The 111,427-nt window shown below is 69.2% G+C and carries 112 protein-coding genes and 2 pseudogenes (1 of these 114 only partly in view); 54 read left to right on the top strand and 60 right to left on the bottom strand.

The features are described from left to right. The 3 genes from A4R44_RS15365 to A4R44_RS15355 form a co-directional block, all read right to left on the bottom strand. Window positions 1-974, bottom strand: partial view of an alanine racemase gene (locus tag A4R44_RS15365; protein WP_067580516.1) — the 5' portion only. It extends 241 nt beyond the left edge of the window; 974 of the gene's 1,215 nt are visible here — the first part of the coding sequence; its start codon is at window positions 972-974; its stop codon lies off the left edge, out of view. Beyond that, complete coding sequence (locus A4R44_RS15360; protein ID WP_232791613.1) at window positions 971-2,440, bottom strand: AMP-binding protein; 1,470 nt, start codon at window positions 2,438-2,440, stop codon at window positions 971-973. The genes A4R44_RS15365 and A4R44_RS15360 overlap by 4 nt, the downstream gene beginning before the upstream one ends. A gap of 190 nt (window positions 2,441-2,630) precedes the next feature. After that, entirely contained in the window at window positions 2,631-4,130 is a 1,500-nt protein-coding gene (locus tag A4R44_RS15355) for an AMP-binding protein (RefSeq protein WP_067580513.1), read from the bottom strand. Between the two features lie 233 nt (window positions 4,131-4,363). Here A4R44_RS15355 and A4R44_RS15350 point away from each other — a divergent pair, with 233 nt between their 5' ends. Then, window positions 4,364-4,609: a phosphopantetheine-binding protein gene (locus tag A4R44_RS15350; RefSeq protein WP_037810574.1), complete on the top strand. Its 246-nt coding sequence runs from the start codon at window positions 4,364-4,366 to the stop codon at window positions 4,607-4,609. Here the strand turns inward: A4R44_RS15350 and A4R44_RS15345 are convergent. Together A4R44_RS15345 and A4R44_RS15340 are read right to left on the bottom strand one after the other, a co-directional pair. Then, window positions 4,602-5,561, bottom strand: coding sequence for an ACP S-malonyltransferase (locus A4R44_RS15345; protein ID WP_093572950.1), 960 nt, complete (start codon window positions 5,559-5,561; stop codon window positions 4,602-4,604). The genes A4R44_RS15350 and A4R44_RS15345 overlap by 8 nt on opposite strands. Continuing rightward, complete coding sequence (locus tag A4R44_RS15340; protein WP_067581231.1) at window positions 5,554-6,486, bottom strand: proline iminopeptidase-family hydrolase; 933 nt, start codon at window positions 6,484-6,486, stop codon at window positions 5,554-5,556. Before A4R44_RS15340 ends, A4R44_RS15345 begins: the two co-directional genes overlap by 8 nt. Before the next feature lie 234 nt (window positions 6,487-6,720). On the opposite strand from A4R44_RS15340, the gene A4R44_RS15335 reads away from it, so the two are divergent. Genes A4R44_RS15335 through A4R44_RS15325 form a run of 3 tightly spaced genes read left to right on the top strand, consistent with a single transcriptional unit; the run spans window position 6,721 to window position 9,766 of the window. Further along, window positions 6,721-7,983 carry a nucleotide disphospho-sugar-binding domain-containing protein gene (locus tag A4R44_RS15335; protein ID WP_067580511.1) on the top strand — a complete coding sequence of 421 codons (1,263 nt, stop codon included), beginning with the start codon at window positions 6,721-6,723 and terminating at the stop codon, window positions 7,981-7,983. Next, window positions 7,974-9,089 (top strand): sensor domain-containing protein, encoded by a 1,116-nt coding sequence (locus A4R44_RS15330; protein ID WP_067580509.1) that lies wholly within the window; start codon window positions 7,974-7,976, stop codon window positions 9,087-9,089. Before A4R44_RS15335 ends, A4R44_RS15330 begins: the two co-directional genes overlap by 10 nt. A 23-nt stretch (window positions 9,090-9,112) precedes the next feature. After that, window positions 9,113-9,766 carry a response regulator transcription factor gene (locus A4R44_RS15325; protein ID WP_067580506.1) on the top strand — a complete coding sequence of 218 codons (654 nt, stop codon included), beginning with the start codon at window positions 9,113-9,115 and terminating at the stop codon, window positions 9,764-9,766. A gap of 327 nt (window positions 9,767-10,093) precedes the next feature. Here the strand turns inward: A4R44_RS15325 and A4R44_RS48970 are convergent, their stop codons facing one another. Genes A4R44_RS48970 through A4R44_RS15315 form a run of 3 tightly spaced genes read right to left on the bottom strand, consistent with a single transcriptional unit; the run spans window position 10,094 to window position 13,078 of the window. Continuing rightward, a complete protein-coding gene (locus A4R44_RS48970) occupies window positions 10,094-10,708 on the bottom strand; it encodes an acyl-CoA carboxylase epsilon subunit (protein WP_198545295.1) in 615 nt (204 codons plus the stop codon). A gap of 38 nt (window positions 10,709-10,746) precedes the next feature. Continuing rightward, window positions 10,747-12,315: an acyl-CoA carboxylase subunit beta gene (locus A4R44_RS15320; protein ID WP_067580505.1), complete on the bottom strand. Its 1,569-nt coding sequence runs from the start codon at window positions 12,313-12,315 to the stop codon at window positions 10,747-10,749. After that, window positions 12,308-13,078 (bottom strand): thioesterase II family protein, encoded by a 771-nt coding sequence (locus A4R44_RS15315; RefSeq protein WP_067580504.1) that lies wholly within the window; start codon window positions 13,076-13,078, stop codon window positions 12,308-12,310. The genes A4R44_RS15320 and A4R44_RS15315 overlap by 8 nt, the downstream gene beginning before the upstream one ends. A gap of 164 nt (window positions 13,079-13,242) precedes the next feature. Here A4R44_RS15315 and A4R44_RS15310 point away from each other — a divergent pair, with 164 nt between their 5' ends. Then, entirely contained in the window at window positions 13,243-14,085 is an 843-nt protein-coding gene (locus A4R44_RS15310) for an alpha/beta hydrolase family protein (protein WP_067580502.1), read from the top strand. On the opposite strand, the gene A4R44_RS15305 is transcribed toward A4R44_RS15310, so the two are convergent. Beyond that, window positions 14,064-14,750 carry a GNAT family N-acetyltransferase gene (locus tag A4R44_RS15305; protein ID WP_067580500.1) on the bottom strand — a complete coding sequence of 229 codons (687 nt, stop codon included), beginning with the start codon at window positions 14,748-14,750 and terminating at the stop codon, window positions 14,064-14,066. The genes A4R44_RS15310 and A4R44_RS15305 overlap by 22 nt on opposite strands. Before the next feature lie 150 nt (window positions 14,751-14,900). Here A4R44_RS15305 and A4R44_RS15300 point away from each other — a divergent pair, with 150 nt between their 5' ends. Further along, the gene (locus A4R44_RS15300; RefSeq protein WP_067580499.1) at window positions 14,901-15,623 is read left to right on the top strand and encodes a VOC family protein; all 723 of its coding nucleotides are present in this window, start codon (window positions 14,901-14,903) and stop codon (window positions 15,621-15,623) included. A gap of 36 nt (window positions 15,624-15,659) precedes the next feature. Further along, entirely contained in the window at window positions 15,660-16,148 is a 489-nt protein-coding gene (locus A4R44_RS15295; RefSeq protein ID WP_067580497.1) for a GNAT family N-acetyltransferase, read from the top strand. Window positions 16,149-16,155: 7 nt separating this feature from the next. Here the strand turns inward: A4R44_RS15295 and A4R44_RS15290 are convergent, their stop codons facing one another. After that, window positions 16,156-16,587, bottom strand: coding sequence for an Lrp/AsnC family transcriptional regulator (locus A4R44_RS15290; RefSeq protein ID WP_037715277.1), 432 nt, complete (start codon window positions 16,585-16,587; stop codon window positions 16,156-16,158). A 162-nt stretch (window positions 16,588-16,749) separates the two neighbouring features. On the opposite strand from A4R44_RS15290, the gene pdhA reads away from it, so the two are divergent. The 3 genes from pdhA to A4R44_RS15275 are packed head-to-tail and all read left to right on the top strand — an operon-like array spanning window position 16,750 to window position 20,098. Further along, window positions 16,750-17,850, top strand: coding sequence for a pyruvate dehydrogenase (acetyl-transferring) E1 component subunit alpha (pdhA, locus tag A4R44_RS15285; protein ID WP_067580495.1), 1,101 nt, complete (start codon window positions 16,750-16,752; stop codon window positions 17,848-17,850). Further along, on the top strand, window positions 17,847-18,863 hold the full coding sequence (locus A4R44_RS15280) for an alpha-ketoacid dehydrogenase subunit beta (protein ID WP_067580492.1): 1,017 nt from the start codon (window positions 17,847-17,849) through the stop codon (window positions 18,861-18,863). Before pdhA ends, A4R44_RS15280 begins: the two co-directional genes overlap by 4 nt. Further along, on the top strand, window positions 18,863-20,098 hold the full coding sequence (locus A4R44_RS15275) for a dihydrolipoamide acetyltransferase family protein (RefSeq protein WP_067580490.1): 1,236 nt from the start codon (window positions 18,863-18,865) through the stop codon (window positions 20,096-20,098). Before A4R44_RS15280 ends, A4R44_RS15275 begins: the two co-directional genes overlap by 1 nt. 6 nt (window positions 20,099-20,104) lie before the next feature. On the opposite strand, the gene A4R44_RS15270 is transcribed toward A4R44_RS15275, so the two are convergent. From A4R44_RS15270 to A4R44_RS15255, 5 genes are all read right to left on the bottom strand, one after another. Then, a complete protein-coding gene (locus A4R44_RS15270; RefSeq protein WP_067580487.1) occupies window positions 20,105-21,373 on the bottom strand; it encodes a glycosyltransferase family 2 protein in 1,269 nt (422 codons plus the stop codon). Next, the gene (locus A4R44_RS47915; RefSeq protein ID WP_157904878.1) at window positions 21,370-21,543 is read right to left on the bottom strand and encodes a hypothetical protein; all 174 of its coding nucleotides are present in this window, start codon (window positions 21,541-21,543) and stop codon (window positions 21,370-21,372) included. Before A4R44_RS47915 ends, A4R44_RS15270 begins: the two co-directional genes overlap by 4 nt. A 22-nt stretch (window positions 21,544-21,565) precedes the next feature. Continuing rightward, a complete protein-coding gene (locus A4R44_RS15265) occupies window positions 21,566-23,248 on the bottom strand; it encodes a DUF2334 domain-containing protein (protein ID WP_232791612.1) in 1,683 nt (560 codons plus the stop codon). Further along, window positions 23,245-24,438, bottom strand: a complete 1,194-nt coding sequence (gene wecB, locus A4R44_RS15260) for a non-hydrolyzing UDP-N-acetylglucosamine 2-epimerase (protein ID WP_067581226.1) — start codon at window positions 24,436-24,438, stop codon at window positions 23,245-23,247. Before wecB ends, A4R44_RS15265 begins: the two co-directional genes overlap by 4 nt. 369 nt (window positions 24,439-24,807) lie before the next feature. Further along, complete coding sequence (locus A4R44_RS15255; protein ID WP_067580485.1) at window positions 24,808-25,293, bottom strand: carboxymuconolactone decarboxylase family protein; 486 nt, start codon at window positions 25,291-25,293, stop codon at window positions 24,808-24,810. A 46-nt stretch (window positions 25,294-25,339) separates the two neighbouring features. Between A4R44_RS15255 and A4R44_RS15250 the strand changes: the two genes are divergently transcribed. Then, entirely contained in the window at window positions 25,340-26,737 is a 1,398-nt protein-coding gene (locus A4R44_RS15250; protein ID WP_067580484.1) for a PLP-dependent aminotransferase family protein, read from the top strand. 1 nt (window position 26,738) lies between these two features. Here A4R44_RS15250 and A4R44_RS15245 read toward each other — a convergent pair whose 3' ends face one another. Next, window positions 26,739-26,948, bottom strand: a complete 210-nt coding sequence (locus A4R44_RS15245) for a molybdopterin-binding protein (protein WP_067580482.1) — start codon at window positions 26,946-26,948, stop codon at window positions 26,739-26,741. Between the two features lie 229 nt (window positions 26,949-27,177). On the opposite strand from A4R44_RS15245, the gene A4R44_RS15240 reads away from it, so the two are divergent. The 3 genes from A4R44_RS15240 to A4R44_RS15230 all read left to right on the top strand — a co-directional run bounded on the left by A4R44_RS15240 (window position 27,178) and on the right by A4R44_RS15230 (window position 29,628). Further along, a complete protein-coding gene (locus tag A4R44_RS15240; RefSeq protein ID WP_067580480.1) occupies window positions 27,178-27,354 on the top strand; it encodes a CsbD family protein in 177 nt (58 codons plus the stop codon). Between the two features lie 111 nt (window positions 27,355-27,465). Further along, the gene (locus A4R44_RS15235; protein WP_067580478.1) at window positions 27,466-28,074 is read left to right on the top strand and encodes a TetR family transcriptional regulator; all 609 of its coding nucleotides are present in this window, start codon (window positions 27,466-27,468) and stop codon (window positions 28,072-28,074) included. 18 nt (window positions 28,075-28,092) lie between these two features. Beyond that, the gene (locus tag A4R44_RS15230) at window positions 28,093-29,628 is read left to right on the top strand and encodes an FAD-dependent monooxygenase (RefSeq protein WP_067580476.1); all 1,536 of its coding nucleotides are present in this window, start codon (window positions 28,093-28,095) and stop codon (window positions 29,626-29,628) included. Here the strand turns inward: A4R44_RS15230 and A4R44_RS15225 are convergent. After that, a complete protein-coding gene (locus A4R44_RS15225; RefSeq protein WP_067581224.1) occupies window positions 29,600-30,409 on the bottom strand; it encodes a class I SAM-dependent methyltransferase in 810 nt (269 codons plus the stop codon). The two genes, A4R44_RS15230 and A4R44_RS15225, sit on opposite strands and share 29 nt — an antisense overlap. A 23-nt stretch (window positions 30,410-30,432) precedes the next feature. Then, window positions 30,433-31,254 carry a class I SAM-dependent methyltransferase gene (locus A4R44_RS15220; RefSeq protein ID WP_067580474.1) on the bottom strand — a complete coding sequence of 274 codons (822 nt, stop codon included), beginning with the start codon at window positions 31,252-31,254 and terminating at the stop codon, window positions 30,433-30,435. Between the two features lie 36 nt (window positions 31,255-31,290). Between A4R44_RS15220 and A4R44_RS15215 the strand changes: the two genes are divergently transcribed. Both A4R44_RS15215 and A4R44_RS15210 read left to right on the top strand, forming a co-directional pair. Continuing rightward, window positions 31,291-32,721, top strand: a complete 1,431-nt coding sequence (locus A4R44_RS15215; protein WP_067580472.1) for an FGGY-family carbohydrate kinase — start codon at window positions 31,291-31,293, stop codon at window positions 32,719-32,721. A gap of 13 nt (window positions 32,722-32,734) precedes the next feature. Then, window positions 32,735-33,406, top strand: a complete 672-nt coding sequence (locus A4R44_RS15210; RefSeq protein WP_232791611.1) for a S9 family peptidase — start codon at window positions 32,735-32,737, stop codon at window positions 33,404-33,406. Here A4R44_RS15210 and A4R44_RS15205 read toward each other — a convergent pair. From A4R44_RS15205 to A4R44_RS15195, 3 genes are all read right to left on the bottom strand, one after another. Further along, window positions 33,399-34,103, bottom strand: coding sequence for an anti-sigma factor (locus A4R44_RS15205; RefSeq protein ID WP_067580466.1), 705 nt, complete (start codon window positions 34,101-34,103; stop codon window positions 33,399-33,401). The two genes, A4R44_RS15210 and A4R44_RS15205, sit on opposite strands and share 8 nt — an antisense overlap. Further along, window positions 34,100-34,639: a sigma-70 family RNA polymerase sigma factor gene (locus A4R44_RS15200; RefSeq protein WP_067580464.1), complete on the bottom strand. Its 540-nt coding sequence runs from the start codon at window positions 34,637-34,639 to the stop codon at window positions 34,100-34,102. Before A4R44_RS15200 ends, A4R44_RS15205 begins: the two co-directional genes overlap by 4 nt. Before the next feature lie 956 nt (window positions 34,640-35,595). Then, entirely contained in the window at window positions 35,596-35,832 is a 237-nt protein-coding gene (locus tag A4R44_RS15195; protein ID WP_067580462.1) for a hypothetical protein, read from the bottom strand. A 127-nt stretch (window positions 35,833-35,959) separates the two neighbouring features. Between A4R44_RS15195 and A4R44_RS15190 the strand changes: the two genes are divergently transcribed. Then, window positions 35,960-36,844 carry a hypothetical protein gene (locus tag A4R44_RS15190; RefSeq protein ID WP_067580461.1) on the top strand — a complete coding sequence of 295 codons (885 nt, stop codon included), beginning with the start codon at window positions 35,960-35,962 and terminating at the stop codon, window positions 36,842-36,844. A 34-nt stretch (window positions 36,845-36,878) separates the two neighbouring features. On the opposite strand, the gene A4R44_RS15185 is transcribed toward A4R44_RS15190, so the two are convergent. Continuing rightward, window positions 36,879-37,298 (bottom strand): DUF5709 domain-containing protein, encoded by a 420-nt coding sequence (locus A4R44_RS15185; RefSeq protein WP_067580459.1) that lies wholly within the window; start codon window positions 37,296-37,298, stop codon window positions 36,879-36,881. Between the two features lie 71 nt (window positions 37,299-37,369). Here A4R44_RS15185 and A4R44_RS15180 point away from each other — a divergent pair, with 71 nt between their 5' ends. The 3 genes from A4R44_RS15180 to A4R44_RS15170 are packed head-to-tail and all read left to right on the top strand — an operon-like array spanning window position 37,370 to window position 40,463. Further along, window positions 37,370-38,443: a VanZ family protein gene (locus A4R44_RS15180; protein WP_067580458.1), complete on the top strand. Its 1,074-nt coding sequence runs from the start codon at window positions 37,370-37,372 to the stop codon at window positions 38,441-38,443. A 50-nt stretch (window positions 38,444-38,493) separates the two neighbouring features. Then, the gene (locus A4R44_RS15175; RefSeq protein WP_067581222.1) at window positions 38,494-39,975 is read left to right on the top strand and encodes an AlkA N-terminal domain-containing protein; all 1,482 of its coding nucleotides are present in this window, start codon (window positions 38,494-38,496) and stop codon (window positions 39,973-39,975) included. After that, on the top strand, window positions 39,972-40,463 hold the full coding sequence (locus tag A4R44_RS15170; protein ID WP_067580456.1) for a methylated-DNA--[protein]-cysteine S-methyltransferase: 492 nt from the start codon (window positions 39,972-39,974) through the stop codon (window positions 40,461-40,463). The genes A4R44_RS15175 and A4R44_RS15170 overlap by 4 nt, the downstream gene beginning before the upstream one ends. 806 nt (window positions 40,464-41,269) lie before the next feature. On the opposite strand, the gene A4R44_RS15165 is transcribed toward A4R44_RS15170, so the two are convergent. Then, the gene (locus A4R44_RS15165) at window positions 41,270-42,094 is read right to left on the bottom strand and encodes an isocitrate lyase/phosphoenolpyruvate mutase family protein (RefSeq protein WP_095213358.1); all 825 of its coding nucleotides are present in this window, start codon (window positions 42,092-42,094) and stop codon (window positions 41,270-41,272) included. Window positions 42,095-42,181: 87 nt separating this feature from the next. Continuing rightward, on the bottom strand, window positions 42,182-42,814 hold the full coding sequence (locus tag A4R44_RS15160) for a peptide deformylase (protein ID WP_198545294.1): 633 nt from the start codon (window positions 42,812-42,814) through the stop codon (window positions 42,182-42,184). A gap of 93 nt (window positions 42,815-42,907) precedes the next feature. On the opposite strand from A4R44_RS15160, the gene A4R44_RS15155 reads away from it, so the two are divergent. Together A4R44_RS15155 and A4R44_RS15150 are read left to right on the top strand one after the other, a co-directional pair. Continuing rightward, entirely contained in the window at window positions 42,908-44,104 is a 1,197-nt protein-coding gene (locus tag A4R44_RS15155) for a cysteine desulfurase-like protein (RefSeq protein WP_067581218.1), read from the top strand. Further along, window positions 44,105-44,839, top strand: coding sequence for an enoyl-CoA hydratase-related protein (locus A4R44_RS15150; protein ID WP_067580453.1), 735 nt, complete (start codon window positions 44,105-44,107; stop codon window positions 44,837-44,839). Here A4R44_RS15150 and A4R44_RS15145 read toward each other — a convergent pair. Both A4R44_RS15145 and A4R44_RS45635 read right to left on the bottom strand, forming a co-directional pair. Continuing rightward, entirely contained in the window at window positions 44,836-45,351 is a 516-nt protein-coding gene (locus tag A4R44_RS15145) for a TetR/AcrR family transcriptional regulator (RefSeq protein WP_232791639.1), read from the bottom strand. The genes A4R44_RS15150 and A4R44_RS15145 overlap by 4 nt on opposite strands. Then, complete coding sequence (locus A4R44_RS45635; RefSeq protein ID WP_232791610.1) at window positions 45,284-45,877, bottom strand: GNAT family N-acetyltransferase; 594 nt, start codon at window positions 45,875-45,877, stop codon at window positions 45,284-45,286. The genes A4R44_RS15145 and A4R44_RS45635 overlap by 68 nt, the downstream gene beginning before the upstream one ends. 318 nt (window positions 45,878-46,195) lie before the next feature. Here A4R44_RS45635 and A4R44_RS15140 point away from each other — a divergent pair, with 318 nt between their 5' ends. The 3 genes from A4R44_RS15140 to A4R44_RS15130 all read left to right on the top strand — a co-directional run bounded on the left by A4R44_RS15140 (window position 46,196) and on the right by A4R44_RS15130 (window position 48,651). Then, on the top strand, window positions 46,196-46,618 hold the full coding sequence (locus tag A4R44_RS15140) for a hypothetical protein (protein ID WP_067580447.1): 423 nt from the start codon (window positions 46,196-46,198) through the stop codon (window positions 46,616-46,618). 585 nt (window positions 46,619-47,203) lie between these two features. Continuing rightward, window positions 47,204-47,758, top strand: a complete 555-nt coding sequence (locus A4R44_RS15135; RefSeq protein ID WP_232791609.1) for a hypothetical protein — start codon at window positions 47,204-47,206, stop codon at window positions 47,756-47,758. 443 nt (window positions 47,759-48,201) lie between these two features. Continuing rightward, the gene (locus tag A4R44_RS15130) at window positions 48,202-48,651 is read left to right on the top strand and encodes a helix-turn-helix transcriptional regulator (protein WP_067580443.1); all 450 of its coding nucleotides are present in this window, start codon (window positions 48,202-48,204) and stop codon (window positions 48,649-48,651) included. Between the two features lie 833 nt (window positions 48,652-49,484). On the opposite strand, the gene A4R44_RS15120 is transcribed toward A4R44_RS15130, so the two are convergent. After that, complete coding sequence (locus tag A4R44_RS15120; protein ID WP_095213356.1) at window positions 49,485-52,874, bottom strand: aminotransferase class I/II-fold pyridoxal phosphate-dependent enzyme; 3,390 nt, start codon at window positions 52,872-52,874, stop codon at window positions 49,485-49,487. 107 nt (window positions 52,875-52,981) lie between these two features. Next, the gene (locus tag A4R44_RS15115; protein WP_067580440.1) at window positions 52,982-53,923 is read right to left on the bottom strand and encodes an NAD-dependent epimerase/dehydratase family protein; all 942 of its coding nucleotides are present in this window, start codon (window positions 53,921-53,923) and stop codon (window positions 52,982-52,984) included. A gap of 342 nt (window positions 53,924-54,265) precedes the next feature. On the opposite strand from A4R44_RS15115, the gene A4R44_RS15110 reads away from it, so the two are divergent. Then, window positions 54,266-55,318 (top strand): MAB_1171c family putative transporter, encoded by a 1,053-nt coding sequence (locus A4R44_RS15110; protein WP_232791608.1) that lies wholly within the window; start codon window positions 54,266-54,268, stop codon window positions 55,316-55,318. Here the strand turns inward: A4R44_RS15110 and A4R44_RS15105 are convergent. The 5 genes and pseudogenes from A4R44_RS15105 to A4R44_RS15085 all read right to left on the bottom strand — a co-directional run bounded on the left by A4R44_RS15105 (window position 55,300) and on the right by A4R44_RS15085 (window position 58,490). Further along, window positions 55,300-55,932: a DUF998 domain-containing protein gene (locus A4R44_RS15105; protein ID WP_067580437.1), complete on the bottom strand. Its 633-nt coding sequence runs from the start codon at window positions 55,930-55,932 to the stop codon at window positions 55,300-55,302. The genes A4R44_RS15110 and A4R44_RS15105 overlap by 19 nt on opposite strands. Window positions 55,933-56,013: 81 nt before the next feature. Beyond that, complete coding sequence (trxA, locus tag A4R44_RS15100) at window positions 56,014-56,322, bottom strand: thioredoxin (protein WP_067580436.1); 309 nt, start codon at window positions 56,320-56,322, stop codon at window positions 56,014-56,016. Beyond that, entirely contained in the window at window positions 56,319-56,711 is a 393-nt protein-coding gene (locus A4R44_RS15095) for a MerR family transcriptional regulator (RefSeq protein WP_067580434.1), read from the bottom strand. Before A4R44_RS15095 ends, trxA begins: the two co-directional genes overlap by 4 nt. Before the next feature lie 29 nt (window positions 56,712-56,740). Next, window positions 56,741-57,950 (bottom strand): annotated as a pseudogene (locus A4R44_RS15090) (FAD-dependent monooxygenase). An 84-nt stretch (window positions 57,951-58,034) separates the two neighbouring features. After that, window positions 58,035-58,490, bottom strand: coding sequence for a MarR family winged helix-turn-helix transcriptional regulator (locus A4R44_RS15085; RefSeq protein ID WP_067580432.1), 456 nt, complete (start codon window positions 58,488-58,490; stop codon window positions 58,035-58,037). A gap of 55 nt (window positions 58,491-58,545) precedes the next feature. Here A4R44_RS15085 and A4R44_RS15080 point away from each other — a divergent pair, with 55 nt between their 5' ends. Together A4R44_RS15080 and A4R44_RS15075 are read left to right on the top strand one after the other, a co-directional pair. Next, the gene (locus tag A4R44_RS15080; protein WP_067580430.1) at window positions 58,546-59,361 is read left to right on the top strand and encodes a class I SAM-dependent methyltransferase; all 816 of its coding nucleotides are present in this window, start codon (window positions 58,546-58,548) and stop codon (window positions 59,359-59,361) included. 336 nt (window positions 59,362-59,697) lie between these two features. Further along, entirely contained in the window at window positions 59,698-60,894 is a 1,197-nt protein-coding gene (locus tag A4R44_RS15075) for an alpha/beta hydrolase (protein WP_232791607.1), read from the top strand. Between the two features lie 60 nt (window positions 60,895-60,954). On the opposite strand, the gene A4R44_RS15070 is transcribed toward A4R44_RS15075, so the two are convergent. The 3 genes from A4R44_RS15070 to A4R44_RS15060 form a co-directional block, all read right to left on the bottom strand. Beyond that, window positions 60,955-61,362, bottom strand: coding sequence for a hypothetical protein (locus A4R44_RS15070; protein WP_067580428.1), 408 nt, complete (start codon window positions 61,360-61,362; stop codon window positions 60,955-60,957). Between the two features lie 65 nt (window positions 61,363-61,427). Further along, a complete protein-coding gene (locus A4R44_RS15065; RefSeq protein ID WP_067580427.1) occupies window positions 61,428-62,816 on the bottom strand; it encodes an aspartate aminotransferase family protein in 1,389 nt (462 codons plus the stop codon). 168 nt (window positions 62,817-62,984) lie between these two features. Further along, window positions 62,985-63,470, bottom strand: a complete 486-nt coding sequence (locus A4R44_RS15060; protein WP_067580425.1) for an Lrp/AsnC family transcriptional regulator — start codon at window positions 63,468-63,470, stop codon at window positions 62,985-62,987. A gap of 185 nt (window positions 63,471-63,655) precedes the next feature. Between A4R44_RS15060 and A4R44_RS15055 the strand changes: the two genes are divergently transcribed. Then, window positions 63,656-65,059, top strand: coding sequence for an APC family permease (locus A4R44_RS15055; protein ID WP_067580423.1), 1,404 nt, complete (start codon window positions 63,656-63,658; stop codon window positions 65,057-65,059). A gap of 97 nt (window positions 65,060-65,156) precedes the next feature. On the opposite strand, the gene A4R44_RS15050 is transcribed toward A4R44_RS15055, so the two are convergent. The 6 genes from A4R44_RS15050 to A4R44_RS15025 form a co-directional block, all read right to left on the bottom strand. Further along, window positions 65,157-65,432, bottom strand: a complete 276-nt coding sequence (locus tag A4R44_RS15050; protein ID WP_067580422.1) for a class I SAM-dependent methyltransferase — start codon at window positions 65,430-65,432, stop codon at window positions 65,157-65,159. Between the two features lie 40 nt (window positions 65,433-65,472). Next, window positions 65,473-65,733 (bottom strand): GNAT family N-acetyltransferase, encoded by a 261-nt coding sequence (locus tag A4R44_RS15045; protein WP_067580420.1) that lies wholly within the window; start codon window positions 65,731-65,733, stop codon window positions 65,473-65,475. A gap of 102 nt (window positions 65,734-65,835) precedes the next feature. Further along, window positions 65,836-66,903, bottom strand: coding sequence for a transcription termination factor Rho (gene rho / locus A4R44_RS15040; RefSeq protein WP_067580419.1), 1,068 nt, complete (start codon window positions 66,901-66,903; stop codon window positions 65,836-65,838). Window positions 66,904-67,212: 309 nt separating this feature from the next. After that, window positions 67,213-67,977 (bottom strand): metalloregulator ArsR/SmtB family transcription factor, encoded by a 765-nt coding sequence (locus tag A4R44_RS15035; RefSeq protein WP_095213354.1) that lies wholly within the window; start codon window positions 67,975-67,977, stop codon window positions 67,213-67,215. A gap of 107 nt (window positions 67,978-68,084) precedes the next feature. After that, window positions 68,085-69,539, bottom strand: a complete 1,455-nt coding sequence (locus tag A4R44_RS15030) for a M81 family metallopeptidase (RefSeq protein ID WP_067580417.1) — start codon at window positions 69,537-69,539, stop codon at window positions 68,085-68,087. Continuing rightward, the gene (locus tag A4R44_RS15025; RefSeq protein ID WP_067580415.1) at window positions 69,536-70,681 is read right to left on the bottom strand and encodes an ROK family protein; all 1,146 of its coding nucleotides are present in this window, start codon (window positions 70,679-70,681) and stop codon (window positions 69,536-69,538) included. The genes A4R44_RS15030 and A4R44_RS15025 overlap by 4 nt, the downstream gene beginning before the upstream one ends. Before the next feature lie 150 nt (window positions 70,682-70,831). Between A4R44_RS15025 and A4R44_RS15020 the strand changes: the two genes are divergently transcribed. The 6 genes from A4R44_RS15020 (at window position 70,832) to A4R44_RS14995 (ending at window position 78,126) form a co-directional block, all read left to right on the top strand. Continuing rightward, complete coding sequence (locus A4R44_RS15020; protein WP_067580412.1) at window positions 70,832-72,628, top strand: peptide ABC transporter substrate-binding protein; 1,797 nt, start codon at window positions 70,832-70,834, stop codon at window positions 72,626-72,628. A 4-nt stretch (window positions 72,629-72,632) separates the two neighbouring features. Then, window positions 72,633-73,592 carry an ABC transporter permease gene (locus A4R44_RS15015; protein WP_067580410.1) on the top strand — a complete coding sequence of 320 codons (960 nt, stop codon included), beginning with the start codon at window positions 72,633-72,635 and terminating at the stop codon, window positions 73,590-73,592. Then, a complete protein-coding gene (locus A4R44_RS15010; protein WP_067580409.1) occupies window positions 73,589-74,419 on the top strand; it encodes an ABC transporter permease in 831 nt (276 codons plus the stop codon). The genes A4R44_RS15015 and A4R44_RS15010 overlap by 4 nt, the downstream gene beginning before the upstream one ends. After that, window positions 74,416-76,041, top strand: coding sequence for an ABC transporter ATP-binding protein (locus A4R44_RS15005; RefSeq protein ID WP_067580407.1), 1,626 nt, complete (start codon window positions 74,416-74,418; stop codon window positions 76,039-76,041). Before A4R44_RS15010 ends, A4R44_RS15005 begins: the two co-directional genes overlap by 4 nt. Further along, on the top strand, window positions 76,038-76,955 hold the full coding sequence (locus tag A4R44_RS15000) for an ROK family protein (RefSeq protein WP_067580405.1): 918 nt from the start codon (window positions 76,038-76,040) through the stop codon (window positions 76,953-76,955). Before A4R44_RS15005 ends, A4R44_RS15000 begins: the two co-directional genes overlap by 4 nt. Window positions 76,956-77,181: 226 nt before the next feature. Continuing rightward, entirely contained in the window at window positions 77,182-78,126 is a 945-nt protein-coding gene (locus A4R44_RS14995; protein ID WP_067580401.1) for an MBL fold metallo-hydrolase, read from the top strand. Window positions 78,127-78,382: 256 nt separating this feature from the next. Here the strand turns inward: A4R44_RS14995 and A4R44_RS14990 are convergent, their stop codons facing one another. The 4 genes from A4R44_RS14990 to A4R44_RS14975 form a co-directional block, all read right to left on the bottom strand. Then, entirely contained in the window at window positions 78,383-78,784 is a 402-nt protein-coding gene (locus A4R44_RS14990; RefSeq protein ID WP_067580399.1) for an Lsr2 family protein, read from the bottom strand. A gap of 299 nt (window positions 78,785-79,083) precedes the next feature. After that, window positions 79,084-80,709: a phospholipase C gene (locus A4R44_RS14985; RefSeq protein ID WP_067580396.1), complete on the bottom strand. Its 1,626-nt coding sequence runs from the start codon at window positions 80,707-80,709 to the stop codon at window positions 79,084-79,086. 44 nt (window positions 80,710-80,753) lie between these two features. Next, window positions 80,754-81,950, bottom strand: a complete 1,197-nt coding sequence (locus A4R44_RS14980; protein WP_067580394.1) for a Dyp-type peroxidase — start codon at window positions 81,948-81,950, stop codon at window positions 80,754-80,756. Further along, on the bottom strand, window positions 81,947-83,089 hold the full coding sequence (locus A4R44_RS14975; protein ID WP_095213352.1) for an EfeM/EfeO family lipoprotein: 1,143 nt from the start codon (window positions 83,087-83,089) through the stop codon (window positions 81,947-81,949). Before A4R44_RS14975 ends, A4R44_RS14980 begins: the two co-directional genes overlap by 4 nt. A gap of 646 nt (window positions 83,090-83,735) precedes the next feature. Between A4R44_RS14975 and A4R44_RS14970 the strand changes: the two genes are divergently transcribed. From A4R44_RS14970 to A4R44_RS14960, 3 genes are read left to right on the top strand one after another with little or no spacing between them, the layout of a single operon-like run. Next, window positions 83,736-84,443: an RraA family protein gene (locus A4R44_RS14970; RefSeq protein WP_067580392.1), complete on the top strand. Its 708-nt coding sequence runs from the start codon at window positions 83,736-83,738 to the stop codon at window positions 84,441-84,443. Further along, on the top strand, window positions 84,433-85,134 hold the full coding sequence (locus A4R44_RS14965) for an SDR family oxidoreductase (protein WP_067580390.1): 702 nt from the start codon (window positions 84,433-84,435) through the stop codon (window positions 85,132-85,134). Before A4R44_RS14970 ends, A4R44_RS14965 begins: the two co-directional genes overlap by 11 nt. After that, window positions 85,131-85,523, top strand: a complete 393-nt coding sequence (locus A4R44_RS14960; RefSeq protein WP_067580389.1) for an NUDIX hydrolase — start codon at window positions 85,131-85,133, stop codon at window positions 85,521-85,523. Before A4R44_RS14965 ends, A4R44_RS14960 begins: the two co-directional genes overlap by 4 nt. Here A4R44_RS14960 and A4R44_RS14955 read toward each other — a convergent pair. The 5 genes from A4R44_RS14955 to pucL form a co-directional block, all read right to left on the bottom strand. Continuing rightward, window positions 85,501-86,601 (bottom strand): glycerate kinase, encoded by a 1,101-nt coding sequence (locus A4R44_RS14955; protein WP_067580387.1) that lies wholly within the window; start codon window positions 86,599-86,601, stop codon window positions 85,501-85,503. The genes A4R44_RS14960 and A4R44_RS14955 overlap by 23 nt on opposite strands. After that, window positions 86,598-86,975, bottom strand: coding sequence for a gamma-glutamylcyclotransferase (locus tag A4R44_RS14950; protein ID WP_067580385.1), 378 nt, complete (start codon window positions 86,973-86,975; stop codon window positions 86,598-86,600). The genes A4R44_RS14955 and A4R44_RS14950 overlap by 4 nt, the downstream gene beginning before the upstream one ends. 16 nt (window positions 86,976-86,991) lie before the next feature. Then, window positions 86,992-88,434 carry an NCS2 family permease gene (locus A4R44_RS14945; protein WP_067580383.1) on the bottom strand — a complete coding sequence of 481 codons (1,443 nt, stop codon included), beginning with the start codon at window positions 88,432-88,434 and terminating at the stop codon, window positions 86,992-86,994. A gap of 177 nt (window positions 88,435-88,611) precedes the next feature. After that, entirely contained in the window at window positions 88,612-89,100 is a 489-nt protein-coding gene (locus A4R44_RS14940; protein ID WP_067580381.1) for a nucleoside deaminase, read from the bottom strand. A 37-nt stretch (window positions 89,101-89,137) separates the two neighbouring features. Further along, on the bottom strand, window positions 89,138-90,019 hold the full coding sequence (pucL, locus tag A4R44_RS14935; protein WP_067580379.1) for a factor-independent urate hydroxylase: 882 nt from the start codon (window positions 90,017-90,019) through the stop codon (window positions 89,138-89,140). A gap of 160 nt (window positions 90,020-90,179) precedes the next feature. Between pucL and A4R44_RS14930 the strand changes: the two genes are divergently transcribed. From A4R44_RS14930 to A4R44_RS14910, 5 genes are all read left to right on the top strand, one after another. Continuing rightward, the gene (locus tag A4R44_RS14930) at window positions 90,180-91,700 is read left to right on the top strand and encodes a PucR family transcriptional regulator (RefSeq protein ID WP_067580377.1); all 1,521 of its coding nucleotides are present in this window, start codon (window positions 90,180-90,182) and stop codon (window positions 91,698-91,700) included. 180 nt (window positions 91,701-91,880) lie between these two features. Next, on the top strand, window positions 91,881-92,180 hold the full coding sequence (locus tag A4R44_RS14925) for a YciI family protein (RefSeq protein ID WP_067580375.1): 300 nt from the start codon (window positions 91,881-91,883) through the stop codon (window positions 92,178-92,180). A 126-nt stretch (window positions 92,181-92,306) separates the two neighbouring features. Next, the gene (gene folP, locus A4R44_RS14920) at window positions 92,307-93,176 is read left to right on the top strand and encodes a dihydropteroate synthase (protein ID WP_067580373.1); all 870 of its coding nucleotides are present in this window, start codon (window positions 92,307-92,309) and stop codon (window positions 93,174-93,176) included. Further along, window positions 93,176-93,988: a pyrimidine reductase family protein gene (locus tag A4R44_RS14915; RefSeq protein WP_095213351.1), complete on the top strand. Its 813-nt coding sequence runs from the start codon at window positions 93,176-93,178 to the stop codon at window positions 93,986-93,988. The genes folP and A4R44_RS14915 overlap by 1 nt, the downstream gene beginning before the upstream one ends. A gap of 14 nt (window positions 93,989-94,002) precedes the next feature. After that, the gene (locus tag A4R44_RS14910; protein WP_067580372.1) at window positions 94,003-95,058 is read left to right on the top strand and encodes an amidohydrolase family protein; all 1,056 of its coding nucleotides are present in this window, start codon (window positions 94,003-94,005) and stop codon (window positions 95,056-95,058) included. On the opposite strand, the gene A4R44_RS14905 is transcribed toward A4R44_RS14910, so the two are convergent. After that, window positions 95,055-95,558: a GNAT family N-acetyltransferase gene (locus A4R44_RS14905; RefSeq protein ID WP_067580370.1), complete on the bottom strand. Its 504-nt coding sequence runs from the start codon at window positions 95,556-95,558 to the stop codon at window positions 95,055-95,057. The two genes, A4R44_RS14910 and A4R44_RS14905, sit on opposite strands and share 4 nt — an antisense overlap. Continuing rightward, entirely contained in the window at window positions 95,539-96,294 is a 756-nt protein-coding gene (locus A4R44_RS14900; RefSeq protein ID WP_067580368.1) for a hypothetical protein, read from the bottom strand. The genes A4R44_RS14905 and A4R44_RS14900 overlap by 20 nt, the downstream gene beginning before the upstream one ends. A 93-nt stretch (window positions 96,295-96,387) precedes the next feature. Between A4R44_RS14900 and A4R44_RS14895 the strand changes: the two genes are divergently transcribed. From A4R44_RS14895 to A4R44_RS14890, 3 genes are all read left to right on the top strand, one after another. Next, a complete protein-coding gene (locus A4R44_RS14895; protein ID WP_067580366.1) occupies window positions 96,388-97,212 on the top strand; it encodes a response regulator transcription factor in 825 nt (274 codons plus the stop codon). A 25-nt stretch (window positions 97,213-97,237) separates the two neighbouring features. Then, entirely contained in the window at window positions 97,238-97,453 is a 216-nt protein-coding gene (locus tag A4R44_RS52340) for a VOC family protein (RefSeq protein ID WP_198545292.1), read from the top strand. Window positions 97,454-97,559: 106 nt separating this feature from the next. Then, window positions 97,560-99,086, top strand: coding sequence for an AMP-binding protein (locus tag A4R44_RS14890; RefSeq protein WP_067580364.1), 1,527 nt, complete (start codon window positions 97,560-97,562; stop codon window positions 99,084-99,086). A 174-nt stretch (window positions 99,087-99,260) separates the two neighbouring features. Here the strand turns inward: A4R44_RS14890 and A4R44_RS50290 are convergent. Next, window positions 99,261-99,521, bottom strand: a pseudogene (locus A4R44_RS50290) (SDR family NAD(P)-dependent oxidoreductase); the annotation flags it as partial. A gap of 161 nt (window positions 99,522-99,682) precedes the next feature. Between A4R44_RS50290 and A4R44_RS14885 the strand changes: the two are divergent. After that, window positions 99,683-100,114 carry a MarR family winged helix-turn-helix transcriptional regulator gene (locus A4R44_RS14885; protein ID WP_067580362.1) on the top strand — a complete coding sequence of 144 codons (432 nt, stop codon included), beginning with the start codon at window positions 99,683-99,685 and terminating at the stop codon, window positions 100,112-100,114. An 18-nt stretch (window positions 100,115-100,132) separates the two neighbouring features. Here the strand turns inward: A4R44_RS14885 and A4R44_RS14880 are convergent, their stop codons facing one another. The 5 genes from A4R44_RS14880 to A4R44_RS14860 all read right to left on the bottom strand — a co-directional run bounded on the left by A4R44_RS14880 (window position 100,133) and on the right by A4R44_RS14860 (window position 103,333). Further along, window positions 100,133-100,678 carry a dihydrofolate reductase family protein gene (locus A4R44_RS14880; RefSeq protein ID WP_067580360.1) on the bottom strand — a complete coding sequence of 182 codons (546 nt, stop codon included), beginning with the start codon at window positions 100,676-100,678 and terminating at the stop codon, window positions 100,133-100,135. A gap of 86 nt (window positions 100,679-100,764) precedes the next feature. Then, the gene (locus A4R44_RS14875; protein WP_067581212.1) at window positions 100,765-101,802 is read right to left on the bottom strand and encodes an LLM class flavin-dependent oxidoreductase; all 1,038 of its coding nucleotides are present in this window, start codon (window positions 101,800-101,802) and stop codon (window positions 100,765-100,767) included. Continuing rightward, window positions 101,802-102,314 carry an SRPBCC family protein gene (locus A4R44_RS14870; protein ID WP_067580358.1) on the bottom strand — a complete coding sequence of 171 codons (513 nt, stop codon included), beginning with the start codon at window positions 102,312-102,314 and terminating at the stop codon, window positions 101,802-101,804. Before A4R44_RS14870 ends, A4R44_RS14875 begins: the two co-directional genes overlap by 1 nt. An 85-nt stretch (window positions 102,315-102,399) precedes the next feature. After that, window positions 102,400-102,903, bottom strand: coding sequence for a helix-turn-helix domain-containing protein (locus A4R44_RS14865; protein ID WP_067580356.1), 504 nt, complete (start codon window positions 102,901-102,903; stop codon window positions 102,400-102,402). Between the two features lie 40 nt (window positions 102,904-102,943). Next, window positions 102,944-103,333 carry a cupin domain-containing protein gene (locus A4R44_RS14860; RefSeq protein WP_067580354.1) on the bottom strand — a complete coding sequence of 130 codons (390 nt, stop codon included), beginning with the start codon at window positions 103,331-103,333 and terminating at the stop codon, window positions 102,944-102,946. 51 nt (window positions 103,334-103,384) lie between these two features. Here A4R44_RS14860 and A4R44_RS14855 point away from each other — a divergent pair, with 51 nt between their 5' ends. The 3 genes from A4R44_RS14855 to A4R44_RS14845 all read left to right on the top strand — a co-directional run bounded on the left by A4R44_RS14855 (window position 103,385) and on the right by A4R44_RS14845 (window position 106,705). Continuing rightward, window positions 103,385-104,350, top strand: a complete 966-nt coding sequence (locus A4R44_RS14855; RefSeq protein ID WP_067580352.1) for a helix-turn-helix domain-containing protein — start codon at window positions 103,385-103,387, stop codon at window positions 104,348-104,350. A gap of 217 nt (window positions 104,351-104,567) precedes the next feature. Continuing rightward, a complete protein-coding gene (locus A4R44_RS14850; RefSeq protein ID WP_067580350.1) occupies window positions 104,568-105,740 on the top strand; it encodes a lytic transglycosylase domain-containing protein in 1,173 nt (390 codons plus the stop codon). Between the two features lie 50 nt (window positions 105,741-105,790). Beyond that, entirely contained in the window at window positions 105,791-106,705 is a 915-nt protein-coding gene (locus tag A4R44_RS14845; protein WP_067580348.1) for an SDR family NAD(P)-dependent oxidoreductase, read from the top strand. Between the two features lie 217 nt (window positions 106,706-106,922). On the opposite strand, the gene A4R44_RS14840 is transcribed toward A4R44_RS14845, so the two are convergent. Next, window positions 106,923-107,726, bottom strand: coding sequence for a TetR/AcrR family transcriptional regulator (locus tag A4R44_RS14840; RefSeq protein WP_067580346.1), 804 nt, complete (start codon window positions 107,724-107,726; stop codon window positions 106,923-106,925). Window positions 107,727-107,844: 118 nt separating this feature from the next. On the opposite strand from A4R44_RS14840, the gene A4R44_RS14835 reads away from it, so the two are divergent. From A4R44_RS14835 to A4R44_RS14820, 4 genes are all read left to right on the top strand, one after another. Continuing rightward, the gene (locus A4R44_RS14835) at window positions 107,845-108,261 is read left to right on the top strand and encodes a DUF1992 domain-containing protein (RefSeq protein WP_067581210.1); all 417 of its coding nucleotides are present in this window, start codon (window positions 107,845-107,847) and stop codon (window positions 108,259-108,261) included. Window positions 108,262-108,586: 325 nt separating this feature from the next. Continuing rightward, window positions 108,587-109,717: a metallophosphoesterase gene (locus tag A4R44_RS14830; protein ID WP_067580344.1), complete on the top strand. Its 1,131-nt coding sequence runs from the start codon at window positions 108,587-108,589 to the stop codon at window positions 109,715-109,717. Window positions 109,718-109,834: 117 nt separating this feature from the next. Further along, window positions 109,835-110,635 carry an alpha/beta fold hydrolase gene (locus tag A4R44_RS14825; RefSeq protein ID WP_067580342.1) on the top strand — a complete coding sequence of 267 codons (801 nt, stop codon included), beginning with the start codon at window positions 109,835-109,837 and terminating at the stop codon, window positions 110,633-110,635. Window positions 110,636-110,670: 35 nt separating this feature from the next. After that, the gene (locus A4R44_RS14820; protein WP_067580340.1) at window positions 110,671-111,327 is read left to right on the top strand and encodes an HAD family phosphatase; all 657 of its coding nucleotides are present in this window, start codon (window positions 110,671-110,673) and stop codon (window positions 111,325-111,327) included. Window positions 111,328-111,427 lie beyond the last annotated feature (100 nt).

Below are 111,427 nucleotides of genomic sequence, written 5' to 3'. Positions count from 1 at the left end.
TTGTCCCCGATCTGCTCGACACCGACCGCGGCGGGCAGCAGCCGTCCGATCCCGGAAAGGCCGCCGACCACGTTGATCCCGGCGTCGAGAATGACGAACCGGTGGCCCCGGCTCTCCTTCACGTTCACGACACCGGCCAGCAACGTCCCGCACGTGCCGGACAGGTAGCGGCCGGATTCGCAGGCCAGCTCGACCTCGCCGCTGCGCCATTCGGGCAGGTACAGGTCGAGAAGCTGCTCCAAACCGTTGCGCAGCTTCGGATAGTCGGTGCGCTCGCCGGGAACCGCGTACGGCGACGAGAATCCGCCGCCGATGTCGAGCAGTTCCAGCGGCAGCCCCGTCTCCTGACGCAGCTGCGCGGCCGACTGCAGCACGAACTCGTATTCGCCGAGCAGCGCGTCCTCGTCCTGCGCGTTGCTCATGGTGAAGAAGTGCGCGCCGACGATCTTCGCCCCGGGCACCGCCTTGAACAACGGCATCAGCTCGGGCAGCGTCTCAGCGTCGACGCCGAACTGCGACGGCCGGCCCATCATCCGGATCCCGGTCGACGCGCTGCCCTGTGTGGTGTTCACCCGCAGCAGGCAGCGCGCGACGGTGTCCTGCCGTTCCGCCGCGGCACCAACGTGTTGCAGGTCAGTCAGCGATTCCACGGAGAACAACCGGACGCCGGCGGTGATCGCCGCGGCCAGCTCGCCGTCGGTTTTGCCCGGGCCGGTGTAGAGGATGTCCCCGGGCGCGAACCCGGCGGTCAGCGCGTTGGCCAGCTCACCGGTCGAGCTGATCTCCGCGCGGCATCCGCCTTCGCGGAGTTCGCGGGCGATCTCCGGATGCGGGTTGGCCTTCAGCGCGTAGTAGACCGCGAACCCCTCCGGGAGCAGGCCGAACAGCTGATCGCGCGACTGGGCGGTCACGTCAAGGTCGTACACGTAAGCCGGCGTGCCGAACCGTGCGGCCAGCTCGTCGTACTTGCTCATTTGCGGGCACCTTCCACCAGCAGGGCGAGTTCCTTCGTCGCGTTCTTGCCGTGCGCGGTGAGCGGGAACTCGTCCACGACGTGGCACAGCGCGGGCACTTTCTGCGGCTCCAGCCGCTGCGCCAGTTCCTTGAGCACCGTGGTCGGCGGCAAGTCGCTTTCCACGCAGATCGCCAGGTCACGAGTCTCGCTCGGCGGGATCGCCCCCGCCGCGCGCACGCCGGGGATGTCCATCGCGGCCGCCTCGATCTCCAAAGTGGACATCCGGATTCCCTTGCGCTTGAACATGTCGTCGCGACGGCCCTCGAAGTAGAGGTAGCCGTCCTCGTCGAGCCGGCCGTAGTCACCGGTGTGCAGGCGAAGCTCGCCGGTGGCCTCGTCCCGGCGGAACGCTCGCGCGGACAGCTCCGGGGCACGCCAGTAGCCGGGCATCACGTGCGGTCCGGCGGCCACGATCTCGCCGATTTCCCCAGCGGGCAACGGAGTTCCGTCGGCGGCGAGGATGTGCACGGTCGTGCCGGGCAGCGGAAGCCCCGACGAACCCGGACGCTCGGTGTCCTCCTCGGGCGGCATGACGGTGATCCGCTTGCACTCGGTCTGCCCGAACTGGCGGACGACGCGGACGCCGGGGAAAGCGTCGCGGAGCTTCGCGATGGTCGAATCCGGCAGCGCCGCGCCGGTGTTGGTGAACAGCCGCACCGGAGCCGGTTCGCCCTGTTCCCGCTCGGCAAGGGTCGCGATCATCGTCGCGAGCGAAGGCACGATCGGAACGACCGTCGCGCCGACCTCGCGCATCCGCCGCAGCAGGCGAAGATCGGATTCGGCGTCGGCGAGCACAATCTCGCTGCGGCCGAGCGTCGAGAGGAGGACTTTGTACAGACCGTAGTCCCAGGACATCGGGAACCGGCAGAAAACGACGTCGTCCTGGCGGTAGCCGAGCACCGCCTGGATCGCGCTCGCGGCGAAGGTGACCTGCCGGTGCGGCCCGATGACGCCCTTGGGCGCGGCCGTGCTGCCGGAGGTGTAAACGAGAACCGCGACGTCGTCCAGCTCGACTTCGGCCGGCTCTGCGCGAGTGCCATCGCGGTAGGCTTCCTCGACTTCCGTCCACAGTGGAGCAAACTCTCCGGGTTGCACGATCAGCACCGGTTCGGCGTTCTCGACGACGGAATCGAAGTGGAACTGCTTCATCGCCGGGTTGATCGGCACGAACACCGCGCCCCGGCGGGAAGTGCCGTGGAAGAGCGCGACCAGCGCCCGGTCCGTCGGCAACTGCACTACCACGCGATCGCCGCGCCCGATCCCGCGCCGCGCGAGGACCGCCTCCACCGCGTGACTCCAAGCGGCCAGCTCGGCATACGTCCACACCCCCGCCCGGTCGCGCACCGCGGCGGCGTCCGGCGCACCGGCCGCCGCCGCGTCGAGCAGGGCATGGACGAGAGAACCGGATTCGTTCACGACTGCCACTCCCGAAAGGATTCGTAGAATCACCGTGCCTGCGCGGGATAGCTCCCCGACGTCGGAGAAAAGCTATCCGCGCGCAGCCGGTGATCCACACCCCTAACGGCCCCTAGCTGGCACTCTGCCGGTCCGGCCCGAACGCCGTGAAGGGCTCCTTGCGGGAATCTGATTCCCGCAAGGAGCCCTTCACCGACGACTAGGCGGGGACCGGGCTCAGCAGCTCCACGGCCCGCGCCGCCAGCGTTTTCCGGTCGATCTTGCGGTTCGAATTCAGCGGGAACTCCTCGACGTGCTCGTACCGCCGCGGGATCACGCCCTCGGGCAGCACCGCCCGCAACGCCCGCACCAGCTCTATCACCGGCCGCCGCGGCCCGGTGTAGAAGACGAACAGCTCAGTGCCGCCATCCCCTTGGACACCGAGCGCTACCGCCTGCACCCCGCACGCCTGCAACGCGTGCTCCACCTCGGTGAGCTCCACACGCCAGCCGAGCACCTGCACCTGCGAATCGAGCCGCCCCAGGTACGCGAGGTCGTCGCCGCCGAGCCGCCGCACCCGGTCGCCCGTGCGGTAGAACCGCCGACCGTCGCGGTCCAGGAACCGGCCCTTCTCGTCAGCCGGGTCGAGATACCCCGGCGTCAGCTGCGGTCCGGCGATGGCGAGTTCGCCCTCTCCCGCCTCGTTCTCGTCGATGAGCAGGTACTCGTGTCCCTGGTGCACCGCGCCGATCGGCACCACGCCGTTCACCGCGATCCGCGGGGTTTCCTCGTCGTCCCAGCGGTACCCGGCAACGGTGATGGTCAGCTCCGTCGGGCCGTAGAGGTTCTCGGTCACGGAATTGCCCGCCGCCGCCCGCCAGTCCGCGGTGTCGCGGACAGTCAGTGCTTCCCCGGCGAAGAAGCTCCACCGCAGGCCGGGCATCGCATCTGGGGTGAGCCGTCCGGTGCGGCGCACCAGGTCGATCGCGCTCGGCGTGGAAAACCACACGGTGAGGCCGCGCTCCTCCACGAACGCCGGCACGTTCCGGTAGGCCGCTCCCGGCAGGACCACCGCTTCCGCACCCGCGCCCCACGCGCAGAAGAGGTCGAACATCGCGCAGTCGAAGTTCAGGTCGAACGTCTGGGAGAAGACGTCGTCCGGGGTGAAGTCGTACCGCGCGTCGAGCAGGCCGAAGTAGTGCTCGGTGGAGCCGTGGCCGATCCGGACTCCCTTCGGCCGTCCCGTAGAGCCCGAGGTGAACAGGATGTACGCGGAGTCCTCAGGTCGCACGTCCACGGGCTCGCTGAGCGCGGTTTTCGGTTGCCACAGCCCTGGCTGGCCGACCTCCGGGGCCAGGAGGGTCTTGACCGGCGGAGCCACGGTCAGGCCGCGTTCGTCGGCGATGATCGCGTCCGCCTCCGCCGCCTCGACCATCTGCGCGGTCCGGGCCGCCGGGAAGTCCGGCCGCAGCGGGACGACCGTCGCCCCCGCGTACAACCCGGCCAGAATCCCGGCGTAGGCGGTCACGCCCTTGCCGGCCAGCACCCCTACCGTGCGGGCGCCGGACTCCGCCAGCGCGCCGCCCCACAGCAACGCCCGCTCGTGCAGTTCGCCGTAGGTCAGCGTCTGCCCGCCGACGCTGACCGCCGGCCGGGACTCGGAACGGGCCAGCCCGCGCAGAAACCGCGCGTGCAGTCCCGAGGTGGTCGTCGTGTCCATCGTGGTCCTCCGCGTTACTGTGCCGATCGCTGCTGACCCGACCACAGTCACGGCCTAGTGGCTTCGTGGCAACGGTTACCTGCCGGGTCGGGGTCGGCCTGCATTTGGCCGGATCAGCAATAGGGGTGCCGGCGCGTCGCTCGGAAGCGGCGGCCCGGGGTAAGGTTCAAAACCGAACCGGGCGGTCGGTTTCCCTGCCCGGTGAAGTGCCCGACCCAGCCACCGGAGTAGCCATGTGGGACAGCTCTTTCGACGAAGCCCTCCGCCCGTACCTTCCGTTCCTGCCCGCCGACGAGGCGCTGACCGCCGAGACCCCGCTCAAGGAGTACGGCCTCGACTCGCTCGCCACGGTGGAACTGCTGGCCGTGCTGGAGGAGAAGTACAACGTCCGGTTCTCCGACGACGCGCTGAACCTGGAGACGTTCGAGAACCCCGGACGCCTCTGGACGACGCTGTCGAAGCTGCAGCCGGCTAGCTGACCCGCGAGGGACCCGCGCCGCGCCGCCGCGGCTGCAGCGCGAGCCGCGGGTTCACCGTGGTCACCTCGAACCGGCTGGTGGTGGCTCGGACGCGGCCGAACAGCGTGTCCGGCCCGGCCACCCACAGCTTGCGCACGCCGAGCTGTTCGAGCGACGAGACGACGTCCGGCCAGCGCAGCGGCTCGACGATGCTGTCCAGCAGCATCGTGCGGACCTGCTCGCCGGACCGCAGCACCGAACCGTCCTGGTCAGCGATGATCGGAAGGAGGGGATCATGGAAGTCGAGGCCGCCGAGCACCTCGTCCTCGGCCTTGCGCCGCAACGCGCCGAACGCGCGCGAGTGCAGCGGAGGACGCATCGTGTACAGCGACAGCCCGCCCATGCTCCGCACGGTCTGCTTGAGCCAGTCGAGGTTCCGCTCCCGCACCGAGACCATGTAGAAGTCGTGGTCGATATAGCAGGAGATGTCCGACCATTCGCCGCGCCCGTCCAGTTCGGCCAGCGCGTCGCGCAGTTTCTCCTCCGGCGTGCGGACGAACGAGTGCGTGACGACGTCGGTGTGCTCGGTCGCGAAGAACTCGTCGAGGCACTGCGCGAGCTTCGCGGTCATCCACACCGCGTCCGGGAAAGTCAGCGAACCGGCGTACACACTGGCCGGCTTCTCGCCGAAACTCGGGCCGGTGCAGTAGTCCGGGCTCATCCCGTACTCCTGTTCGGCCCACTCGGCGAGCGCGACGCAGGTGAGCATGAACCCGACCTGGGCGTACTCGGAGTAGTCGCCCTCGGCCTCGCGGAAGCGGTCGACCAGCGAGTAGCCCAGCCGGTCGTCGGCGTCCTTGATGAGCCTGCGCGCGAACGGGTTGATGAGCAGGAACTTGCCGAAGTCGGCGAACCGGCACGGGCTCATCCCGGGGAACACGACCGCCGATCCGGCCTGGCTGGCCTCATCCATGACTGGCGACCTCTCTTTCGGCGGGAGAATGGACTTCCTGCAGGAATCCCAGCAGGATTTCGCGGAACCGCTGCGGTTCCTCGAGATGGGGAACGTGGCTCGATTCCGGGAGGATCTCCCAGCGCACGTCGTGGATCCGGTCGTAGTACGGCTGCACAGTGGCCGGGGTGGCCTCGTCGTGCGCGCCGGAAATGAGCAGGGTCGGCACCTCGATGTCGTCGAGACGGTCGATCACCGAGTAGTCCGCGAGCGTGCCGGAGACGGTGAACTCGCTGGGCCCGTTCATCACCGAGTAGACGGTGTTGTTGTCGGCCATCTCCATGAACGACGCGAGATAGTCGGCGGGCCACGGCAGCACCCGGCAGACGTGCCGGTCGTAGAAGACGCGCATGAGGTCGAAGTACTCCTGCGTGTCCGTCGTGCCGGCGGCTTCGTGCGCCCGCAGTCCCTCGTCGACGCCGGGCGGGAGCAGCGCGCGCAGCCGGTCCATCTCGCTGCGCCACAGCTCGTACGAGGCGGGCGAGTTGGCGATCACCAGCCCGCGCAGGCCGTCCGGGCGTTCGGCGGCGTGCCGCGCGACGACCAGCCCGCCCCAGGATTGTCCATAAAGGACGTAGTTGTCCTCGATGCCGAGCCGGTGCACCAGGTTGTCCAGCTCGTCGCCGAACAGCTCCGGGTTCCAGAACCCGGGGCCGGCGTCCGGCAGCCTGCTCGATCCGCCGCTGCCGAGCTGGTCGTAGTGCACGACCGGGAATCCGTGCTCGGCGAGTTCGGTCAGGCTCAGCAGGTAGTCGTGCGTGCTGCCCGGCCCGCCGTGCACCACGACCACGGCGGGTGCCGCCCCTCCCGGTTGCCCGGTGACCCGGTACCAGGTGCGGTGCTCGCCGAACGGGACCCAGCCTTTCGCGGTGGGCGCCACAGCCATGCTCATCACCTCGTTCGCCTCCCTCGTCCTTCTCCGGCGCAGCGCGGCCGGATCCGGTTACCTGTCTATCCGTCGGCGCCCGCGCGCCACCAGCCCCTAAGGGGCGTCTAAAGCCGAGCCAAATCAACTTTCCCCGCGACCGATTCAGGGGTCCCCTACCGGGTGGGCGAGGCGGTGGACCGGCCCTACCGTTTCCGTTGTCCCGCCGCACCTACGAATCCCGGAGCTGCCGCGATGCGCGTGATGCTGATGGTCCTCCCGACGAGGACGCACGTTTACAGCATGGCTCCGGTGGGCTGGGCGCTGGCCGCGGCAGGGCACGAGGTGCGCTTCGTCGGGCAACGCAACCCGCGCGAGGTCGCGTCGTTCGCCGAGACCGGGCTGGACGCCATGTGGTTCGGCGACGAACTCGACCTCGCCCGGCACCGCAGGCTCCAGGTCGATCGCAACAACGCGAGGCAGCGCGACTTCCGGATCTCCGAAAGCCGTCCCGAGCGCTACACCGACGAGTACGTGCGCAACGTGTACGAGCACTGGGTCGACGTGTTCCGCTGGACCACTCCGGATTCGCTGCTCGACGAACTCGTCGTCTTCGCCCGCCAATGGCAGCCGGACCTCGTGGTGTGGGACCCGGTGATCTACGCCGCGCCGATCGTCGCGCACGCCCTCGGGGTGCCGCACCTGCGGATGATCGACGCCGCCGACCAGACCGCCCGCATCGGCGCGCAGTACCGCGACCGCAGAGCCAGCCGTCCTGAGGACACCTCGCCGGACCCGTTCGTGACGTGGATGTCCGCCGCGGTCGGCCGGTTCGGCGCCGACTACGACGAAACCCTGCGCTACGGCGTGCGGACCATCGACTGCCATCCGTCGTATCTGCGGTACGACGGCGTGGACGTCGACTACGTCCCGGCCCGGTTCGTGCCGCAGGACAAGCCGGCGGCGATCCCCTCGTGGGTGCTGGAGCAGCCGGAGCGGCCGCGGGTGATGCTCGCCCTCGGCAGCTCGGACCGGCAGGTGCCCGGCATCGCGGAGACCGCCGCCGGGGACCTGCTGGACGGCCTCGCCGGCCTCGACATCGAGGTGATCGCCACGGCGGACGCGAGCCGGCTCGCGTCCGTGCGCGCGATCCCGGACAACGTCCGCGCGGTCGATCCCGTGCCGATGAACGAACTCCTCGCCTCGTGCTCCGCGATCGTGCACCAGGGCGACGGCGCGACGATCGGCAGCGCGGTCGTGCACGGCGTCCCGCAGCTGGTCATCCCGGACGCCACGTGGAGCGAACGCTGCTCTGCGGTGGCTCAGGCGAAGCGCGGCAACGGTTTGCTGGTGGACCTCGGGGACGTGACGCCCTCCAGGGTCCGCGCGGGAGTGTGCCGCTTGCTGGAAGAACCGTCCTTTCGCGAATGCGCGCTCAAAGTGCGCGACGAAATGCTGGCGACGCCCACACTCGACGACCTCGTACCGGAACTGGAACGGATGGCGCGATGCCCGTGACGCGGCCGCCGACCATGCGGGCGATCGGGTTTCTCGTGCTGAGCCTCCCGATCCGGCTCGTCGCGTTCGTGCTGATCCTGGTGACCATGCTGGTCGGCGTCGCGACGACGATGCTGTGGATCGGCATCCCGGTCCTGCTGGTCGCGACCTCGCTGATGCGTTCGTATTGCGCCTTCGAACGACGCTGGGCACGCCAGATGCTCGGCGTCGCGATCGCCGAACCGGCCCGCCGGCCACCGGCCGGACCGGGCATGCTCGCGGTGTGGCAGGCGCGGTTGCTCGACGCCGCCACGTGGCACGAGTTCGCCTTCGTGCTCATCGCTTTTCCGTTGGGCATCGTGGAATTCGTGGCGGGCGTCGTGTCCATCGCAGCACCTCCTTTCGGGATTTTCGTGGCACCGCGCATCGGGGCGGTGCACGGCGAGCTGGCGACGTCGTTCCTCGGCCCGAACCGCACCGCGCAACTGGAAGCGCGCACGCAGCAGCTGCGGAACTCCCGAGCACGCGGAGTCGACGCGGTGGAGGCCGAACGGCGCCGGATCGAACGAGACCTGCACGACGGCGCGCAGCAGCGGCTGGTGTCCGTCGCGATGAGCCTGGGCCGCGCCCAGCTCAAACTCGATCTCGACGACCCGACCGCGGTCCGCGAACTCATCGGAGCCGCGCACGCTGACGCCAAACTCGCTGTCTCGGAGTTGCGTGACCTCGCGCGCGGCATCTACCCGCCGGTGCTCCAGGATCGCGGCCTGGACGCAGCGTTGTCTTCTCTTACCGCAAGAATGCCTATCCCTGTTGAGGTCGAGGTTACCGTACAACCCCGGCCGCCCGCACCTGTCGAGACGACGACTTATTTCATCGTGAGCGAAACGCTCACCAACGTGACCAAACATTCCGGCGCCGACCGCGCGTCCGTGCGAGTGACCCGTGACGACGACACCGTAGTCGTCGAGATCACCGACAACGGCCACGGCGGCGCCTCGATGCGCCCCGGCGGCGGCCTGGCCGGATTGGCCGACCGCGCCGCCACGATCGACGGCGTGCTCACCGTCGTCAGCCCCGCCGGCGGCCCCACCGTCGTGCGGGCCGATCTGCCCGTCCGCTGGTGAATCCTGTTGTGGAGGCAAGAGAAATGCGCGTCGTGATCGCGGAAGACTCGGTGCTGTTGCGCGCCGGGGTGCAAAGCCTGCTCGCGGACGTCGGCATCGAAACCGCCGCCGCGGTCGACAACGGCGACGATCTGCTGGTGGCCATCCGAGACCACCGCCCCGACCTGGTCATCGCCGACGTCCGCATGCCGCCGACGTTCACCGACGAGGGCCTGCGCGCGGCTTTGGCCGCCCGCAAGGAAATCCCCGGCCTGCCGGTGCTGGTGGTGTCGCAGTACGTCGAAGGAAGCTATGCGGTGGACCTGATCGCGGAAGGCACGTCCGGCGTCGGCTATCTGCTGAAGGAACGAGTCGCCGACGTCGCCGACTTCCTGGAAGCAGTCCGCCGCGTCGCCGGCGGCGGTTCAGCCATCGACCCGGACGTCGTGGCACAGATGCTGTCCCGCAGCCGGGATCCGCTGGAGGCGTTGACCGCACGGGAAACCGAGGTGCTCGCCCAGATGGCGCAAGGCCTGTCGAACACGGCCATCGCCAAGGCTTTGGTGGTGACGCAGGGAGCGGTGGAAAACCACATCAGCAACATCTTCGCGAAGCTGGGCCTGGAGGCCAGCCGGGACCAGAACCGCCGCATCCGCGCCGTCCTGACCTATCTGGACAGCACCGCGGTCCACGCCTGATTCACCGGATCGATACCGTGCAAATGTTCGAGCGGCGGCGGTAGCTTGGGGATATGGATCTTGGACCTGTTCCCCTGTCGTCCGTTGTGGACGAAGTAGTCGTTCTCTTGTGGCGCAAGACTTCTGTCACTCGCGCTGCCGCCACTCGCACCTCTGCCACCCGCCGCCGATCGCTCTTGCCTTCCAGCTCAGCCCTTCGCCCGAGCCGACCGTTCCGAAGACGCGCATTCCGCGCAGCTGCCGAAACCGGAACCGCGGTGCTGCGAAAAGCCCGCATCGCGCTGCGCCGATGCGGGCCCCGCTCCCTCACACTATGGACGGGGCGAGCTACCGCGCCCGCCAGCTCGTCGCCGGAACAAACCTTGCCAACGGTTGCCGAGGTGACGGCACAGCAGTTTCCTCGCGCCCAGCCCCCGCTGCCTGACCGACAGCCGCCAATGCCACCAGCAGCGCAGCCACTTCAACGTCGTCCGGGTTTCCGCGCACCACACGTACTGCGGGCGCTACCACTGCAGCGCGCTGTTCACCGCACGCCCCAACAGCTTCCGCACCAACCACACCCGCAGACGCTGTCACCGCGTCACGCCGTTCACCTCGCCCCCCAACAGCTTCCCCACCAGCCACACCCACAGACGCCGCCAGCGAATCACACCGTTCGCCACGCACCCCAACAGCTTCCCCACCAGCCACACCCGCAGACGCCGCCAACGAATCACACCGTTCCTCACGCGCAGAAGCAACCTCCAGGCCAACAGCTTCCCGCGACGCCGCAGGAAGCTTCGTCCTGGCCGCACCTGCGCCCCTTGCCGCCTCGCACCGGTCACCGCGCGTCCCGGCAGCCCGGCCCAAACCACCCGGCACCCCGCCGGGCTCGCCCCGCGCACCCGACTCGCCAACCGAGGCAAGAACCTCCGATCCCGCCCCCAGATCCGCCGCCTCCATCACATCCCCCGTACCTAGACGCGCGACCCGGACCCCCATCACATCGGCGGGTTCCCGTGCTTGCGCGCCGGAACCTCGGCGTGCTTGGCCCGCAACATCGCCAGCGACCGGATCAGCATCTCCCGCGTCCGGCCGGGCTCGATCACGTCGTCGACCAGTCCGCGTTCAGCCGCGTAGTACGGATGCATCAGCTCGGTCTTGTACTCCTTGATCTTCTGCCGCCGCACCGCCTCCGGGTCGTCGGCCGCGTTGATCTCGCGACGGAAGATCACATTCGCCGCGCCCTCGGCACCCATCACCGCGATCTCGTTCGTCGGCCAGGCGAGCGAAACGTCCGCGCCGATCGACCGCGAATCCATCACGATGTACGCGCCGCCGTAGGCCTTCCGCAGGATCACCTGCACCCGCGGCACTGTCGCGTTGCAGTAGGAGTACAGCAGCTTCGCACCGTGCCGGATGATGCCGCCGTGTTCCTGGTCCACCCCGGGCAGGAAGCCGGGCACGTCGACCAGCGTCACCAGCGGGATGTTGAACGCGTCGCAGGTTTGCACGAACCGCGCGGCCTTCTCGCTCGCCTCGATGTCGAGCACGCCGGCGAGCGTCGCAGGCTGGTTCGCCACGATCCCAGCCACGTGCCCGTCGAGCCGGGCCAGTGCGCATACCACGTTCGTCGCCCACCCGGCGTGTACCTGAAGAAACTCGCCGTCATCGACGATTTTCTCGATCACCGCACACATGTCGTACGCGCGGGCCGCGTCGGTCGGCACCACCTCAAGCAGTTCGTCCGTGCGGCGGTCCGCCGGATCGGCCGTCGGCTCCACCGGCGGCACCTCGTTGTTGTTGGACGGCAGCAACGAAATCAGGTACCGCACATCCTCAAGACAGCTGGGTTCGTCGTCATAGACGAACGCGGCGACCCCCGATGTCGAGGCGTGCACGTCCGCGCCGCCAAGACCGTTCTGGGTGATCTCCTCGCCGGTCACCGCGTGCACCACGTCCGGGCCGGTGATGAACATCTGCGAGGTTTCGCGCACCATGAACACGAAATCCGTCAAAGCGGGCGAATAGGCGGCGCCGCCCGCGCACGGGCCGAGCATCACCGAGATCTGCGGAATGACCCCCGAAGACCGGGTGTTGCGCTGGAAAATGCCGCCGTACCCGGCGAGCGCCGTCACGCCCTCTTGAATCCGCGCACCGGCACCGTCGTTGAGCGACACCAGCGGAGCACCGGCCGCCGCGGCGAGATCCATCACCTTGTGGATCTTCTGTGCGTGCGCCTCGCCGAGCGCGCCGCCGAAAATGCGGAAGTCGTGGGCGTACACGAAAACCGTGCGTCCGTACACCGTTCCCCAGCCGCACACCACGCCGTCCGAGTACGGCTTGCGGTGTTCGAGGCCGAAAGCCGTCGCGCGATGCCGCCGCAAGGACTCGATCTCGGTGAACGAACCCGGGTCGAGAAGCAGTTCGACGCGCTCGTGTGCGGTCAGCTTGCCGCGGTCGTGCTGCCGGGCGGTCGCGGCGTCGTCGGGACCGCGGCGTGCGGCTTCCTTGATCTCCCGCAGTTCCTCGAGTTTGCTGTCGAATCCGACCGCCAGTGCCTCAGACATGCGCGCGCCCCTTGTCGACAAGCCGATCGGTCAAGTGCCGGAGAATCACGTCCTGGTGGCGGGTCAGGAAGAAATGCCCGCCGGCGAGCGGAACCAGCTCGAAGCCCGCCGAGGTGTGCTCGCTCCACGACCGGACCTCGTCGACCGAGGCGACCGGGTCGGCGGTGCCGGTGAACGCGACCACCGGGGCGGCCAGCGGCGGGCCCGGCTGATACCGGTAGGTCTCCACGGCACGATAGTCGTTGCGCACCACGGGAAGGATCATCCGCACGACGTCGTCGTCGCCGAGCAGGTCCATTTCGGTGCCGCTCAACCGGCGCAGTTCGTCGATCACGCCGTCGTCGGTGCGGGTGTGCACGTTCTCGTTGCGATGCCGCGACGGGGCCCGGCGGCCGGAGACGAAGAGCGTGTGCACTTCGGTGCCCGCGGCCTCCAGCCGCCGGGTCACCTCGAAGGCGATCATTCCGCCCATGCTGTGCCCGAAGAGCGCGAGCGGCCGGTCGTCGCGGCCGCGCAGCAGCTCGGCGATCCGGTCGGCCAGCGCATCGATGGTGGTCAGGAACGGTTCGTGCCGCCGGTCCTGGCGCCCCGGGTACTGCACCGCCAGTACCTCGATGTCCGGCGTCAGCGCCCGCGAAACCGGGAAGTAGAACGGAGCCGAACCTCCGGCGTGCGGCAGGCACACCAGCCTTGCCTTCGCCTCGGGCGACGTGTGGAAGCGGCGAAACCAGCTGTCCTCGTCAGAATTCGCGCTACCCGTCATGTCGTCCCACCGCCTTTCCGACGTCTGCGCCGGGACGACCCGGCCACGGATCCTTCTTCGCCGACCCACGGTAACCGCGCCCACCGCGCGCAACGACCCCTAGCTCCCCCCTAGATCCACAATGGACAGTCCCACCCGCTCCCCAGCCCGGAAGGATCCTTTCGATGCAGCCGACGTTCGTCCTCGTCCCCGGCTCCCACGCCACCGGACGCTGCTTCACCGCGCTCCAGCGCGAACTGGCCCTGCGCGGCCACCGCAGCCTGGCCGTCGACCTCCCCGGCCACGGCAGTGCTGGCTTCTCCGTCGCCTACCAGGCGCAAGACCACGCAGCCTTCGCCGAAGAACCGTCACCGATGGCTGGCATCACGCACGCCGACAACGTCGCGCACGTCATCGACCTCGTCCGCCGCGTACGCGAACACGGTCCCGTCGTCCTCGTCGGCCACAGCCGGGGCGGCTTCACCGTCACGAGCGTCGCCAACGCGGTGCCAGATCTGCTGGCCCGAACCGTCTATATCGCTGCCTGGTGTTGCGTCACCGGCACCGCGGCCGACTACCTCGCCACCCCAGCCTTCAGCGCACCCGACACCGGGCTGGTCCCCGTCGTCGGCCCGGAACGCCTGGGCGCCGTCCGGATGAACTGGCGCACCACCGATCCCGCGCACCTGACCGCGCTCAACCGGGACTGGACCGCCGACGGCACCGACGCAGAGGTCGTCGCTTTCACCTCGGCCCTCGACCCCGGCGAATCGCGGGACGCCGGTACCGACCTCGTCGACCCAGCTGCCTGGGGCAGGGTCCCGCACACCTACGTCCGGCTGACCGAGGACGCGAGCATGCCCCTCGCGCTGCAGGACCACTTCATCGAAGAAGCCGACGCTCTGACCTCCGACAACCCCTTCGACGTCCACTCGCTGCCGGTCGGCCACATCGACCCGCTGCTCCGCTCGACGGGCCTCGCCGAAATCCTCGCCGGAACCGCCGACTACAGCGAGGGGGCCCGGTAGACACCGAACTGCATCTCGCGGGCGAGCCGGAACCCCAGCTTCTCGTACAGCCGGATCGCGCCGGTGTTCGTCTCGGCCGCGTGGAGAAACGGCCGCTCCCCGCGCTCCCGGATCCCCGCGGCCACCGCCAGGACCAGCCGGGCCGCCAGGCCCTGCCCTTGGAACGCCGGGTCCGTGCACACCGCGCTGATCTCCGTCCATCCCGGCAGGTGCATCCGCTCGCCTGCCATCGCCACCAGCGCTCCGTCGCGGCGGATGCCCAAGTAGGCGCCCAGAGCGATCGTCCGGGGCAGGAACGGGCCAGGCTTCGTCCGCGACACCAGATCGAGCATCTCCGGCACATCCGCGTCGGTCAGCCGCACCGCTTTCGGATCGGCGGCAGCCGGGGCGGCCGAACCGTCCATCTGCACACCGGCGAGCTCGGCCTCCACCGTCCAGTCCGCGGGCGGCGGCGTCCCGACGCGGCCGACCACGACTGTCGACGCGCCCGGCCCGGCGAGGTCGGCGATGTCGTGCCACACGTGTTCGTCCGGCTGGTCCGGCACGGCGAGGAACGGAGAGACATCCACCGGATACCGCAGCACCTGGCCCTTCTGCTCCGCGAACGACGCGTGCGGGCCGCTCAGCGCGGCCCAAGCGGGGTTTTCGAGCGGTGACGTGCTCATTCTCGCCTGCCATTCCAATCCGGGGTGCTCAACCAGAATGCGTGCCCCGGCCGGGGCCCGGCCACTGCCTCCCACATGGTGAGCGGCCGAGGACCGCAGCTGTCCGCAATCCGCCATAACGTCACCGCCATCACCGACGAAGGGACCTCGATGAGCACCGTCGACCGCAACCAGCCGCTCGGCACCCCGACCTGGATCGACCTCGCCGTGCCGGATCTGGACCGCGCGCAGCGCTTCTACGGCGCCGTCCTCGGCTGGACCTTCGACGGCGGCCACTGCCTGCTGCGCGACCTCCCCGTCGCGGGCCTGCGCCCAGCAGCCGACCCCCGGCCGGCCTGGACCGTCTGCTTCGCGACCGACGATTGCGACGGCACCGCGAAAGCCGTCGCCGCCGCGGGCGGCAAGCTCCTCGACCAACCGCACGACGACGGAGAGCACGCCCGCGTCGCCGTCGCGGAAGACCCGACCGGCGCGCGGTTCGGGCTCTGGCAAGGCCGCAAGCTCCCCGGTGCCCGGCTCGTCAACGAACCCAGGGCCCTGCTGCGCAACGACCTCGTCACCCCAGCGCCCAAGCCAGCACGTGACTTCTACTGCGAGGTCTTCGCCTTCGCCCTCGACGGCAACGACGACCTGTCCGGCGTCGACTTCACCTTCCTCCGTCGCCCGGACGGCCACGAAATCGGCGGCATCATCGGCGACCCGTCGGCCGCGGCACCGGCGTGGGGCACCCTGTTCCTCGCCACCGATGCCGACGCGGCAGGCGCGCGGGCGGTCGAGCACGGCGGTGAGATCGTCGAGGCACAGGACAGCCCGTACGGACGCATGGTGACTATCAAAGATCCGTTCGGCGCGGAGTTCGTCCTTGGCTCCTGAACCCGGCCCTGCTGAACCGGTGCTAGAACAGGACAGGTGGACCTCGAAACCCTCCCCGGCGCGACGCTGCTCCCCGCGACCCCCGACGACGCCGCCGAACTGATGGTGCTCCAGCGGTGTTGCTGGGTACAGGAAGCCCTGCTCAACAACACCCTGGAGCATCCCGCACTGACCGAAGACCTCGCCGAGGTCCGCGAGGCGATCACGACCTGGCGCAGCTGGGTCGTCCGGCAAGGACACCGGCTCGTCGGCGCGGTCCGCGGCCGCACCGTCGAGGACGGCGGCTGGGAAATCGGCCGCTTGATGGTCGCGCCGGATCTGGCGGGACACGGCCTCGGGCGGCTCCTGCTGGCGCACGCCGAGCGGCACGCGCCGCCGGAGACGAAGCAGTTCGTCCTCTTCACCGGTGCGTCCAGCGAACGCAACATCGCCCTCTACGAGCGGGCCGGGTACCGCCGCGCGCCGCTGCCGTTCGAAGCGACCGGGGTCTACCAGCTCGCGGTCTACCTGGTCAAAGCGGCCTGACGGAGGCTCACAGCTCGTCGAAGACCAGGACGGTGTGCGTCGAGAGCACGTCCGGCATGTTCTGCAGCCGTTCGAACACCAAGTCCCGCAGGCTGTCCGCGTCGCGGGTCCGCACGAACAGGATCAGGTCGTTGTCCCCGGACACCAGGCCGCCGTGTTCGATTTCCGGGATGTGCTTGAGTTCCGCGCTCACCGTGCGCCACGAGTTCTGCGTGACCTTCAAGTACACGTACGCCGCCAGGCCCTGCCCCATCCGGCGTGGATCGGTGACCGCCGCGTATCCCGTGATCACTCCTTCGCGGTGCAGTCGCTCCACCCGCGTGTAGCAACCGGCCCGCGAAATGTGCGCGCGTTCGGCGAGGGCGCGCATCGAGGCACGGCCGTCTTTCTTCAGCTCGGCGATCAGTTTCAGATCGACCTCGTCCAGCGCCGCTGCCATTTGTCCACCCGGCTGGGACATCCGCGTCACCTCGCAAGCCAATCGTCCAACCATAGCCCGTCAACCACGGCCATCATTCCACAGTTATCCGTCAAGTCTGGATCCTTGATCGCCCGACAGCGAGTATCAGGGCCTACTCGTCTTCGTCGATGGGAGCTGTCGGTGACCACTACGGAACGCACTGCCGCGTCCTGTTTCCTGCCCAGCGACGAGCCGCTCGGCCTCGTGACCGCAGACGGCACGCCTGCGCCCGACCCGGCGCTCGCGATGCCCGCGGACGACGTCCTCCTCCGCCTGTACCGCGGCATGGTTTCCGGACGCCGCTTCGACACCCAAGCCACCGCGCTCACCAAACAGGGCCGGCTCGCGGTGTACCCGTCGGCGCGCGGGCAGGAGGCCGCCGAGATCGGCTCGATCCTCGCGCTTCGCCCGCAGGACTGGCTCTTCCCCACCTACCGCGACTCCATGGCCGTCGTCGCGCGCGGCGTCGACCCGGTCGAGGTCCTCACGCTGTTGCGCGGCGACTGGCACTGCGGCTACGACCCGTACCGCGCCAACGTCGCCCCGCAGTGCACGCCGCTCGCGACCAACACGCTGCACGCGGTCGGCTTCGCGCACGCTGCGCGTGTGAAGGGCGAGGACACGGTCTCGCTCGTTCTCGTCGGTGACGGCGCCACCAGTGAAGGCGACACGCACGAAGCGCTGAACTTCGCCGCCGTCTGGAAGGCACCGGTGGTCTTCCTCGTGCAGAACAACGGCTACGCCATCAGCGTCCCGCTCGCGAAGCAGACCGCTGCACCTTCGCTCGCGTACAAGGGCGTCGGCTACGGCATGCCCTCCGTACTCGTTGACGGCAACGACGCTGCCGCCGTACACGCTGTCGTTGAGGAGGCTGTCGCACGCGCTGCAGCTGGCGAAGGGCCGACACTCATCGAAGCTGTCACCTACCGTATGGAGTCGCACACCAATGCCGACGACGCGACGCGCTACCGCGAGAAGGCCGAAGTGGAGCAGTGGCGCACGCGCGACCCGATCAGCCGCCTCAAGCAGTACCTCACCGACCGTGGCCTCCTCGACGACAAGGCGCAGCAGGAGATCGACGCGCGCGCCGAAGAGGAAGCAGCGGCGTTGCGCGAGCGGATGAACGTCGACACCAAGCTCGACCCGGCGGATCTCTTCCGGCACGTCTACGCCGAACCGACCGCCGCGTTGCGCCAGCAGGCCGCCGAACTGGCGCACGAGAGCACCGAGGACCAGGCATGACCGCCACTCTGGACACGACGCTGTCCCTCGCCGGGGCGCTCAACCGCGCTCTCGCCGACGCACTCGCCGAGGACGAGCGCGTGCTCGTCTTCGGCGAAGACGTCGGCACGCTCGGCGGCGTTTTCCGCGTCACCGACGGGCTCGCCGCGCGTTTCGGCGACGCTCGCGTCTTCGACTCGCCGCTCGCCGAATCGGGCATCGTCGGCACCGCGATCGGGATGGCGATGAACGGCCTCCGCCCGGTGATCGAGATGCAGTTCGACGCGTTCGCCTACCCCGCGTTCGAGCAGATCACCAGCCACCTCGCCAAACTCCGCAACCGCACCAAGGGCCAGGTCGAACTGCCCGTGGTGATCCGCGTGCCCTACGGCGGCGGCATCGGCGGCGTCGAGCACCACTGCGACTCGTCCGAGGTCTACTACACGCACACGGCCGGCCTGCGCGTCGTCACCCCGGCCACACCGGATGACGCCTACACCCTGCTGCGCGAAGCGATCGACAGCCCGGACCCGGTCATTTTCCTGGAACCCAAGCGCCGGTATTGGGAAAAGGGCACCGTTGACCCGCAACGCCGTTCACCCGGTCTCGACAAAGCGGTAGTTCGGCGCGAAGGCAGCGACGTCACCCTCATTTCCTATGGCGGCGCTCTCGGCACAACTCTCGAAGCTGCCGAAGCGGCCGCCGAAGAGGGCTACCGCGCCGAAGTGATCGATCTGCGCAGCCTCGCGCCATTCGACCTGGAAACGGTCGCCGCGTCGGTGCGGCGCACCGGTCGCGCGGTCGTCGTGCACGAGGCGAGCCGATTCTGCGGTTACGGCGCCGAGGTCGCCGCACAGCTGTCCGAGCACTGCTTCCATTACCTGGAAGCGCCGGTCTTGCGCGTCGCCGGATTCGACATTCCTTATCCCGCACCGAATCTGGAACAGCACCACCTGCCGGGTGTCGACCGGATCCTGGACGCGATCGAACGCCTCCAGTGGGACGACGCGGCACCGCTCGACGGGGAGAAGTGATGGCCGTCTTCAAGCTGCCGGACCTCGGCGAAGGCCTCACCGAGGCGGAGATCGTCGCGTGGCACGTCGCGGTCGGAGACACCGTGACCGTGGACCAGACCGTCGTGGAAGTCGAGACCGCGAAGGCGAGCGTCGAGGTCCCAGTACCGTTCGCGGGCCGAGTCGCGACGCTGCACGGAGCAGCGGGCGAAGTGCTGGCCGTCGGCAGTCCGTTGATCACTGTGGACAGTGCCGCGGACTTCACGGAACCCGGCGTCGTGACGCCGGAGGGCAGCGGGAACGTCCTGATCGGATACGGCACCAGCCAAACCCGCACTCGGCGCGCGCGGCGGTCGCGCGGCAGCAAGGCGCCAGCGGCCGCCCCCGCTCCAGCGCCGAAGTCCGCTTCGGACCGCATCCGCGTAGTGTCCCCGCTGGTCCGCCGTCTCGCCCGCGAGTCCGGAGTAGACCTTCACGCGCTCACCGGAACCGGCACCGGCGGCATCGTGAGCCGCGCCGACGTCGAGCGCGCGATCGCCGCCGCCGAGACCCCAGCGGTCCCGGCATCGGACGAGCAGCGAATCCCCCTGCGCGGCCTGCGCAAAACCGTCGCCGACAAGCTCGCCCGCTCCCGTCGCGAGATCCCCGAGGCGACCGTCTGGGTGGACGTCGACGCGACCGAACTGCTGCAGCTGCGCACCGCGCTCAACAGCGATCCGCACGCCTCGAAGATCAGCCTGCTCGCGCTCGTCGGCCGATTCGCCGTCGCGGGCCTGCGCCGGTTCCCCGAACTGAACGCGCATCTGGAAGGCGACGAGATCGTCATCCCGTCCGCCGTGCACCTCGGCTTCGCCGCGCAGACCGACCGCGGCCTGGTCGTCCCGGTGGTCCAGAACGCGCACCAGCACACCCTGGAAGACCTTTCCGCCGCGCTCGCCGATCGCACCGAACAGGCCCGCGCCGGACGCCTCGCTCCGGCCGATCTCACCGGCGGCACGTTCACCGTGAACAACTACGGCGTGTTCGGAGTGGACGGTTCGGCCGCCATCATCAATTACCCCGAGGTGGCGATCCTCGGCGTCGGCCGGATCATCGACCGGCCGTGGATTGTGGACGGTCAGGTCACCGCCCGCAAGATCACCGAGCTGACGCTGGCGTTCGACCACCGCGTCTGCGATGGCGCCACCGCGGGCGGATTCCTCCGTTTCGTCGCCGACTGCATCGAAAACCCCGTACGGCTGCTGCGCACTCTCTGAGGACGGTCAGGCTGGCAGCTCTGCCAGCCTTTCCGTTTTCGCCCACACGTTCCGCTTCAAGACGATCCGGAACACCGCCCGCCACGTCGCCAGCACGCCGAGCAACAGGAACGCCGGGTAACACAATCCGGCCAGCAACGCCCGGTGCGGGGGTTCGGCGCGCAACCGGGCAAAGTAGACGATCGCCCACATGATACCGGGCAGCAGCAACGCGGCCAGCCACCATGCCACTGCCTGTGTCAGGTTTCCGGTCTCGGCGACCAGACCGCCGAGTGTGTTCCCGGTCAGCAATGCCGCCGGCACAATCACCAGCAGCGCCGCGGCGATCAACGACAGCGGAACAGTCAGCCACGGCACGACCAAGTAGACCAGGAAGTCGAACAAGCCGGTCCCGGCAATGAATCGAGAGGTCGCGAGACTGCGCAAATGCCGTGAGCACTGGAGGTTTCCCTGTGCCCACCGGGTCCGCTGCCGCAGCAGGCGGCGCGCGTCCTCCAGTCCCTGCTGAGTCACCCAAGCCCGTTGCGTGTACCGGATCCGCACCCCGGCCAGATGCAACCGCAGGCCCAGTTCAAGATCCTCGACCAGGCAGTCGCTCCACGGCGACGGCCCGAACTTCCGCAACACCGACAGTCGCGTGAACTGCCCGTTGCCGCCCATCCCGACGCTGCCGAGCACGTCCCGCAACGACTGCGCAGCGTCCGCGATCGCGCCGAACTCCAAGTCCTGCAACAACGCCAGCAACCGGTGTCTATTGTGGATCCGCACCCGGCACTGCACCGCACCGACGCCGCGGCTGCGCAGCATCGCCGCCACCTCCGTGAGCAATCCGGTGCTACCGCGCCCGTCACCGTCGATGATGCCCACGACCGTCTGGGAACCAGTGCCCTCCCGCTCAGCGATAGCGTCGACGTAGCGGTAACCCGCGTTGAGCGCCTCGCCCTTTCCCTGTCGCGCCTGGGGCAGGTCACGCCGCAGCACATGCAGCCGATCATCAGCGATGCCCGCGACAATCTCCGGCGTGGCGTCATCAGATCCGTCATCGATCACCAGCACTCGCACCGGAGTTTCCGGACTGCCCAGGCGCAACGCGTTCCGCACTGTGTTGGCGATAACGCGTTCTTCGTTCAGCGCCGGAATGACAATCCAGAACAACAACGGACGCGAAGCACGTTCAGTCGCGGGCCGGGGCGCGCGCCAAGCGAAAGCCGCCAGTACCAGGTTGTGGACCGGCCACCAGCACAGCAACAGCACGAACCACCACGGCTGCGTCATGCCGCGTGCCGCCCCCGGGAACTGCTGGCATGCAGCCGGACCGAACGGACCGTGAACGCCATCGCGACGAATCCGGCCACTGACAGGACCACCCACAGCACCCCGTGGAACGGCACGAAACCGATCGCGGCGGCGGACACGACCGCGGGAGCGACCCGGGTGACAGACATTTATTTTCCTTCCAGAAGAAACTCAAGCAGCGGCAGCGGCCGGGGACACGAAGCGATAGCCGAGCCCCTCGATCCCTTCGACCACCTTCCGAAGGTCGCCGATGCCGAGAAACGGGTGATAGTAAAAACCGACGACGCTGTCGGTCACCACGCGATGGGTTTTCGCGTCGGCCAGGATGTCGTCGGCGGTGCGGGCGGCATGCTGGTTGAACTTGGCCGGAGCCACGTTCCCGACGTTCTCCGGCACCACGACAGTCCCGTATACGTCGCGGACCGGATACGGGAAGAACTGGCCGTACACCTCGCGATAGGACACGTCGGTCCGTCCACATTGGCCGCCGTCACACTGACCGGCGTAGTAACTGCCCCGGTCGTACCGCATCGGGAAGACCCGGCCCGCCTCCTGATAGTCCACAGCGGACCCGCCGTAATGCGGGAACTCGAACGCGTCCGGCCGCGGCAGCCCGACCCGGTCGAACTCGGCGAGCCCGGTCCCGACGCGACCGCGGAACCACTCCGGCGAATCCTCCGGGACCGGTCCGCTGAGGCGCACGTTGTCCCGGTGGTCGACCGTCGCACGATAGAACTCGTAGTCCGCGGCGCTGGTCCCTGAGTACGGGTTGTCCGTCTCGTCGTACTGGTGACTGTAGCCGTGCATCACCAAGGTTCCGCCCCGCGCGAGCGCATCACGCAGTGCCGCAACGAGTTCCGGACTGTCCACCAGACGCGTGAACGTCGGCTTACCGCCATTCGCCGCACCACGCGGATCCGCGTAGTACGGGTACACCGCCAACGAGAACGGCACACCGCGCCCGCTGAGGTAGTCGGTGATCGCCCGGACTTCGGCAGGCGGCGTACGCGGACCGATGTCCTCGATCCGCACGAGCGCACGTCGACGTGCCGGAGCCTCCGGCGCGAGCACGCCAAGGAGGATGTCCGCAGCCGCCAGATAACGATCGCCCGCGCTGACGTACGAATACGGCACTTCGGCGAGATAGGTGAAGGATCCACTGTGGACCGCCCACGGCGACACCACTCTCTCCGCAGACTTCGCCCGCGCCAGCACGTTCGCCTTTGGCGAGGTCACCCGCACTCCCACGACATCGACGCCGGCATTGGGGTCACGCCGCAGGTCAGTGTCCCGATAGGACACCGTCGTGACTTTGTCCTCCCGGAACGGAGCCCACGTCCAACCCCACTTTTCGGCAAGTGCGGGCGCGTGCTCGAACAACTGCCAGATGTTGCTGCCCATCCACACCACCGGCAGCCGGGTCCGGCTCAGGTCGTCCAGCAACGCGGGCGGGAGCTGCGCGTCGTAGACCGTGCCGACGTAGACGACCGCCTGGTACTCGTTCAGCTCGCCGCGGCGGTAGTCAGCCGCAGGCAACATTCGCCAAGCAGTAGAACGGGAAACCAGGTTCGCCGTCTGAATCGCGTTGGCCTGCGCCTCCTCGGCGACCTGCGTCGCGGGCGGACTCGGCCGCAACCGCCGCCCGTCGTCGAAGAGCACCAACGTGCGCCGGTCGGCGCGCCCGCCGGGACCGGCCAGGCCGATTTTCGGCTGCCGCAGAACCGGGTCGATCGGCGAGGCCGCTTCCGAACCGGAACCGTCGTCCGAGACCACCACGACGATCCCGCCCACCAAGCTCACCACCGCGACGACCATGATCCCGAGCCGTAACCACGCCGGGAACCGTTGGCTCACTGCACGACCTCAGCCTGCTCCGGGACGAACGGTTCCGGCGCTTCAGCGGTCAGGCCGAGCAGCCAGGCCACCGCCTGCTCAGTGCGCTCCGCGGCCCGGCCGTCGCCGAACGGATTGGCGCGCGTGCTCATCGCCGCCCGCTGCGCCGGATCGGCCAACAGCCTCGACGCGGTGTCCACGATCAGCTCGGCATCCGTGCCGACGAGCATCGCACAACCGGCGTTGACTGCTTCCATCCGTTCCGTCGTGTCCCGCAGCACCAGCACCGGCACCTTGAATGTCGGCGCTTCCTCTTGAATACCACCGGAATCCGACAGCACGAGCGAACTCGCCGCGATCGCCGCCGCGGTCTGTTCATACGGCAACGCCGGGGTAAGCACCACGCGCGGGTGACCAGCCAGCGTCTTAAGCACTGCCTCTTGCACAGCCGGGTTCGGATGTACCGGCAGCAACACGCGAACGTCCGGATGCCGCGCCAGCAGAGTGTCCACAGCGGACAGAATGCGCGTCAGCGGATCGCCCCACGACTCCCGGCGATGCGCAGTCACCAGAACCAACCGGCACTCGCCCCGCGTCGCCGACTCGACCACCTCGGAAACCGCACTGTCGGCAAAGGACACTCCCCGATCCGTGACCCGGGAAATCGCGTCCACCACAGTGTTTCCCGTGACCAGGAGAACGCTGTCGTCAATGCTCTCGGTACGCAGGTTCCGCGCGGCCGCCGGGGTCGGGGCCAGGTGCAGGCTCGCGGTCTGCGTGACCAGCCGCCGGTTCAGCTCCTCCGGGAACGGCGACCGCAGATCGAACGAGCGCAGCCCGGCTTCCAGGTGCACCACAGGAATCTTGCGCCAGAACGCGACCAGCGCACCGGCCACTGTGGACGTCGTGTCGCCCTGCACGAGCACCGCCGCGGGCGGGCGCTGCGCGGCGAGCGCGTCGAGACCGGTCACCAGCTGCGAGAACAACTCGGGCTGACCGCCCTCGACCCGGTTCAGGGTGAGCCGCAGGTCCGGGGTCAGCGAGAACGCGGCGAGCACCTGATCGACCAGTTCGGGATGCTGCCCGGTCGCGACGAGCACCGGGTCCAGCCGTCCGGACCGGCGCATCTCCTGCACGACCGGCGCCATTTTGATGGCCTCCGGCCGGGTCCCGGCAATCAGCCAGACCACCGGTGCGTCACCCCGGGTCATCACGGAACTCCATTTCAGCGAGAGCGGACGCGATCCGGGAAACAGTCCCTGGATCGCGCCGACCACGCTAATTGCGGCATCCGGAATCGACCTCACCCGCGCGGGTCAAAATCACCGTCAGTAGTCGCCGTCACAAGTCGTCAAGAAGACACCAGAACACTGCTCACCTTGCTTCTAAGCATCTGCTTACTTAGCCGAACACGGTCGCACCAGGCACGGCAAGCACACTCCGTAATCTTGCTGGATCGGTTAAGCAACCAGTCCCGGAAAAGGGCACCCGAGTCCTCGGATGCCCTTTTCTGTTCCGCGGTCAAACCGGCGGCATGCCCGACCCGCGATCCTGCTCACCTAGTGGTCCAGACCACCAGGTCAGTGCTTCCCCGGAACGTATTCACCGGGCACCATCCGCGTCGTGACCGCGAACCGGTTCCACGCGTTGATCACCGTGATCGTCGCGATCAGCTGAGCCAGCTCGGCCTCTTCGAAATGCTCGGCGGCGCGGGCGAAGACGTCATCGGGCACGAAGCCGTCGGTGAGCACGGTGACCGCTTCGGTCAGCTCCAGCGCGGCGACCTCCTTCGCCGTGTAGAAGTGCTTCGACTCCTGCCAGGCGGAGAGCTGGATGACGCGCTCGCTCGTTTCGCCGGCGGCCAACGCGTCCTTCGAGTGCATGTCGATGCAGAAGGCGCAGTGGTTGATCTGCGAGGCTCGGATCAGCACCAGCTGCCGCAACGCCGGGTCGAGGCCGTGGCGGGTCGCGGCGTCGAGCCGGATCATCGCCTTGTAGGCCTCGGGCGCCAGTTCCGCCATCTTGAGGCGGGGCGGTGGCACCGGAAGTCGTTCTGTAGTCGTCATAGCTTCGACCCTACGAGCGATTGGCACTCTGTTATGGTCCATTTCCGTGCGTGCGGAGTGGGCCAGTTCGCTGAGTGAAGACCTCCATCTCGACCTGCGCGGGCCTCGCCTGCGCGACGGTCTGATGGAGGCCCTGCGCGACGCCATCCGCACCGGACGACTGGCCCCAGGAGCGAAACTGCCGTCCAGCCGCACGCTCGGCACGGATCTCGGCATCGCCCGGAACACCGTGGCGCAAGCGTATGCGGAACTCGTCGCCGAAGGCTGGCTCACCGCTCGGCAAGGCGCCGCAACCCGGGTTGCCCCGCGCGCCGAGATCGCGCCCGCACCGACTGTGCCGAAGCCCGCGTCGCGACACCGCATCGAGCACGATCTACGCCCCGGCCAACCCGACCTGTCCGCGTTTCCCCGCGCAGACTGGCTTAAAGCCGCGCGCCGCGCACTGGCCGACGCGCCAGACGACGCATTCGGCTACGGCGGTCCGTATGGCCGTCCAGAGCTACGCGAAGCCGTAGCCGCGTACCTCGCCCGTACGCGTGGCGTACGCGCGCACCCGGACCAGATCATGATCTGCACAGGTACGTCGCACAGTCTCATCGTGCTCGCCGAAGTGCTGAAGCAACGTGAAACTCAAGCGGTCGCCGTAGAGTCGTACGGCCTGCAGGTACATCGCGCGCATCTCGCCAAGGTCGGCCTCGACACTCCGCAGTTGCCGGTGGACGCCGACGGTGCGATGGTCGAACGCCTCAACGACCTGCCCGGCGTCGGCGCGGTTCTGCTGACGCCGTCGCACCAGTTCCCCACTGGCGTCGCCCTGCATCCGGACCGCCGCGCCGCAGTGGTGGACTGGGCGCGCCGGACTGGCGGCCTGGTGCTGGAGGACGACTACGACGGCGAGTTCCGCTACGACCGCGGCCCGGTCGGCGCGATGCAGGGACTCGATCCGGAGCACGTGATTTACCTGGGCACCACAAGCAAAGCGCTCGCACCGGGGCTGCGGCTGGGCTGGATGGCGCTGCCGCCGCGGATCGCCAGCGCCGCCGCCGAGATCAAGGGCGAACGCGACCCGTTCTCCGGCGTGCTCGACCAGCTCGCCATGGCCGAATTCATCACTTCGGGCAGCTACGACCGGCACATCCGGGCGATGCGGCTGCACTACCGCCGCCGACGCGACCAGCTCGTCGCGACGCTGGCCGAGCAGGCGCCAAACACCCGGGTGACCGGGCTGTCCGCCGGTTTGCAGGTACTGCTGAACGTCCCGTCCGGCGAGGAGGACGCGGTGGTGCAGGGGTCCGCATGGCAGGGGCTGGCCATGCACGGGCTCGGCGCGTTCCGCCACCCCGACGCGCCCGCGGACCGCGACGCGCTGGTGATCGGCTACAGCACCCCGTCGGCCAGCGCGTGGGCGGGCGCGCTGGCCGCGTTGTGCCGGGTGCTGCCTTAGCTCACTCGACGCCGAGCATGACCTCGGTCGACTTCACCAGCGCGGTGACCGGCTTGCCGACTTCGAGTTCGAGTTCCTCGGCGGCGTCCTTGGTGATCGACGCGACGACGGACTGTCCGCCGTCGAGCTGAACTGTGACCACGGTCATGACCGCACCGGGCTGGACCGCGGACACGGTGCCGGTGAGCTGGTTGCGTGTGGACAGACGCATGGCTGGGAACTCCTTCGAAACTGGACAGAACACGGCCACAGTAAAGGGAAATATCCGGTTTCGCTGGCACCGTCCCTGGCGGTCCGCAGCAGGTGCGGAGGCAGTCACCCGACCGTGCCCGCAGGTGCTGCCCGCCTGCCGGGGGCGTGCCGATTCCGCGTTTTCACAAGTTTGCCGCGCCGCGGAGCGGGTAGCCGAAGTGCGAGGGGCACGAAAGGGAGGACCCGTCGTGAACGACAAAGCCGAGAACAAGGCCGAAGAACTCAAGGGTCGCGCCAAGGAAGCCGTGGGCAACGCCACGGACAACGAGCAATGGCAGGCCGAAGGCAAGGCGGAGCAGGGCAAGAGCAACCTGAAGCAGGCCGCCGAGAAGGTGAAGGACGCGTTCAAGAGCAGCAAGGACTGACGCGACGCCAGCGAAGCCCGGGGCATCCGTGCCCCGGGCTTCTTCTTGCCCGCAAACTTGCGTGACAGGCAAACTTTGCTCGATACGCAAGTAACGCGCTACAGTGGCCCCATGACCGAGCGACCGAGCCTGCGAGACCGCCGCCGCCAAGAGACCCGGGTCGACATCTCCTGGGCGGCAGTCCGGCTCACCGTCGAGCGCGGTCTGTCGAACGTGACAATCGAGGACATCGCCCGCGAAGCGGGTGTTTCGCCGCGCACCGTCAACAACTACTTCTCCAGCAAAGCCGAAGCGATCGTCGCGCGGCACCAGGACCGGGCTCGCGGGATCGCTGATCACCTCCGCGCGCGCCCGGCGTCGGAGCCGCTGTGGACCGCGCTGCGGGAAGCGTCGCTAGCGCAGCTCGACGCCGACCGCGGCACCTCCCCCGGCGGCGGGAACGATCCGCAATGGACAGCCGGGGTCCAGGTCATGATCGCCGAACCCGCACTGGCGGGTGAATTCCTCAAAGCCAATGTCGCGGCCGAAGAAGCACTGGCCGAGGCGATCGCGGAACGCCTCGGCGCGGACGTCCACGATCTCCGCGTCCAGCTCATCGCCACCACCGCGGGCGGCGTGCTGCGGGCAGTCATCCAGGAGTGGCTGCGCACCGCCCCGTCCGCGGACTTGACCGCCATCGTGCACCGGGCGTTCGACGCGCTCGCCGAGGTGCTTCCCTGATCCCGCAAGGAGATCTCCATGTCCGACATCGTCATCGCGGGCGCCGGGCCGAACGGCCTGATGCTCGCCGCCGAACTCTGCCTCGCCGGGGTCCGCCCCGTCGTCCTGGAGCGGCTCGCCGAACCTGACGGGCTCCGCCGCGCCAACGGTCTCGTCGGCCAGGTGGTGCCGCTGCTGCACCGTCGCGGGCTGTTCGAGAAGCTCGCCGGGGCCGGCGAACCCACGCCGGCGCCGCGGTTCGTCTTCGGCGCTTTCCCGATCGAATTCGCCGACCTGCCCAGAAATCCGATGTATCTCGTGTCGCGGCCGCAGCACGAGATGGAGCAGATCCTGGCCGGACACGCCGCCTCGCTCGGCGCCGAAATCCGCCGCGGCCACGAAATCACCGGCTTCACCCAAGACGAGAACTCGGTGACCGCGCAGGTGCGGGGACCGGACGGGCCCTACGAGATCGCCGCCGAGTACCTGGTCGGCGCGGACGGCGGACGCAGCACGGTGCGCAAGCTCGCCGGAATCGATTTCCCCGGCGTCACCTGGGACGAAACCGTGTCCCGCAGCGCGAATGTCCGGCTCCCGCGATCCTTCGCCGATCCGGTGACCGGCGGGCTGAAGCTGGCGACCGGCGTCCTCCCGCCGTTCCAGCACCACCGCATGGAAACCGGGTTGTTCGTGTTCGCGCCGTTCGACCCGGCGAACCCGGTGCTGTCGGTCACCGAACACAGCGGTGCCGCCGATTTCGCCGAGGACGATCCGCTGACCATGGAAGAACTGCGCGGGAGCGTGCGGCGGGTGCTCGGGGTCGAGCTGCCGCTCGAACCGCCGTCCGGTCCCGGCCCGTTCCTGCTGCGCAGGCTGTCCGGCGGCAACACCCGGATCGCCGAGACGTACCGGCGGGGCCGGGTGCTGCTGGTCGGCGACGCGGCCCACGTGCACTCCGCGCTCGGCGGCCCCGGGCTCAACCTCGGTCTCCAGGACGCGGCGAACCTCGCGTGGAAGCTCGCCGCGGAGGTGCGGGGCTGGGCTCCGCCTGGGCTGCTCGACAGCTACCAGACCGAACGCCGCCCGGTGAGCGAGCGCGTCGTGATGCACACCCAGGCACAGAGCGCACTCGTCGCGCCCGGCCCGGAAGTCACCGCGCTGCGCGAGTTCTTCGTCGAACTGCTCGCCTCTCCGGACACGCGGCAGCACATCGCCGACCTGATGTCCGGCGCGGACATCCACTACGGCACCGACCCGAACAGCGGCCGCTGGGCTCCCGACTTGCCGCTTGCCGACCCGGGCCCGCTCACCGCCGCCTACCAAGCGGCGCGCCCGGTGCTGCTGGATCTGACGCCGGGCGCTGTGCTCGCCGACGTGGCCGCGCCATGGGACGACCGCGTGACCACCGTGTCCGCCGCGGCAACTGACGAGGCACCCAGCGCGCTGCTCATCCGCCCGGACGGGTACGTCGCCTGGTCCTCCACCGACGCCGAGCCAGACGTCGAAACGCTTCGGGCCGCGCTCACGCAGTGGTTCGGCGCGCCGGTCAGGTCAGCCGTGTCGTCGCCACGTTGACGAGCGCCCCGGCCGGGAGCGTGCCGTCCGGGGCCACCAGCGACCGGGACGCCACCTTGAACGCGGTCCGCAGCCCCATCAGCTGCGTCTCGTCCAGGGCTTCGACCTGGTAGTAGGTGTCGTGGCAGACCTGCCAGACCGAATCCGGCGCACCGGAGAGGTCCACCAGCAGCTGGTGCCATCCGACCGGTGCGAACCCGGCAGGGCCGAGCAGCGCGTCGAGGCCTTCGCGGGTACGGCTGCGCGGATCGCCGGAGACCGGTACCTGCCGGTCCTCGGCCACCACCGCGAAAAGCGGACGGGCGACCTTCAGGAACACCTCAAGGGCGTCGGTCCCGCCACCGCCCACACCGATCACGAAGGCGCCGCCGGGCCGCAGCACGCGGGCGGTTTCGGCGATCACCTTCTCGACGTCGGACATGAGCATCAGCGCCATGTGCGACACGACCGTGTCGTAGCTGTCGTCCTCGAACGGCAGCTCCTGCGCACGGCCTGGCCGAAGGTCCGCGTCGGCGAGCCCGGCCCGGCCGCGCGCGAGCTCCAGTTGCTTGGCGGAAAGGTCGATGCCGGCGAGCTTCCCGGTACCGCGACCGGCGAGCACCGCCAGCAGCGCGCCGTCCCCGCAGCCGAGGTCGAGCACGCTGCCGGAACGGCCGACGTGGTCGGCGAACGCCTCGTACACCGAGCGGCCGTCGACCCGGCCCCGCCCGGCCAGTTCGGACGCGGCTGCCGGGTTCCGGTCGTGAAAATCGCGGAGGAACTCTTCGGCGGGCGTCATCATGCCCGAGACGGTAGCGCGAACCATCACTTCAGCAGTTCGGTTTGGGCCAGGTCGACGCACAGCCCCGCCGGAAGCCGTCCGTCCGCGGTGCGCAGGTGCTCGGTTTCGGCGAGGAAGGCCGAGCGCAGCCGGGCCAGCTGAGCGTCGTCGAGGGTGTCGGTCGAGTAATACGATTCACAGCACAACGTCCACACCTCTTCCGGCTCGCCGGTCAGGTCGATCTCGTACGGCTCCCAGGAAACCGGCGCGAACCCGGCAGGAGCGAGCACCTCGTCAATCCCCTCGCGGTTCGACGTGCGCCGCTCGGCGGTGTAGGTGGCCTGCCGTTCTTCCGGCACCTCGCGGAACAGCGGCCGGGCCAATTCGAGAAACACCGGCGTCGCACCAGTCGATTCGGGACCACCGACGACGGCCGCGAAGGCCCCGCGCGCAACCAGCACCCGCGCGATCTCGGCAGCGACCGCCTCCGGATTGTCCATGAGCATGAAGGCCATGTGCGACACGACCGCGTCGTAGCTGTCGTCCTCGAACGGCAGTTCCTGCGCCCGTCCGTGATGCAGCTCCGCACCGGCCAGCTCGGGCCGTTGCCGGGCAAGGTCGAGCTGGCCGGAAGACAGATCGACGCCAGCGAGCTTTTCCGCACCACGGCGGGCTAAAACGGCCAGCAGCGCACCGTCGCCGCAACCGAGATCGAGCACCCGCCGCGCGGGCGCGACCCGATCGGCCAGCACCTCGTAACTCGTCCGGCCGTCCCCGGTCACCCGGCCGGACTCGATCAGCACGGACATCGCGTCCGGTTTGCGATCGTGGTACTCGCGCAGGTAACTCTCCGCGGCAGAGGTCATGCTCCGACGGTAGCGAATTCCTGGTACCCCTGTGGCATGGACGAAGAAGCTCTGCTCGGCATCGATGTCGGCACGACCGCGGTGAAAGTCGCGGCGTTCGCGCCGGACGGCCGGGAGCTCGCGGCGCACTCGGTGCCCTGCCCGATCGCGCGGCCGCGTCCCGGCTGGGCCGAACAGGACCCGGAAGACTGGTGGCACGCAACGGAAACCGCGCTGCACGTGGTCCTTTCCGGACTCCCCGCCGGCGCGGTGCGCGCGGCCGGGATCGTCAGCCAGGTCAACACCCATCTCCTCGCCGGCCGAGACCTGCGGCCGCTCACCCCGGCGGTGATCTGGCAGGACCAGCGTTGCGCGGAGCTCGCCGCGGAACTCGACGCACGCTTCACTGACGACGACAAAAAACGCATCTGGGGCGGGCCGATCGTGCTCGATGCGTCGTTCGCCGGGGCCCGAGCAGCGTGGTTCGCACGCGAGCATCCGGAGCTGTGGTCCCGTGCGCGATGGATGCTGAGCCCCAAGGACTTCATCGGCGCGCGGCTCACCGGACGCGTCGCGACCGACCTGCTGTCCGGCGTGCGCATCGCGGGTGCGTCCGGCTATCTGCCCGAAGCGGTCGCGCTCGTGGACGGACTCGGCGACCGGCTGCCGGAACTGCTCGCGCCCGAGGAACCCCTCGGTCACGCTGCCGTACTGGGCGACGCTCCGGTCGTCGTAGGGACCATGGACGCGTTCGGCACCGTTTTCGGTACCCGCACAACAGAACCGGGCCGCGCGATGGTCGCCTGCGGGACGTCGCTGGTCGTCGCGGCCGCCTCGCACCGGCACGAATCGGTCCGCGGCCTGGTCACCTTCCCGCCCCGCGGCGAACTCGTCGTGCACGCCGGACCCACTCAAGCCGCGGGCGACGCGGTGCGCTGGTGGAGCCGAGCGTCCGGACTGTCCGTGCCGGACGTGTTCGCTTCCGCCGCGGAAGGCACGTCCGGTGTCGTATTCCTGCCGCACCTGCAAGGCGAACGCGCTCCGCTATGGGATCCGGATCTTCGCGGCAGTTTCCTCGGGCTGACCTCGTCCACCACCACCGCGGACCTGTCGCGAGCCGTCCTCACCGGAGTCGCGTTCTCCGCGCGGCACGTGCTGGAAACCGTCGAGGAAGCCTGCGGCGAACCCCTTCCGTCAGTGACGTTCTCCGGCGGCGGCGCACGCAGCGACCTCTGGACCCAACTCCACGCCGACGTGCTGTCCCTCCCCGTCGAACGCCTCCGCGTGCACGACAGTGCCGCACTCGGAGCCGCCCTGCTCGGCGCAGTCGGCGCAGGCCGGTACCCGGACGTCGAAACCGGCGCGGCCGCGACCGTCGCCGTCGAGCGCACCTTCACCCCCGAGACAGACCTGACCGGCCTGTACGAGGCGTATCGCGCGGCGCACGAAGGGCTCGCAAGAGTGCACGAACGGCTGGCGCGATGGTGATCTAATGGCCGGCATGGAGACCCTCCGCTACGGCAGCGAGCCCAGCCAGTTCGTCGAACTCCACGGGGACCCTGGCGGGCGGGGCACCGCGATCCTGCTGCACGGCGGATGGTGGCGCGCCCGGCATGACCTGCACCAGCTCGACCCGATGGCGACCGACCTGGTCGGCGCGGGCTGGTACGTGGCGAACGTCGAGTACCGCCGCATCGACGGCGACACCGGCGGCTGGCCGCAAACCCTGGACGACGTACGAGCCGCGATCGCCGCCGTCGAACGTCCGGCCGCGCTGCCGACGGTCGCGATCGGACACTCCGCGGGCGGGCATCTGGCGCTGCTGGCTGGCGGACTTTCCGGGGTCGTCGCGTTGGCCCCGATCACCGACGTCCCGCGCGCCCGGGCCGAGGAACTGGGCGAAGGCGCCGCCGGGCTGTTCCTGACCGGCGACGACCCCGCGGCCTCGCCGATCCGGCGCCTCCCGATCGGGTGCCCGCAGCTCGTCGTGCAGGGCGACGCCGACGTCCGGGTCCCGGCGGCGCACAGCCGCGACTACGCGGCCGCGGCGAAGGCGGCCGGCGACGACGTGGACTACGTCGAACTTCCCGGCGTCGACCACTTCCGCCTGATCGACCCGGCGGACCAGCCGTGGCAGCCCGCCCGCGCATGGCTCGACCGGCGGTTCAGCTGACGTCCGCCTCGACGAACCGGCGCCCGGCGGTGTTCTCGACGACCACCGCCACCACCTGCGCCGGGTCGACGACCGCCGTGCCGTAGAGGTACGCACCGTCCCGGGCCGCCCGCTCCGAGACCATCCAGCCGCCCGCGACCTGGCGCTGGCCGTCCTTGCCGAGGACGACGAGCAGGCATTTCTCCCCGGCCGGAATCCCCGTCACCGAGCCGTCCACGCGCACCCAGCCGGGTTGCGGCACGATGTTCGCGGTGAGCCGGGTCCTCCCGCTGGCATCCGCGCCGGAAACGACCTTCGTGCCAGGAACCGCGCTGGTCGGCGGCGGCGTAGCCGGCACCGCCACCGCGGGCCCGGAAGAACTGCGCCCCACCATCACCCCGGCCCCCAACGCGACCGCGGCCACCACGACCGCGGCCAGGATCGCCATCGACCGTCCCCGTCCAGCCCGCGCGCGCGACTCCGCGCGAACCCGGTCCACGGTCCGCTGCATCACCAGGTCCGCCCCCACCGGCGGACCTTCCAGCAACGCCTCCGGCGGCAGCTCGCCGAGGAAACTCTGCACCTCCCGCAGAGACGCGGCCTCCGCGCGGCACCGCTCGCAGCCGTCCAGATGCGCCTCGACCTCGCGCTGCTCGCCTGCCGCGAGCTGACCGGACAGGTATCCCGCCAGGTCGACGTGTTCGTCGGCGGTGTTCATCCGGCCACCCCTTCCGCTCGCCGGAACTCTTCCCGCAACGCCCGCAACCCGTAATACGAGCGGGACTTGACCGTGCCCGGCGGAATCCCGAGCCGCTCCGCCGCTTCCGCGACACTGCGCCCCTGCAGATACATCTGCTCAAGCACCTCGCGATGCTCCGGAGAAAGCCCGTCGAGCGCGGCGAGCACCACCATCGAGTCCACGACCTGATCGGCATGATCCCGCTCGACCGGCCCGCCCGACGGCGACTCGGCCACCTCCTGCGGCCGCGCCTCCTTCGCCCGGACCCGGTCGATCACCAGGTTCCGCACGACAGTGAGCAACCACCCGCGCACCGACCCACGCCCGTTGACCAGGCTGTCCGGACTCCGCCACGCGCGGACGAGCGCCTCCTGCACCACGTCCTCCGCCGCCGCGCGGTCGCCGAGCAGCCGGGCGGCGTAGGCGAGCATCGCCCGCCCGTGCTCCTCGAAAAGCGTGCGGACCAGCGCCTCGTCCGCAACCGCCCGCCGGTGACGGGCCCTGAACCCGGCCATGCCCCGATCATCCTCCCGGGCAGGGCCGATTGTCGCGCGGCCGACGGGTGTTGCTTCCCGCCCGGTACCGCTGGCTCTTTGTCCGGGCGCTCCGGACGGTTCACCTCCGGTGATCGCTGGTGCAGCTTCCCGGCCGGACGCCGGACCTGTTCCGGACCGGGCGGCGGCTCCCCGATCGATACCCGCCCACCAGCGTGGTTCCGCCGACACGATCGGGGAACACACCGCCTGCGGGCCCCGGACGTGGGCTAAGTTCGCACCTGATCCAGCCGGAAGGCTTGCTCACCAGGTCGGCGCACGCCGGTGCCGTGCACTGGGATCACCGTCCCGGCCGCCCGACCGCCCTGGAGCCGCCGGGAGCGCTGCGCACACCGCCCTCCCGGCGGCTCCGGGGCATCTTGGGCCTGTTCCGCTCCCGGCCTTCGCGGCTGTTTTCGGCTCCGACGGCACCGAGTTTCCGCGTCCGGGCGGGCTCTGCTGCAGTTCGTTCCGGGGGAGTTCGGGGTTGCGCCACCACGGCGACTTTCACCGCCGCTCGCTCCAGCACATTCGAGACTGCCCGACCACGGCAACTCTCACCGCCGCCCGCTCCAGCACATTCGAGACTGCCCGACCACAGCAACGCTCGCGGAAAGAGCGGCCCATCCCCATCGCGGCCGAGCAACTCTCGTCACCACCGCGATCCGGAACGGGCAACTCTCACTGGCACCGCAGCAAGCAACCATCGCGTCCGAGCAGCCCTCGCCAACCCCGCGATCCGGAACCCTCGCATCCCCGAAACTCCGGCAAGGCTGTGCTGCGGCCACCCCGGAACGTAGCGATGCCCCCAGCAAACGTCCGCCGGCCGCCCACGAACGCGGGCGGTCATCCTCGGCTTGCCAGCTTCTCCGCAGGCCGCCGTTCAACGTCCAGCCACGCCGGCCCATCGCCCGCGAGCCTGTCGGTCCACAAAGGACTCAAGCGGCAGCCGCGCCGAGGTCCGTCAGCACAACCGGGCTCGCCGGCGCTCCTCGGCGGCGGGCGATTCGCACCAGGCCCCGGCGGCGCAGGCGGTCCATCGCCTGCGTCTCCCACAGCGGAACCCGTCCGCCGACCGACCACAGGTAACACTCCCCGGCGAATCCGTTGTGGACCACCACCAGCCCGCGCCGGACGTCGTCCAGTGCGTGTACGTCCTCCGCGACGAGCACCATGACCGGCTCCCTCCGTCCCCTTCATGGTGAAACGTCCGGGGCCGCCGGCACATCCGGGAATCCACCTCAGGGGTCCCTGGAGAAATGGGGTCGCCCTCGCCTCGCGGACCTGGCAGGATCGGGCATTGTGCGGCCGCCGACGATCGCGTGCGACGAGTCCGGCTCCGAAGGCGTGAACCTGATCGGCGCGAACACCGCGGTATTCGCGCACGCCGCCGTCCGGATGGAACCCGCGGCCGCCGCGGAATGCGTTGCGCGGCTGCGGGAACTCATCGGTTCGCCCGCGCTCGAGTACAAAGCCAACCACCTCCTGCGCGCCAAAAACCGCGCTGCCCTGGAGTGGCTGCTCACCGAGCCCCTCGCCGATGCCGCCAGCGTGCTGCTCGTCGACAAAGCCCTGTTCCTCGCCGGCAAAATCGTCGACCTGCTCGTCGACCAGACCCCCTACCCGGAATGCCTGCGACACCGTCCGGACGCCCGCGCCCGCGCCTTGCGCCAAGACGGCCCGCGCCTGCACGGCACCCAGCGCTGGAACGAATTCCTGCGCTCGTTCACCGGGCTGCTGCGTACCTCGAACCGCCGCCTCCCCGCGACCACTCCGGCCGAGTTCTTCGCCCAGACGGACGTCCTCGGCGAACTGGCCGCGGCTCGCCCGCGGGTGATCGCACTGCGCGCCGAACTCCTCGCCGACCCCGGTCTCGTCTCGCCGATCGACCCGTTGATGCCCGCACTCGCCGACACGATCGCGTTCTGGCGGCCGGAAGAGGTCATCCACGACGAGCAGCCGTCCCTCACCCCGGCCCGGCTCGCCCAGCTGCTCGATCCGGTGCCGCGATGGCGATTCGTCGACTCGAGGTCCGAACCGCGGGTCCAGATAGCTGATTTCCTGGCGGGAGTCGCGCGGCGGCTGACCGAGGAAACCCTGCACGGCGGCGGGGACCCGGAGCTGGTCAAGCTACTGCGGCCGTATGTGCTTCCGGCATCGGTCTGGATCGGGGATCCGGCGGACTAGCTGCCCGCGCCATCGCAGCGGTGGCTTGACGCGGTCACAAATCCCGCGGGTTGACGACGTGCACCGCGGCTTCCTCCGCCGAGGCCGCGCCGCCGTCGATGCCGATGTCCGAGGCGTACAGCTCGGCCTCGGCGTCTGGGCCGAAGCCTGCGTTGGCGGCCACCAGGCGGCCCGCGCGGAAGTCGCCGACCTCGTCGTCGACGAGCTCGCCGTCGGTGTCGTCGATGTCGCCAAGGCCGTCGCCGCCGGTCGCGCGGATCTCCGGGAGTTCGCGGGCCAGCCTGCCCGCCCAGCTCTCCCCGGCGGCTTCTTCGGCGGCGGTAGTGCCCCAGTCGCGAGTCGCGAGCGGACGTTCCGGCGGCGAATAACCCTCGTCGTAGGGGTCGCCGTCCTCCAGGGTGTCTTCGGGATCCAGCACGCCGGTGTCGGCGTTGTCTTCGATGTCGTCGTCCACTGCTCCTCCTTTCCGCGTGCCCAGGCTACTGCCGCCCGCTAGCCTGTGCGCTCACGCCGGGTGGAGGAACGATGACTCAGTGGAGCGGTCCCACGCTGATCGCCGTGTTCGCCGGATTCGGGCTGGCGTTAGTTTTGGTGGTCCCGTATGTCGCGATCAGCTATCGCAAACGCGGTGAACTCGGCCTGCTGCGCGCGATCGCCGCGCCGACTTTCCTCGTGTATTGCTTCGCGCTGGTCACCTACACGCTGCTGCCGCTGCCGGACGTCGACGCGGCGTACTGCGCGACGCACGAAGCGCTGCGGCACCCGGTGTGGAACCCGCTCCAGTTCCTCGAAGACATGCGGCAGTTCAACACCGGATTGCTGGACAATCCCGCGCTGCGCCAGGTGTTGTTCAACGTCGCGTTCTTCGTGCCGTGGGGCGTGTTCGTGCGGCGATTGTTCGGGCGGAGCATCGGTTTCGCCGTCGTCAGCGGGTTCTTCGTGTCGCTTGCCATCGAGACGACCCAGCTGACCGGCGTGTGGTTCCTGATGGAGTGCCCGTACCGGCTGTTCGACACCGGCGACCTGCTGTCCAACACCGTCGGCGCGGGGGTCGGCGCGCTTCTCGCGCCCGTGCTGCGGCGCTCCGGACGGCTGCGTCCCGCCGACGAACCACGCCCGGTCCTTGCCCGGCGACGACTGCTGGGCATGGTGCTCGACCTGATTTCGGTGACGCTGGCGGGCGTCGTGCTGAGCATGATCGCGCTCGCCGTGCAGTACGTCACCAAGGGCACGCTGCAGAACAACACGCTGATCGACGACGTCCTCGGCCGCTGGGTGCCCACCGCGGTCCTGTTGCTGCTCGTGCCGCTGGCGGGCAACGGCGCGACGCCTGGTCAGCGCGCGGTTCTGCTGACGGTGGTGCGCGCGGACGGACGGCCACCGTCGATGCTGCAGTCGATCGTCCGGTTCCTGATCGGTTCAGGCGGCTACTTCATCCTGGCCGGCTTGGACTCCGGGTGGACCTCGCTGTGGCTGCTGGCGCATCTGGTGTTCATGATCTTCACCCGGGGACATCGTGGCCTGACCGGGCTGGTGTGCGGGCTGTCCGTCGCCGACACGCGGGCGGTGGACCGGGAGCCGGTCGCCCCGCCAGGGTGATGTCGTTTTTTCGCGAGGTTTCGTGCGCGGGACGGGGCAGACTGGTCGGCGTGTACGAGGAGACCGAACGCTGTATCCGCGCGGTGCAGTCGAAGGACGACCGGTTCGACGGGTGGTTTTTCACCGCGGTGCTGACCACGGGGATTTACTGTCGGCCGAGTTGTCCGGTGGTGCCGCCCAAGGTCGAGAACATGCGCTTCTACCCGAGCGCAGCAGCCGCGCAGGCCGCCGGATTCCGCGCCTGCAAACGCTGCCGGCCCGACGCGTCGCCCGGTTCGCCGCTGTGGAACGAACGCGCCGACGTCGTGGCACGAGCGATGCGCCTGATCGGCGACGGCGTCGTCGACCGCGAAGGAGTGCAGGGGTTGGCTACGCGACTGGGGTACAGCGTCCGGCAGGTGGAACGCCAGGTGCGGGCCGAACTGGGCGCGGGCCCGCTCGCGCTGGCTCGGGCCCAGCGCGCCGAGACCGCCCGGTTGCTGATCGAAACCACGACGATGCCGATGAGCGATATCGCGCACGCGGCGAGGTTTTCGAGCATCCGGACGTTCAACGAAACCGTGCGTGCGGTCTTCGCCCTGACGCCGAGCGAACTGCGCTCCCGAGTCCGCGGCGGCAAGCGGACCAAGTCGCAGGGAGTGCTGTCGGTGCGGCTCCCGTTCCGCCGGCCGCTGTGCCCGGACAACCTGTTCGGGCACCTGATCGCCACCGCGGTCCCGGGCGTCGAGGAATGGCGCGACGGCGCGTACCGCCGCACCCTGCGACTGCCGCACGGCCACGGCGTGGTGTCGCTCCGCCCGGAGCCGGACCACGTCGCATGCCGCCTGAGCCTGACCGACCAGCGCGACCTGGCCGCCGCGATCAGCCGTTGCCGCTGGCTCCTGGACCTGGACGCCGACCCGGTCGCCGTCGACGAACAACTCGCCACGGACCCGACCCTCGCTCCCCTGGTGGCCGCCGCACCCGGCAGACGCGTCCCGCGCACGACCGACTCGGCCGAGTTCGCCGTGCGTGCCGTCCTCGGCCAGCAGGTCTCGACCGCGGCCGCCCGCACCCACGCCGCGCGCCTGGTCCTGGCACACGGCGCCCCGATCGAGGACCGCGAAGGCGGCCTGACGCACCTGTTCCCGTCGCCCGAATCGCTGGCGGAACTGGACCCGGAAACGCTGGCCATGCCGAAGTCCCGCCGAGCGACCCTGCTGGGTCTCGTGTCAGCCCTGGTCTCCGGCGACGTCGACCTGACCGCAGGCGGCGATTGGGTCCACGCCCGCGCGCAGTTGGCCGCGCTGCCCGGCTTCGGCCCGTGGACGGTGGAGAGCATCGCCATGCGCGCCCTCGGCGACCCGGACGCCTTCGTCGCGAGTGACTTGGGTGTGAAAGTCGCCGCCGAAACCCTAGGCCTGCCACCAAGTCCAGCCGCCTTGATCGCGCACGCCAGCCGGTGGCAGCCGTGGCGCGCGTACGCGGTCCAGCACCTCTGGGCGACCGGTGACCACCCGATCAACCGGATTCCCGCGGAGGAATCGGCATGACCGTGGTGCACACCGTCATCGACAGCCCTGAGGGCCCGCTGACCCTCATGGCCCGCGACGGCGGACTGGCCGGCCTGTACATCGGCGACGAGCAGTACCGCCCACCACGCGCCGCCTTCGGCGACCGGGACGACCGCCCGTTCGCCGCGGCGGCCCGTCAGCTGAACGAGTACTTCGCCGGCGACCGGGGCGAGTTCGACCTTCCGTTAGCTTTCAGCGGCACTCCTTTCCAAGAGACGGTGTGGCGGGCGCTCCTGCAGATCCCGTACGGCGCGACGACGACCTACCGAGAGCTGGCGGAGTCGATCGGCCGCCCGACGGCGTCCCGTGCGGTCGGCCTGGCGAACGGCCGGAACCCCATCGGCATCGTGGTGCCGTGCCACCGGGTGCTGGGCAGCAACGGATCGCTGACCGGCTACGCGGCTGGGGTGGAGTGCAAGCGGAGGTTGCTGGAACTGGAGCGGGGCGGGCGGGTGGTTGCGGGGTGAGTTCGGGGGGCCGAGCGGCTGGCCGTGGCTCGGGTGAGTCGGTTCGGGTTGGCTCAGGGCGGCACCGGATTGGCTTGGGTCCGAGCGGGGCTCGCTCGGTTCGGCGCGAGGCTGACTCGGCTCGGCGCAGGACTGGATCGGCTCGGCGCAGGACTGGCTCGATTCGGCGCAGCGCTCGCTCGATTCGGCACAGCGCTCGCTCAGCTCGGCACAGCGCTCGCTCAGCTCGGCACAGCGCTCGCTCGGCTCGGCACAGCGCTCGCTCAGCTCGGCACAGCGCTCGCTCGATTCGGCACAGCGCTCGCTCAGCTCGGCGCAGGGCTGGCTCAGCTCGGCGCAGGGCTGGCTCAGCTCGGTGCAACACTCCCTCCAGCTCAGCGCAGCACTGGCGCGGCTCGACGCAGCACTCGCCCACCCGCGGCGGGTTCCGCGGCTGGCGGCCGGCACCGCGGGGCCGGGCACGGCTCGCCGAATCGGCGCGCGCGTGGCGCAGCTTCGCGTCCACTATCGAGCCGGGGCCAGACTGGCTCGGACCGGTGCGACGAACCGGGCTGGCATGGCTCAAGCCGGACTCGCTTGACTCTGGCCGGACGGAGCGAGGATGGCTGGGATTGGACCGAGCCGTCACCTGATTTCGTCCCACCTGCGCGGTTCGCTTCGCTCAGCTCGCCCGAAGGTCGGGCCCGGCTCGGGTATGGGCCCGTTTCAGGTTGTCTCGGCCGCTTGCCTTCACCGCTCATGCGGTGCGGTTCCGGCTCGTCGTCCACCATGGGGTTCGGCCGTTTCGCGCCAGCCGTGACCGAGGCTCAGCTGAACCAGCCGTTCACCGTTCCGAAGTCCAGGGCGCCGGTCGCCTCCCCATAAGTCCCTTGCTTCAGCACCTCTGCCGCCGCGTGGTGGGCCAGGGAGTAGGCCGCCTGGGCGATCGAGGTGCCGACACTCACCCGGCGCACGCCAGCCGCGGCCAGGTCTGACACCGGGGGTGCGCCGGGTCCAGCCATGGCGCTTACCGGGATCGGCGAGGACGTTGCCAGTTCCGCCAGTACCTCGACGTCCACCAGGCCCGGGACGAAGATGCTGTCCGCTCCGGCGTCGGCGTAGACGCGGGCTCGGGTCAGTACATCGTCGAAGCGACCGGCGGGTTCGCCGACTCCGAAGAGGTACACGTCCGTCCGGGCGTTGATCCACAACTCCGAGAGACCGGCTGTCGCGGCGGTGGCGCGGGCCGCGGTGAAGCGTTCTGCCTGTTCGTCGGGAGTGAAGAGAGTGGCAGTTCCGGCACGGGAGTCTTCCAGGTTCACGCCTACTGCGCCCGCCTCGATGACGCCTCGCACGGTTTCGGCGACGGCTGAAGGGGCTAGGCCGTAGCCGCCTTCTACGTCGGCGGTTACCGGGACTTCTACGGCTGCGGCGATTTGGGCGATCACCGTCAGCATTTCCGCGCGAGAAAGATGCTGGCCGTCGCCTCGGGCCAGGGCCCAGGAGACGCCTCCGCTGGTGGTGGCGATCGCGGGGGAGCCTGCGCGTTCGATAGCGACCGCACTGCCTGCGTCCCACGCGTTCGGCAGCACCAGGACATCAGTCGCGTGCAGTTCGCGGAAGAGATTTGCCTTGTCTTGCAACGAGTTCACGAGGTTCCTCCCCAGTGGCGAGCCCCAGGCGGGGCAACTGCGGAGGAACGTATCAGCGGGCACCGACAAAAACCGGTGCGGAAAGAATCAGGGGAGGTCGAAGCCCAGTTCGCGAGCGGCCTCGGCGGGGGTCGGCTGGGTCCAGCGGCGGGCGACGGCTTCGTGGGTGGACAGCGAGCGCGGTTCGGCTCGGTCCAGGTACAGGACGCCGTGCAGATGGTCCGTCTCGTGCTGGACGATTCGTGCTGGCCAGCCGGACAATTCCGCGTCCAGCGCCGCGCCGGTTTCGCTGGTGCCGCGAAGCCGGATCCGCAGGGGCCGCGCGACGACGGCCTGCCATCCGCGCACGCTGAGGCAGCCCTCGAAGAACGCGGCGGTTTCGTCGCCCACTCGGGTGTACTCGGGGTTCACCAGCACGCGGAACGGCAACGGGACGATCCCGCGGGTGGCGAGGGTGGATTCGGCGACGCCGGGGCGTTCGCGGGCACCGTCCTCGACGACCGCGATCCGGACCGACAAGCCGATCTGCGGCGCGGCGAGGCCGACGCCGGGTGCCGCGTGCATGGTCTCCTTCATGCCCTCGATCAGCGCGGAAAGCAGTTCGTCGCTCAGTTCGCCCTCGTACGGGCGGGCGGCGGCGCGCAGCACGGGGTCGCCTGCCTGCACGATCGGCCACGGCAACGGCTGGGCGAGCAGTTTCTCGACCTGTTCGGCAAGCACCAGCGAACCCCTCTCCAAGGGCAACGGGACAGCGGCATGATCGCACCCGCGCGGAGCACGACACTCGCCCGGGGATCGGGCAAGCTGGCAGCCGTGGCCTACGACGTGAACGCGATCCGCAAGCACTTCCCCGCGCTCGAGAACGGCGCTGCCCACTTCGACGGTCCCGGTGGCTCCCAGGTCCCGGACATGGTCGGCGAAGCAGTGTCCTCGACACTCTGCGCCGCCATCGCGAACCGCGGCACCGTCACGGCGGCGGAGCGCCGCGCGGACGGCGTCGTGCGCGAAGCCCGGCAAGCGGTCGCTGACCTGCTCGGCGCGCGCGCGGAGGGCGTCGTGTTCGGGCGCAGCATGACCCAGGTGACCTACGACTTCTCCCGCACGCTCGCGAAGAACTGGGGTCCAGGCGACGAGGTCGTGGTCACCCGCCTGGACCACGACGCCAACGTCCGGCCGTGGGTGCAGGCGGCCGAAGCGCGCGGCGCGACTGTTCGCTGGGCGGACTTCGATCCCGAGACGGGCGAGTTGCCGACGTCATCGGTCGCGGAACTGCTTACTGACCGGACGCGGCTGGTAGCGGTCACTGCTGCTTCAAACCTGCTGGGCACGCGTCCGGACATTCCCGCGATTACCGACGCGGTCCGCGAAGCAGGTGCGCTGAGTTACGTGGACGGCGTGCACCTGACGCCGCACGCGCTGGTCGACATCGCCGCACTGGGCGCGGACTTCTACGCCTGCTCGCCGTACAAGTTCCTCGGACCGCACCTCGGCCTTCTCGCCGCCGCACCGGATCTTCTGGAGACGTTGCAGCCGGACAAGCTGTTGCCGTCGGGCAACGCGGTTCCGGAGCGTTTCGAGCTGGGTACGTTGCCGTACGAGCTTCTCGCGGGCACTACCGCAGCTATCGACTTCCTCGCCGAACTCGTGCCAAGTGAAGGCAGCCGTCGGGAACGTTTGCGTACGTCGATGACGGCGCTTGAAGAGCACGAAGACGCGCTGTTACAGCGATTGGAAGACGGGCTCGCCGCTCTGCCGCGCGTCGTTCGGTATGGCTCGCCGACGCGTCGCCGTACGCCGACAGTGTTGTTCTCGGTCGCCGGGCTGACGCCGCAAGCGGTGTACGAGCGTCTCGGCGCGCGCGGGGTCAACGCGCCTGCTTCGACGTTCTACGCCATCGAGTGCGCGCGGCACCTCGGTCTTGGCGACACTGGTGCCGTACGCGCTGGCATCGCGCCGTACACGACTCCAGCGGAAGTCGATCTGCTGCTCGCTGCTGTTGCGGAGCTGTGAATGAGCATTGAGACGACTGTCGACGGACAGGTCACCACCATCACCATCAACCGGCCGGAGAAGCGGAACGCGCTCACGAAGGCGATGTACGTCGCCCTCGCGGACGCCTTCGACGCTGTCCGCACGCCTATCGCTGTATTGAGCGGAGCCAGCGGTGCGTTCACTGCGGGTAACGACCTCGGCGACTTCCTCGCGCACGAAGCCGGTGACAGCGCGAAGACGCCCGCACGGGTCTTCCAGGAGGCGCTACTCGCGACGCAGGCAGTAGTCGTCGCATCAGTCGACGGCCCCGCTGTCGGCATCGGCGCAACTCTGCTGCTGCACTGCGACCTCGTCTACGCCACCGAACGCAGCTACCTGCAGTTCCCGTTCGTACCGTTGGGACTGGTGCCGGAGTTCGGCAGCAGTTACGCGCTGCCGCGTCGAGTCGGTCCGCAACGCGCGACGGAGCTGCTGCTGTTCGGAGAACGCCTGCCTGCGGTCGAAGCGGCGCAACTCGGGTTGGTCAATGAAGTGCTCCCTGACGAGACAGCGCTCGGTAAGCGCGTCTCAGAACGCGTCGCGACACTCGCCGAACGGTCGGTACGCGCGGTGACGACGACGCGCGCACTGTTGCATGACCGCACCGACGAGAGCGTCGAAGAGCGAATGGACTCGGAGTCCAAGCACTTCGCCGAACTGCTGCACGACCCGGTCACAGTCGCCACGTTGCGCGCGAAGCTCGACAGGCGTTAGCGACGGCGGCGCTTGTCCACGGCGGCGTCGAGAACTGGACCTAGCTCCTCGACAACGCTGTCGAGCGCCGTCACCGCGTGCTCGACCCGGGCCAGCACTAAGGCTCCTTCAAGCGCGCTGATCATCAACACTGCCAACGAAGCAGCGCGCGCCGCCGGTACGCCCATCTGCTGCAGCGCGGACACGATGGGCTTTCGCCACTGCGCGAAAGCGTCGTTTGCGCGCTCACGCAACGGCTCGCTCGACGCCGCCGTGTCGGCGACGGTGGCCACCAACGGACAGCCGTAGTCGTAGCCGATCTCTAGGAACTCTGCGCGCCAGTACTCGACTACCCCAGCGAAGAGCGCGGACGGCGTCGGGTCTGTCAGAGAGTCCATCGCGCGCGTCACGCGACGTGCGGCGTAGCGGCCCGCCCAGTCGATCGCTTCGCCGAACAGCTGTTCCTTACCGCCCGGGAAGTAGTGCTGCAGCGACCCCCGCGGCGCCTCGGCATGCGCTACCACCTCGCGCATTCCGGTTCCGCTCAAACCCTGCGTACGCAGCAACTGCGCAGCGCTGAAGACCATCCGCTCGCGCGCCGGCCGTTCCGTCATCGAGCGTCTCCTCCGTGACCGTCAGCTCGTACTCGTTCTCGCCGCCGTACCCGGGCACGAAGCGGAACCCGCACGCCCGCAGCAATCCTTCCGCAGCGACATTGCCCTCCTGCACGGTGGCGTGCAGCTTCCAGCCGCGCCACCGCTCCGCGGCCAGCCGGACCAAGCCGCTGCCGATGCCCAGCCGCTGCCATCGGTCGGCGACGAGCAGCCCCAGTTCGACGCGGCGATCGTCCTCCGGGACCGCGTTCAGCAGCCCGGCGGGCACCTCCGAAACCTCGGCGACAAGGGCCGTGCCGACCAGGAGGAATCGCTGGTACCTGGACAGGACCGCGGCCGGCTCGATCGGGCCGCCGAGGGTGAACCGGCGGCTCAGCGATGCCGGCGAGCAGGCGCGGACGAGATCGGCCACGGAACCGGCGGTGGCCGGTCGCACGGCGGTCATGACAGTCGTCATAACCCGAGGGTCGCACACGGCTGCGACTATGACAAGCGTCATGGGAGATGTCACGCTGCCGACACGACCCGCGCGGCCCGCCGGTACCGGGACCGGCGGGCCGCCACCGGTTTCGGGCAAGGAGAATTCACTGATCGTATCCGCGATACCCCATCGGCGGTAATTCCACCGATTAATCGGGACTTGACCACGATGCGTGTCCACTGGGCCTCTTCGGGTGAAAACGGTTCCCGATACCTGCCGGGAACGCGTTTCTTCCTTATATTTTCCTGGACGCTCCGGCAGGCGAGCAAAGGAGACACGGCCATGACCCAGTCGCTCGAGGTTCCGACGAAGGAATTCTGTCTCGACTGGACGATGGACGGGGCCAATGGCGGCAGGGTGCACTTCACCCTGTCCGGCCAGGTGAGCCTGTTGGACGGCAAGCGGTTCTACAAGGTCGACGGCGTGCTGTACATCGCCGACGGCAGCGCGTACTGCCGGGAGATCGGGAACCCGCGGCTGCACGTGCGGCGCAACGGCGTCGAGGAGACCGGACGGCAATGGGGCTGGGAAGCGATCAGTTCCCGCAAGAGCGCGAACCGGCTCTGCACAATGGACGGTTATTTCGTGCGGACGGGCTACTGGGCGCCCGCCGATCGCAGTATCCAACTCGGAATCGTCGCCGAACACGGGGTCACCCGGCGTCGTTCGCACAGCCCGACGGCGACCATTCGCCTGGTTGACTGAATGGTTCCCGGATATCGGGAGCGCGCCCTCGGTTTGCGCTCGGCAATGACCCGATTCCAGGCCGGACGGCAGTGAACTTTTCGCGAGCGGCCCCGGGCAGACGCGTCCGCCCGGGCTGTCCGCGACGGAAACCCCCGGTTGCCCGCCGGCGAACTTCCGGCGCACAGTCGTGCCCACCGCTGCCGCAAGATCGCTTGCCCGCCAACGCGAACCGCGCGAATCAGACGATCCGCCGAGCGACCGCGGTGCCGAACCGCCGGTGCCGCAACCCATCCAGGGCCGAACCCGAAGAAAGGTCAACCCGGGCAACGCACTGAACCCGCGAGACATTGGCCTGGACCACTCGGCGCACACCGCGAACCCGTGCCCGCGCAGCCGCAACCTCCGCTCGTCGTCACCCACACGGGTAATCGCTGGCCTGGAGGTAAGCGAAAACACACCGGATCCCCAGGAAAAACACGAAAAACGTTGTGCGGGACACAGCGCTCGCGCGCGCGAAAGAGGACCATGAGAGGCATGCGGAACAGGACTCGGGCAGGCAGACCACCACACCCTGGTAAACGATTGCTCCGACGGCTCGGCGCCGTGCGCAACCCGCTCGTGCGACGGTCGGACCGGATCGAAGGCGTGCTCGCCGGCATCGTCACACTGCTGGCGCTCATCGCGATTCCCTTCGCCATGATGATCGGCAGCGAGGACGTCGCCGCGGAGACCGCCGCGTCGGACGCGCAACTGCAGTCGCGGCATCAGGTCACCGCCACGGTGCTGACGACGGCCTCGCAGCCGGCCGCTTCCGTCGGCGACAGCGCGCCGATCGCCAACACCGCGCGCGTGAACGCGGTCTGGAAGCCGCCGCACGGCGTGCAGCGCACCGGCGTCATCACGGTGCCCGCCGCTTCCGCGACCGAGGGCTCGACCACCGACATCTGGCTGGACGACAGCGGCAAGCAGACCACCGCCCCGCTGACGCACGCGGACGCGGTCACCAACGGCGTGCTCGTCGCGGCCTTCTGCTGGCTGTGCGCGGTCGGCGTGCTGGGCGGCGCGTTCTGGATCGCGCGGCGAGTGCTCGACCACCGGCGTGCGGCGCGGTGGGCTGACGAATGGGCGCAGTTCGCCGGCCCGGAAGCGGTTCGCTGACAGCCCCGCCAGCCGTGGTGCTCCCCTCTCGGCTGCCGGACGGGTGCGATCCGCCAATCCGGCGGCCGATCGCTGGCACCTAGGCACGCCGTGCACGGGCTTGGTGCCCACCGAAGTTCCCTCGCAGCAAGTCCCCCGGGACTGGTACACGCGTTCTCGACAGCCCGGCCAGCAGCGTTGTGCGCCGGGTCCGGAGGCAGTTCGCTGACACGTCTGCTGCCTCCGGACCCGGCCTCGGCGGACCGAGCGGGGCGACACCCCCAGCGTCGCCCCGGGCCGGTACTACGCCTGCCGCCCTGCCCGGAATATGTGGCGAGTTAGCCACCAGCTATCTCGTTGAGGGACAGTCTTGTGGAGCCCTCCGGCGATTGTCAACTGTGAGCTAATCTGAGATAGTCGCCTTAGCTGAGAGCAATCAGCTGCAACTGGAGGGGCGTAGCAGCATGTCCGAAGACACCCAGCCGGCGGATGACCGGCCCACCCTGGCCTCCAGACTCGACGATCTGTTCCGCACAGTGCGCCCGCAGGGGAGGCACTGGACGAACGCCGAGGTGGCAGCCGAACTGAAGCGGGCCACGCCGGAGCTGAAGGTCGGCGCGGTATACCTCTCTCAGCTACGCACGGGCAAACGGACCAATCCGTCTCAGGAGCTGCTGGCCGCACTGGCGAAGTTCTTCGGGGTCTCGGTCGCCTATTTCTTCGACGACGAGGTCGCCGGGTCGGTACTGTCGGAGCTGGCGGCCGTGGAGGCGATGCGCCAGGCAGGCGTCCGCGCGGTCGCCATGCGCGCGGCGGGCATGCGCGAGGAGAACCTCCAGGCGATCACCACGATCATGGACCAGTACCGCAAAATGCAGGGGCTGCCCCCGGTCACGGACGAAGCGGCGCGGTGACCGGCACCCCGTCCGAAGCCCCGCAGCGGCGCGAGCAGCTGCGGCGGATGCGCGACGAAGGCGCCCAGCGGATCGCCGAACTCGATCTTCCGCCGAAGTACGACCTGGCCACCCTCTGCGCCCGCCTTGGCGAGATTCGCGAACGGCCGATCACCCTCGTGCCGCTGCCGATGCCCGCGTCGCACCCGTGCGGCATGTGGGTAGCCGCACGGGGCGAGGACCTGATCTTCTTCGACGCCAACACCACCGGGGCGCACCAGGAGCACATCATCTTGCACGAGCTGGGTCACATCATCTGCTGTCATCGCGGCTCGGGTCTCCTGGACGACGAGAGCGCCCGCTCGCTGTTCCCCAACCTGGACCCGGACATCGTCCGGGACATGCTGATGCGCGCCACCTACGACGACNTACGACGACGCACAGGAGCAGGAAGCGGAGATCATCGCCTTCCTGCTCTCGGAACGCATGGGCACGCCGGCGAAACCCATCGCCCAAACCCCCAAAGCAGGGGAGAAACCGATGGACCGAATCGAGCGCTCGCTCCTCTAGCCCCACCAAGTCCGTGAGGGCCACCCTCATTGGCTCTGATTCCCTCAGGGTTCCCCAATGTGGCACCGGGTGCATGCGACGCACCCAACCGCCGCCGATGCACCCACAGTCGAGGCACCCAGCCCCTCCTCCGCACCCCGATCCGAAGCCCCCTGCGGGCGGCGGGTGCTTGTCAAGGCATCTTTCCCGCCTTGACAAGCACCCGCCGCCCGTCAGCACACTCAACCTTCGGGGTGCCCCACACCAGCAACCGGGCCAATGTCGCCCCCAGGCGACGAGCCCCCCTACCTCAACCCGCCCAACTCAGCCCCCACCACCCCCACCGCATACTGCAACTGATCCTCCCGATGCTCACTGGTGATGAAGAACCGCAACCGAGCCAACTCCTCATCCACCGCCGGGTACAGAATCGGATCCACCACCACCCCCCGCTCGTACAACGTCGTCGCCAGTCTCAGCGCGACATCCGAACTCCCCACCACGCAAGGCACAATCGGCGTATCCCCAGCCGACCCCGTCGGCAACCCCGCCGAAGTAGCCAGTTCCAGGAACAACCGGGAGTTCTCCCGCAGCCGTACCAACCTCTCCGGCTCCTCCTGCACAATCTTCAACGCCGCAAGCGAAGCAGCGGCATTAGCCGGAGTAATCCCCACGCTGTAAACAAACCCAGGCAGCGAATACCGCAACCACCGCACCGTCCGGGCCGACCCGGCCAGATACCCCCCGCACCCGGCCAACGACTTCGACAGGGTGCCCATCCAAAGATCAACCCCGGACCGATCCACCGCGAAGTGGTCGCCGATCCCAGCTCCCCGAGGCCCCATCGTCCCGATACTGTGCGCTTCGTCAACCATCAGCAACGCCCCATAGCGCCGCTTGAGCTCAATCAACGCAGGCAGATCGGCAACATCACCGTCCATGCTGTACACGCCTTCGACCACGATCAGCACCCGCCGGAACCGGGACCGCGACCGGCGCAGCACGTCCTCCAGCCGTGCCGTGTCGTTGTGCGGAAACGGCTGCCGCGTAGCCCCGGACAGCGCACACCCTTGCAGAATGCTGTCGTGCGCCAGCGAATCGTGCACGATCAGGTCACCGGGCCCGACCAGATGGCCGATCGCGCCCACATTCGTCGCGTGCCCGCTCACCAGGACGAGACTGTCCTCGACCCCCAGGAACGCCGCGAGCTCCGTCTCCAGGTCACGCGACAGATCCCGGTCCCCAGCGAGCAATCGGCTGCCGGACACGGAAGTCCCGTACCGCTCGACGGCATCGTGCACCGCCGCGGTCACCGCCGGATGCCCAGCCAGCCCAAGATAGTTGTAGCTGGAAAAGGACAGGTACTCCCGCCCGGAGACCGACGTCGTGGCGTCCATCCGTCCCTGATGCTTGCGGAAGTACGGATTGGGCACGCCAAGATCGTCAAACTCCTTCAGCCGCGCCTCAATGGCCGCCGCCTCCGGAAACTCCTCGATCGCCGCACTGGCCGGATCCCACGACGGAGCCGGAGCAGGCTGGGCCGGAGCAGCCGGGACCAAAGCCGTTGCCGGAGCGAGCATCCCGGCCACCGCCCCGACTGTCAGCGCCGCTGACTGCTCGACCTCCACCGGCGACCCCGGGAACCGCTTCCGCAGCCGCCCCTCCAACTCGGTGAGCATCAACGAATCGAACCCGAGGTCGTCCACCAGCAACTGCCCGGCATACAACTCGCTGACCGGAAACGCCGTCGTCCGCGCGACTTCTTCGAGCACGACCGCCAACACGTCCCGCGCGGAAGTCGTCTCCTCCGCCTCCTCGACCGATGCCGCAGCAGCCCCGAGCGGCTCCAGCGTGTGTGCCTTGGCGAGCTTCGCGTCGTCGACCACCCAGTGCCGACGCGGGCTGAGCGGGCTCGGCGGCAGCGTGCAGCGCGGCAGGCCGTCCGCCACCGGGCGCAGCCCGGACCCGGTCACCGCGCGCGGAGCCAGCTCGGCTGGCAGACCGTCCTCGACCGGCTCCTCTCCCGGTGACACAACACCAGCGAAGACGCCAGGACCAAGCTCGCCGCCTTGGCCGGATTCGAGCGCGACCGACGCGGCGACGAGCTTGGAAACCGCGTCAGCGATGTCGTTCGCGGCCACCGCGAGCCGCTCCGGGAAGAGCGTTCGGCGGGCGAGTGTGCCCGCGACGGCGGCCAGCGGCGGGTTCTCGCTGCCGAGCGCCTCGGCCACTTCGCGGGCGTGCCTGGCCAGCCCGGCCCGGTCCCGTGCGGTGAGCAGCAGCAACCGCGGCGTCTCGGCTGGCGGCGTTTCCTGCGCCGTTTCCTCGACCACCACGTGCACGTTCGAGCCGCCGAAGCCGAACGCGCTCACCCCGGCCCGGCGCGGCCCGTCGCTGTTCCACGGCGTGACCTGGCCCGCTATCTGAAGCCCGGCGTCCCGCAGCGGCAGCTGCTCGGCCGGTTCGAAATCCGGCTGCGGCAGAATTTGTCCCTTGTGGACAGACAAAATGGACTTGATCAGCCCGGCGATTCCCGCGGTGCCAAGGGAATGCCCGACCACCGACTTCGCCGCGCCGAGATACGCCGGGTTCTCCGCGCCGCGACGCAGCTCGGTCAGCGCGCTGATCTCCACGTCGTCGCCGACCGCGGTCGCGGTGCCGTGCGCTTCCAGGAACCCGACCGACGCCGGGTCGACCCCCGCGTCCCGGTACGCCCGCCGCAACGCTCGCAGCTGACCGGACTCCTGCGGCATCATGCCGCCCTTGACCGTGCCGTCGTTGGACAGCCCGACGCCGCGGATCACCGCGTACACCCGGTCGCCCGCCGCCCGTGCGTCCGCGAGCGGGCGCAGCACCAGGACGCCGGCCCCCTCGCCGAGCACGAACCCGTCGGCCCGGCGGTCGAACGGCCGGCATTCGCCGGTGCGCGAGATCGCGCCGATCCGGCACAGGCCCACGAACAGGTCCGGAGACAGCACGAGCTGTGCGCCGCCGGCGACGGCGATCCGGCAGCGGCCCGCCCGCAGGGCGAACACCGCGTTCGCCACCGCGGTCAGCCCGCCGGAGCAGGCCGAATCGAGCGCGTAGCTCTCTCCGTGCAGGTCGAAGACGCTGCTGATCGAACTCGGCCCCATGTTGAGCAGCAGCCCGGCCATCGCGGTGGCGTGCAGGCCGCTGACCGCGGATGCCGCCTCGGCCATCGCCGGATCGCCCGCCCGGCCGAATTCGCCGCCGATCAGCTGTTTCAGCCGCAGGTGCAGTGTGCTCATGTCGCGGTAGCCGCTGTCGCTGAGCGACATGATCACCGATGTGTCGTCGCGGTCGAAGCCCTCGGCCTCCCATCCCGCGTCCTGCAGCGCTTCGCGGGTCAGGTCGACCAGCAGCCGGTGCTGCGGGTCGAGCGATTTGGCCCGCCGCGGCGGGATCTTGTAGTGCCCGGCGTCGAAGTCGCCGACGTCCTCCAGCAGCGCCATGCGGTCGGAGTAGACCGCTCCGCTGTCCCGGAAATCGTCGTTGTAGAACGCTTCGCGCCGCCACCGCGAATCCGGCACTCGCCGAAACTGCGGCTTGGGCTCGCTCAGCAGATCCCAGTACTCGTTGACGTTGCGCGCCCCCGGAAAACGGCATCCCATTCCGACAACGGCGATGTCCTGGCTATTTTCGGATTCTTCCCACTCAGATCTTGCAGACCCCATGGCATGACTTCCTCGTGCCGATCCCCACCCAGTCGACACCGAGATTGCCCGTTCTTACCCAGTTTTTCAAGGGCATTGGGCAAGGTGCGGAGGAATGCACAGGCAACTCAACTCACGGTAGCCAAGCGATCACGCCACCAGGCCACGGTACCGGCAAATTGATCTTTCTCTCCCGTCGGCGTAATATCGAAGAATTCCTGTGCCGCATGGGAATCGAGCACGTACGGACGGTCAAACTGGTAGCGGACCTCCCGCAGCTCGCGCAACATCGGCGAAACGAGTGCGCCCGCCTTCAGTAACATCGGGGAAAGGCGTTGCACCGGCACCGGGGCCACTCCGGCCGCCTCGCACAACAGCGCGACCATCACCCGAGCGGACCGCGGCGGACCAGTCGGCACATGCCACGTCCTGCCCCACGCCTTTTCTTCCCGCGCGGCCGCGACCAGCGTGCGCGCGACATCGGAAATGTAGGTCCAGCTGTGCGCGGCGTCCGGATCGCCGAGTACCTGGACCTTCCGCCCGTGCAGCACGTTCGGCACCACTCGGGCGGCAAGATGGCCGCCGTCGGTCACTCCGGGACCGAAGAAATCGGAGGCACGCACCTCGACCGCGCGGATGCGGCCCTCGTCGTGCAATGCGTGCAGTTGTTCGGACAGCAAAGCCCGGATCCGGCCCTTTGTCCCGGTGGCCGCGAGCGGCAGATTCTCAGTGAGCGGACCATCGACCGGGCCGTAGCCGTACAAATTCCCCAGCGACACCAGCAGCGCGCCGTTCGCTTCGGCCGCGGCGCACATCGAGGCCTGCAACGGCGGCCAATCGGTCGCCCACCGATGATATGGCGGGCTGGCGCAGCTGTAGATCGCTGTCGCCCCCTCGGTCGCTTCGGCGAGCGCGGCCTGGTCGGCGGCGTCGAGCGAGACGTGCTCCAGCCCCGGCTCGGGTTCCCGGGGCGAACGGCCGATCACCCGGACCCGCTCTCCTTGTTCAGCCAGCAGCGCGGCGGTGGCCGCCCCCGCCGGTCCGTGCCCGATCACCACCTGAAGACTCATGGCGACACCCTAGCGACGGGCGCATCCCGTCGCGGCCGTGCACGAGCCGGTCGCCCGCCGTTCACCGGAAGATCACCCCAGCGGTTCTCGAGCAGGCCGCCGACACCTGGCATCCACTCGGAATTCGCCCAGGCCAGAACCAGTTTTCCGGCCCTAGTTCCGGCACTTGCGGTGGTGTATGGTCGCCGATCGTGAACAATTCCGCCAAGGTTGCCGCGCACACCGTTCCGCCCGCCGGGCGCTGAGGCCGTTCCGGGGGCGCGAGTGAACACTCTGAAGATCATCTTATTCTCTCTGTCGGCGGTATCCTCGTACGCGGCCTTGCTGTACAAGCTTTTCTCGATGCGCCGCTCGTGGCGCGACCCGGCCTACATCGTGCTGATGACGACGCTGATCCTGCAGTGCGTCACCTTCACCCTCGGCGCCCTCTCGCTCAGCATCGGCTCGCTGTTCGGGATCCCCAATCTGGCGATCTTGATCTTGCACCTGGCCGCGGTCGCGTACTGCATCAGCGCGCAGCTCCTGCTGATGCTGTGGGCGAATCCCCTGGCGGAAATCCGCACGCGGATCCGGGCGTGGATCGTCTCCGGCGCGGTGCTGTTCGTCGTGCTGACCGTGCTGTTCTTCATCGGCAACAAACCGGGCACCCCGGGCACCGCCTTCGCGGTGGGCAGCGGCGACCCGGTGATCCTCACCTACCTGCTGCTGTTCATCGTTTCGCAGGCCGTGCCGTGCGTGACGATCTACCTGCAATGCCTGCCGTACGCGCGAAGCACGTCGCGGGTGTGGCTGCGCCGGACCCTGAAGACGCTCGCGGTCGGTGCGGTCGTGCTGTTCTGCTACTGCGCCACGCGCGCGGTGAACATCGTGAGCCCGGCACTCGGCTGGCACCTCGGCGCGTGGGCGATCGTGCCCTCTGTGTTCAGTGCGCTGGGCATCGTGATCGTGTCGTTCGGGCTGACCATGCCGTCGTGGGGCGAGCACGTCTCGTCGGTCGCGCGCTGGCAGCGCAATTACCGTTCCTACCGCGCGCTCTACCCGCTGTGGCATTCGCTGTACGAATCCTCGCCGGGCATCGCGCTGGAACCGCCTGCCGAGGGAGACACCGATCGGCGCTGGTCGGACCTGCACTACCGGCTGCATCGCCGGGTGATCGAGATCCGTGACGGCTGGCGCGCGCTGCGGCCGTACATGGACCGCGCCGACACCCCGGACGGCGACCAGGCGATGGCCGAGGCTCGCAAGATCCGCCAGGCGCTGGAGGCGAAGACCTCCGGGCTGACCCCGGCGGAAAGCCAGGACAACAGCGCGTTCGACGACCACGACGCGAAGACGTTCGAGGCCGAGGTCGCCTGGCTCACCCAGGTGTCGGCGGCTTACGGCAAGCTGGTCTGAGGCTGGTCGCCCAGCAGCGTCTCGCCTTTCGTCAGCCACGCGAAACCGAACGCGAACACCGCGAGCGACTCCAGCCAGAGCGTCGGATGCAGGTCCGCGGTGGCGGCGCTGAAGAACAGGCCGTTGACCACGATCAGCACCAGGCACGCGAGCATCACGATGCCGCACGTCCGGTAGACGGCATTGCGCGAACGTTTGCGCTTGGTCGGCGCCCCGTCGTCCTTGGTGAACAGGAAGAGGCAGAAGAACGCGAGGGTGAGGAAGAAGATCGCGGCGAACACCAGGTGCGCGACGCCGATCGCGTGTTCGGTCGGGGTCGGCGTTACCGGCTGGGCCGGGAACAGCGCGACGCCGATGCCGGCGATCGCCGCGACATTGGCCGCGATGTCGTCGACGCGTCCGTAACCGCGATAGGCGATCAGGAAGACGCCGATCGCGCACAACGTGCCGACGAAGACGTTCCGGAGATCGCTGTAGTAATAGCCGCTCAGCGAACCGAGCAAGCCACCGCCTTCGAGCAGTTCCTTGCCGATGATCACCACGATCGGCAGCAGGATCCCGAGCACCCCGATGGCGCGGCGAAGGAACAGGTAAGAGCGCACGAAAGCGGTCATGGCACGGCCTCCCCGAAAGTCGTGCACTCTTTGTACCTGCTTCGTCACCCGCCCACCGGGCAGACCGGGAAGGCCACCGGTTCAGCCCAGCAGACCGTCCAGTTCGGCGAGCAGTTTCGCCTTCGGCCGGGCGCCGACGAACGACGCGACCGGGGCTCCGTCGCGAAACAGCATCAGCGTCGGCAGCGCCATCACCTGGTAGGCGCGCATCGTTTCGGGGTTCTCGTCGGTGTTGAGTTCGCGCACGGTGAGGCCGGGCCGTTCCGCGGAGATCTCGGCGAGCACCGGGGCGAGCATCCGGCACGGCGGGCACCAGCCCGCGGTGAAGTCGACCAGGACGGGCTGGTCGTGGTCCAGGACGTCGGCGGCGAAGGTGGCGTCGGTGGTCATCGGGACTCCTCGGGTTCGGCAGTGCACGGGTCAACCGCGTGCCCGGTGGCGGCGGCGAGCTTGTCGAGCAGCGCGGAGCGGACCGCCGCGAGGTCGCGCATGCAGGCCTCGACCTCGTCCAGCTTCCGCCGGTACACCTCGACCGACGCCGGGCACGCGTCGCCCGCGTCGTGGCCGGTGCGGAGGCAGTCGACGAACGGGCGGGTGTCGTCGAGGCTGAACCCGACCGTGCGCAGGGTCTGGATTTCCTTGACGAGCCGCAGGTGGTCCTCGTCGTACTCGCGATAGCCGTTCGCCGCGCGCGCCGCCGGGAGCAGGCCCTGTGCCTCGTAGAAGCGCAGTGCCCGCGTGGTGGTCCCGGTCCGCTGGGCCAGTTCGCCGATCCGCATTTTTCCGACGCTAAACCTTGCCCTCAGCGTCAAGGCAAGGCCTGCACGCGAGGCTGCGGATATTCGCGGAACTTGACCGAGTTCGCCGCGCGGCTGCCCATGTACTCGAAGACGCGGCGGCCGAGCGGACCGGTCAGCGAGCGGTACATCCGGTTGCGCTTGCGCAGCTTCTCCTCGGTGGCCGGGACCAGGAAGCCGCCCGAACCGGCTCCGTTGCGCTGCCCGACGCGGGCGGGTTTGCGCAGCCGCTGCTCGTAGCGGGNCGTAGCGGGCGAACGCGGTCACGTGGTCGCCGCCGGCCGCGGCGAGTTCCCCGGCCAGGACCTGCGCCCCCATCATCGCGAGGCCGGTGCCGGATCCGCCCGGCCCGGCGCACCAGGCGGCGTCGCCCAGCAGCACGATCCGGCCGCGCGACCAGCTGTCGAGCTTGATCTGGCCGACGGTGTCGAAGTACAGGTCAGGCGCGTCGGCGACGGCGGTGAGCAGCTGCGGGAGTTCCCATCCGGCGTTGGCGAAGACCTCGGTGACAATGTCCTTCTGCCGGGCCAGGCCGGGACGGCCGTACCCGTCCGGGTCGCCGCGGAAGGTGAGGCCGACGGTGACTGTCTCCGGGTCTCGGTGGCTGGTGACGATCGCGCCGAGGCCGGGTTCGTTGTAGAGCAGGCCCGCGCGGTCGAGGCGGAGGTGGTTGGGCGCGGTGAACCCGGCGACGTGGTAACCGAGGTCGGTGCGGAATTTCGCCTCCGGACCGAAGGCTGCCGTGCGCACGCCGGAGTGGATCCCGTCCGCGCCGGCCACCAGGTCGAACCGCCGCAGGGCGCCGTGGCGGAAGGTGACGTCGACGCCGTCGGAGGTCTCGGCGAGCGAGGTGACACGGTCGCCGAAGACGTACTCGGTGTAGTCCTTGGTGTGGTCGTAGAGGACGCGGGCGAGGTCGCCGCGCAGGACCTCCAGCTCGCCGTTGGTGAACCCGCTCGGCAAGGTGAACGCGGGTTGTCCGGCCGGGTCGAGCTGCACCTGCTCGCGCAGCGCGGTCTCGTGCTCCCGCAGGTCGTCGAGCAGGCCCATCGCTTCGACGAGTTTCATCTGCTCGCCGCGGAAGTCGACGGCCTGCCCGCCCGGCCGCAGCCGCGGCGCGGCCTCGACGACGGTCACCGAATAGCCGTAACGGTGCAGCCAGTAGGCGGCGGACGGACCCGCGACGCTGGCACCGGACACGAGAACGGTCTTGCTGGTCATCTCTGCTCCCCTGGGTCGGTAGGCGATGCGGCAAGACTGCGGCGCACCGCTTACCGCGCCCGCACGGAGCGCTGACGATCTTGGTCAGTCCTGCGCCAGCCGGGTGAGCATCCGGGAGAAAACGCGGCCGAGCAGCTCCAGCTCGGGGCCGCTGACCTGGTCGAAGAAATACCGGCGCACGAGTTCGCCGTGCTGCTGCCTGGCCGCCGCGACCGCCGCGCGCCCGGCTTCGGTGAGCCGGACGTTCGCCCCGCGCGCGTCCTCGGTGCAGTTCTCCCGCGTGACCAGCCCGCGCTTGCACATCCGGCTCACGTGATGCGACAGCCGGCTGCGGTCCCATTCGACGGTCGCGCCGAGTTCGCGCATCCGCAGCACGCCGTCCGGTTCGTTCGCGAGCGGGACGAGGAGGGCGTAGTCGGCTCCGGAGATCCCGGCGTCGCGCTCCAGCTGCCGGTCGAGCGCGCTGCCGAGCGCCCGCTGCACGCGCTGGTAGGAACACCAGACCTCGGCCTCGCGCCGGTCGGTCGCCACGTCCGCCATCCGGTGATTCTACAAAGACAAGGCGGGATTTCGCGCCGGTGCGTAAGTTGGGAGAGTGACCAGGTCCGCGCAAGAAACCTTCTTTCGTGCCTTCCACGCAAGCCATCCGGCGGTGACGTCGCGCGCGTTCGGCGACGGCCGAAGCGCCGACGGACGGTCGAGTTACGAGCTTCTCCGGGACGAGATCACCGCTCCGGGACGTGTGCTCGATCTGGCCTGCGGCGACGGATTTCTGCTCGAACTCCTTTCCTCGGCGGGACATCAGGCGGTCGGGGTCGATGTGTCGAGCACGGATCTGGCTCTGGCCAAGAAGCGTTCGACGACAGTGGCGGAAGGCCGGGCACAGCGACTGCCGTTCGCGGACCACGCGTTCGATGCCTGCGTGTCGCACATGGCGTTCATGCTGATGACTGACATCGACGAGGTGTCCGCGGAGCTGGCCCGCGTGCTCCGGACGGGCGGGCAGCTCTCTCTCGTCCTCGGCGGCGGGGCGGCCGGAGACGGGGCTCGTGCCCTGTTCGGCAAGCTGCTGCGGGAAATCCTCGCCGACGTCCCGGCCGAACAGCGGTTGCCTCCGCTCGGCGACAAGCGCACCCGGACCCGGGCCGGGCTGGACGAAATTCTCGTTCCGGCCGGATTCGCTCCCGTTCAGTGGCGCGTCGAGACGATCGACGTCAGCGGTCCGCTCGATCAGGTCTGGGAGTTCGTGTCGACCTTCTACAACCTCTTCCCTCTCGGCGAACCCGCTTGCCAGGCGCTGAAAACCGCTTTTCTCTCCCAGGCTCCGGCACTGACCCGGCCCGACGGGCTGATTCCGCTTGTCTTCCCAGTACAGCTGGCCAGCACCCACACTGTCCACAAAGGACAATAAACCCGCACTAGTGGCACCCGGCACCTTCTGGCAAGATCGAAGGCTCTGACGTCTCCAGTTCACGCCGAAGGGGCAGGGCATTGGGTCTGGGCAGGAAACTGGCCGTCGCCGCCACCGCGGTCACCGCGGCGACGGCGTTGTTCACCGCGGCACCGGCGAACGCCGCTCCCGCGGCCATCGACTGGAAACCGTGTCCTACCGGGCAGGGAGCCGAATGCGGCAAGCTCACCGTGCCGCTCGACTGGGACCGTCCCGGCGACGGCACGATTCAGCTCGCGCTCGCGCGGCGCAAGGCCACCGATCCCGCGCACCGGATCGGCTCGGNNCGCGGGCGAGGTGCAGAGCGGCTGGACGCTGTCGCCGAAGGTCGCCGCGCGGTTCGACACGGTCGGGTTCGATCCGCGCGGGGTCGGGGAAAGCACCGCGATCAAGTGCGGGCTCGACGAGCTCACCGCGAAAAACCCGGTGCTGCCGAAGGATTCCGGCGAATTCCGGCAGCTGCTCGCGTACAACCGCGCGCTCGGGCGCAGCTGCGACCGGATCACCGGGCCGCTCGCCAGCCGTTCGGACACCCGCGGCGTCGTGCGCGACATGGACGCGATCCGTGCCGCGCTCGGCGACAAGAAGCTCACCTACTACGGCGTTTCCTACGGCACGCTGATGGGCCAGCAGTACGCCGAGGCGTACCCGGACCGGGTGCGCGCGCTCGTGCTGGACAGCAACATGGACCACTCGATCCGCAGCACCTGGGAGTTCCTGAAGACGGAAACCCAGGCCACGCAGGAGCTGTTCGAGCAGTTCACCGGCTGGTGCGACCGGACGCCGTCGTGCGCGCTGCACGACCAGGACGTCAGCGCGGTGGTGGCCGGCCTGTACGCCCGCGCCGAACGCGGCGAACTCGGCACCCCGGACGACCGGCTCGACCCGATGGCGTTCGTCGGCCTGATCTCGCAGAACTTCTACGGCCCCACCTGGGGCAAGCTCGCGAAGAGCCTGGTCGACCTGCGCGACGGGAAACCGGCCGAGGCGTCCTTCGGCAAGGACGACATCCCCATTCCGAACCCGTTCAACAGCATCTTCTGCTCCGACTGGCGGCTGCCGGTCACCAGCTATCCGCAACTCGACAGCTACCGGCGCGCGCTCGCCAGGGTGTCGCCTGACCTGCACTTCTCGCCGCTGGGCTGGAGCGCGGCGGCGGGCTGCGCCGGCTGGCCGAGCCCGGTGCGCAACCCGCAGCATCCGCTGTCGGTCCGGCCGGGCGTGCCGATGTTGATGCTGAACAGCCGTTACGACCCGGCCACGCCGTACGGCTGGGCGGTGCGCGCGTCGCAGCAGTCCGGTGCTCCGCTGCTCACCTACGAGGGCTGGGGCCACGGCGCGTACTTCAAGAAGAGCCAGTGCGTCACCGACGCCGCGGACGCCTTCCTGATCGACGGCACGAGCCCGGGTCGCGGCAAGCACTGCCCGGCGGTCGAGCCGAGTGTTCAGTCCAGGATGGACGGTGTGCGGCCACCGGCTACCCAGCTGTACTGAGCCACGAAAAAGCGGGGCCCTGATCGGATCAGTGCCCCGCTTTTTCGTGGCTGCGGCCGCTCAGTAGTCGTCACGCCCGGTGAACTGCTGTTCCAGCAGCTCGGCCGAACCGGCGACGAGTTCGAGCGGATCGGTGAACTCGTTGAGGTCGAGGTTCAGCAGCGGCAGCGAATGGCGCAGCACGAGGTGCTCGCCCATCACCACGAGCCCGCCGACCACCAGCGTCTGGCCTACCTCGCTCAGCACGGTGAGCAGATCGACCTCGTCCACGCGGGCGAACGGGGTCGCGATCTGCACCCAGTCCTCGCGCTGGTCGAAGATCTCCCTGGCGATCACCACGACCTGCGCCCGCCCGGTCGTCTCCGCGTCGTCGCCGAACAGGACCCGGATCCGGATCTCGCCCGGGTCGTCCCGGATCACCCGGTAGGTCTGCCTGATGTAGGCGACCAGGTCATTCCACTGCGCCACGCGCTTCCTCCCGTTGGTAGGCAACGAAGATCAGCGTAGCGGGACAACCAGTGCGGCAGCGGGCGTCAGAGCAACTTCCACGCTCCGGTGAGCGCCTCGCGCAGGATCTGCTCCATCTCGTCGAACTGCGGCTGGTCGCAGATCAGCGGCGGCGACAGCTGGACCACCGGCTCGGCGCGGTCGTCGGCGCGGCAGTAGAGACCGCCTTCGAACAGTGCGTTCGAGAGATAACCGCGCAAAATGCGTTCCGATTCCCCGGCGGTGAAGGTCTCCTTGGTCGCTTTGTCCTTGACGAGTTCGATGCCGTAGAAGAAACCGGTGCCGCGCACGTCGCCGACGATCGGCAGATCGGTCAGCCGGTCGAGGGTCGCCCGGAAGGCGGTTTCCTTGTCCAGTACATGGCCGTAAAGGTTCTCGCGCTCGATGAGGTCGAGGTTGGCCAGCGCGACCGCGCACGAAACCGGGTGCCCGCCGTAGGTCGAGCCGTGCATGAAGGTCGCCTCGCCGCCGGCGAACGGCTCCATCAGCCGGTCGCTCGCGAGCACCGCGCCGAGCGGCGCGTAGCCCGAGGTCAGCCCCTTGGCGGTGGTGATGATGTCCGGCTGGTAGCCGTACCGCTTGGCCGCGAAGTCGTAGCCGACCCGGCCGAAGGCGCAAATCACCTCGTCGGACACCAGCAGCACGTCGTGTTTGTCGCAAATCTCGCGAACCCGCTCGAAATAACCCGGCGGCGGGACAAAGCAGCCACCGGTGTTTTGCACGGGTTCGAGGAATACCGCGGCGACAGTGTCCGCGCCCTCGAATTCGATCGCTTGCTCGATTTGGTCAGCAGCCCACCGGCCGTAAGCCTGGTAATCGTCGGCATGTTCGGGTGCCCGATAGAAGTTCGTGTTCGGCACGCGCAGCGTACTCGGCACGAGCGGCTCGAAATCTGCCTTCGCCCCAGGAATTCCGGTGATCGAAAGTGCGCCCTGCGACGTGCCGTGATACGCCAGCGCGCGGCTGATCACCTTGTGTTTGGCGGGTTTTCCGGTCAGCTTGAAATACTGCTTCGCGAGCTTCCACGCCGTTTCCACGGATTCGCCGCCGCTCACGGTGAAGAAAACGCGGTTGAGGTCGCCCGGCGACGCGGCGGCAAGGCGTTCGGCCAGTTCGAGCGCGGGTGGATGCGCGTGGCCCCAAAGCGGGAAGTACGCGAGCTGCTTCGTTTGGCGCGCAGCGGCTTCGGCCAGTTCCTCGCGACCGTGGCCGACCTGCACCGCGAACAGCCCCGCGAGGCCGTCGAGGTAGCGCTTGCCGGTGTCGTCCCAGATGTAGGCACCCTCGCCGCGCACGATCACCGGGATGTCGGCGGTGTCGGCGCGGCTGTGGCGCGTGAAGTGCAGCCAGAGGTTGTCGCGTGCGGCAGTGCCCGAGCCGGTGGTGATCCCGGCGGGTTCGGCGGTCGTGGTCATGGCTCCTCGAAACGGGCCTCGAAGCTGCCGGCGCGCACCGTGGCGCACCGGCCGGACCTCTCGGTTATCGCACGAGCCGACGCCGGTTGGCAAGCGGATCAGTCGTTGATACCACCCACAACGACTAATTTAGGCTGTCTCATCCGGACAGACCTTCGGATTTCGTCGTCACCGGCGGTGCGTGCCCCACTCGTACGACTGCTTCCGCAGCTTGAGGTACACGAGCGTCTCCGCGGTGCGCACTCCGGGCAGCGTCCGGATGCGGTTGGAGATCACGTCGAGCAGTGCCTCGTCGTCGGCGCAGAGCACCTCGCACAGCACGTCGAAGCGGCCGGCGCAGAGCACGACGTAGTCGATCTCGTCCATTTCGGCCAGTGCGTCGGCGACCGGATCGAGCGGGCCGTCGACGGTGATCGCGACCATCGCCTGGCGGAAAAGCCCGACCTGCAAGGGATCCGACACCGCGACGATCTGGATGACGCCCGAATCGGACAGTCGCTGCACCCGCTGGCGGACCGCCGCCTCGGACAATCCGACCGCCTTGCCGATCGTGGCGTACGGCCGCCGTCCGTCCTCTTGCAACTGGGCGATGATCTGCTTCGAAATGTCGTCGACCACCGGCGGCGCCGGCCGGTTCGGGTCCTGGCTCTGCATCCCGGGATCATCGCGGGTCGACCCTGTCGCAGGCAACCGTGGGCGTGGCAAACGGTCGCCCTGAGTGTCCAGATGGACCGTCTGCCGGGGTTCCGAGCAACGGATTTCGTCGTCTTTCCGGCGTTGACAACGGCAAACCCGTCCTGTTCCCTCCGTCGAATTCCAGCGCCGACGGAGGGAGCCCCATGCCGCCTCATCCAGTCCCCGTCCAGACCGACCCTGCCGCCGGTTCGCCCGCGCCCCGCTCGCTGACCAGATCGATCGGGGTCGGCGGCGGCACCCTGCTGACGCTGAGCTGTGTGACTCCCGCGTCGTCGTTGTTCGTTCTCGTCCCGCCGCTGTTCGGTTCGCTCGGCACCGGTACCGCGCTGGCCATCGGGCTCGCCGTGCTGCTGTGCGTGGGGATCGCGTTCTGCTATTCCGAGCTCGGCACGCTGGTGCCGAGCTCGGGCGGCGAGTACGCCATGGTGTCCACCGTGGTCAGCCGGTTCGCCGGGTGGATCACGTTCATGCTGTCGTTCATCGTGATCCTGGTGGTGCCGCCGATCATCGCGCTCGGAGTCGCCGGCTACCTGGCGGTGCTCGGGCACGTCGATCCGTCCGTGGCGGGTGCGCTGGTGATGCTGGCGGCCACCGGGATGGGCCTGGTGAACCTGCGGTCGAATGCGTGGCTGACCGGGATCTTCCTGGTGATCGAGATCCTCGCGATCGTCGTGGTGTCCGTGCTCGGGTTCGCCCACACCGACCGCCCGGCCGCGGTGCTCGGGCGACCCAGCATGGACGGCGTGCATCCGATCGCGCTGGTCTCGGTAATCGCCGGGCTGGCGGTCGCGTTGTTCGTGGTGCAGGGGTTCTCGACCGCGGTGTACCTGGCGGAGGAGATGCGCGAGCCNGCGGTGTCCCGGGGGGAGGAGATGCGGGAGCCGCACAAGACGGTCTCGCGGACTGTGTTCTGGACGCTCGGTATCAGCGCGGTCGTGATCCTGGTGCCGGTCGTCGCGATCACGCTCGGCGTGCCGGACCTCGCGATCCTGCAGAACCTCGACCTGACCGCGCTCGTGGTGAGCTGGAGCAGTTCGGCCTTCGGCACCATCGTGAGCCTGTGCATCGCGGCGGCGATCGTGAACGCGGTGATCGTGATGGTGATCCAGAACTCGCGCGTGCTGTACGCGTCGGGACGGGATCGCGCTTGGCCGGAGCCGGTGAATCGCGCGTTGAGCGTGGTGAGTCCGCGGTTTGGCGCGCCCTGGGTGGCGACGCTCGTAGTCGGCGTCTCGGAAGCGGTGCTGTGCTTTGTGCCGGTGGAAACGCTGAGCGGTGTGACCGGGGTGGCCGTGGTCGCGCTGTACCTGGCGATTTCGGTGAGCGTGCTGTGGGCGCGGCGGCCAGCACACCGGCGTCCGCAGGTATGGCGGATGCCGGGATGGCCGGTGGTGCCCGTTGCGGCGGTGCTGGCGCTCGGCTACGTGCTGGTGTCGCAGAGCCTGCTGGACCTGGCGATTACCACCGGGGTGCTGGTGGTTTCGGCCGGGTACTGGTGGGGCTACCTGCGGCGGCGGCCGGATCGGTGGCTGGTGACGATTCCCTGACCCGTACCCGGGTGAGGACGGACAGCTCGGTCGGGCGCAGTGCCGCCGCGATCCCCTCTGGCGCGCAGGAGGGCGGCCATCGATAAGTTCCGGGGGCTTACCCGCTGATCGCGTGGCGAGTTTGGCTGATCGTTTCCTCGGTGCGGTCCATCGTGACGCCGAGCCAGCTGACCAGCGCCGGGCGGTCGGGGTCGAATCCGCCTTGGCCGAGGTGGCCGGTCAGCGACTGCTCTTGCTCGAAGTCGGCTAGCAGTCTTTGCTTGCAGCGCCGGGTGGCGGGTTTGTCCACTTCGAACACGCGGGCGTGGCTGGCTCCGCGGTAGGCGTAGAAATCGAGTTCTGCGCCGAGAATCACGTATTGCTCGACGCCCATTTCCGTGTAGCTCAGCGGTTCCGCTTCGGCAACGGAGGGATCAACTGGCGAGGGCGATTGTGTAGAGAGCGAACGGTTCTCCTCGGTGCGGGACATCGTGGCGGTAGGTGAAGCCGAGCCGCTCCATCACCGCACGGGAACGGACGTTGTGCACCTCGGTGAAGGCGACGACTTCCGCCGCGCCGAGTTCTCGTGCGTGGACCAGCGAGGCCGATTTCGGTGGCGAGGAGTTCTCCGGATTCCCGGTGCCGGGCCAGCCATTTGCCGACACGGTCGAGCTTCCGCGTCGGCGCGGGTCCATTCGCCGTACCAGCGGGCGATGCCGGGGTCCAGATGCAGCCGGTACAACTCGTCGGCGAGGTCCGGACCGATCGGGGTGAGGCGCAGGCGTTCGGTTTCCAACTCAGGCGGCCGCAGCGGTCGGAACTGCCAGCGAGGCGTTCACCCGGGCGATGAATTCCGCATTGGACTTCGTCGTGCGGACCTGTTCCAGAAACTGTTCCGCGGCCCGCTTCGGATCCTGCGTGGACAGCGCGCGGCGGACCTCGTTCAGCACGGCGAGTTCCTGTGGCGGGACGATCAGCTCGTCGCGGCGGGTGCCGGAGCCGAAGAAATCTACCGCGGGGAAAACGCGGTGGTCGGCGAGCACTCGGTCCAGGCGGAGTTCCGAGTTGCCGGTGCTTTTCAGTTCCTCGAAGAATACCGTGTCCGCCAGCGAACCCGTGCCGACCAGTGCGGTGGCGATGATGGTGAGCGAGCCGCCTTCCTCGATGTTCCTTGCCGCGCCTAGGATTTTCTTCATCGGGTGCAGTGCGCTGGCGTCGACACCGCCGGACAGGATCCGGCCCGAGGTGCGGGCCGCCAGGTTGTACGCGCGGCCGAGGCGGGTCAGGGAATCCAGCAGCAGTACGACGTCGCGGCCGGTTTCGACCAGGCGTTTCGCGCGTTCCAGCGCCAGTTCGGCGACGGCGGTGTGCTCGGCTGGTTTGCGGTCGAAAGTGGACGCTACGACCTCGCCGTGCACCGAGCGGGTCATGTCCGTGACTTCTTCGGGGCGTTCGTCGGCGAGTAGTACCATGAGGTGCGCCTCGGGATGGTTGACCGCCACCGCTTGCGCGATCGCTTGCAGCACAGTGGTTTTGCCGGTGCGCGGCGGCGCGACGATCAACGCGCGCTGGCCTTTGCCCAGCGGCGCGACCAGATCCAGGACGCGCGTGGTGAGCTGGTGCCTGCTGGTTTCGAGGACCAGTCGCTGGTTGGGGTGAATGGGGGTGAGTTTGTCGAAATCGGGACGCCGTTGCCCGGGCGGGCGGCCGTTGACCGAGACGAGTTCGCCGTTGTCGAGGACGAGTTCGTCGCCGCGGCGCAGGCCGTGGGCGCGGACCAGGGATAACGGAACGGGCGGGCCGCCGGGGGTGTAGCCCAGTGTGGCGTTCTTGCCGTGGATATCGAGAATTCCTTGCTGTGTCATGGTTTGTGGCTCCTTGAGCAGTGACAGTCGACGCGAAAAACACGGACCGCCGGATGAGACGAAGCGGGTCAGGCGACGGGCTTCGGGAAAGACGCCGATCCTCGTCGCGTTGACTCACGCTGGCCGAGAGGGCGGAACCCCTGGGCGGCGGGGCCGACTTCCTGGGGTATGCGGCGAGAGTAGCGCATCGGTTCCGGCCGCACAAGCGAGAGGGGCCTGGTGAGTGGTTACGCCGGTGAGAACCGGCATCGCCACTCACCAGGCCCCAACGCACCCGGTCGCTGATCTATTCCCGGCGGCCCGCGCCGGTCACGGCATCTCCCACGGAGCCCGCGGCAGCACGTGCCCGGTCTCCAGCAACGACTTGAGATTCGACAGCACAGCCGCCCAGCCGCCGGACACGTCCTGGTGCGCCTTCTCGTCGGGCAGGTCCTCGTGCGTCACCGTCAGCCGGACGATGCCCTCGTGCGCTTCGATGTCGAACGTCGCGCGGGACGGCTCCTGATCCTTCGGACCGTTCGGGTCGAACCAGGTGGTGACCAGGCGTTTCGGCGGGACCGCCTCGATCACCTCGCCCTCGACGTCGGCGATCCCGGACCCGTCGGTCCGCACGTGCGCCCAGCGCGAACCCTTGTTCCAGTCGGATTCGTTGCGGTGGCCCCAGTACTGCCCGGTCAGCTCGGGGTCGGTGAGCGCGTGCCACACCTGCTCCGGCGTGGCATGGATGTAGGTCACATACACGAAACTCGGCTTCATGGCTTCCTCTGCTCGACGTTTGACGGCACTGAGCATCCGCAGCCGCGGCTGCTCGAACCGGTTCACCCACCGCTCCCGCATCTCGTGCAGCGGCACCGGATTGAGGTAGTGCAGCTTTTCCCGGCCGCGGCGCACGCTGCTCACCAGGTTCGCCGCCTCCAGCACGGCGAGGTGCTGGGTCGCGGACTGCCGAGTCATCTCCAGCCGGCGGCACAGTTCGCCCAGCGTTTGCCCGTTGTCCTCGCGCAACTGGTCGAGCAGGTACCGGCGAGTCGGATCCGCCAGCGCCTTGAACACTTTGTCCAGGTCAGGTGGCACACTTACAGTAAGGCAGGCAAATGCCTGCCTGTCAAGGCGGCCGGGATAAAAACAGGTCAGCGCCGAGGCGAGTTGGTGACCGCCTCGGCGCTGACTACTGAGAGTGCTTAGAAGACCTCCGGGGTGAGCGAAGGAGCCGCCATGTCGGCGTCGAACGGGAACATCGGGCGGACGATGCCGGAGTGGCCGAGCCGGAGCAGGTCCTGGTCGACGCCGCCGGGGGTGAGGGCCAGCAGCCAGTCCGCGGCCATGTCGTACAGCTCCGGTTCGAGGTAGCCGATCTTCACGATCACCACGTCCGCCTCGCGCGGGTGCAGGCCGAGCGCGCGGAAGTCGGATTCGAGGTGATACGGCTTGCGGCGTGCGGTCACGATCACCCGCAGGCCGCCGGCGGCGAGCGCCACCGCGGTTCCGGCCACCGGGTCGTCGGCGTCGATCGCGGCGACCTGTGCGGTGAGTGCGACCGGGCCGTGCGGGCCGGAATCGACTTTCCCGCCCAGTTCAACCGAAATCTTCGCGCCGACGCCAGCCGCGACCGCCGTTGCGACGGCTTCCGGGTCCACAATGGCCGCGTACAAAGTGGTCAGCGAAGAATCCACAATGGCCGGAGTGTTCAGCAGGACGTCGAGACTCCACGATGTGTCCCCAGCACCGCCAGCGGTCGGGTTGTCGCCGGAATCGCTGATGAAGAACGGTCGCGACGGAGAAGCGAACGCCTGCTCAAGGCATTCCGGGAGGGTGCCGGTCGGGGCAACGAAAGCGAAGTCGTGGCGAGCGTCCCAATAGGACTGGGCCAGCCGCTCGGCTTCCTTGGTGATCAGCGAAACGTCGTCACCCATCACTACCACCGCGGCCTGGCAGCGCGGTTCGTCCGCCCAGGCGTAACCGACCCACATCGCCGCGTCCAGAACTCCGTCCAGCGCTTCGACGGAATCCACTGCCGCGTAAACGCTCTTCGCCGGTTCGAGCCGGGTGCTGGTCTTCTCCCCCGGCAACAGGACCGGAACCTGCACCCAAGCCTTCTTCGGCCGACCGCCGGACCGCAACCGCGACACCAGATTCCGCGCGGCCCGCTCACGGGTCTCCCACGCGTCCTCGTGCGGGGCCATCCGATAGCAGGTGATCAGGTCCAGCGCGGTGACCAGTTCCCGGGAAACGTTGCCGTGCAAGTCCATCGATGCCGACACCAGGACCTCCGGACCGACGATCGAACGGATCTCCTGCGCGAGCGAAGCCTCCACATCGGACCGTCCGACGACACTCATCGCGCCGTGGATGTCGAAGAACAGCCCGTCCAGCTCGCCCGCCGAACGCAACCGGTCCAGGATTTCCCCGGACAGCTCCGCGTACGCCTCTTCGGTGACCGCGCCGCCGGGGAGCGATCGCGCGTCGACCAGCGGAACCCATTCCACCTCGGCGGCCCAGTCCGCGTCGAGAAAGTCGTAGCGGCCAAGCAGCTCGTCCCCGCGCAGCACCCGGAAGTCGTCCACTGTGGACCGATGCGGCGAGAAGGTACTCGATTCGATGGCGATTCCGGTGATCCCGACCCGCAGCTTCTTCATCGTCCACTCCGTTTGATCGCTTGCTCGAACACCGCGTCCAGCGCGAGCGCGCCCGCGCCGTAAAGTCCCGCGTCCGCACCGAAGCGCACCCGGTCGATCCGCAGTTCCCTGGTAGCCAAGGGAAGACACCGTTCGTACAGCGCACCGCGCACGGCCGCGACGAACGCCTCCGAACCGGACAGTGCGCCGCCGAGCAGCACCTCGTCCGGGTTGCTGAAGTTGACCACCGTGGCCAGCACCTCGCCGAGCCGCAGCCCGGCGCGCCGGACGGCCGTGGTCGCTTCGGGGTGTCCGTCTTCCGCAGTGGCCATCACCTGTGCGGTCGTCTCCAGCTTCAGCCCCTGCGCCCGCAGCTGTCCGACCAGCGCCGCGCCGCTGGCCACCACTTCCAGGCAGCCACGGTTCCCGCAGGTGCACGGCTGATCCTCGGCGGCAGGCACGCGCACGTGGCTGATATCGCCCGCGACTCCGGCCCGGCCGCGATAAAGCTCGCCGCCCAGCACGATTCCGGACCCGATGCCGGTACCGGCCTTCACCACCAGCAACGTCCGGCCGGGCGGGCCGGCCACGGATTCGCCCAACGCCAGCATGTTCGCGTCGTTGTCCACGACGACCGGCAGCTCGAAGTGCTCCGCCAGCGCTTCCCGCACCGCGAAACCGCGCCAGCCGGGCATCCGCGACGGCAGCGTGATGGTGCCCGCGTTGACGTCCACCGGGCCCGGGAAAGCGACGCCGAGACCGAGCGCGCGGCCGGGACAATCCGCGCCTGCCATCACATCGCGCACCGCCGCCGCGAGCCCGGCGACCAGTTCGCGAGGCTCCTGGCTGATGTCCAGCGGCCGCTCGTGCGCTTCCAGCAGGTTGCCCGCGATGTCGAGCGCGCCGATCCGCGCGTGCCGGGAGCCGACGTCGGCGGCCCAGACGTGGCCGAACTCCGCGTTGACCGACAGCAGCTTCGGCCGCCGCCCGCCCGCGGACCGGCCCTCGCCGGACTCGCTCAGCACCCCGGCGGACATCAGCGCCTGCGTGCGCACCGACACCGTCGACTGCGGCAGCCCGAGTGCTCGCGCCAGGTCCATGCGCGACGTCGCGTGGCCGTGCGCGACCAGCCACAACAGCCGCAGCGGTCCGGCCGGATCCACCGCGTCACCTCTTTCATCAAAGCTGATGTAACTAAACTGTTCGAAAGGACTCTTGGCAATTCCCGTCTCGCGTGCAAGATTACCCGACAGCCGGGACGCGGCATAGCACCTGGCACTGGTCTTTCATCAGAGTTGTTGGAAGTGATGCGAATGGCTCGACGCCCATGGCGCACCGCGCTCGGGGTCACGCTCGCCGCCGCGCTGGCGCTGTCCGGCTGCGCGGCGAGCCGGGAACAGCACGGCGGCGGTTCCGGCACCCCGAAAACCGGCGGGACCGTGCGGTTCGCGATGCCCCCGTCGGCGACGCCGAACTGGATCATGCCGTTCTCGATCCCCGGCTACGGCGGGTCGTACAACGGCATGATCCGGTCGACCATGTACGTGCCGCTCTACAGCTACGACGGCAGTTCCGGTTCGGTCAACCTCGACGACGCCGCGAGCGCCGCGAACCTGCCGAGCTACTCCCCCGACGGCAAGACCGTGACGATCACGCTCAAGCCGCTGACCTGGTCCACCGGCGAGCCGCTGACCAGCCGCGACGTCGAGTTCTGGCTCAACCTCGCCCGCGCGGGCAAGGACAACTGGGGCAAGTACTCGAAGGGCCTGATCCCGGACAGCATCACCGGGTTCCACGCCGTGGACGACCGCACCTTCACCTTCACCCTGGACAAGGCGTACAACCCGGACTGGTTCACCGCCAACCAGCTCAGCCTGATCGTCCCGATGCCGCACGTGTGGGACCGCACGAGCGCCGCGGGCCCGGTCGGCGACCACGACCGCACTCCGGACGGCGCGAAACAGGTCTTCGACTTCCTGGTCAGCCAAGGGAAACAGCTCGGCACGTACGCGACTAATCCACTGTGGAAAGTCGTGAACGGACCGTTCACACTGGCCGGGTTCACCACGTCCGGCGAGGTGACGCTGCGGAAGAACCCGAAGTACACCGGACCGGACCCGGCAAAGCTCGACACCGTCCGGTTCCTGACCTTCACCGGGTCGTCGGCGGAGTACAACGTGCTGCGCGCGGGCGGCGTCGACTACGGCTACCTGCCGACGTCGAACCTCGGCCAGCGCTCGAAGCTGGCGGAGCAGGGCTACCGGGTCGAACCGTGGAACGGCTGGTCCATCACGTATTCGCCGTACAACTTCAACAATCCCAAGCTGGGCAAGGTGTTCTCCCAGCTGTACGTGCGGCAGGCGATCCAGCACGCAGTCGACCAGGACGCCATCACCTCGGTGATCTGGCGCGGCGCCGCGCGTGTCGGCTACGGTCCGGTCCCGCAGGACAACGACACGAAGTACCTGTCGCCTGAGCAAAAGACCAATCCGTACCCGTTCGACCTGAACAAATCGAAGCAGCTGCTCGCCGACCACGGCTGGAAACCCGGCTCCGACGGCGTCCTCCTCTGCGCGGACCCCGCGAAATGCGGCGAGGGCATCGCCGAAGGCACCCGCCTGTCGCTGACCATGCTGACCGAATCCGGTTCCGACGAGACCGACGGCACGATGCAGGAGCTGCGCTCGGAGCTGTCGAGGGTCGGCATTGAGATGAAGATCAACGCGCAGCCGCTGAACACCGTGCTGGCCAACGGAACCACGTGCGAACCGCGGGACCCCGCGTGCGGCTGGCAGCTGTCCTACTTCGGCACGCAAGGCAGCTGGTACTTCTCGGCGAACCCGAGCGGCGAGGAACTGTTCGCGACCGGGGCGGGCACGAACTTCGGCGGCTACACCGATCCGAAGGCGGACAAGCTGATCGCCGCCACCAACCTGGCGTCGGACAACCGGGCGATGCTCGAGTACAGCGCCTATCTGGCCGAGCAGCTTCCGGTGCTGTGGCTGCCGAATCCGCCGTACCAGGTGTCGGCGATCGACACCGCGCTGCACGGCGTGACCCAGGACCCGATGGCCGGGCTGCTTCCGCAACGCTGGTTCTGGACGAGGTGAGGACATGACGCGCTACATCCTTCGCCGGATCGTGCTGGCCGTGGTGGTCGTGCTGCTGGTCACCGTGGTGACGTTCGTGCTGCTGCATTTGCTGCCCGGCGGACCGGCTCGCGGCGTCCTCGGCGTGAAGGCCACCGAGGCACAGATCGCCGCGTTCAACCACGCGCAGGGTTTCGACCAGCCGCTTCCGGTGCAGTACTGGGATTACCTGCTGCGGCTGCTCCAAGGCGACCTCGGCGACTCCTACACCCAGAACTCGCCGGTGAGCACCCTGCTGGCCGAGCGGATGCCGAAGACCTTGCTGCTCACCGTGGTGTCCACGGCGCTCGCGATCCTCGTCGCGCTGCCGCTCGGCGTGTGGCAAGCGGTCCGCCGCGGCCGTACCGCGGACGTGCTCACCACAGCGATCACCTTCGTGCTCTACGCGACGCCGGTGTTCTTCCTGTCGCTGGTGCTGATCATCCTGTTCGCGCAGGTCCTGCCGTGGTTCCCAGCGCAAGCCGCGCAGGGCGAAACGATCGGCGAACTGCTGTCCCAACCGGGTGCGCTGGTGCTGCCGGTGCTCGCCGGGACCGGAGCCGCGCTCGCCGCGTTCAGCCGGTACATGCGGGCGTCCACTCTGGACAGCTTGTCCGAGGATTTCGTGCGCACCGCGCGCGCGAAGGGAACGCCGGAGCGCACGATCATCTGGCGGCACGTCTGGCCGAACTCGCTGACCTCGGTGGTCTCCATGCTCGGCTACTACGTGCCGGTGGTGTTCGGCGGTTCGCTGGTCGTCGAATCGATGTTCAACTACCCCGGCATCGGCCTGCTGTTCTGGACCGCGACCCGCACCGCCGATTTCCCGGTGCTGCTGGGCGTCGTGCTCGTGATCGCCGTGGCGACCGTGCTCGGCTCCCTGCTCGCGGACCTGGTCCAGCTGGCGATCGACCCGCGGGTGCGGGTGAAGGGAGCACGGTCGTGACTGTCCTTTCGCGGCTGGTTGCCCGCAAATCCGCGGTCGCGGGCGCGGTCCTGCTGCTGCTGGTCGTGGCGTTCTGTTTCCTCGGGCCGGTGTTCTACGGCACCGACCAATCGCACACCGACCTCGCCTCGGCCCGCCTCGGGCCTGGCGGCGGGCATCCGCTCGGCACCGACGACCTCGGCTACGACGTGCTCGGCAGGCTCATGGTCGCCGGCCGGACGTCGCTGCTCATCGGCGTGCTCGCCGGGCTCATCGCGACCGCGATCGGCGCGGTGTGGGGCGCGGTCGCCGGGTACACCGGCGGCTGGCTGGACACTGTGCTGATGCGGATCGTCGACACCGGCGTCGCGATCCCCGCGCTGTTCCTGCTGCTGGTGGCGGCTACGCTGGTGACGCCGAGCGTCGGCGTGCTGGCGCTGCTGATCGGCGCGGTGTCGTGGCTGGTGCCCGCGCGGCTGATGCGCGCGGAGACGGTGAGCCTGCGCGAACGCGACTACATCCGCGCGATCACCGTGCTCGGCGCGAGCCGCACGCGCGTGGTGTTCCGGCACATCATCCCGAACGCGATCGGCACCGTGGTGGTGAACGCGACGTTCCAGATCGCCGACGCGATCCTGCTCGTGGCGTACGTCAGCTTCCTCGGCCTCGGCGTGCCCGCGCCCGACACCGACTGGGGCGCGATGCTCTCCAAAGGAATTACCTACACCTTCGACGGCGCGTGGTGGCTGATCCTGCCGCCGGGCATCGCGATCGTCCTGGTGGTGTGCGCGATCAACTTCCTCGGCGACGGGCTGCGCGACGCGTTCGCGGTGAAGGGGCGACGATGAGCGAAGCAGTGCTGGACATCCGCGACCTGCGGGTGTCCTATACGGACGGTTCGGCGGCCGTCGACGGGCTGAGCCTGTCGGTCGCGCCCGGCGAGATCATGGCGGTGGTCGGCGAGTCCGGCTCCGGCAAGAGCACGGCCGCGCTCGCGGTGCTGGGGCTGCTGCCGGGCTCCGCGCGGGTCACCGGGTCGATCGAGCTGGCCGGGCAGAACATCCTCGACCTGCGCGGCGAGGACCTGCGGAAGCTGCGCGGCCCGGCCGCCGGGATGGTGTTCCAGGAACCGATGACCGCGCTGAACCCGTTGCGGACCATCGGTTTCCAGCTCGCCGAGGCGATCCGCAACCACGACCCGGAGAAACTGCGCCACCGCCGCTACTACGACCGCTGCGCCGAACTGCTCGACCGCGTCGGCGTTCCGGAACCGGCGGCACGGCTGAAGCAGTATCCGCACGAGCTGTCCGGCGGGCTGCGGCAGCGCGTGATGATCGCGATCGCGATCGCGTCCGGACCCAAGCTGATCATCGCGGACGAGCCGACCACCGCGCTCGACGTCACGGTGCAGCAGCAGATTCTCGACCTGCTTCGCGACATCCGCGAACACGAGGGCACCGCGACACTGCTGATCACGCATAACATGGGTGTCGTCGCGGATGTCGCGGATCGCGTCGCGGTGCTGCGGAACGGCAGGCTCGTCGAACAAGCTCCGGCGGCGGAACTGTTCGCGTCGCCGAAGGCGGATTACACCCGGGAACTGCTGGCCGCGGTTCCGCGACTGGGTTCGTTCGCGCACGAAGCGGCCGCCGGGGAAACCCGGAAGCCGGTGCTCGCGCTGTCGAATGTGGTGGTCGAGTACGGCGGGCGACAGGTGGTCAACGACGTTTCCCTCTCCGTCTCACCCGGTGAGATCGTCGGGCTGGTCGGCGAATCCGGTTCCGGGAAAACGACGCTCGGGAACTGTGCGCTGGGCCTGGTCACGCCGAAATCCGGCACCGTCGAAGTGCTCGGCGGGCCGCTGCCGAACGGCACCGGCCGCTCGGCGCGGGCGGTCCGGCGGCAGATCGGCGCGGTGTTCCAGGACCCGGCGTCGTCACTCGACCCGCGGATGACGGTCGCGCAGACTGTCGCCGAACCGCTGGTCGTCCACACCTCGACCGGCCGCGGCGAGCGGCAGCGGCGGGTGCGGGAACTCCTCGACGCGGTGGAGCTGCCGAAAAGCGTGCTGGACCGGTACGGGCACGAGCTGTCCGGCGGGCAACGGCAGCGAGTGAGCCTCGCCCGCGCGCTGGTGCTGGGCCCGAAGCTGCTGATCGCCGACGAACCGACGAGCGCACTGGACGTATCCGTGCAGGCAGCGGTGCTGGAGGTGTTCCGGCGACTGCATCGCCAGTTCGGTTTCGGCTGCCTGTTCGTGAGCCACGACCTCGCGGTGGTGGACAGCCTGTGCGACCGGGTGGCCGTGCTGCGCGCGGGCGAACTCGTGGAGGAAGGCCCGGCGGAAACGGTGTTGCGCACTCCGGAACACTCCTACACCCAAGCGTTGCTGCTGTCCTCGCCGGTGCCGGATCCGCAGTTGCAGCGGAGCCGGCGCGAGGCGCTGGCCGGCGCGGACCCCGCGGCGTGACGGGGTTGCGGGCCGGAGTCGACATCGGCGGGACGAAAACCCTGGTGGTGGTGTGCGACGAGGAAGGCAGGGAGCTGGGCTCGGCGTTCGCGCCGTCGCAGTCGCACCGGGGCGGCGCGGCGATCCTCGACCGCGCGGCCGAGCTGGTCAGCTCACTGGTGCCGGACCACGCGGCGCTCGCCGGCGTCGGCGTCGGGGCGGCGGGCGTCGTTGATCCGGTGACCGGAACAGTGCTGGTCACCGGGGATTCGTTCACCGGATGGGCGGGCACGCCGGTCAACGCCGAGCTGTCCGCACGGCTGGGCGGAGTGCCGGTGCGCACCGTCAACGACGTGGACGGATTCCTGCTCGGCGAACTGCTGCCGGGCGAGCGGAACGTGCTCGGCGTCGCGGTCGGGACCGGGGTCGGCGGTGCGCTGTTCGTCGACGGGCGGCTGCTCTACGGCGGTGCGACCGGGGCCGGCGAGATCGGGCACGTCGGCCGCTACGGGGAGGAACGCTGCAGTTGCGGGCAGATCGGACATCTTGAGGCGTACGCGGCCGGACGCGCCCTGGCCCGCCGTTATGCCGAAGCGACCGGCCGGACCCGCACCGCGGAGGCGGTCGCCGAGGAAGCGCTCGCCGGGGACCGAGCCGCTCAGGCGGTGTTCACGGACGCGGGCCGGTTCCTCGGCCAGGCGGTCGCGCACGCGGCCGGACTGCTCGGCCTCGCGACCTGCGTGCTCGGCGGCTCGGTGGTCCGGTCCTGGGCACTGCTGGAGAAACCGGTGCGGGAAGCGCTGGCGGAACGGCCGCTGCTGTCCGGGGAACCGGTGTCGATCCGGCTCTCCCGGCACGGGGCGAAATCCGTGGCGCTCGGCGCGGCCAGTCTCACTGCCGGTATTCAGCGATCACCGGACGTGAGCAACCCCTGAACCAGTCCTCTGTGGACCATCGAGAAAACCGTGGCCTCGGGGTATACGCTGTCGGGCACCGACGGAGCCGGGGGCAACGATGCGCGCGAAACTGGGCGGAACGGGACGGGCGAGAACTGCGGCGGGCCATGCGCGTGAGCGTGGTCTCGACCCCGCTGACAGCAGGTGACTTGGTCTATACCATCCCGGTGATCAATTCCCGTCCGGTGGCCAACGAGGGGATCCCATGCCCGTCATCAGGCGCAACATCGTCCCGCTCCGGTACTCCGACCCGAGCGTCGTCGCGTACGTGCGCAGCCCGAGCGACTGGATGGTGTCCAACTGCGGCTGGATCCGGGGCCGGGAAGGCGTTCTGCTCGTCGACACCTGCGGCACCGAACGCGACACGCTCGACCTGGTCAGCGACGTCCGCAAGTACTCGACCGTCGAAATGCCGCTCACGCTCGTGCTGACCCACGCGCACGGCACCCACCACAACGGGGCCGGGGTCGCGCTGCGCAACGGCGGCCGGATCCTCGCCGCGCCCACCGCGGTGCCGATCATCCGGTCCGGCCCGCAGTGCCACGAGGAAATCTTCGCCTGCGCGAACTGGGGCAAGCTCGAAGCGCCGCGGCCCGAGGCGGTGCACGCGGTGATCGAACCGGTCGAGGTGGACCTCGGCGGCGTGGTCGTGGAGGTCGTCCCGTTTCCCGGGACCGCGCACACCGACGGCGACCTGGTGCTGTTCGAACCGCGCACCGGGACGCTCTTCACCGGCGATCTGCTGTCGGTCGGGTCGACGCCGTTCGCCGTGCACGGTTCGATCCCTGGCTGGCTGACCGCATTGGACTGGCTCGACAAAATGTTCCCGGACGTCCGCACCTTCGTGCCAGGGCACGGCGGGCTCAGCCATCCGGGCAGTTTCCCGGTCGCGGTGCTGCGCACTTATCTGCACTGGCTGCTCGACGCGACCGCGGGCGCGGGCACGCCGGACTTTTCCGAACTCGCCACGATCGCCCGCCGCCGCTGGCCCACGTGGACAGTCCCGGAACGGCACATCGGGAATCTGCTGCGCGCGCACGCCGACCAGCACGGGGAGCAGCTCGCGTCCGCCGAAGCGATGCGCGCGATCCGCGATGCCGCGGGCGGCAAGATCGACCTGGACACGCTGCTCGGACTCGGCAAGTCTTAACACCGGGAAATCGATTCCCCGAAACGGCGGACACGGATCTTTCCCGGCATCGGCTCCGCTCCCGAAGAGGTCCGTGAAGGGCTCCTCGCGGGAATCCGGTTCCCGCGAGGAGCCCTTCACGGACGTCCACATCGCCTCGATGCGGGAAGGCGCTATTTCCCCCGGACAGCCAGAAGGGCGCCGCCGGGATTCCCGGCGGCGCCCTTACCGCTGATCACTAGCCGCGGCCCCCGCGGCACAGCTGCCGAAGAAAACGTCAGGCGCTGGCCTTCTTGCGCGTCGCGCGCTTGCGAGCCGGCTTGGCCGGAGCCTCGGTGTCGCGCTCTTCGTACGCCTTCACGATCTCCGCCGGGAGCCGGCCCCGGTCGGAAACGGTGAAACCGTTGTTCTCGGCCCACTCGCGCATCGCCTTGTTGCGCTCGCGGTCCGCGGCGGTCGAAGCGGGCCGCGGGGACTGCCCGGCGGCCATCCGGACCTTGCGGCCGCCGACCCGGCGCGAGGCGGCGACGTAACGGGCCAGCTCGTCCCGAAGTGCGGCAGCGTTGTCTTCGGACAGATCGATCTCGTAGCTCACGCCGTCAAGACTGAACGGGACGGTCTGTTCGGCGATGCTGCCGTCGATGTCGTCCACCATCTCGACATGGACTTTTTGCGCCATGATTCGCGTTCCTTCACCTTCTACAGGATGTGCCTGCGATTACCCTATCGTGTCGAGTGACGGTGCGCGCAGCGCGACTCCATTCCGGTTGCGCCGCCCGCGCTTTCCCGGCCGGTTCCCGAACACCTTCGGCGCCCAATCCGCGACTGCGCGCACAGTTCCGCGGCACTGGAAATTTTCCAGTGCGGCGTATTCGCACGCGGTTTCCCGCTGAGCGGACTGGGAGACCGGCCTCGAAACGGCCGAAGGCCACCGGGTCGAAACCCGATGGCCTTCGGTGCGGTGCGGAGAAACGCGAGCTAGTTCGCCCCGGCGGGCGCACCCGTCTCCGGGTCGAGCGGGAGCTTGCCCGCCTGCGGCCACCAGAAGTTGAACATGTTCCAGAGTCCGCCCGCGCGAGTGTCGAACGAGCCGTTCCCGACCCGGCCGGAGAACCAGTTGTCCTCGATGAACTTCAGCACCGAGGTCTGGTCGGTCCGGGTGTGGTCGACGTAGTTCACCTTGCTGTAGGGCGAGATGACCAGCAGCGGCAGGCGCGGGCCGTAGCCGCAGCGGTCGGCGTGCCCGCCGAGACCGGACGGCTTCCCGGTGCACACGGCCTGGTCCTGCGAAGCGTCCTGCGAACCGTTGACGATCTTCGAGTTCTCGTGGTCGTACCAGCCGTCGGAGTCGTCATAGGCGAGCACGACCGCGGTCGAACGCCACTCCGGCGACTGCTGGATCTTGTTGATCTCGTCCACGACGAAATGCTGTTCGTCGAGCGGGTCGGAATAGCCCGCGTGCCCGTCCTGGTACTCCGGCGCCTTCAGGAAGCTCACCGCGGGCATCGAACCGGCCTTGAGCGCGTCGTTGAAGTCGCTCGTGTCGTACTGGTGGTTGGCCTGGTCGGTCTGCCCGATCGCCTGCACCGAGGACGGCGGCAGGTGGTGCGGGTTCGAAGTGGACTTGTAGTACTGGAACGGCTGGTGGTGCGGGCTGTAGTCCACGGAGGACTGATTGCCGACGTTCGCGTGCTTCTGCCCGCAGACCGCGTAGCCGTTCTGCGTGCCGGTCGGCTTGAAGCCGCCCTGGAACCAGCCCCACGTGACGTGCCGGTCGTTCAGCAGGTCGCCGACGTTGCGGCCCCGCATCGCGCCGAGGTTGTCCTTCGCGGTGTGGTTCTTGTCCGAACAGTCGTCCCACGCCGGGTCCGGGTCGTTGATCACGGTGCCGACGCCGTCGCCGTCCGGCGACGCGGTGACGTACGGGTCGCTCTTCGGCTCGTGCGTCACCGGGTCGACCGCCTGGATCCCGTGCGTCTGCCCGGAGATCAGGTTGATCGCACCGGGGGTGGACGGGCCGAAGACGGTGTTGAACGAGTTGTCGCTCAGCGAGTAGTGCTGCGCGTAGTTCCACATGCCGGTGACGGTGTTGCCGTCGTAGTAGTCCATCACCAGACCCGGCTCGCCGAACAGGACCGGCTGGCCGGTGCACTTGTCGGTCTCGGTCTTCTCGACGAACTTGTCCATCTTGCCGCCGTTGAACGCGGCCTGCTCGGCGCCGTAGCTGTGGTTCTGGTCGCAGGTGAGCGCCTGGTCCGGCCCGAGCCGCTTCGGGTTGTAGGCGTTCGGGTTCCGGGTGAGCAGCTTGTCGTCGAGGCCGTTGACCTTCGGCGTGTGCTTCGCGGCCTGGAACGGGGTGCCGTTCTCGTTGGTGGCCTCCGGGTAGGTGCCGAAGTAGTGGTCGAACGAAATGTTCTCGCCGAAGATCACCACGACGTGCTTGATCGGGGTGAGCGTGGGCAGCCACGACGCCGGCAGCGGGTGCAGCGGCTGGGCCTGCGCGGACGACGCCGCGGACCCGGTGACGATCGCGAGCACGGCCGCCGAGACGAGCGCGCCCGCACCGAGCAGGCGACGGCGCCGCCTGCCGAATGCTGTGTCCACTGAGGATTCCTCCTGGTTTCGCGGGGTGGGGATCGGGGCGCGCCTCAGGCGAGGAGCGCCCGGCCGAAGTGGTCGCTGGGACCGGTGACGCCGGGCAGCGCGAAGAAATAGCCGCCGCCGAACGGGGAGATGTAGTCGACCAGCGGTTCGTCGATCAGCCGCTTCTGCACCGCCTCGAACTGACGCTCAAGATCCTGCTGGTAGCAGGTGAAGACGAGGCCCATGTCGAGGTTTCCGTTGGCGTCGACACCGCGGTCGTAGTTGACCGCGCGGCGCAGGATCCGCTGCCCGTCGGTCTGCGGCGTGCGCGGATTCGCCTTGCGGATGTGGCTGGTCAGCGGGATGACGGTACCGATCGGATCGTCGGCGTAGCGTGGTTCGTCCTGTTCGGACGCCCCGTCCAGCGGCGCGCCGGTGTCCCGGCGGCGGCCGAACATGTTCTCCTGCTCGGTGATCGAGACCCGGTCCCAGAACTCGACCAGCATCCGGATCAGCCGGATCACCTGGTAACTGCCGCCAGCCGTCCACCCGGGCTCGCCCGCCCCCGACACCCACACCAGCCGGTCCATTTCGGACTCTCCCGGATTCGCGGTGCCGTCCTTGAACCCCATCAGATTGCGTGGCGTGCCAGCCGGCCTGGACGGCGAACTGAACCCGTTGATCTTCCAGCGCAACTGCATTCCGCCACGCGTCGCGCGGGTCAGGTCGCGCAGCGCGTGCAGCACGGTGTCGGTCTCGCTCGCGGACAGCGTGAGCGACAGGTCGCCGTGGCATTGCGGCGTGTCGAGCGCGTCGTTGGGGAACATGGTCATCGGCTTGAGCTTTTTGGGCTTGCGATCGGCCAACCCGTACCGTCCGTCGAAAAGAGACGATCCGACACCGACGATCACGCCAAGGTCGCTCTGCGGAACGACCGGACCGAGCACCCCGGAGTCAGCGGGCGGGGCGGTAATCCCGAGCGCAGCCGGAGCACCGCCGTTCGTGAGAAACCGCGCGCGTCCGGTTATTTCCTGAAACAGCTGAGTCAATTCGGCGCGATTCTCAGCGACCACGTCGAAGGAAGCGATCACACTCTGAGCCGGCGGCTGGCGGAGAATCGCCGCCTGCCTGGGACCATGGAAGGAAACGGTGTTCGTCCCTTCACTCGCACTGGCTGTCACCCCTATTCCGGCTGCCGCAGTGATTCCCGCGCCCACGACGGTACGACGCAGGAAGGACCGGCGAGAGGATTCCGTCGTCACGAGATCCTCCTCGGCTCCGCGATCGCAGCGATCGGAGCGAGCAACTCAGTCAACTCACTCACGTCGGCATTGAGTTTTCGCCGCTGCGACGCGGACAACTGACTCACCGGCGTCCACGAACCGTCCGGTTTCCTGGCGCTGTCGAGCGTGGCTTTGGTGCGCTTCATCCAGTTGTCCACCTTGGACAGTTCTGGATAGCGCGGAGCGAGAACCGGACGCAGTACATCGAGGACAGCTTGCGTCCCGTCAAGATTCGCCCGAGCGGTGGCAAGGTTGGTGCCGCTGCCGTAATCGGTGCGGGCAGTCAGTTCGAATTGCAGGGTATTCTCCACGATCTCGTGCGCGCGCAGACCGAGGTCGTTCGGGTCGACCTGGCTGTCCGCAAAGGACTTGCGGAGCTTCTGCACGTCGCTGTCCAACTGCTCAGCCACCGGAACAAGGCCGGCGAGGTCTTCGTTGTGCCACAAACCGGATTCGAGCCGATGGAACCCAGTGAAGTCCGGACTCTTGACTCCGTCCGGCACACCGTCAGCCGTGCCGTTGATGGCCTTGTCCGAGTCGCCAAAGGCGTTGTAAGCCGCACCGAGCCGTTCGTAGTCGAGATGTGCCACCAGCCAAGCAGCCTGGCTCGCACCGCGATCGTTGCCGCGAATGGCGTCCTTCACCTTGCCGACATCGGCCGCCAACTGATCGAGCCCTTGCGTCACCTGCGCCTGATAGGCCTTCAACGGACCGAGCAGATCGTTCTGCGTCACCGGCGCGACGCCCGGACCGCGTTCCGCACCGCCGCTCACGGTGACGACCGGCCCGACAATCGCCGACGAATCCTCAGGGAGACAACGGAATGCGTAGGCTCCGTTGCCGAGCGTCACCTGCATCGGCCGGACAGTCCCGCTGCCGAGCCCCTCGACCTCGCCGTAAACCACACCGGTGGCCGGGTCGATCAAATCCACCTCGGCGGTCACGGATCCGGTGTTGTGCAGATGAAAGGTCTGGACCCCAGCCCGCGGATCCGCCCAGCCCTGCCCGCAGGCAGACCGCGAGATCTGAATCTCCGGATCCCGCGCAGAAGCCCGCTCCGGCCACACCGCGACCACGATGCCCGCCGCCACGACCGCAATCGCGACGCCGCCGCCCATCCAGCGGGCACGCACAGACCCCGGCACTCTTTCCTCCACTCACACGTTCGGGCTACCGGGAGGGAATTATGCGTGCGGAAAGTGAAGAAACCCTGGTCGAGAACATCGCCTAGCCGGGAATTCACCAGGACTTCAACCAGGCAACGGAAGAAACCGGATATAGCCGCCAAAGCGCGCAGTAACCCCTCGCCCGTTTCGCCGCATATGACACTTTCCGCAGTACGTGAGGGGAAATCTGATTCCCTCAGGGTTCCCCTCACGGAAGGTCAGCCCGCGGCGATNTGAGGGGAAATCTGATTCCCTCAGGGTTCCCCTCACGACCCGCCACCGCGCCCCGCCGCTGCCCGCAAGCCCACGCCGCGAACCCACCGCCGCCAGCCCCAAGCACGCTCCGCGTGCGAGAACCCGCGCACCCCAACACCCACCGCAGCAGACGCATCCACCCATCGAGGCACCCACCCACCGACGCACCCACCCGCCAACGCACCCAACGATCGAGGCACCCAGACCCTCCCCCGCACCCCGATACGAAGCCCCCCGTCAGCACACTCAAGCTTCGGGGTGCCCCACGCAACGCCCAAAAACCGGCGACCAACCCCCCGAATCCCCGCTAGCGTGAACCAACTACGCAAGAAGGGCGGGTACCATGGACCACACCGAACTAACGAAGCGTTTCGCCACCCTGACCACCGCCCACCTGGCCGATGCCTGCCTGCGCGCCCGCCTGACCGTGCGATGCGCACCGGCCGGGACCAGGGGCGTTATCCCAGGACTCAAGCTAGGCGGAAGAGTCCGCCCAGCCAGACGCTCCGGCAGCGTCGACGTCTTCCTGGAAGCGATCACCGCAGCCCGCCCAGGCGACGTCCTGGTAGCGGACAACCAAGGCCGCCAGGACGAGAGCTGCGTAGGCGACCTCATCACCGCCGAAGTCGCGTCAGCCGGACTCAGCGGCATCGTCATCTGGGGCCTGCACCGGGACACCGCCGAACTCCGCGAAATCGGTCTCCCCGTCTACAGCCTCGGATCGCTCCCCACCGGCCCTCTGCACCTCCACGACCGCGCCGCCAGCGCGCTCGAGTCCGCCACCGTCGGCGAATGGACCGTGACCACCGACGACCTGGTGTTCGGCGACGACGACGGCGTCCTCTTCGTCCCGGCGGCCCAAGCCGACGACGTATTCCGGCTAGCCGAATCCATCCGCGACACCGAACACCGGCAAGCGGCGAAGATCCGCGACGGCGTCACCCTCCGCGAACAGGTCCGCTTCAGCGAATTCCTGTCCCACCGGGAAACCGACCCGTCCTACACGTTCCGTCGGCACCTCCGCGTGAAAGACAGCGCCATTGAAGAATAAGAAAACCGCCCTGGTCACCGGAGTCGGCAGGAAAGCCGGAATCGGCGCCGCAATCGCCAGCCGGCTGCGGGAGGACGGCTGGACCGTCATCACCACCTACTGGTCCGGCTACGACCGCCGGATGCCCTGGGGTGCCGACGAAAACGTCCAGGGCATCGAAGCCGACCTAGCCGATCCGGCAACCCCGGCGAGGCTGTTCGACCAGATCGACGACGACGTCCAAGCACTGGTGCTGGCCCACTGCGAGTCGGTGAATTCCAGCCTGCTCGACACCACAGTGGACAGTTTCGACCGGCACTTCGCGGTGAACGCCCGCGCAAGCTGGCTGTTGATCCGAGAGTTCGCCCAACGCTACCGCGGACCGCACGGCGCGGGCCGGATCGTCACGCTGACCAGCGATCACGTGGTGCACAACCTGCCGTACGGGGCAAGCAAGGGCGCGCTCGACCGGATTACTCTCGCCGCGGCCGGGGAACTCGGCCACCTCGGCATCACAGCGAACGCGGTAAACCCCGGCCCGACCGACACCGGCTGGATCCCCGAAGCCCACCGCGACGCGTTCGCACAGCACAACCCGCTGGGCCGGATCGGCACCCCACGCGACTGCGCGAGTCTCGTCGCGTTCCTGTGCGGTCCGGAAGGCGGCTGGGTGAACGGTCAGGTCCTCGTCTCCAACGGAGGTGCGCAGTGAACGACAACCATCTCGCGTACGTCCTGCTCCCCCGCGGCGAAACCGTGCTGCTGATCCACCGCGCGCCAGGGACTTTCCTGGGCGGGCACTGGGAATTCCCCGGCGGGACCGTCGAACCCGGCGAAGCCTCGGAGACGACCGCGGTGCGGGAAGCCGCCGAGGAAACCGGGCTGCGCGTACGGCTCGCGGGCGAACGGGCCCGCCAATCCTGGCCGGGCCGCACCGGCAAACCGTTCACCGTGCACGCCGCCTACTACGACGCGCACCCGGAGTTCCTCGGCGACCTTCAGCTCAACCCGGCCGAACACGACGACCACCGCTGGCTGACCCCCGCCGACGCGGCCGGACTCCCCCTGTCCGACCACGTCAGGCAGGTATTGCTCGGCTGAAATCCCGAGCCAGCTGTGCGGCCCGGCCGGCCAGCAACGACCGGGCCTCGGCCACACACCGGTACTCGTCCGGCTCCACGTCCGTCAGCGCGTAGACCCCGGCGAAGCCCGCTTCCCGCCATTCCGGCGCGGACAGCAGACACCGCCCGGCCACGGCGACGACCGGCGTGCCGCCCGCTGCCCGGAGAACGCCCACTGGCGCTTTTCCGTGCAGCGACTGGGTGTCCAGCGATCCTTCGCCGGTGACGACGAGCCGGGCATCGCGGGCCGCGGCCGGGAAACCCAGCAGCTCCAGCAGCAACTCGATCCCGGGCCGGATGCGAGCGCCGAGTCCGGTGAGCACACCGAACCCGACGCCGCCTGCCGCGCCAGCGCCCGGGGTGGTGGCGTGCGCGGAGCCCACAACTTCGGCCCACCGAGTCAGCCCGCGTTCCAGCGCCGCGATCTCGGCAGGACCAGCACCCTTCTGCGGTCCGTAAACCGCGGCGGCGCCATCCACACCCAGCAGCGGGTTGTCCACATCGGACGCCAGAACCATGTCCACTTCGGGCAGTCCAGACAGATCCACTGTGGACAACTCCGTCAACGCCGCACCGCCCGGGGCAAGCGGCGCACCGGAAGCGTCGAGCAATCGCGCACCCAAGGCGGTCAGCAATCCGGCTCCGCCGTCGGTGCAGGCACTGCCGCCGGCCCCGAGCACGATCTGCGTCGCCCCGGCAGCACAGGCGGCCGCGATCAGCTCGCCCGTGCCGTAGCTGGACGCGCTCAGCGGTTCCAGCCTGCCGCCGGGCAGCCGGTGCAGCCCGGATGCCTCCGCCAGCTCGATCACGGCGACCGTCTCGCGCAGCGCGTAGTACGCGGTGGTCCGGCGGCCGGTCGGGCCGGAAACCCGCACCGGAATCCGCTGGAACCCGGCGGCGACCGCAGCGGCGACTGTCCCGTCGCCGCCGTCCGCCACCGGCAGCTGCCGTACTGGCTCGCCCGGTGCGACTTCAGCGAACGCGGCGGCCACCACCTCCGCGACCTCCGCCGAGGTGAGCGAGCCCTTGAACTTGTCCGGAGCGACCAGAACAGTCACGCCGTGGCCTTGAACGCTCGCCAGTCGCCGATTTCCGTGATGTCCCGCAGCTGCACGTGCGAGGTCTGCGGCCGCCGCAGCAGCATCGCGAACGCCGAACTGCCGTCGGCCAGCTCGATCACGCCCAGTTCCAGCTCCGGCGGTTCGGACGGGAGCACGCGGTCGCGCAGCTGGTCCAGCGTCAGGTCGTAAACCTCGCCGGAGATCGCCGCGCCGCCGTGCGCTACCGGGACCAGCGCCGGGCATTGCCCGCCTACCGAATAGAACCGGTACTTCGCGGCCGTCGTCGTTTCGGCCACCAGCGGCGCGCCGTCGAGCAAATGGTGCAGAGGTTCGCCGCGCATCGCGCCGCCGTTGAGGAACATCAGAGGCATGGTGGTCCCTTTCTGGTTAGAGGATCGCCTTCACCACGTCGATTCCGAAATAGACGGTGAACACGAGCGCGAGCACAGTGAGGATCCACCCCGCTTCACGCCACTTCCCGCGGAAGGTCTTGATCAGCACGAACGCGATGAGCCCCGCGCCGATGCCGTTGGTGATGGAGTAGGTGAACGGAATGAGTGCGACCGTCAGGAACACCGGGATCGTGTAGTCCGGGTCGTGCCACGGGATAGTGCGGCACTGCGCCACCATCATCCCGCCGATCACCACGAGCGCGGGCGCGGCGGCCTGCGCCGGGACGATGCCCGCGATCGGCGTGAACAGCAGCGTCGCCCCGAACAAGAGTCCGGTCACGACACTCGCCAGCCCGGTCCGCGCGCCCTCCCCGACACCGGCCGCGGACTCCAGGAACACGGTGTTCGGCGACGAGCCGGACATCCCGCCCGCGATCGCCCCGGCCCCGTCCACGAACAGGATCCGGCCCATCCGCGGCACCCGGCCGTTCTTCGACAGCCCGGCCTCGGCCGACACGCTGGTGATGGTGCCCATCGCGTCGAAGAAGCCGGACAGCACCAGGGTGAACAGGAAAATCGTCGCGGTCAGCGCGCCCGCCTTGGCGAATCCGCCGAACAGGTCGACGTGCCCGAGCAGGCCGAAGTCGGGAGCGGCGACGACGGAATGCGGCAGCGTCGGAGTCGTCAAACCCCATTCGCCGACACCGAATCCGTCGTGCAGCACCACCGCGAGCACGGTGGCGGCGGCGATGCTGATCAGCACCGCGCCAGGCACCTTCCGCGACATCAGCACGGTCATCAGCAGCAGGCCGAAGCAGAACACCGCGATCGGCCAGCCGTCGAGATGCCCGTCGAGCCCGAGCCGCACCGGGACGGTCGAATGCGCCGCGTCCGGGGTCCGCGTCACGAACCCGGCGCTCACCAGGCCGACCAGCGCGATGTACAAGCCGATGCCGACGGTGATCGCGGTTTTCAGCGGCCCGGGAATCGCGTTCATAATGCGTTCCCGGAGCCCGCTGACCGCCAACAGCACAATGCAGACACCTTCGAGCACTACCAGCCCGAAAGCCTGTGGCCACGTCATCGCCGGGGCCATCTGGAAGGCGACGATGCCGTTGATGCCGAGACCGGCGGCGAGCGCGAGCGGCGCGTTGCCGACGAGTCCCATGAGGACAGTCATCACGGCGGCGGCGAGTGCGGTCGCCGTGGTCACTTGCGTGGCGCTGAGTTTCGCGCCGGTGATGTCGGCGGAAGCGCCGAGGATGAGCGGGTTGAGCAAAACGATGTAGGCCATCGCGACGAAGGTGGTCAAGCCACCGCGTACTTCCCGGCCTACCGTGGTTTCGCGGGCGCGTAGTTCAAAGAGATGCTCCACAATGGACTTGCGGTGCGGTCCGGGAGCCGAGGTCACCGCTTCGTCGAGGCGTACCTGGGTCATGCGTCCTCCCCTTGCCGGTGGGTGTGCCGAACGACGCCCCTGGCAGCAGGCAAGGGGCGGGGCGGCGGGACGGTTGCGTTTTTCTGGTGCTCCGGTCAGCACCGGGAGGGTGGCCCGGTGGGGTGGGGGCTCGTGAGTGCCGATCCCGGTTCTCACCGGGATCGGCCTCACGACGGCTCAGTACTCGATCCGGTCGGAACGGTTGAGCCAGGCGGAGAACGGGGCGAAAGCCTCCGGTGTGGACACTCGCGAAACCGGGGTCTGCCAAGTTTCGCGCGGGTGCTCGAACAGCTCGTAGAAGGCCCGGTCGTCGAAACCGGCGCGGGCGGCGTCGTCGCGGTCGGCCGTGTACAGCACGCGGTCCACGCGCGCCCACAGCGACGACGCGAGGCACATCGGGCACGGCTCGCACGAGGAGACGAGCACGCAGCCGGCCAGGGTGAACGTGCCGAGCGCCTGGCAGGCCGCGCGGATCGCGACCACCTCGGCGTGCGCGGTCGGGTCGAGCGACGGGGTGACGCGGTTGACGCCGGTCGCGACGATCTCGCCGTCCTTCACCACGAGCGCGCCGAACGGGCCGCCGCCGTCGGCGACGTTCTTCTCGGCGATCCGCACGCATTCGGCGAGCCAGGCGCGTTCGACGTCGGCATCGATGGACACGGTCATGACAGTACTGCTCCCAACAGCTCGCGTTTCGGTGTGCTCAGGACCAGGCCGGACCGGCGGGCGGGGCGTCGTCGCGCAGGACGGTGCCCTCGATCAGGCCGTAGGGCCGGTCGGCGGCGTAGAACACCTCGCCGGGGTTGTCGAGGCCGAACGGCTGGAGGTCGACGAGGAAGTGGTGTTTGTTCGGCAGCGCGAACCGGATCTCCGCGATCTCCGGAACGGCCTCCAGCACCGCCTGGCCCATCGCGTACAGCGTCTGCTGGAGGGACTGGCTGTGCGTGCCGCCGAACGCGTCGAGCAGGGTGGCGAGCGCGGTCTCGTGCGCGTGCGCCCAGTCGGTCTCCTCGACCGAGTACCGCCAGGTCGCGGACACCGCGGTGGCGAGAATCCGGTCCTTGACCTCGGCCAGCGTGGTGTATTCGTCGCGCGGGAAGCCCCAGAATTCGGATCCGGTCGAGTTGAGCACGGTCAGGTCTTCGACCCCGCCGAGCACCCAGGCCCGCTCGCCGTCGTAGGTGACGCGCGTGGTGCGGGTGCCCGCCCCGGAACGGGCGAACGAGTGATGCGCCGGCCGGCCGCCGACCCGCAGCCGTTCCCACGGGTGAGCCACGACCCCGACCCGGGCCGCGTGGATGCTCTCCTGCGTGGACACGAAATGCCGCGCCAGCCGCAGCGCGAAGTCCTCGATCTCGCCGATGCCGTCGCGGGCGAAGGCGAACACGGTGTTCTTCTGCGTGTCGGTGGCCAGCACCTTGTCGTTGGCCCCGGTCAGGTGGGTGTCGCTCATGTCGCCCGACAACGACACGCTGACGGTGAGGTCGGTGATCCGGTGTTCACCGCCGGCACTGCCTTCACGGTCGATGCGGACCAGCCGGTTTTCGGCCTTCCCGTAGCGGTTGTCGCCAAGAACGATCGCCATTGGTCATCCCTCTCATTCGCTCGCCGAGTGAGTACACCTGCCGCGGCGTGGCCCGGGCCACGGCAGATCCGCCGAAAGCGGGGACATGCGGCGGCCGGTTTTTCGTAGTTTCCGCCAAACCCCTCTGGTGTGCGGTACTGATGGGCGGAAGGAGGCGCGCATGCGGCTGGGTGCATTGCTCGACACCCCGGAGCTGGGGTTGCGGCTGCTGGCGGGCGAGAAGGCGCGCGACCGCGAGTTCGGCCGCGTCTTCCAGGCGACCCTGCAAGATCCGACGCGCTACCTCGACGGCGGCGAGATCGTGCTGTGCGGAATGCGCTGGCTGCCGGGGCCCTCGGACGCGGACGCGTTCGTCGGCAAACTCGCCGCCGCGGGGGTGACCGCGCTCGGGGCGGGCACCGCGGAGGTCGGCGGCCCGGTGCCGGACTACCTCGTGACCGCCTGCGAGCGCGTCGGCCTGCCGTTGTTCGAGGTGCCGGTGTCGGTTTCGTTCGCGACCGTGGCCGAGCGGGTGATCCTGGGCCTGGCGGCGGAACGCTCGGCGCCAGCTCGCGATTCGCACCGGCGGCTGGTGGCCGCGGTGACCTCCGGCCATGGGCTGCCCGCGCTGGTCAAGGCCGGTGCGGAGGAGCTGGGCACCGGCTGTGTGGTGCTGAGCGCGACCGGGCGGCAGCTGGCGGGCGGCCCCGAGTTGCCCGCCGCGCGCCGCACGGCGCTGGCCCGCCGGTTCTTGCGCGCCGAACGGCTGCCGTGCCAGGACGGTCCGGTCACGCTGCTCGGCGCGGCCGGGCGCTCGGGCCATCGGATCGCGAGCTGGTTCCTCGTGGTGGACGGCGATCCGGCGCAGTGGCCGCCCGCCCGCCGGGAGCTGGCGCTGGAACTGGCGGCGCTGGTCGGGCTCGAACGGTCCCGGGTGGACGAGGCCAGGCGGATCGAGAACCGGGCGGCCGAACCGCTGCTGCGGCTGGTGCTCTCGGACGACGCCGCGCCAGGCGAGCTGACCTCCCGGCTGTCCGCCGCCGGATTCGCGCCGCAGGAACCGGTGACGACGCTGTCGGCCGAGGTCCGCGGCGGCGGGCCGGGTCTGGCGCAGGTGCTGGTGGAGGAACTGCTTTCGACCACCGGACAGCCGGTGCTGGTGGCGACCGTCGACGGCGAGACGTTCGGACTTTGCTCCTCGCGCGACACCGAGACGGTGCGGGAGGCGGTGCACACGATCGAACCCGCGCTCGGGTCCGCGCGGCTGACGCTCGGCCTCAGCCGGGCCGCGGACGCCGCCGGTCTCCGTGCCGGGGTGCAGGAGGCCCGGCACGCGCGCACGCTGGCCGCCCTGACGCCGGGCCGCGCGACGGTGTTGTCCGGCGACGAAGTGGCGTCGCATCTGCTGCTGCTCGCGGCTGTGCCGGAGGACTTGCGGCGGACATTCGGCGAAAAAGTACTGGGGCCGGTACTCGCGTACGACGCCGCACACGGTTCCGAATTGATAACGACGCTCAAGACGTTCCTGGAACATTCGGGATCTTGGACACAGACGTCGGCCACCCTGCACTTGCACGTGAACACCCTGCGATACCGGATCACCCGGATCGGCGAACTCACCGGACGCGATCCGAGCCGCTTCGCCGACCGCGTGGATCTTTATCTGGCGGGCTGCTTCACGCAGAACTGGGGGTGGTCTTGACCATCCGTCCGAATTGTCCAGCGGAAACGCCGGGATGCGGAATTTTCCTTACTCCGTAACGGGAATCAAAACAGTACGCGCATCCGTAAAGAGTTATTGGGAATACTTGACCATTCGATGACACACGACGGCACTCGGGAGGAGGATGCACCATCCGGGGAAGCGTCCTACGCTGAGGTCATGTACATCGCATTGCTGTCCTACACAGCACCTCGAAACGAAGTCGACTACGCGCTGGCAGAACACGCCGAGTGGCTGCGAAGCCACTTCGCGCACGGATTGTTCCTCGTTTCCGGAAAAGGAAACGAGGACGCGGACCAGGTCATCATCTCCCGCCCGTGCCAGCGCGGCAAGCTGGACGCCGTGCTCGCCACCGATCCGCTCGTGCTGCAACGGCTCGCGCATTACCGCGTGATCGAATTCTCCGCCACCCGCACCGCGGGCGAGTTCCTGACCGTCAACGAGGCGCTCGCCTCCTGATCGCACCGCTGAACGCCCGGACGCAGGTGGCCTCCGGACCGCTCCGCCCGCCACCTGCCGGACGTACTCCCGCCGCGAACTCGCCTATGATCACGCGAGATCTTTCGTTCCGGCCCGGGAGACCGCATGCACACGCCCGACCTCGTGTTCCGAGGCCGCCGCCTCACCAGTGACCGCGCCCTGGTGATGGCCATCATCAACCGCACTCCCGACTCCTTCTACGACAACGGTGCGACCTTCGAAGAAGCACCCGCGCAGGCTGCTATCCGCCGCGCGCACGCCGAAGGCGCCGACCTGATCGACATCGGCGGCGTGCCCGCGGGCAAGGGCCCCGAGGTCAGCGCGGCCGAGGAGATCCGCCGGGTCGTGCCGACCGTCGAATGGGCCCGCGAGCACTTCCCCGACCTGGTCATCAGCGTGGACACCTACCGCGCCGAGGTCGCCGACGCCGTCTGCCGCGCGGGCGCGGACCTGGTCAACGACAACTGGGCCGCGATCGAGCCGGAAATCCTCGACGTCGCCGCCGAGCACGGTGCGGGCTACATCTGCTCGCACACCAACGGTCTGGTGCCGCGCACCGAAGCGCTCCGGCCGGTGTACGACGACGTGGTGGCCGCGGTGGTCGAAGGCACCACCGCGCTGGCCGAACGCGCGCTCGCCGCGGGCGTGCCGCGCGAGGGCATCATGATCGACCCCTGCATCGACTTCGGGAAGAACTCCTACCAATCGCTCGAACTGCTGCGGCACGTCGACGCGCTGGTCGCGACCGGCTGGCCGGTGCTGATGGCGCTGTCGAACAAGGACGTGATCGGCGAAACGCTCGACCTCCCGGTCGGCGAACGGGTCATCGGCACGCTCGCCGCCACCGCGGTGTCCGCGCTGCACGGCGCGGCGATGTTCCGCGCGCACCAGGTCCGCGAGACGCGGCAGGTCGCGGAAATGGTGGCGAGCATCATCGGCACCCGGCCGCCGGCGAACGTTGTACGGTCGGTCTGATGCGCGAGATCTTTCCCGGCAACCAGGACCGCACCGAGGCTGACGTCGAGCGGCTGTACGTCTATCCGGACGTGCCGAAATGGCTCGCGGTGAACTTCGTGTCGAGCGCCGACGGCGGGATCACCATCGACGGCCGCTCGGGCGGGCTGTCGACGCCCGCGGACCGGATCGTCTACCGGCTGGGCAACGACCTCGCCGACGTCGTGCTGGTCGGCGCGGGCACCGCACAGGCCGAGGGGTTCGAGGGCCTGCGCCCGGACGAGAAGACCGCGGAACGGCGGCGCAGGCACGGGCTGGCCCCGATCGCGCCGATCGCCGTGGTCAGCACCGGCCGTTCGCTGCCGCCGGACGCCCCGGTGCTCACCAGGGCACTGGTGCCGACGATCGTCATCACGAGCGCGGCGACCGATCCGGACCTGCGCGCGGCCTGGGCGTCGGCTGGGGCGGACGTCCTGGTCGCTGGGACAGGCGACCCAACCCTGCACGAGGCCACCGGCGACCCGGCCCTGCGAGCGGACCCGGACGACCAGCGCCCGCGCCCCCGGCACGGTGACGTCGATCTGCGGACCGCGGTGGACGAACTGGCCCGCCGAGGACTCCGCCGCATCGACTGCGAGGGCGGACCGCACCTGTTCGCGTCGCTGCTGGCCGCGGGCGCCGTGGACGAACTGCGCCTGACCGTCGCGCCGATGCTGATCGCCGGGGACGCACCGCGCGTCGCGATGGGCGCGGCCATCGACCCACAGCAGCTCGAACTTCTTTCTGCCCTGGTGGACGACAACTCAGTACTCTTGCGGTATCGCGTGCACTGACCCGGGGAGGGACTGTGGCCAAAACCGCTCTGCGCAACGCGCGCGTCTTCGACGGCCTAGGGCTCACCGAACCGCGCACCGTGGTGATCGACGGGCCGGTGCTGGGCACGGATCCCGCTGGGGCACGGGAAATCGACGTCGCCGGGGCGACGCTGCTGCCCGGGTTCATCGACGCGCACGTCCACCTGGAGCGGCCGGAGCAGCTGGCCGATCTCGCGGCGTGGGGCGTCACGACCGGGCTGGACATGGCGTGCTGGCCAGCCGATCGCGTGGCTGCCTTGCGCGCGGCGGGCCCGGCGGATTTCCGCAGCGCCGGTCCTCCCGCGATCGGCCCCGGCGGCATGCACGTCCGGATCCCGGGGATGCCCGATTCCTCGATCGTGACGACCGCGGAAGCCGCTGCCGAGTTCGTCGAAGCACGGGTGGCCGAAGGCGTCGACTACGTCAAAGGCGTCGCCGAAGCTCCTGGTGACGGCGGACCGCCCGCGGAAGCTCTGCAGGCGCTGGTCGATGCGGCGCGGCGGCGGGGGTTGGCCACAGTTGTGCACGCGGCGACCCCGGGCGCTTACCACCTGGCCGTGGCGACCGGCGCGCGATTCGTGACACATGTGCCCCTGGCCGGCCGGATCGCCGCCGGGGACGTCGCAGCGATGAAAGCCGCCGGGCAGACGGCGATCCCGACGCTCACCATGATGGAAGCGGCACTCCCCCGTTTCGCTGGCACCACGGGGGATTTCGTCGCCAACGCGGCCGCCTTGCACGCTGCCCGAATCGAGATCCTCGCTGGTACCGACGCCAACGGGAATCCCGGAGCCCCGGCCGAGATCGCGCACGGGCCGAGCCTGCACCACGAGTTCGAACTGCTGGCCGAAGCGGGGTTGAGCACGCTGGAGATCCTGCGGGCCGCCACCGTGGCCACGGCACAAGCGTTCGGGCTGACCGATCGCGGCGAAATCCGGCCCGGGTTGCGAGCCGACCTGGTCCTCGTCGAAGGCGACCCGCTGGCGGACCTGTCGGCGACGCGATCGATTCGCGCGGTGTGGTGCGCCGGGAAGGAAATCGACCGCTAGCCGAGGTCCAGGAAGTACCTCTCGAACACTTCGCCGCCCTCGGTGACCCGGCCGCTCAGCTCGAATCCGGCCCGCCGCGCCACCGCAGCGGAGTTCGCGTTCTCCGGCTCCGCCTTGATCACCGCCCGTCTCGCCCCCTCGCCAGCCGCGTACCGGAGGGCCAGCAGCACCGCCCGCGTCGCGAACCCGCGACCTCGCCACTCCGGATACAAGCCATACGCCGCATTCACCTCGCCCGGCGCGAGATACTCGCCGGAGAACCGCAGGTCGGCCGTCCCGGCAAGCACACCGTGCACCCGGATGCCGAACGCCCGCAACGACCCGCCGGTAGCCCACTCCTGCTGGCAGTGCCGGAAGTACTCCCGGGTCCCGGCCAGCGTCCCCGGCCCGCCGTTGAGCCAGCGGATCAGCTCCGGGTCCTCGCCCGCGAAATGCGCCTCGGCGTCGTCGGGACGCAGCGGCGACAACGCGAGTTCGCCGTCAAGACCGCTGAACGGCATCGTCGGCTTCCTCGAAGGTCTTCTGCGCCTTGGCCAGTTCGCCGGCCGCCCGGGCGGCGCGTTGCTCCGCCTCGGCGAGCCGTTCCCGCAATTCGGTCACCCGGTCGTCGGCCTGTTCCGCGGTCCGCTCCGCGCGCTGCAGATTCCGCTCGGCTTCCGCTCGCGCCCGCACCGCCTGCCGCCGTTCCAAGGCGCGGACGCGGGCTTCCTCCTCGGCCTTCCGGTCCTTTTCGGACTGCCGGGTCTTCTTGGCGGGCGCGGGATTCGTCGGCAGCGACAGCCAGCGGTCGGCGTCCTGGCGGGCCTTCGACGTCAGCCGTCCGGCCAGGGCCAGCCGGGCCACGTCGGCGTCCGCGACGATCGCCTCCAGCGTTTCCTCCACCTCGCGTTCGACGGAATCGCTCAGACCGGTCGCGTCCCGCACGATCCGCTGCACCAGCTCCGCGCGCTGGTGCGCCAGCTCGCGCAGCCGGGAGCCGTCGAGCTGCTCGTGCGCGTCGCGCAGCTTGTCGCCAAGCGACGCCAGCTCGGACAGCGGAGCGGAACCGTCGCGCGCCAGGCGGTTGACGTACGCCGCCGCCGCGGTCGGCTTGCGCAGCGCGCGGATCCGGCGCGCCAGCTCGACGTCGCCCGCTTCCTTCGCCGCGCGGGCGGCCGCGGTGCGCTCCGCGACGAAGTCGGCCGGTTCACCCGCGTAGAGCCGGTCGGCGACGGTATCGAAATCCGAGGTTGCCACGTGTGCCACCGAACCACACGAGTAGTCCGAACGCGACGCAACGCGTAACGTGGACGTCCACCCAGCAAGGTCGAGTGAAGCGGGACGGTGCCCATGACGCCTCCGGGCCGGCTCGCGCTGACGGCCAGCCCCTTGGTCGCCGGTGCGCTCAAAGCACTGCAAATCGCCACCGAACTGCCGGTCGCGATGGGCGGGCCGGTGTCGGCGGCTTCCCGTTCGCATGTCATCGACCAGCTGCGCGGCACCACGACCCGGTCGTTGCAGCACGTGCAGGTGGACACCGGAGCCGGGCTCGGCGGCAAGGCGGTGGCACTGGCCCGGCCGTCGACGGTGGTCGACTACCTCAGCGCACAGGGCATCACGCACAAATACGACCACGCGGTGGAACCCGAACGGCTGCGCGCGATGGTGGCGCTGCCGGTGCGTGTCGGCGAGACCACGCGCGCGGTGCTGTACGCGGCCTCCCGGGACTCGATCACGTTCGGCGATCGGTTGCTGCACGCGGCGACCGCGGTGGCGACGCGGCTGGGACGCGACATCGAGGTCGAAGAGGAAGTGCAGCGCCGGCTGGCCACGCCGACGGCCGTTCCCGCTGCCGAACGCGGCGACCTGCATGCCGAACTCACCGCGATCGCCGGGTCGATCACCGACGAAACCGCCCGGCAGCGGCTGCTGGCGGTCTGCGAACGGCTGCGTCCGGAGCTGGACCTGCCGGGCGTCGCGCTGACCCCGCGCGAGGTCGACGTACTGCGGCTGGTCAGCGAGGGCTGCACGAACGACGAGATCTCCGACCGGCTCGGCCTGCTGCCCAACACGGTCAAGTCGTATCTGAAGCACGCGATGCGGAAGCTGGCTGTGTCCAACCGGGTGCAGGCGGTGAACCGGGCACGCGCCGCCGGGCTGCTGCGGGCCCCGTGAGACGACTGAGCGGCGTCACGATCGATTGCGCCGCTGGCCGGCTTCTGCAACGCGCTTCTCGCCCGACGTTCCAGCGCGTCCCCGAACCGAAGCGCGGCAAGGTGGACAGCAAGCGCGAGCGCGGATCGAACAGCTGGGCGGGCAGTGGACCGGCGTGCGCCACGACTACCCCGGAGAGGACGTCGCGCTGGTGCTGACCGACCCCGAGGGGCACGAATTCTGCATCGTCGGCTACCTCTGAAGTCCCGTTGGCCGGACACCCTCCATGTGGGGTGGCCGGATTCAGTGCGGCGAGCGAAAATCACCCGCGCGGGCAGTGCGGCCCGCTGACGCGAAGGGATCGGCACGTGTTCTACAGCCTGAGTGTCCGCGATTTCCTCGACCGCGCCGAAACGGTGTATCCGGACCGGGTCGCGGTGGTGGACGAACCGGCGCAGCCCGCGCCGTCCTGGGGCTCGGTGACCTACCGCGAGCTCGCCCGCCGCGCCCGCGCGCAGGCGGCGAACCTCGACGCGCTCGGCGTTCCCGCTGGCGGCCGGGTCGCCGTCGTCTCGCACAACTCCGCGCGGCTGCTGACGTCGTTCTTCGGCGTCTCCGGCTGGGGCCGCGTCCTGGTGCCGGTGAACTTCCGCCTCGCGCCCGCCGAGGTGCGCTACATCGTCGAGCATTCCGGTGCCGAGGTCCTGATGATCGACCCCGAGCTGAAACCGTTGCTGGACAGCGTAACCGCGAAACACGTGTTCGTCCTCGGCGAGGACGACGACAAGATCTGGGGCGGCGACGACGAACCGCGGCCGTGGTCCGCCGACGAATCCGCGACCGCGACGATCAACTACACCTCGGGCACCACCGCGCGACCGAAGGGCGTCCAGCTCACGCACCGCAATTTGTGGCTCAACGCAACGACTTTCGGCCTGCACACCACGCTCAGCGACAACGACGTCCTGCTGCACACGCTGCCGATGTTCCACGCGAACGGCTGGGGCATGCCGTACGCGGTCACCGGTGTCGGCGGGCGGCACATCGTGCTGCGCAAGGTGGACGGAACCGAAATCCTGCGCCGCGTGCAGGAACACGGCGTGACGATCATGTGCGCCGCCCCCGCCGTCGTCACCGCGGCCCTGGACGGCGCCGCCGCCTGGGACGGCGAAATCCCCGGCCGCGACCGAGTCCGCATCGTCGTGGCCGGCGCGCCGCCACCGACCCGCACCATCGAACGCGTGCGCGCCGAACTCGGCTGGGAGTTCATCCAGATCTACGGCCTGACCGAGACGTCGCCGCTGGTCACCGTCAACCGCTTCCGCAGCGAATGGGCCGGCCTTGACTCGCACGAGCAGGCGAAGCTCCTCGGCCGGGCAGGCGCGCCGGCACTGGGCGTCCGCGTCGCGATCGACGCCGACGGCGAGGTCCTCACCCAAAGCAACCACAACCTCGACGGCTACTGGGAAAACCCGGACGAGACTGCCCGAGTGCAAGAAGGCAACTGGTTCCACACCGGCGACGGCGGCACCTTCACCGACGGCTACCTGACCATCGCCGACCGCAAGAAGGACGTCATCATCACCGGCGGCGAGAACGTGTCGTCGATCGAGGTGGAGGACGCGCTGAACTCGCACCCGGCCGTCCGGGAGGTCGCGGTGATCGGCATCCCGGACGAAAAATGGGGCGAACTGGTCACGGCGCTGGTGGTGCCGGACGGGGCCGAGGTGACCGCGGCCGAACTGATCACGCACTGCCGCCAGCACCTGGCCGGATACAAATGCCCCAAGCGGGTGGAATTCCTCGCGGAGCTGCCGCGGACGGCTACCGGGAAGATCCAGAAGTTCAAGCTGCGCCAGCCGTTCTGGGACGGGCACGGGCGGCAGGTGAACTGAACCGCGCGGCGATGCGCGTTCACCAGGCGAGGCGCACGTCGTCCTCGCAGACCTCCCCGGTCGGCCCGTCCGGCCCGAGCGTGGCGAGGCGAATGACGACGGCGGCCCCTTCGTCAGGACTGCGGGTGCCGCTCCGTTGATCTTCGCCGCCGTACCGGCGAACTCGCGCGCGTAGTGGACGGGGACGGCGTTCAAGGCGGTCTTGGAACTCGAATAGACCATCGACAGTTGGCCGACGTAGGCGCCTTCCTCGCCGAGCGAGCCTCGTTTGCTGGTCACGTTGACCACGCGGGGCGCGTCCGACTCGTGCAGCAGCGGCAGGAACGCACGCATCATGCGCACGACCGCGTACACGTTCACCTCGTAAACCCGGCGCATGTTGTCAACGGTTTCCTCGGTGGGACGAGGCAGCCGGTCGAGAGCACGAAACGTCATCGTGTTCACCCCGGCGTCGTTGACCATGACGTCCAGCCGCAGCGCGCGCACGTCGCCGCCGATCGACGCGGCGTCCGGCTTCGAGGTCGCGTGCGCCGAGCAGGGCAGTAAAACCCTCAGCCGCGAGCCCGATTCCCTTGGTACCGCCGGTCACCATTGCGATGCGGGGCTGTCCGGAGATCGACGGCGTGGAAGGCCGCCGCCGAAGTGGTGCGCGCGGATCGGCGACGAGATCGCCGACGCGGCCGGATTGTCCGACCCCGAGTTCGGCCCTCGAAGACCTCGGCGGCGGCGCGCTGCGCCAGAGTCTGCTCGCCGAATCGATGGGCTGGCATCGGAGCCGGATGTCGCATCAGCTCACGCGGACGCAGGAACGCGGCCTGCTCGTGCGCGGGTCGGACACGACACGATCCGGCGTCCTGGTGGAAACAACCGGCGCCGGACGTGCCGCGATCAGCGCCGCCCGGCCGGTCCACGCCGCAGCGGTCAGGCGGCATCTCCTCGCCAAGATTCCGGCAAAGGACCGCCCGCGCCTGCTTTCCGCGCTGGAGACGCTCGCGGAACCGGCCGAACCGGAAGTCCGAAAGGGATGACGGCGCGGCCCGCGAGACCTAGTCGTCGGACGGCCGGTAAACCAGCCGCAGCACCCCGTTGCGGAAAGCCGTCGTGTCTTCCAGCCGGAAGTCCAGCCGCGGCCCCTCCGCGGGGAACAACCGCCGCCCCTTGCCGACCACCACCGGGTACTGGAGCAGGGTCAGCTCGTCCACCAGCCCGTGCGACAGGAGCCAGCGCACGAGTGTCGTGCTTCCGCTGGTCATGATGTCGCCGCCCGCGCCGGACTTGAGGTCCGCGATCGCCTCGCCGAGGTCGCCGCGCAGGAGGGTCGTGTTGTTCCAGTCCGCCGCGGTCAGGGTGGTGGACGCGACGTACTTCGGCACGCTGTTCATGAACTCCGCGCCCGGGTCGTCCGTGCGGCCGGGCCACGCCTCGGCGAAGCCCTCGTAGGTCACGCGGCCGAGCAACATCGCGTCGGCGTCCGCCATGCCGTCGCCCACCGCGTGTTCGAGCTCGTCGTTCCAGTACGAGAGCGACCACTGGTCCGGCGCCTCGACCACGCCGTCGAGCGAGACGAACAGGGTGGACACGATCTTGCGCATCGAGCGGCTCCTTGGGGTCCGGGATCGCCGACACTATGGCGCAGCCGGACCCGCCGACGCAGCCGATTGGCTCAATGCTTGGTCTGTCAGGGCACTTCCGTTACCAACTCGAGTGCCCGGCCCAGCGTCGCCAGCCGGTTTTCCAGGGTGTCGCCGGCCGGATACAGCCGGACCGTGTCGACACCGGCGGCGCGCCACACCTTCAGCCGCGCGCGGACCATGTCCTCGGTGCCGATCAGGGTCGTCGCGAGCACCATCTCGTCGGTCACCAGCTCGGCCGCGCCGTCGCGATCGCCGGACTGCCAGCGTTCCCGCACCTCCGCGGCGACATCCGCCCAGCCCTGCCTGCTGTAAGCGTCGTGGTAGAAGTTCGTGCTCGCCGAACCCATGCCGCCCAGCGAAAAGGCCAGTTCCTTCTTGCGCCCGGCGACCATGGTGCGCAGTTCGTCCTCATCGGACGCGAACGCGACCTCCGCGCCTTGGCACACCACGAGATCGCCTCGGCTCCGACCTGCTTTCGCGAGCCCGGCGTCGAGGTAGCGGAAGTAGGCGTCGGCACCCTCGGGGACGAAGCTCGTGCCCAGCCAGCCGTCGGCGAGTTCGCCGGTGAGCTCCAGCATTCGCGGGGACAGCGTGGCCAGGTAGATCGGGATGTCCTCGTTCGGCGTCGTCGACAGCCGCATCGGGCGGGACTCTCCCGGCAGCGGGATCTGAAAAGCCCTGCCCGTGAAGGAGATCTTCTCCCCGGCGAAGGCACTGCGGATGATCTGCACCGTCTCGCGCATCCGGGTCAGCGGCCGCGCGAACGGCACCCCGTGCAATCCCTCGATCACCTGCGGACCCGACGGCCCGAGCCCCAGCGCGAACCGCCCGCCGGACATCTCGGCCAGGGTGAGCGCGGCCTGCGCGAGCGCGACCGGCGTGCGCACGCCGAGCTGCATGATCCCGGAGCCGAGCCGGATCCGGTCCGTGCGCGCGGCGAGGTAGCCGAGCACCGACGGCCCGTCCGAACCCCAGGCCTCGGCCACCCAGCATTCGCCGAGACCCAGTTTTTCCGCCTCCAGCACGAAATCCCGGGTTTCCGGCCAGCCGGACGACGCCTCGACGGTGGTGGCCGTGCGCATCATCCGGCGGCTTCCACGCGGTCCTTGATCGCGCCGAGCGTGGCGGTCATCGAGGCCTCGAACTCGCTCAGCCGGACGTGCACGATCTTCTGCTCCTTCTCCGGCATCCGCGCGATCACCTCGGTCACCCCGGAGGGCCCCGGCCCCATCTGCGCCCACTGCGTGAGCCGCGTGCCGCCGTTCTCCGGGGCGAGGGTGAACCGCCAGACCGCGGTCGGATTGGCCGGATCGCTGACCGCCCAGGCGAAGACGCGCGGCGGCTCGCATTCGACGATGTAGGAGGTGGTTTCCCAGTCGCCGCGCATCTTGTGGTGGTTGCGCCCGACGAAGGACCGTCCGAGCGCCGGCGCCGAACCCTCGTCGCGCCACTGGACCGACTGCAGTTCGCCGCTCAGCTCCGGCATCAGCGCGACGTCCGAGGCGAACCGCCACACCTGCTCGGGCGAGCCGTCGATCCACGCGTCCACCTGCACAGTCGGGGCGTCCGCGTACCGCGCGCCGGTCCACTCCATGCCGAGTCCTCCTCCATTGACGTCTCGACCAGCATAGTTGCGCAACTAGACTGACCCTGTCAATCGCACCGGAGGCCGGCAGCCGCTACTCCTGCGGCGCGAACCTCGCCTGGACGTCCGGCCGCTGCGAGAGGCGCTCCGGGAAACCGGGCCCGCGCCGCATCCGGGTGTCGTCAGCGGACAACGGCTCGCCGCAATCCGCGCAGACGACGGTCGCGGTCGTGTCGTGCCCGCAGGCGTCGTGGTGCAGCACGATCGGCGTGCCCGCTTCGGTGGCCAGCCACCGGTCGCCCCAGGCCGTCATCGCGGCCAGCACGCTCCAGAAATCGCGCCCCTTCTCGGTGAGCACGTAGTCGTAGCGCACCGGTTCGGCCTGGTAGGCCCGCTTTTCCAGCAAGCCCTCGTCGACCAGCCTGCGCAGCCGGTCGGCGAGGGTGTTGCGTGCGATGCCGAGCGCCTGCTGGAACTCGTCGAAGCGGCGGACGCCGTAGAAGGCGTCCCGCAGCACCAGCGGCGTCCACCAGTCCCCGAGCAGGTCCATGGTCCGGGCGATCGAGCACGGCCACTGCGCGAAGGAAGTGCGTTTCATGACGGCGAGGATACGCCGTCCCACAGTGCAACCCAGCAGGTCAGACGCGATGCCCAACGGTCACGTCAACCGTGCCGGGCACTTCTTCGTGCTCGTCGCCGACCGAAAGCGTCCCGGACGGCTCGACGAGCAGCACCACCGCGCCCCCCTTCGACGACGGCTTGTGGAACGTGCCGCGCGGGACCACGAACGCCTGTTCGCGGGTCAAAATCACGGTGCGTTCGCCGCCCGCTTCGCGCAGGCCGATCTCGATGCTGCCGTCGAGAACGAGAAAGAACTCGTCGGTGTCGTCGTGCTTGTGCCACACATGCTCGCCGGCGAACCGGGCGAGGCGGATGTCGTAGTCGTTGACGTTGGCGACGATCCGAGGACTCCACGGGGCGTCGAATCCGGCGAGCACGGCCCGCAGATCGAGGGGCTGGGTTGGCATAGTTCGATCCTGGGCCTGGCCTCGCGCGACCGGGAGTGCTAGGAATCGCAAATGTCGAAAGGATCCTCGCACCGCGTCGTGATGGTCGTCGGCGACGGCTCGAACCCGTTCGAGATGGGCGTCGCGACGGAACTGTTCGGCCTGCGCCGGCCGGAACTGCGCCGGCCGTGGTACGACTTCGCGCTCGCGGCTCCCGGCGGGCAAGCCCGGATGCACCTCGGCTTCTTCACCCTCGCCGACGTCGCGGGCCTCGATGCGGTCGAGAGCGCGGACACGGTGATCGTCCCGAACCGGCCGGATCCAGACACCCCCGCCGACCCGGAAATCCTCGCCGCGATCCAGCGGGCGAACGCCCGCGGCGCACGGTTGATGAGCTTCTGCACCGGCGCGTTCACCCTGGCCGAGGCCGGGGTACTGGACGATCGCCGGGCCACCACACACTGGAAATGGGCCGAAGCGTTCACCGCGCGCTACCCGCGAGTCCGGCTGGAGCCGGACGTCCTCTTCGTCGACGACGGGACCATTCTTACCGCCGCCGGAAGCGCGGCCGCACTCGACTTGTCGCTGTACGTGATCCAACGCGACCACGGCGCGGAAATCGCCAACACGGTGAGCCGCCGCCTCGTTTTCACCGGACATCGCGAAGGCGGCCAGCAACAGTTCGTGGAACGTCCGATGCCGGAGATTCCGGACGCCTCGCTCGCCCCGGTGCTGGAATGGGCTCGCCGGCATCTCGACCAGCGGCTCGCGGTCACCGACCTCGCCGCCCGCGCGTCGACCAGCGCCGCCACGCTGCATCGCCGGTTCCGCGCCGAACTCGGCACGACGCCGCTCTCCTGGCTCACCGCCGAACGCGTGACGCTGGCCCGCCGGCTCCTCGAACGCGGCGAGCACGGCCTGGATCCCATCGCCGCCCGCACCGGGCTCGGCACCGGCGCGAATCTCCGGCTGCAACTGCGCAGGCACACCGGCCTGTCGCCGTCGGAATACCGCAAACGATTCGGCCCGGCGGCCTGATCCACCCAGGGTCCACAGTGGACCCGCCGAACGGATTGCTCCATTCGGCCTATTCAGTGAAATTCCGGTTAAGCCCCGGTGACCGGAACCCGCCAAAGGTTTTATGCCAGACGAACGAAAGTTGGCCGGAACGGACAGAATTCCGTCGACCCCTCACCGGATCGCGGACAGATCCGCTAGCTTGGCCGCACACGGCAGAACGAACGGGGAGACGCGCATGGCCAGACGCCGCCCGCAGGGTCGGAACGCCCGGAGCCGGGCTTTCGCCGCCCTCGCCGGCGGCGCGCTCGTGGTGCTGCCGACGGTGACCTCGTCCGGCATCCCGGTGGCGTTGCGCGCCGCTGAACCGCCGCCGGCCGCCCAGGCCGCGCCGAGCGTCCCCGGGATGCCGCCGGGCGTCACGCTCCCGCCGATCGGCGTCGACGGCAGCCTCCCGCAGCCGCCGGTCCCGCAGGCACTCGGCGTCCCTGGCTACCCGAACGGCCCCGGCTCGGCGACCACCGCAGGCCCGCTGGGCATCCCGGACAGCATGCTGCGCGCCTACCGCAACGCGGCCGACATCATGGCCCGCGAACAGCCCGGCTGCCACGTCGACTGGGCGCTGATCGCGGCCATCGGACGGGTCGAGTCGAACCACGCCCGCGGCGGTTACGTCGACGCGCGCGGCAACACCCTCGAACGCATCCTCGGCCCGGTACTCGACGGTTCCGGCGGGTTCGCCGCGATCCGCGACACCGACCACGGCCGCTACGACGGCGACCCGGTGTGGGACCGTGCGGTCGGCGCGACCCAGTTCATCCCGTCGACCTGGGCGTCCTACGCCTCCGACGGCAACGGCGACGGCGTCTCCGACCCGAACAACATCTACGACGAGACCCTCGCCACGGCGCGCTACCTGTGCTCGGGAGGCCTGGATCTCTCCAGCGACGCCAACCAGCGCCTCGCGGTGCGCCGGTACAACAATTCGCAGTCCTACGTGGACACCGTAATGGCGTACGCGTACGGCTACCGCAACGGCGTCTCGAAGCTGCCGGACAGCCAGGTCCCGATCGGAGCCCCGCCCGGCCCCGGAGCGGTCGAAGCCGCCGCGGGCAGCCCGGCAGGCGACGTCGCCCCGCCCGCCCCGCCACCGGTGACCCCGGCCCCGCCGAGCCAGCAGCCCGGCACCCCGACGCAGCTTCCCGGCAGCAGCACCGCGCCGAGCAGCAGCTCCTCCCCGGCGAAGCCGACCAGCACGACGCCGACCACGCCCTCGACCCCCACCAGCACCACGCCCACCAGCACCACGCCGACGACGAGCACGACGCCGTCCAGCTCCGCCCCGGCGAACCCGACGACGTCCAGCACCACGACTTCCAGCACGACCACCGAGGCCGCGCCGACGCACTGACCGCGGCGTTCGTATAGTCCGGGCCGAAACCGGACTACGGGGGAGCGATCGTGGCGTGGAATCCTCGGAACCTGCCTGACCTGACTGGCCGGGTCTACGCGGTGACCGGCGGCAACGCCGGGATCGGCTACTTCATCACCGAGCAGCTGGCCGCCGCCGGAGCCCGCGTCGCCCTGCTGGGCCGTGACCCTTCACGACTGCGCGCGGCAGTCGAGATGGTGCGCACCCGGGTCGGTTCGGCTTCGCTGAGCACAATCCCGCTGGACCTCGCGGACCTCGACTCCGTCCCGGCCGCTGTCGAAGCGCTGGGCAGGCTGGACCGCTTGGACGCGTTGATCGAGAACGCTGGCAGCACCGCCCCCGGACCGGTGCGCCGGACCACGAAACAGGGCCTGGAACTGGCGGTCGGCACCAACCATTTCGGCCACTTCGCCCTCACCGCGCTGGCGATGCCGGTGCTGACCGCGTCGTCCGCGCGCGTAGTGCTGGCGGGCAGCCTGATCACCCGGATGTATCCGTACGACATCGATGACCTGCAGAGTTCGCGCAAGTATTCGGACTTCCGCGCGTATGCGCTGTCGAAGCATGCGGTGCAGTCGTTCGCGATGGAACTCGACCGACGCCTCCGTGCGGCCGGTTCGCCGGTGCGGGCGATCCTCGCGCATCCGGGGTTCAGCCTGGAGCGGACCAGCCCCGCGCGGCCGGGAATCACCCAGCCAGTGCCGGTGATGCGGCTGCTCGCGCCCTATACGCACGGGAAGGACCACGGTGCCTGGCCAGCGGTTCGGGCCGCCGCCGACCCCGCCGTAACCGGCGGCGCTTACTACGGTCCGGCGTTCGGCGGGGTGGGCCGGCCCCGGTTGGGCAGGGTGCTGGGCACGTCTCGGGATCCAGAGCGGGGCCGTCGGTTGTGGGAGCTTTCCGAGGAAGCGACCGGGGTTCGGTTCTCGCTCGGGGATTCCTGACCCGCCCGCAGCGGACCACGTCCTGAGCCGCACCTCGTTGTCCTCCGCGCCGGACCACCGCCAGCGATGGAGGTCCGCACACTCGTCAAACTCGCCGCAGTGCACCGGAAACGGCCGCGAGACCCGGAGCCCGGCGCTGACCGGCCCCGGGCAGCCGGTCAGCACCGGCCGAGCGACCGCCGACGCCATTCCCGGCACCCATCGCAGGCGGATGAGCCTATTCGCCAGCCCGGTCGATCCGGGCGGCGATCCCGTCGAGAAGCCGGTCCAAACCGAACTCCGACGCGTCCGACGCCTGCTCCGCCGACGGCTTGTCGAAACCACCGGAAAGCCAGGTCCGGTTCATCGCCGGATGGGACTCGACGTCGAAATACGTGCGCCAGAACGAAGAACGCTGTCCCCACCACGCGTCATTGGACTGCCCCGTGGTCCGTTCCAAGTGGACACTCTCCGCCTCGGCCGCCGCGTTCGCGTCCACATAGCCCGCGACCGAATTGGCCGCCGCCACGATTTCGCGCGCGGGCAGGCCCAGACTCTCCATAATGGACAGCAGGTATTCCTGACCGGCCAGCTGCCCTGGACCGAGCGCGGGCCGGACCCTGGACCGCTCCCGCAGCCACGGATGCCGACGGTAGATCTCGCGCGTGCGGTCCGCGTAAACGCGCACCCGCGCACGCCAGTCCTCCGGCCGCGACTCGCCGGGTCCGGGGAGATTTCGTTCGAGGAGAACGGTGTCGACCATGAGATCGATCAGCTCGGTTTTGCCGGGAACGTAGGTATAGAGCGTCATCGTGCCCGCCCCGAGTTCCTTCGCGACGCGGTGCATGGACGTCGCGACGAGTCCCTCGGCGTCGGCGACCGCGATGGCCGCCACGATGATCCGTTCGATGGTGAGCGTCGGCCGCCTGCCGCGGGCCGAGGGTTCCGGGGCTCCCGCGCAGTCGCGCCACAGCAGCGCGAGCGTGCGCGCGACCTCCTCGCGCGCGGCCCCGGGACCGTCGCCCTCGTGCTCGACGATCATCGCGTCCCCTCCCGGCCTCGTACGGTCAGCGTGGGATCTTACCTGCCGTTTCAGGACCTTCGTCCCCTCCGCGACGGCGCCTTGGCCGCTACGCTGGGCAGCGAGGGAGGTGGTTCCGGTGACGGAACGCAAACCGCCGGGCGTGTCGTACGGTTCCTGGGTCGACCGGCAAATCGCCGCCGCCGAAGCTCGCGGCGACTTCGAAGACCTTCCCGGAGCGGGAAAACCGCTGCCGCCCCCGACCGGCCACGACGCCGCGACCGACTGGGCGATCCGGCGCGCCCGCGAAGGCGACCTCGACGTAGCCGCGTTCCTGCCGCCGGCACTCGCCTTGCCGCGCGAAATCCAAGACCTGCCGCGGAAACTGGCGAAAGTCCACGCCGAGGGCAAGGTGCGGGAAATCGTCGAGGATCTGAACGCCCGCATCCGCAGGGCGCACGCGATGCCGCAGGACGGTCCCGTGCTGCGAGCCCGGCCGCTGGACGTGGAGGAAACGGTGGCCAGCTGGCGCGCGGGCCGGGAAGACGCGAGCTGACCCCGCTTCGCCCGGCCGCCGTTTCTCCGAAGGCGGCCCCAGGACGCGCAAGCCAAACCCGCCTCGCCCGGCCACCGCCGCACGCGGGAGTTCCCTACCCGCGAGCGGCTGACCAGCGCGTGAAACAGCGGACGTTCCGGTCTGCGCGACGTGATTCCAGGTCGCGCGCCGGAGACGCCCGCTTGGTCACCGCCCCGCTGCCATTGATTCGGACCAGCAGCCGCGTTTCTCTACAGCCCGAGGTCACCCCGCGCGCCCGTCTCGGCGAACCCCGCCCACAAGGTGCGGCTACGCTGGGTAGTACGCGGGCGAAGGGAAGAGAACCGTGGTTGGAGTTCGTCGGGCTGCCTTCGTGGTCGCCGCGGTGCTCTTGTTGTTCGGCGAGCCGTGGTCGGTGCTCGTGCTGCTGCCGGATTGGCCGGTCGCGGCCACCGTCTCCGGCACGGTCGTTTTCGCCGTCGCCGCGCTGAGTTTTCCGGTGCTCATGGTGCTCGGGCACGGTCCGAAGCAGAACGACGCCGCCGCGCGGATCGGGGACGTCACGCTCGGCACGGTGTGGGTGCTGTTCACCTGGAGCGTCCTCACGCACGTGCTGCGGCTGATCCTGCTGGTGTCCGGAGTGGACGATCCCGCGCGGCCACGGATCGTAGCCGCGGTCACGCTCGCCGTCGCGGCGGTGCTGCTCGTCAGCGGGAACCGGATCGCCATGCGGGTGCCGCCGGTGAAGGCGGTCGACGTCGTGCTGCCGAAGCTCGGTCCCGGGCTCGACGGGTTGCGCGTCGCGGTCGTCACCGACACCCATTACGGCCCGCTCGACCGCACCCGCTGGTCCGAACGCCTGGTCGCGGAACTGAACCGGCTGCGGCCCGACGTCGTCTGCCACGCCGGGGACCTCGCCGACGGATCGGTCGCCAAGCGGCGCAAGCAGGTCGACCCGCTCGGCGGCGTGCAAGCCCCGCTCGGCCGGTTCTACATCACCGGCAACCACGAGTACTTCGGCGAGGCCCAAGCCTGGCTGGACCACATGGCGAGCCTCGGCTGGGACACCCTGCACAACCGCTCGACCCTCATCGAACGCGACGGAGCCCGTCTGCTCTTCGCCGGCATCGACGACCCCACCGGAGCCGCCTCCGGCCTGCCCGGCCATGGTCCCGACCTGGCCGCCGCCCTCGACGGCTCCGATCCCGACGTCCCCGTCGTCCTGCTCGCCCACCAGCCGAAACAGGTCGCCCAGGCCCGCGAGGAAAACGTCGACCTGCAGATCTCCGGCCACACCCACGGCGGCCAGATCTGGCCGTTCCACCTCCTCGTCCGCCTCGACCAGCCCACCCTGTCCGGCCTCACCCGGCACGGCCCGACCCAGCTGTACAACAGCCGCGGCTCCGGCTTCTGGGGCCCGCCGTTCCGGGTCTTCGCGCCGAACGAGATCGCCCTGCTGACCCTGCGCAGCGCCTGACCCCCCGCCCCTCCGCCCTCGCGGCACCCCAGATCCCACCGGCTAATTTTTTTGTCTTGACAACTCAAACAATCGGATGCGAGGGTTCTCCCCACGGCACCACCGAGGAGGAACCCCATGCCCACCGTCACGTCCGCCGACGGCACCCAGATCGCCTACTCCCGCACCGGCTCCGGCCCCGCACTCGTCCTCGTCGACGGCGCGCTCTGCTATCGCACCTCGACCCCCAACGACGATCTCGCCAAAGCCCTGTCGGACCGCTTCACCGTCTACACGTTCGACCGCCGAGGCAGAGGCGAAAGCGGCGACACCGGCCCGTACGAAGTGGAACGTGAGATCGAAGACATCGCCGCGCTGGCCAAGGAAGCAGGCGGAGAGATCAGCGTGTACGGCATCTCGTCCGGCGCCGCCCTGGTCCTGGAAGCGGTCCATCGCGGCGTGCCAGTCAAGAAGCTCGCGGTGTACGAACCGCCGTTCGTCGTCGACAGCACCCGCAAGCGCGTCCCGGCCGGCTACCAGGCGAAGCTCGAAGCAGCCATCGCCGCCGGAAAACCGGGCGGCGCGATCAAGACGTTCATGGTCGAAGGCGTCGGGCTGCCCGCCCTGATGGTCCTGATGATGCGCTTGATGCCCGCGTGGCCGCGGATGAAGCGAGTAGCCCACACCCTGGCCTACGACGCCCAGGTGATGGACGACAACCAGGCCGGCCGCCCACTCCCCGACGGACGCTGGTCCGGAATCACCGCCCCCGCCCTGATCCTCGACGGCGGCAAGAGCCCCGCCTGGATGCGCAACGGCGTCGCCGCAGCGGCGGCCCAACTGCCCCACGCCGCCTACCGCACCCTGCCCGGTCAGACCCACCTGGTGAAAACCGCCGCGCTGGCCCCGGTGCTGGCGGAGTTTTTCGCCACGACCTGACCCGCCGCCAGCCCTGGTGAGGCAAGCTGCGAGACGTGGCCACGCGAGCATTGATCTTCGACTTCGACGGCACTCTCGCCGACACCGAGGCAGCAGTACTGCGATCCTGGCAGGAAATGTTCACCGGACACGGGCTCGAACTGCCCCTGGACGTCTGGCACACAGTCATCGGCACCCAGAACACCGCGGCGACGATGGTCAAACTCCTGGCCGAACAAGCAGAAGACGTCGACCCGGAAACCCTGCACCCGGCAATGTGCGCACGAGTACACGAACTCCTAGCCGAAGACGGCCCACGCGAAGGCGTACTCGACTACCTGGACGAGGCCGCCACCAGAGGACTGCCCCTGGGCGTCGCCTCAAGCTCCTCCGGCACCTGGGTACACGGCCAATTGGCGCGGCTAGGCCTAGCCGCCCGCTTCACCGCAGTAGAAACCGGCGACCGCCACAAACCAAAACCCGACCCGGACACCTACCTGGCAGCCCTGCGCACCCTAGGGGTAACCGCAGAAGAAGCGCTCGCCTTCGAAGACTCGCCCCACGGCGTCAGCGCGGCGAAAGCAGCCGGAATCACCACCATCGCAGTACCAAACCCCATCACGGCAACGCTGGACTTCGCCAAAGCAGACCTGGTCCTCCCCTCCTTCACCACCACCCCCCTCAGCACCCTGCTGCAGCAGTTCGGTACGTGAGGGGAACCCTCACAGACTCAGATTCCCTCACGACCAACAACCGAACCGCAGCCGCTGCACCCCACCATCGAGGCACCCAGCCCCTCCCCCGCACCCCGAT

It is taken from the genome of Amycolatopsis sp. M39, assembly GCF_001651785.1.
GTDB lineage: Bacteria > Actinomycetota > Actinomycetes > Mycobacteriales > Pseudonocardiaceae > Amycolatopsis > Amycolatopsis rubida.
The sequence above is the reverse complement of the archived record's forward strand: the minus strand, read 5'-3'. Positions and strand labels throughout refer to the sequence as shown.

Excerpts from the sequence above, each read along its gene's own strand:
- A4R44_RS15355 (WP_067580513.1), bottom strand. The coding sequence starts at position 4,130 with ATGGACACGACGACCACCTCGGGACTGCACGCGCGGTTTCTGCGCGGG.
- A4R44_RS15350 (WP_037810574.1), top strand. The coding sequence starts at position 4,364 with ATGTGGGACAGCTCTTTCGACGAAGCCCTCCGCCCGTACCTTCCGTTC.
- A4R44_RS15345 (WP_093572950.1), bottom strand. The coding sequence starts at position 5,561 with ATGGATGAGGCCAGCCAGGCCGGATCGGCGGTCGTGTTCCCCGGGATG.
- A4R44_RS15340 (WP_067581231.1), bottom strand. The coding sequence starts at position 6,486 with ATGGCTGTGGCGCCCACCGCGAAAGGCTGGGTCCCGTTCGGCGAGCAC.
- A4R44_RS15335 (WP_067580511.1), top strand. The coding sequence starts at position 6,721 with ATGCGCGTGATGCTGATGGTCCTCCCGACGAGGACGCACGTTTACAGC.
- A4R44_RS15330 (WP_067580509.1), top strand. The coding sequence starts at position 7,974 with ATGCCCGTGACGCGGCCGCCGACCATGCGGGCGATCGGGTTTCTCGTG.
- A4R44_RS15325 (WP_067580506.1), top strand. The coding sequence starts at position 9,113 with ATGCGCGTCGTGATCGCGGAAGACTCGGTGCTGTTGCGCGCCGGGGTG.
- A4R44_RS48970 (WP_198545295.1), bottom strand. The coding sequence starts at position 10,708 with ATGGAGGCGGCGGATCTGGGGGCGGGATCGGAGGTTCTTGCCTCGGTT.
- A4R44_RS15320 (WP_067580505.1), bottom strand. The coding sequence starts at position 12,315 with ATGTCTGAGGCACTGGCGGTCGGATTCGACAGCAAACTCGAGGAACTG.
- A4R44_RS15315 (WP_067580504.1), bottom strand. The coding sequence starts at position 13,078 with ATGACGGGTAGCGCGAATTCTGACGAGGACAGCTGGTTTCGCCGCTTC.
- A4R44_RS15310 (WP_067580502.1), top strand. The coding sequence starts at position 13,243 with ATGCAGCCGACGTTCGTCCTCGTCCCCGGCTCCCACGCCACCGGACGC.
- A4R44_RS15305 (WP_067580500.1), bottom strand. The coding sequence starts at position 14,750 with ATGAGCACGTCACCGCTCGAAAACCCCGCTTGGGCCGCGCTGAGCGGC.
- A4R44_RS15300 (WP_067580499.1), top strand. The coding sequence starts at position 14,901 with ATGAGCACCGTCGACCGCAACCAGCCGCTCGGCACCCCGACCTGGATC.
- A4R44_RS15290 (WP_037715277.1), bottom strand. The coding sequence starts at position 16,587 with ATGGCAGCGGCGCTGGACGAGGTCGATCTGAAACTGATCGCCGAGCTG.
- A4R44_RS15280 (WP_067580492.1), top strand. The coding sequence starts at position 17,847 with ATGACCGCCACTCTGGACACGACGCTGTCCCTCGCCGGGGCGCTCAAC.
- A4R44_RS15275 (WP_067580490.1), top strand. The coding sequence starts at position 18,863 with ATGGCCGTCTTCAAGCTGCCGGACCTCGGCGAAGGCCTCACCGAGGCG.
- A4R44_RS15270 (WP_067580487.1), bottom strand. The coding sequence starts at position 21,373 with ATGACGCAGCCGTGGTGGTTCGTGCTGTTGCTGTGCTGGTGGCCGGTC.
- A4R44_RS47915 (WP_157904878.1), bottom strand. The coding sequence starts at position 21,543 with ATGTCTGTCACCCGGGTCGCTCCCGCGGTCGTGTCCGCCGCCGCGATC.
- wecB (WP_067581226.1), bottom strand. The coding sequence starts at position 24,438 with ATGACCCGGGGTGACGCACCGGTGGTCTGGCTGATTGCCGGGACCCGG.
- A4R44_RS15255 (WP_067580485.1), bottom strand. The coding sequence starts at position 25,293 with ATGACGACTACAGAACGACTTCCGGTGCCACCGCCCCGCCTCAAGATG.
- A4R44_RS15245 (WP_067580482.1), bottom strand. The coding sequence starts at position 26,948 with ATGCGTCTGTCCACACGCAACCAGCTCACCGGCACCGTGTCCGCGGTC.
- A4R44_RS15235 (WP_067580478.1), top strand. The coding sequence starts at position 27,466 with ATGACCGAGCGACCGAGCCTGCGAGACCGCCGCCGCCAAGAGACCCGG.
- A4R44_RS15230 (WP_067580476.1), top strand. The coding sequence starts at position 28,093 with ATGTCCGACATCGTCATCGCGGGCGCCGGGCCGAACGGCCTGATGCTC.
- A4R44_RS15225 (WP_067581224.1), bottom strand. The coding sequence starts at position 30,409 with ATGATGACGCCCGCCGAAGAGTTCCTCCGCGATTTTCACGACCGGAAC.
- A4R44_RS15220 (WP_067580474.1), bottom strand. The coding sequence starts at position 31,254 with ATGACCTCTGCCGCGGAGAGTTACCTGCGCGAGTACCACGATCGCAAA.
- A4R44_RS15215 (WP_067580472.1), top strand. The coding sequence starts at position 31,291 with ATGGACGAAGAAGCTCTGCTCGGCATCGATGTCGGCACGACCGCGGTG.
- A4R44_RS15210 (WP_232791611.1), top strand. The coding sequence starts at position 32,735 with ATGGAGACCCTCCGCTACGGCAGCGAGCCCAGCCAGTTCGTCGAACTC.
- A4R44_RS15205 (WP_067580466.1), bottom strand. The coding sequence starts at position 34,103 with ATGAACACCGCCGACGAACACGTCGACCTGGCGGGATACCTGTCCGGT.
- A4R44_RS15200 (WP_067580464.1), bottom strand. The coding sequence starts at position 34,639 with ATGGCCGGGTTCAGGGCCCGTCACCGGCGGGCGGTTGCGGACGAGGCG.
- A4R44_RS15195 (WP_067580462.1), bottom strand. The coding sequence starts at position 35,832 with ATGGTGCTCGTCGCGGAGGACGTACACGCACTGGACGACGTCCGGCGC.
- A4R44_RS15180 (WP_067580458.1), top strand. The coding sequence starts at position 37,370 with ATGACTCAGTGGAGCGGTCCCACGCTGATCGCCGTGTTCGCCGGATTC.
- A4R44_RS15170 (WP_067580456.1), top strand. The coding sequence starts at position 39,972 with ATGACCGTGGTGCACACCGTCATCGACAGCCCTGAGGGCCCGCTGACC.
- A4R44_RS15150 (WP_067580453.1), top strand. The coding sequence starts at position 44,105 with ATGAGCATTGAGACGACTGTCGACGGACAGGTCACCACCATCACCATC.
- A4R44_RS15145 (WP_232791639.1), bottom strand. The coding sequence starts at position 45,351 with ATGCGCGAGGTGGTAGCGCATGCCGAGGCGCCGCGGGGGTCGCTGCAG.
- A4R44_RS45635 (WP_232791610.1), bottom strand. The coding sequence starts at position 45,877 with ATGACCGCCGTGCGACCGGCCACCGCCGGTTCCGTGGCCGATCTCGTC.
- A4R44_RS15140 (WP_067580447.1), top strand. The coding sequence starts at position 46,196 with ATGACCCAGTCGCTCGAGGTTCCGACGAAGGAATTCTGTCTCGACTGG.
- A4R44_RS15130 (WP_067580443.1), top strand. The coding sequence starts at position 48,202 with ATGTCCGAAGACACCCAGCCGGCGGATGACCGGCCCACCCTGGCCTCC.
- A4R44_RS15120 (WP_095213356.1), bottom strand. The coding sequence starts at position 52,874 with ATGGGGTCTGCAAGATCTGAGTGGGAAGAATCCGAAAATAGCCAGGAC.
- A4R44_RS15115 (WP_067580440.1), bottom strand. The coding sequence starts at position 53,923 with ATGAGTCTTCAGGTGGTGATCGGGCACGGACCGGCGGGGGCGGCCACC.
- A4R44_RS15110 (WP_232791608.1), top strand. The coding sequence starts at position 54,266 with ATGCGCCGCTCGTGGCGCGACCCGGCCTACATCGTGCTGATGACGACG.
- A4R44_RS15105 (WP_067580437.1), bottom strand. The coding sequence starts at position 55,932 with ATGACCGCTTTCGTGCGCTCTTACCTGTTCCTTCGCCGCGCCATCGGG.
- trxA (WP_067580436.1), bottom strand. The coding sequence starts at position 56,322 with ATGACCACCGACGCCACCTTCGCCGCCGACGTCCTGGACCACGACCAG.
- A4R44_RS15095 (WP_067580434.1), bottom strand. The coding sequence starts at position 56,711 with ATGCGGATCGGCGAACTGGCCCAGCGGACCGGGACCACCACGCGGGCA.
- A4R44_RS15085 (WP_067580432.1), bottom strand. The coding sequence starts at position 58,490 with ATGGCGGACGTGGCGACCGACCGGCGCGAGGCCGAGGTCTGGTGTTCC.
- A4R44_RS15065 (WP_067580427.1), bottom strand. The coding sequence starts at position 62,816 with ATGACCACGACCGCCGAACCCGCCGGGATCACCACCGGCTCGGGCACT.
- A4R44_RS15060 (WP_067580425.1), bottom strand. The coding sequence starts at position 63,470 with ATGCAGAGCCAGGACCCGAACCGGCCGGCGCCGCCGGTGGTCGACGAC.
- A4R44_RS15050 (WP_067580422.1), bottom strand. The coding sequence starts at position 65,432 with ATGGGCGTCGAGCAATACGTGATTCTCGGCGCAGAACTCGATTTCTAC.
- A4R44_RS15045 (WP_067580420.1), bottom strand. The coding sequence starts at position 65,733 with ATGGACCCGCGCCGACGCGGAAGCTCGACCGTGTCGGCAAATGGCTGG.
- rho (WP_067580419.1), bottom strand. The coding sequence starts at position 66,903 with ATGACACAGCAAGGAATTCTCGATATCCACGGCAAGAACGCCACACTG.
- A4R44_RS15030 (WP_067580417.1), bottom strand. The coding sequence starts at position 69,539 with ATGAAGAAGCTGCGGGTCGGGATCACCGGAATCGCCATCGAATCGAGT.
- A4R44_RS15020 (WP_067580412.1), top strand. The coding sequence starts at position 70,832 with ATGGCTCGACGCCCATGGCGCACCGCGCTCGGGGTCACGCTCGCCGCC.
- A4R44_RS15015 (WP_067580410.1), top strand. The coding sequence starts at position 72,633 with ATGACGCGCTACATCCTTCGCCGGATCGTGCTGGCCGTGGTGGTCGTG.
- A4R44_RS15005 (WP_067580407.1), top strand. The coding sequence starts at position 74,416 with ATGAGCGAAGCAGTGCTGGACATCCGCGACCTGCGGGTGTCCTATACG.
- A4R44_RS14995 (WP_067580401.1), top strand. The coding sequence starts at position 77,182 with ATGCCCGTCATCAGGCGCAACATCGTCCCGCTCCGGTACTCCGACCCG.
- A4R44_RS14990 (WP_067580399.1), bottom strand. The coding sequence starts at position 78,784 with ATGGCGCAAAAAGTCCATGTCGAGATGGTGGACGACATCGACGGCAGC.
- A4R44_RS14975 (WP_095213352.1), bottom strand. The coding sequence starts at position 83,089 with ATGGGCGGCGGCGTCGCGATTGCGGTCGTGGCGGCGGGCATCGTGGTC.
- A4R44_RS14970 (WP_067580392.1), top strand. The coding sequence starts at position 83,736 with ATGGACCACACCGAACTAACGAAGCGTTTCGCCACCCTGACCACCGCC.
- A4R44_RS14950 (WP_067580385.1), bottom strand. The coding sequence starts at position 86,975 with ATGCCTCTGATGTTCCTCAACGGCGGCGCGATGCGCGGCGAACCTCTG.
- A4R44_RS14945 (WP_067580383.1), bottom strand. The coding sequence starts at position 88,434 with ATGACCCAGGTACGCCTCGACGAAGCGGTGACCTCGGCTCCCGGACCG.
- A4R44_RS14940 (WP_067580381.1), bottom strand. The coding sequence starts at position 89,100 with ATGACCGTGTCCATCGATGCCGACGTCGAACGCGCCTGGCTCGCCGAA.
- pucL (WP_067580379.1), bottom strand. The coding sequence starts at position 90,019 with ATGGCGATCGTTCTTGGCGACAACCGCTACGGGAAGGCCGAAAACCGG.
- A4R44_RS14930 (WP_067580377.1), top strand. The coding sequence starts at position 90,180 with ATGCGGCTGGGTGCATTGCTCGACACCCCGGAGCTGGGGTTGCGGCTG.
- A4R44_RS14925 (WP_067580375.1), top strand. The coding sequence starts at position 91,881 with ATGTACATCGCATTGCTGTCCTACACAGCACCTCGAAACGAAGTCGAC.
- folP (WP_067580373.1), top strand. The coding sequence starts at position 92,307 with ATGCACACGCCCGACCTCGTGTTCCGAGGCCGCCGCCTCACCAGTGAC.
- A4R44_RS14915 (WP_095213351.1), top strand. The coding sequence starts at position 93,176 with ATGCGCGAGATCTTTCCCGGCAACCAGGACCGCACCGAGGCTGACGTC.
- A4R44_RS14905 (WP_067580370.1), bottom strand. The coding sequence starts at position 95,558 with ATGCCGTTCAGCGGTCTTGACGGCGAACTCGCGTTGTCGCCGCTGCGT.
- A4R44_RS14895 (WP_067580366.1), top strand. The coding sequence starts at position 96,388 with ATGACGCCTCCGGGCCGGCTCGCGCTGACGGCCAGCCCCTTGGTCGCC.
- A4R44_RS14885 (WP_067580362.1), top strand. The coding sequence starts at position 99,683 with ATGCGGGGCTGTCCGGAGATCGACGGCGTGGAAGGCCGCCGCCGAAGT.
- A4R44_RS14880 (WP_067580360.1), bottom strand. The coding sequence starts at position 100,678 with ATGCGCAAGATCGTGTCCACCCTGTTCGTCTCGCTCGACGGCGTGGTC.
- A4R44_RS14875 (WP_067581212.1), bottom strand. The coding sequence starts at position 101,802 with ATGCGCACGGCCACCACCGTCGAGGCGTCGTCCGGCTGGCCGGAAACC.
- A4R44_RS14870 (WP_067580358.1), bottom strand. The coding sequence starts at position 102,314 with ATGGAGTGGACCGGCGCGCGGTACGCGGACGCCCCGACTGTGCAGGTG.
- A4R44_RS14865 (WP_067580356.1), bottom strand. The coding sequence starts at position 102,903 with ATGAAACGCACTTCCTTCGCGCAGTGGCCGTGCTCGATCGCCCGGACC.
- A4R44_RS14860 (WP_067580354.1), bottom strand. The coding sequence starts at position 103,333 with ATGCCAACCCAGCCCCTCGATCTGCGGGCCGTGCTCGCCGGATTCGAC.
- A4R44_RS14855 (WP_067580352.1), top strand. The coding sequence starts at position 103,385 with ATGTCGAAAGGATCCTCGCACCGCGTCGTGATGGTCGTCGGCGACGGC.
- A4R44_RS14850 (WP_067580350.1), top strand. The coding sequence starts at position 104,568 with ATGGCCAGACGCCGCCCGCAGGGTCGGAACGCCCGGAGCCGGGCTTTC.
- A4R44_RS14840 (WP_067580346.1), bottom strand. The coding sequence starts at position 107,726 with ATGATCGTCGAGCACGAGGGCGACGGTCCCGGGGCCGCGCGCGAGGAG.
- A4R44_RS14825 (WP_067580342.1), top strand. The coding sequence starts at position 109,835 with ATGCCCACCGTCACGTCCGCCGACGGCACCCAGATCGCCTACTCCCGC.